The organism is Streptomyces sp. JL2001, assembly GCF_050917515.1.
In the GTDB taxonomy this organism is placed as follows: domain Bacteria; phylum Actinomycetota; class Actinomycetes; order Streptomycetales; family Streptomycetaceae; genus Streptomyces.
Map to the genome: position 1 here is coordinate 3967600 of NZ_CP169421.1, position 112685 is coordinate 4080284.

Annotated in this window: 99 protein-coding genes, 1 tRNA gene, 1 pseudogene and 1 riboswitch (2 of these 102 only partly in view); of the genes and pseudogenes, 46 read left to right on the top strand and 55 right to left on the bottom strand. The window is 73.0% G+C overall.

Features of this window, described 5'->3' with window-relative positions; translation table 11 throughout:
* The 3 genes from ACE1OA_RS17650 to ACE1OA_RS17660 form a co-directional block, all read right to left on the bottom strand.
* A protein-coding gene (locus ACE1OA_RS17650) for a Stp1/IreP family PP2C-type Ser/Thr phosphatase (RefSeq protein ID WP_356601349.1) crosses the window boundary here: on the bottom strand, window positions 1-600 show its 5' portion. It extends 903 nt beyond the left edge of the window; 600 of the gene's 1503 nt are visible here — the first part of the coding sequence; it begins with the start codon at window positions 598-600; the stop codon falls past the left edge of the window.
* A gap of 168 nt (window positions 601-768) precedes the next feature.
* Window positions 769-1293 carry an FHA domain-containing protein FhaB/FipA gene (locus tag ACE1OA_RS17655; protein WP_147978816.1) on the bottom strand — a complete coding sequence of 175 codons (525 nt, stop codon included), beginning with the start codon at window positions 1291-1293 and terminating at the stop codon, window positions 769-771.
* A gap of 10 nt (window positions 1294-1303) precedes the next feature.
* Window positions 1304-2161, bottom strand: a complete 858-nt coding sequence (locus ACE1OA_RS17660; protein WP_432753037.1) for an FhaA domain-containing protein — start codon at window positions 2159-2161, stop codon at window positions 1304-1306.
* A gap of 648 nt (window positions 2162-2809) precedes the next feature.
* Between ACE1OA_RS17660 and ACE1OA_RS17665 the strand changes: the two genes are divergently transcribed.
* The 3 genes from ACE1OA_RS17665 to ACE1OA_RS17675 all read left to right on the top strand — a co-directional run bounded on the left by ACE1OA_RS17665 (window position 2810) and on the right by ACE1OA_RS17675 (window position 5468).
* A tRNA-Leu gene (locus ACE1OA_RS17665) sits at window positions 2810-2896 on the top strand.
* Between the two features lie 194 nt (window positions 2897-3090).
* Window positions 3091-4767, top strand: coding sequence for a sensor histidine kinase (locus ACE1OA_RS17670; RefSeq protein WP_356601418.1), 1677 nt, complete (start codon window positions 3091-3093; stop codon window positions 4765-4767).
* Window positions 4768-4808: 41 nt separating this feature from the next.
* Window positions 4809-5468, top strand: a complete 660-nt coding sequence (locus tag ACE1OA_RS17675; protein WP_356601351.1) for a response regulator transcription factor — start codon at window positions 4809-4811, stop codon at window positions 5466-5468.
* Window positions 5469-5840: 372 nt separating this feature from the next.
* Here the strand turns inward: ACE1OA_RS17675 and ACE1OA_RS17680 are convergent.
* Window positions 5841-6266: pseudogene (locus ACE1OA_RS17680) on the bottom strand (MarR family winged helix-turn-helix transcriptional regulator); the annotation flags it as partial.
* A 128-nt stretch (window positions 6267-6394) separates the two neighbouring features.
* On the opposite strand from ACE1OA_RS17680, the gene ACE1OA_RS17685 reads away from it, so the two are divergent.
* The 4 genes from ACE1OA_RS17685 to ACE1OA_RS17700 all read left to right on the top strand — a co-directional run bounded on the left by ACE1OA_RS17685 (window position 6395) and on the right by ACE1OA_RS17700 (window position 10712).
* The gene (locus ACE1OA_RS17685) at window positions 6395-7492 is read left to right on the top strand and encodes a hypothetical protein (protein WP_432753038.1); all 1098 of its coding nucleotides are present in this window, start codon (window positions 6395-6397) and stop codon (window positions 7490-7492) included.
* A 304-nt stretch (window positions 7493-7796) separates the two neighbouring features.
* A complete protein-coding gene (locus ACE1OA_RS17690; protein ID WP_361310251.1) occupies window positions 7797-9245 on the top strand; it encodes a DUF2252 domain-containing protein in 1449 nt (482 codons plus the stop codon).
* 228 nt (window positions 9246-9473) lie between these two features.
* The gene (locus ACE1OA_RS17695) at window positions 9474-10313 is read left to right on the top strand and encodes a hypothetical protein (protein ID WP_384867824.1); all 840 of its coding nucleotides are present in this window, start codon (window positions 9474-9476) and stop codon (window positions 10311-10313) included.
* A gap of 54 nt (window positions 10314-10367) precedes the next feature.
* Complete coding sequence (locus ACE1OA_RS17700; RefSeq protein ID WP_356601354.1) at window positions 10368-10712, top strand: rhodanese-like domain-containing protein; 345 nt, start codon at window positions 10368-10370, stop codon at window positions 10710-10712.
* Between the two features lie 69 nt (window positions 10713-10781).
* On the opposite strand, the gene ACE1OA_RS17705 is transcribed toward ACE1OA_RS17700, so the two are convergent.
* From ACE1OA_RS17705 to paaA, 6 genes are all read right to left on the bottom strand, one after another.
* Window positions 10782-11915, bottom strand: coding sequence for an acyl-CoA dehydrogenase family protein (locus ACE1OA_RS17705; RefSeq protein ID WP_356601355.1), 1134 nt, complete (start codon window positions 11913-11915; stop codon window positions 10782-10784).
* A 107-nt stretch (window positions 11916-12022) separates the two neighbouring features.
* On the bottom strand, window positions 12023-13084 hold the full coding sequence (locus ACE1OA_RS17710; protein WP_356601356.1) for a 2Fe-2S iron-sulfur cluster-binding protein: 1062 nt from the start codon (window positions 13082-13084) through the stop codon (window positions 12023-12025).
* A complete protein-coding gene (gene paaD, locus ACE1OA_RS17715) occupies window positions 13085-13582 on the bottom strand; it encodes a 1,2-phenylacetyl-CoA epoxidase subunit PaaD (RefSeq protein ID WP_384867819.1) in 498 nt (165 codons plus the stop codon).
* On the bottom strand, window positions 13576-14298 hold the full coding sequence (paaC, locus tag ACE1OA_RS17720; RefSeq protein WP_384867817.1) for a 1,2-phenylacetyl-CoA epoxidase subunit PaaC: 723 nt from the start codon (window positions 14296-14298) through the stop codon (window positions 13576-13578). Before paaC ends, paaD begins: the two co-directional genes overlap by 7 nt.
* Window positions 14295-14582 carry a 1,2-phenylacetyl-CoA epoxidase subunit PaaB gene (paaB, locus tag ACE1OA_RS17725; RefSeq protein WP_356601359.1) on the bottom strand — a complete coding sequence of 96 codons (288 nt, stop codon included), beginning with the start codon at window positions 14580-14582 and terminating at the stop codon, window positions 14295-14297. Before paaB ends, paaC begins: the two co-directional genes overlap by 4 nt.
* On the bottom strand, window positions 14579-15655 hold the full coding sequence (gene paaA, locus ACE1OA_RS17730; protein ID WP_356775070.1) for a 1,2-phenylacetyl-CoA epoxidase subunit PaaA: 1077 nt from the start codon (window positions 15653-15655) through the stop codon (window positions 14579-14581). Before paaA ends, paaB begins: the two co-directional genes overlap by 4 nt.
* A 401-nt stretch (window positions 15656-16056) precedes the next feature.
* Here paaA and ACE1OA_RS17735 point away from each other — a divergent pair, with 401 nt between their 5' ends.
* The 3 genes from ACE1OA_RS17735 to ACE1OA_RS17745 all read left to right on the top strand — a co-directional run bounded on the left by ACE1OA_RS17735 (window position 16057) and on the right by ACE1OA_RS17745 (window position 18805).
* Entirely contained in the window at window positions 16057-16713 is a 657-nt protein-coding gene (locus ACE1OA_RS17735; protein WP_386542525.1) for a DUF5819 family protein, read from the top strand.
* 80 nt (window positions 16714-16793) lie between these two features.
* The gene (locus ACE1OA_RS17740) at window positions 16794-18011 is read left to right on the top strand and encodes an HTTM domain-containing protein (RefSeq protein WP_432754073.1); all 1218 of its coding nucleotides are present in this window, start codon (window positions 16794-16796) and stop codon (window positions 18009-18011) included.
* Window positions 18008-18805 (top strand): TrmH family RNA methyltransferase, encoded by a 798-nt coding sequence (locus ACE1OA_RS17745; protein WP_432753039.1) that lies wholly within the window; start codon window positions 18008-18010, stop codon window positions 18803-18805. Before ACE1OA_RS17740 ends, ACE1OA_RS17745 begins: the two co-directional genes overlap by 4 nt.
* 22 nt (window positions 18806-18827) lie before the next feature.
* Here ACE1OA_RS17745 and paaN read toward each other — a convergent pair whose 3' ends face one another.
* Entirely contained in the window at window positions 18828-20522 is a 1695-nt protein-coding gene (gene paaN / locus ACE1OA_RS17750) for a phenylacetic acid degradation protein PaaN (protein WP_432753040.1), read from the bottom strand.
* A gap of 124 nt (window positions 20523-20646) precedes the next feature.
* On the opposite strand from paaN, the gene ACE1OA_RS17755 reads away from it, so the two are divergent.
* Complete coding sequence (locus ACE1OA_RS17755) at window positions 20647-22245, top strand: 3-hydroxyacyl-CoA dehydrogenase (RefSeq protein ID WP_384867808.1); 1599 nt, start codon at window positions 20647-20649, stop codon at window positions 22243-22245.
* Window positions 22242-22835: a TetR/AcrR family transcriptional regulator gene (locus ACE1OA_RS17760; protein WP_356601364.1), complete on the top strand. Its 594-nt coding sequence runs from the start codon at window positions 22242-22244 to the stop codon at window positions 22833-22835. Before ACE1OA_RS17755 ends, ACE1OA_RS17760 begins: the two co-directional genes overlap by 4 nt.
* 204 nt (window positions 22836-23039) lie before the next feature.
* Here ACE1OA_RS17760 and ACE1OA_RS17765 read toward each other — a convergent pair whose 3' ends face one another.
* Entirely contained in the window at window positions 23040-23579 is a 540-nt protein-coding gene (locus ACE1OA_RS17765; RefSeq protein ID WP_386542537.1) for an Lrp/AsnC family transcriptional regulator, read from the bottom strand.
* A 192-nt stretch (window positions 23580-23771) separates the two neighbouring features.
* Here ACE1OA_RS17765 and pdhA (ACE1OA_RS17770) point away from each other — a divergent pair, with 192 nt between their 5' ends.
* The 7 genes from pdhA (ACE1OA_RS17770) (at window position 23772) to ACE1OA_RS17800 (ending at window position 32123) form a co-directional block, all read left to right on the top strand.
* On the top strand, window positions 23772-24932 hold the full coding sequence (gene pdhA / locus ACE1OA_RS17770; protein WP_356601366.1) for a pyruvate dehydrogenase (acetyl-transferring) E1 component subunit alpha: 1161 nt from the start codon (window positions 23772-23774) through the stop codon (window positions 24930-24932).
* On the top strand, window positions 24932-25948 hold the full coding sequence (locus tag ACE1OA_RS17775; RefSeq protein ID WP_356601367.1) for an alpha-ketoacid dehydrogenase subunit beta: 1017 nt from the start codon (window positions 24932-24934) through the stop codon (window positions 25946-25948). Before pdhA (ACE1OA_RS17770) ends, ACE1OA_RS17775 begins: the two co-directional genes overlap by 1 nt.
* Window positions 25948-27312 (top strand): dihydrolipoamide acetyltransferase family protein, encoded by a 1365-nt coding sequence (locus tag ACE1OA_RS17780; RefSeq protein ID WP_432753041.1) that lies wholly within the window; start codon window positions 25948-25950, stop codon window positions 27310-27312. The genes ACE1OA_RS17775 and ACE1OA_RS17780 overlap by 1 nt, the downstream gene beginning before the upstream one ends.
* Window positions 27313-27589: 277 nt before the next feature.
* Window positions 27590-28519 (top strand): NTP transferase domain-containing protein, encoded by a 930-nt coding sequence (locus ACE1OA_RS17785; protein ID WP_356601369.1) that lies wholly within the window; start codon window positions 27590-27592, stop codon window positions 28517-28519.
* Complete coding sequence (locus ACE1OA_RS17790) at window positions 28516-29901, top strand: molybdopterin molybdotransferase MoeA (protein WP_432753042.1); 1386 nt, start codon at window positions 28516-28518, stop codon at window positions 29899-29901. Before ACE1OA_RS17785 ends, ACE1OA_RS17790 begins: the two co-directional genes overlap by 4 nt.
* Window positions 29889-30983 (top strand): potassium channel family protein, encoded by a 1095-nt coding sequence (locus tag ACE1OA_RS17795; protein ID WP_384867800.1) that lies wholly within the window; start codon window positions 29889-29891, stop codon window positions 30981-30983. Before ACE1OA_RS17790 ends, ACE1OA_RS17795 begins: the two co-directional genes overlap by 13 nt.
* A gap of 153 nt (window positions 30984-31136) precedes the next feature.
* Window positions 31137-32123, top strand: a complete 987-nt coding sequence (locus ACE1OA_RS17800; protein ID WP_356601372.1) for an NAD(P)H-quinone oxidoreductase — start codon at window positions 31137-31139, stop codon at window positions 32121-32123.
* Window positions 32124-32362: 239 nt separating this feature from the next.
* Here the strand turns inward: ACE1OA_RS17800 and ACE1OA_RS17805 are convergent, their stop codons facing one another.
* The 6 genes from ACE1OA_RS17805 to ACE1OA_RS17830 form a co-directional block, all read right to left on the bottom strand.
* Window positions 32363-32908, bottom strand: a complete 546-nt coding sequence (locus ACE1OA_RS17805; RefSeq protein WP_356601373.1) for a bacterial proteasome activator family protein — start codon at window positions 32906-32908, stop codon at window positions 32363-32365.
* A 105-nt stretch (window positions 32909-33013) separates the two neighbouring features.
* Window positions 33014-35872, bottom strand: coding sequence for an FtsX-like permease family protein (locus ACE1OA_RS17810; protein WP_384867796.1), 2859 nt, complete (start codon window positions 35870-35872; stop codon window positions 33014-33016).
* Window positions 35869-36603 carry an ABC transporter ATP-binding protein gene (locus ACE1OA_RS17815; protein ID WP_356601375.1) on the bottom strand — a complete coding sequence of 245 codons (735 nt, stop codon included), beginning with the start codon at window positions 36601-36603 and terminating at the stop codon, window positions 35869-35871. Before ACE1OA_RS17815 ends, ACE1OA_RS17810 begins: the two co-directional genes overlap by 4 nt.
* A 337-nt stretch (window positions 36604-36940) precedes the next feature.
* Window positions 36941-37570, bottom strand: coding sequence for a PadR family transcriptional regulator (locus ACE1OA_RS17820; RefSeq protein WP_432753043.1), 630 nt, complete (start codon window positions 37568-37570; stop codon window positions 36941-36943).
* A gap of 95 nt (window positions 37571-37665) precedes the next feature.
* Window positions 37666-38409 carry a hypothetical protein gene (locus ACE1OA_RS17825; protein WP_356601377.1) on the bottom strand — a complete coding sequence of 248 codons (744 nt, stop codon included), beginning with the start codon at window positions 38407-38409 and terminating at the stop codon, window positions 37666-37668.
* 261 nt (window positions 38410-38670) lie between these two features.
* On the bottom strand, window positions 38671-40299 hold the full coding sequence (locus ACE1OA_RS17830; protein ID WP_432753044.1) for a protein kinase domain-containing protein: 1629 nt from the start codon (window positions 40297-40299) through the stop codon (window positions 38671-38673).
* Between the two features lie 295 nt (window positions 40300-40594).
* Between ACE1OA_RS17830 and ACE1OA_RS17835 the strand changes: the two genes are divergently transcribed.
* Window positions 40595-42259, top strand: coding sequence for a protein kinase domain-containing protein (locus ACE1OA_RS17835; protein ID WP_432753045.1), 1665 nt, complete (start codon window positions 40595-40597; stop codon window positions 42257-42259).
* Window positions 42260-42290: 31 nt separating this feature from the next.
* On the opposite strand, the gene ACE1OA_RS17840 is transcribed toward ACE1OA_RS17835, so the two are convergent.
* The 3 genes from ACE1OA_RS17840 to ACE1OA_RS17850 all read right to left on the bottom strand — a co-directional run bounded on the left by ACE1OA_RS17840 (window position 42291) and on the right by ACE1OA_RS17850 (window position 44613).
* Window positions 42291-43307: a phosphotransferase gene (locus ACE1OA_RS17840; protein ID WP_432753046.1), complete on the bottom strand. Its 1017-nt coding sequence runs from the start codon at window positions 43305-43307 to the stop codon at window positions 42291-42293.
* 15 nt (window positions 43308-43322) lie between these two features.
* The gene (locus ACE1OA_RS17845; RefSeq protein WP_356601381.1) at window positions 43323-43835 is read right to left on the bottom strand and encodes a pyridoxamine 5'-phosphate oxidase family protein; all 513 of its coding nucleotides are present in this window, start codon (window positions 43833-43835) and stop codon (window positions 43323-43325) included.
* A gap of 118 nt (window positions 43836-43953) precedes the next feature.
* Window positions 43954-44613, bottom strand: coding sequence for a response regulator transcription factor (locus tag ACE1OA_RS17850; protein WP_356601382.1), 660 nt, complete (start codon window positions 44611-44613; stop codon window positions 43954-43956).
* A 357-nt stretch (window positions 44614-44970) separates the two neighbouring features.
* On the opposite strand from ACE1OA_RS17850, the gene pdhA (ACE1OA_RS17855) reads away from it, so the two are divergent.
* The 5 genes from pdhA (ACE1OA_RS17855) (at window position 44971) to ACE1OA_RS17875 (ending at window position 50659) form a co-directional block, all read left to right on the top strand.
* Window positions 44971-46152, top strand: coding sequence for a pyruvate dehydrogenase (acetyl-transferring) E1 component subunit alpha (pdhA, locus tag ACE1OA_RS17855; protein WP_356601383.1), 1182 nt, complete (start codon window positions 44971-44973; stop codon window positions 46150-46152).
* Window positions 46153-46154: 2 nt separating this feature from the next.
* Window positions 46155-47135: an alpha-ketoacid dehydrogenase subunit beta gene (locus tag ACE1OA_RS17860; protein WP_432753047.1), complete on the top strand. Its 981-nt coding sequence runs from the start codon at window positions 46155-46157 to the stop codon at window positions 47133-47135.
* Between the two features lie 31 nt (window positions 47136-47166).
* On the top strand, window positions 47167-48558 hold the full coding sequence (locus tag ACE1OA_RS17865; RefSeq protein ID WP_432754074.1) for a dihydrolipoamide acetyltransferase family protein: 1392 nt from the start codon (window positions 47167-47169) through the stop codon (window positions 48556-48558).
* A gap of 149 nt (window positions 48559-48707) precedes the next feature.
* On the top strand, window positions 48708-49349 hold the full coding sequence (locus ACE1OA_RS17870; protein WP_356601385.1) for a GntR family transcriptional regulator: 642 nt from the start codon (window positions 48708-48710) through the stop codon (window positions 49347-49349).
* The gene (locus tag ACE1OA_RS17875) at window positions 49346-50659 is read left to right on the top strand and encodes an MFS transporter (protein ID WP_356601386.1); all 1314 of its coding nucleotides are present in this window, start codon (window positions 49346-49348) and stop codon (window positions 50657-50659) included. Before ACE1OA_RS17870 ends, ACE1OA_RS17875 begins: the two co-directional genes overlap by 4 nt.
* Window positions 50660-50760: 101 nt before the next feature.
* On the opposite strand, the gene ACE1OA_RS17880 is transcribed toward ACE1OA_RS17875, so the two are convergent.
* Window positions 50761-51588 (bottom strand): maleylpyruvate isomerase family mycothiol-dependent enzyme, encoded by an 828-nt coding sequence (locus ACE1OA_RS17880; RefSeq protein WP_384867781.1) that lies wholly within the window; start codon window positions 51586-51588, stop codon window positions 50761-50763.
* Between the two features lie 155 nt (window positions 51589-51743).
* Between ACE1OA_RS17880 and ACE1OA_RS17885 the strand changes: the two genes are divergently transcribed.
* Window positions 51744-52535, top strand: coding sequence for a carbon-nitrogen family hydrolase (locus tag ACE1OA_RS17885; protein ID WP_432753048.1), 792 nt, complete (start codon window positions 51744-51746; stop codon window positions 52533-52535).
* Window positions 52536-52540: 5 nt separating this feature from the next.
* On the opposite strand, the gene ACE1OA_RS17890 is transcribed toward ACE1OA_RS17885, so the two are convergent.
* Window positions 52541-53032 (bottom strand): LURP-one-related/scramblase family protein, encoded by a 492-nt coding sequence (locus ACE1OA_RS17890; protein WP_356601389.1) that lies wholly within the window; start codon window positions 53030-53032, stop codon window positions 52541-52543.
* 178 nt (window positions 53033-53210) lie between these two features.
* Here ACE1OA_RS17890 and ACE1OA_RS17895 point away from each other — a divergent pair, with 178 nt between their 5' ends.
* On the top strand, window positions 53211-55022 hold the full coding sequence (locus ACE1OA_RS17895; protein WP_432753049.1) for an NHL domain-containing thioredoxin family protein: 1812 nt from the start codon (window positions 53211-53213) through the stop codon (window positions 55020-55022).
* 29 nt (window positions 55023-55051) lie between these two features.
* Here the strand turns inward: ACE1OA_RS17895 and ACE1OA_RS17900 are convergent, their stop codons facing one another.
* From ACE1OA_RS17900 to ACE1OA_RS17930, 7 genes are all read right to left on the bottom strand, one after another.
* A complete protein-coding gene (locus ACE1OA_RS17900; RefSeq protein WP_432753050.1) occupies window positions 55052-55396 on the bottom strand; it encodes a hypothetical protein in 345 nt (114 codons plus the stop codon).
* Window positions 55397-55444: 48 nt separating this feature from the next.
* Window positions 55445-55666, bottom strand: a complete 222-nt coding sequence (locus ACE1OA_RS17905; protein WP_356601392.1) for a DUF6458 family protein — start codon at window positions 55664-55666, stop codon at window positions 55445-55447.
* 105 nt (window positions 55667-55771) lie between these two features.
* On the bottom strand, window positions 55772-57064 hold the full coding sequence (locus tag ACE1OA_RS17910) for a M18 family aminopeptidase (RefSeq protein WP_356775034.1): 1293 nt from the start codon (window positions 57062-57064) through the stop codon (window positions 55772-55774).
* Between the two features lie 136 nt (window positions 57065-57200).
* Complete coding sequence (locus ACE1OA_RS17915; RefSeq protein WP_356601394.1) at window positions 57201-59027, bottom strand: acyl-CoA dehydrogenase; 1827 nt, start codon at window positions 59025-59027, stop codon at window positions 57201-57203.
* 166 nt (window positions 59028-59193) lie between these two features.
* On the bottom strand, window positions 59194-59748 hold the full coding sequence (locus tag ACE1OA_RS17920) for a hypothetical protein (RefSeq protein ID WP_356601395.1): 555 nt from the start codon (window positions 59746-59748) through the stop codon (window positions 59194-59196).
* A complete protein-coding gene (locus ACE1OA_RS17925; RefSeq protein ID WP_356601396.1) occupies window positions 59745-61652 on the bottom strand; it encodes an alpha/beta hydrolase in 1908 nt (635 codons plus the stop codon). Before ACE1OA_RS17925 ends, ACE1OA_RS17920 begins: the two co-directional genes overlap by 4 nt.
* Window positions 61653-61657: 5 nt before the next feature.
* Complete coding sequence (locus tag ACE1OA_RS17930) at window positions 61658-62113, bottom strand: hypothetical protein (protein WP_432753051.1); 456 nt, start codon at window positions 62111-62113, stop codon at window positions 61658-61660.
* A gap of 330 nt (window positions 62114-62443) precedes the next feature.
* Here ACE1OA_RS17930 and ACE1OA_RS17935 point away from each other — a divergent pair, with 330 nt between their 5' ends.
* From ACE1OA_RS17935 to ACE1OA_RS17945, 3 genes are all read left to right on the top strand, one after another.
* Entirely contained in the window at window positions 62444-62935 is a 492-nt protein-coding gene (locus ACE1OA_RS17935; RefSeq protein WP_356601398.1) for an SseB family protein, read from the top strand.
* 114 nt (window positions 62936-63049) lie between these two features.
* Window positions 63050-64012 (top strand): pirin family protein, encoded by a 963-nt coding sequence (locus tag ACE1OA_RS17940; RefSeq protein ID WP_356601399.1) that lies wholly within the window; start codon window positions 63050-63052, stop codon window positions 64010-64012.
* 179 nt (window positions 64013-64191) lie between these two features.
* On the top strand, window positions 64192-65274 hold the full coding sequence (locus ACE1OA_RS17945; protein WP_432753052.1) for an AI-2E family transporter: 1083 nt from the start codon (window positions 64192-64194) through the stop codon (window positions 65272-65274).
* Window positions 65275-65353: 79 nt separating this feature from the next.
* Here ACE1OA_RS17945 and ACE1OA_RS17950 read toward each other — a convergent pair whose 3' ends face one another.
* The gene (locus tag ACE1OA_RS17950; RefSeq protein WP_386543187.1) at window positions 65354-66166 is read right to left on the bottom strand and encodes an MBL fold metallo-hydrolase; all 813 of its coding nucleotides are present in this window, start codon (window positions 66164-66166) and stop codon (window positions 65354-65356) included.
* A gap of 189 nt (window positions 66167-66355) precedes the next feature.
* Window positions 66356-68506: an ATP-binding SpoIIE family protein phosphatase gene (locus tag ACE1OA_RS17955; protein WP_386543186.1), complete on the bottom strand. Its 2151-nt coding sequence runs from the start codon at window positions 68504-68506 to the stop codon at window positions 66356-66358.
* A 134-nt stretch (window positions 68507-68640) separates the two neighbouring features.
* Between ACE1OA_RS17955 and aspS the strand changes: the two genes are divergently transcribed.
* Window positions 68641-70461, top strand: a complete 1821-nt coding sequence (aspS, locus tag ACE1OA_RS17960; protein ID WP_356601403.1) for an aspartate--tRNA ligase — start codon at window positions 68641-68643, stop codon at window positions 70459-70461.
* A 678-nt stretch (window positions 70462-71139) separates the two neighbouring features.
* Here aspS and metG read toward each other — a convergent pair.
* On the bottom strand, window positions 71140-72759 hold the full coding sequence (metG, locus tag ACE1OA_RS17965) for a methionine--tRNA ligase (protein ID WP_356609015.1): 1620 nt from the start codon (window positions 72757-72759) through the stop codon (window positions 71140-71142).
* 133 nt (window positions 72760-72892) lie between these two features.
* Here metG and ACE1OA_RS17970 point away from each other — a divergent pair, with 133 nt between their 5' ends.
* Together ACE1OA_RS17970 and ACE1OA_RS17975 are read left to right on the top strand one after the other, a co-directional pair.
* Window positions 72893-73549, top strand: a complete 657-nt coding sequence (locus ACE1OA_RS17970) for a response regulator transcription factor (protein ID WP_432753053.1) — start codon at window positions 72893-72895, stop codon at window positions 73547-73549.
* Window positions 73546-74748 (top strand): sensor histidine kinase, encoded by a 1203-nt coding sequence (locus tag ACE1OA_RS17975; RefSeq protein ID WP_432753054.1) that lies wholly within the window; start codon window positions 73546-73548, stop codon window positions 74746-74748. Before ACE1OA_RS17970 ends, ACE1OA_RS17975 begins: the two co-directional genes overlap by 4 nt.
* Here ACE1OA_RS17975 and ACE1OA_RS17980 read toward each other — a convergent pair.
* Window positions 74745-76220 (bottom strand): VWA domain-containing protein, encoded by a 1476-nt coding sequence (locus tag ACE1OA_RS17980; RefSeq protein ID WP_432753055.1) that lies wholly within the window; start codon window positions 76218-76220, stop codon window positions 74745-74747. The genes ACE1OA_RS17975 and ACE1OA_RS17980 overlap by 4 nt on opposite strands.
* Window positions 76221-76583: 363 nt before the next feature.
* Here ACE1OA_RS17980 and ACE1OA_RS17985 point away from each other — a divergent pair, with 363 nt between their 5' ends.
* Window positions 76584-78623, top strand: coding sequence for a PhoX family protein (locus ACE1OA_RS17985; protein WP_432753056.1), 2040 nt, complete (start codon window positions 76584-76586; stop codon window positions 78621-78623).
* A gap of 40 nt (window positions 78624-78663) precedes the next feature.
* Here the strand turns inward: ACE1OA_RS17985 and ACE1OA_RS17990 are convergent, their stop codons facing one another.
* From ACE1OA_RS17990 to ACE1OA_RS18020, 7 genes are all read right to left on the bottom strand, one after another.
* Window positions 78664-79644, bottom strand: coding sequence for a hypothetical protein (locus tag ACE1OA_RS17990; protein ID WP_356609005.1), 981 nt, complete (start codon window positions 79642-79644; stop codon window positions 78664-78666).
* Window positions 79645-79808: 164 nt separating this feature from the next.
* Window positions 79809-81281 (bottom strand): APC family permease, encoded by a 1473-nt coding sequence (locus ACE1OA_RS17995; RefSeq protein WP_432753057.1) that lies wholly within the window; start codon window positions 81279-81281, stop codon window positions 79809-79811.
* Window positions 81282-81479: 198 nt separating this feature from the next.
* Window positions 81480-83447, bottom strand: coding sequence for an FUSC family protein (locus tag ACE1OA_RS18000; protein ID WP_432753058.1), 1968 nt, complete (start codon window positions 83445-83447; stop codon window positions 81480-81482).
* A 40-nt stretch (window positions 83448-83487) separates the two neighbouring features.
* Window positions 83488-83727, bottom strand: coding sequence for a DUF2630 family protein (locus tag ACE1OA_RS18005; protein WP_147979735.1), 240 nt, complete (start codon window positions 83725-83727; stop codon window positions 83488-83490).
* 266 nt (window positions 83728-83993) lie between these two features.
* Entirely contained in the window at window positions 83994-84428 is a 435-nt protein-coding gene (locus ACE1OA_RS18010; protein WP_356608999.1) for a hypothetical protein, read from the bottom strand.
* 7 nt (window positions 84429-84435) lie between these two features.
* A complete protein-coding gene (locus tag ACE1OA_RS18015) occupies window positions 84436-84861 on the bottom strand; it encodes a DUF7144 family membrane protein (protein ID WP_147979728.1) in 426 nt (141 codons plus the stop codon).
* Window positions 84862-84937: 76 nt separating this feature from the next.
* Complete coding sequence (locus ACE1OA_RS18020) at window positions 84938-85732, bottom strand: alpha/beta fold hydrolase (protein ID WP_356608997.1); 795 nt, start codon at window positions 85730-85732, stop codon at window positions 84938-84940.
* A gap of 82 nt (window positions 85733-85814) precedes the next feature.
* Between ACE1OA_RS18020 and ACE1OA_RS18025 the strand changes: the two genes are divergently transcribed.
* Window positions 85815-87143, top strand: a complete 1329-nt coding sequence (locus ACE1OA_RS18025; RefSeq protein WP_432753059.1) for a PLP-dependent aminotransferase family protein — start codon at window positions 85815-85817, stop codon at window positions 87141-87143.
* A gap of 160 nt (window positions 87144-87303) precedes the next feature.
* Entirely contained in the window at window positions 87304-87714 is a 411-nt protein-coding gene (locus tag ACE1OA_RS18030; RefSeq protein ID WP_386546584.1) for a hypothetical protein, read from the top strand.
* Window positions 87715-87750: 36 nt separating this feature from the next.
* Here the strand turns inward: ACE1OA_RS18030 and ACE1OA_RS18035 are convergent, their stop codons facing one another.
* Both ACE1OA_RS18035 and ACE1OA_RS18040 read right to left on the bottom strand, forming a co-directional pair.
* The gene (locus ACE1OA_RS18035; RefSeq protein WP_432753060.1) at window positions 87751-88299 is read right to left on the bottom strand and encodes a hypothetical protein; all 549 of its coding nucleotides are present in this window, start codon (window positions 88297-88299) and stop codon (window positions 87751-87753) included.
* A gap of 174 nt (window positions 88300-88473) precedes the next feature.
* Window positions 88474-89184, bottom strand: a complete 711-nt coding sequence (locus ACE1OA_RS18040; protein WP_386543865.1) for a DUF4232 domain-containing protein — start codon at window positions 89182-89184, stop codon at window positions 88474-88476.
* Window positions 89185-89561: 377 nt separating this feature from the next.
* Here ACE1OA_RS18040 and ACE1OA_RS18045 point away from each other — a divergent pair, with 377 nt between their 5' ends.
* The 3 genes from ACE1OA_RS18045 to ACE1OA_RS18055 all read left to right on the top strand — a co-directional run bounded on the left by ACE1OA_RS18045 (window position 89562) and on the right by ACE1OA_RS18055 (window position 93319).
* On the top strand, window positions 89562-91274 hold the full coding sequence (locus ACE1OA_RS18045; protein ID WP_432753061.1) for an FAD-dependent monooxygenase: 1713 nt from the start codon (window positions 89562-89564) through the stop codon (window positions 91272-91274).
* 129 nt (window positions 91275-91403) lie between these two features.
* Entirely contained in the window at window positions 91404-92456 is a 1053-nt protein-coding gene (locus ACE1OA_RS18050) for an ATP-binding cassette domain-containing protein (protein ID WP_432753062.1), read from the top strand.
* Complete coding sequence (locus ACE1OA_RS18055; RefSeq protein ID WP_356608983.1) at window positions 92453-93319, top strand: ABC transporter permease; 867 nt, start codon at window positions 92453-92455, stop codon at window positions 93317-93319. The genes ACE1OA_RS18050 and ACE1OA_RS18055 overlap by 4 nt, the downstream gene beginning before the upstream one ends.
* Window positions 93320-93395: 76 nt before the next feature.
* Here ACE1OA_RS18055 and ACE1OA_RS18060 read toward each other — a convergent pair whose 3' ends face one another.
* The 4 genes from ACE1OA_RS18060 to ACE1OA_RS18075 all read right to left on the bottom strand — a co-directional run bounded on the left by ACE1OA_RS18060 (window position 93396) and on the right by ACE1OA_RS18075 (window position 96086).
* Window positions 93396-93767 carry a VOC family protein gene (locus tag ACE1OA_RS18060; RefSeq protein ID WP_356608981.1) on the bottom strand — a complete coding sequence of 124 codons (372 nt, stop codon included), beginning with the start codon at window positions 93765-93767 and terminating at the stop codon, window positions 93396-93398.
* 107 nt (window positions 93768-93874) lie between these two features.
* Window positions 93875-94300: a universal stress protein gene (locus ACE1OA_RS18065; RefSeq protein WP_356608979.1), complete on the bottom strand. Its 426-nt coding sequence runs from the start codon at window positions 94298-94300 to the stop codon at window positions 93875-93877.
* A 67-nt stretch (window positions 94301-94367) separates the two neighbouring features.
* Window positions 94368-94991 (bottom strand): FMN reductase, encoded by a 624-nt coding sequence (locus tag ACE1OA_RS18070; RefSeq protein ID WP_386543859.1) that lies wholly within the window; start codon window positions 94989-94991, stop codon window positions 94368-94370.
* A 3-nt stretch (window positions 94992-94994) separates the two neighbouring features.
* On the bottom strand, window positions 94995-96086 hold the full coding sequence (locus ACE1OA_RS18075) for an LLM class flavin-dependent oxidoreductase (protein ID WP_356609025.1): 1092 nt from the start codon (window positions 96084-96086) through the stop codon (window positions 94995-94997).
* A gap of 227 nt (window positions 96087-96313) precedes the next feature.
* Here ACE1OA_RS18075 and cbiE point away from each other — a divergent pair, with 227 nt between their 5' ends.
* Both cbiE and cobM read left to right on the top strand, forming a co-directional pair.
* Complete coding sequence (gene cbiE / locus ACE1OA_RS18080; RefSeq protein WP_432753063.1) at window positions 96314-97546, top strand: precorrin-6y C5,15-methyltransferase (decarboxylating) subunit CbiE; 1233 nt, start codon at window positions 96314-96316, stop codon at window positions 97544-97546.
* Between the two features lie 19 nt (window positions 97547-97565).
* Window positions 97566-98315 carry a precorrin-4 C(11)-methyltransferase gene (gene cobM / locus ACE1OA_RS18085; protein ID WP_356774998.1) on the top strand — a complete coding sequence of 250 codons (750 nt, stop codon included), beginning with the start codon at window positions 97566-97568 and terminating at the stop codon, window positions 98313-98315.
* 146 nt (window positions 98316-98461) lie between these two features.
* Here the strand turns inward: cobM and ACE1OA_RS18090 are convergent, their stop codons facing one another.
* The gene (locus ACE1OA_RS18090) at window positions 98462-98536 is read right to left on the bottom strand and encodes a 50S ribosomal protein bL37 (protein ID WP_371657075.1); all 75 of its coding nucleotides are present in this window, start codon (window positions 98534-98536) and stop codon (window positions 98462-98464) included.
* 126 nt (window positions 98537-98662) lie between these two features.
* Between ACE1OA_RS18090 and ACE1OA_RS18095 the strand changes: the two genes are divergently transcribed.
* Window positions 98663-99337, top strand: a complete 675-nt coding sequence (locus ACE1OA_RS18095) for a hypothetical protein (protein ID WP_432753064.1) — start codon at window positions 98663-98665, stop codon at window positions 99335-99337.
* Between the two features lie 77 nt (window positions 99338-99414).
* On the opposite strand, the gene ACE1OA_RS18100 is transcribed toward ACE1OA_RS18095, so the two are convergent.
* Window positions 99415-100542, bottom strand: a complete 1128-nt coding sequence (locus ACE1OA_RS18100; RefSeq protein WP_432753065.1) for a cobalt-precorrin-5B (C(1))-methyltransferase — start codon at window positions 100540-100542, stop codon at window positions 99415-99417.
* A gap of 12 nt (window positions 100543-100554) precedes the next feature.
* On the opposite strand from ACE1OA_RS18100, the gene ACE1OA_RS18105 reads away from it, so the two are divergent.
* Complete coding sequence (locus ACE1OA_RS18105) at window positions 100555-101292, top strand: cobalt-precorrin-6A reductase (RefSeq protein ID WP_432753066.1); 738 nt, start codon at window positions 100555-100557, stop codon at window positions 101290-101292.
* Window positions 101293-101353: 61 nt separating this feature from the next.
* Here the strand turns inward: ACE1OA_RS18105 and ACE1OA_RS18110 are convergent, their stop codons facing one another.
* Genes ACE1OA_RS18110 through ACE1OA_RS18120 form a run of 3 tightly spaced genes read right to left on the bottom strand, consistent with a single transcriptional unit; the run spans window position 101354 to window position 104945 of the window.
* Complete coding sequence (locus tag ACE1OA_RS18110) at window positions 101354-102856, bottom strand: precorrin-2 C(20)-methyltransferase (protein ID WP_384874238.1); 1503 nt, start codon at window positions 102854-102856, stop codon at window positions 101354-101356.
* Window positions 102853-103488: a precorrin-8X methylmutase gene (locus ACE1OA_RS18115; RefSeq protein WP_356609023.1), complete on the bottom strand. Its 636-nt coding sequence runs from the start codon at window positions 103486-103488 to the stop codon at window positions 102853-102855. Before ACE1OA_RS18115 ends, ACE1OA_RS18110 begins: the two co-directional genes overlap by 4 nt.
* A 14-nt stretch (window positions 103489-103502) precedes the next feature.
* Complete coding sequence (locus tag ACE1OA_RS18120; protein WP_432754075.1) at window positions 103503-104945, bottom strand: cobalamin biosynthesis protein CobG; 1443 nt, start codon at window positions 104943-104945, stop codon at window positions 103503-103505.
* Between the two features lie 43 nt (window positions 104946-104988).
* A riboswitch (cobalamin riboswitch) is annotated at window positions 104989-105125 on the top strand.
* 37 nt (window positions 105126-105162) lie between these two features.
* On the opposite strand from ACE1OA_RS18120, the gene cobN reads away from it, so the two are divergent.
* A complete protein-coding gene (gene cobN / locus ACE1OA_RS18125; protein ID WP_386543848.1) occupies window positions 105163-108777 on the top strand; it encodes a cobaltochelatase subunit CobN in 3615 nt (1204 codons plus the stop codon).
* Between the two features lie 315 nt (window positions 108778-109092).
* Here cobN and ACE1OA_RS18130 read toward each other — a convergent pair whose 3' ends face one another.
* A complete protein-coding gene (locus tag ACE1OA_RS18130; protein ID WP_432753067.1) occupies window positions 109093-110049 on the bottom strand; it encodes a nucleoside hydrolase in 957 nt (318 codons plus the stop codon).
* Between the two features lie 226 nt (window positions 110050-110275).
* Window positions 110276-110878: a histidine phosphatase family protein gene (locus ACE1OA_RS18135; RefSeq protein WP_386543843.1), complete on the bottom strand. Its 603-nt coding sequence runs from the start codon at window positions 110876-110878 to the stop codon at window positions 110276-110278.
* A 235-nt stretch (window positions 110879-111113) separates the two neighbouring features.
* On the opposite strand from ACE1OA_RS18135, the gene ACE1OA_RS18140 reads away from it, so the two are divergent.
* Window positions 111114-111344, top strand: coding sequence for a CbtB domain-containing protein (locus ACE1OA_RS18140; protein WP_356608955.1), 231 nt, complete (start codon window positions 111114-111116; stop codon window positions 111342-111344).
* 14 nt (window positions 111345-111358) lie between these two features.
* Window positions 111359-112180: a CbtA family protein gene (locus ACE1OA_RS18145; protein WP_384874226.1), complete on the top strand. Its 822-nt coding sequence runs from the start codon at window positions 111359-111361 to the stop codon at window positions 112178-112180.
* A 68-nt stretch (window positions 112181-112248) separates the two neighbouring features.
* Here ACE1OA_RS18145 and ACE1OA_RS18150 read toward each other — a convergent pair whose 3' ends face one another.
* Window positions 112249-112685, bottom strand: partial view of a D-2-hydroxyacid dehydrogenase family protein gene (locus ACE1OA_RS18150; protein WP_386543840.1) — the final stretch only. 523 nt of this gene lie beyond the right edge of the window; the window shows 437 of its 960 coding nt (coding positions 524-960); the start codon falls outside the window, past its right edge; it ends in the stop codon at window positions 112249-112251.

Below are 112685 nucleotides of genomic sequence, written 5' to 3' on the forward strand. Positions count from 1 at the left end.
CATCGTCTGGTGCGAGACGACTCCGGACAGCCCGTCGGAGCAGATCAGGTAGCGGTCTCCGGCCCGGACCTCACGGATCGACAGGTCGGGTTCGACGTGGTCGCCGCTGCCCAGCGCGCGCATCAGCAGCGAGCGCTGGGGGTGCGTGGTGGCCTCTTCCTCGGTGATCCGGCCCTCGTCGACGAGCCGCTGGACCCAGGTGTGGTCCTGGGTGATCTGCGTCAGCACCCCGTCCCGCAGCAGGTACGCGCGGGAGTCGCCGACGTGGACGAGGCCCAGGCGCTGGCCGGTCCACAGCAGGGCGGTGAGCGTGGTGCCCATGCCCTCCAGCTGCGGGTCCTCCTCGACCATCATCCGCAGCTGCTCGTTGGCGCGCTGAACGGCGGCACCGAGCGAGGTGAGGATGTCGGAGCTGGGGACGTCGTCGTCGAGCGTGACGATGGTGGAGATCACCTCGGAGGAGGCGACCTCACCGGCGGCCTGGCCGCCCATGCCGTCGGCGATCGCGAGGAGCCGGGGCCCGGCGTAGCCGGAGTCCTCGTTGCCCTCGCGGATCATGCCCTTGTGCGACCCGGCGGCGAAGCGCAGTGACAGACTCATGCGCACCTGCCCTGTCGACGCTGCGTCGGGGTACAGCCGGTCTCGAGCCACACTGCCCACCCTCCGGTCGGGAGCCCGTGCCGGTCCGCGGTCCGGACCTGCCGGTCCGCCGCGCGGCCCTTCGTGGGGACCACCTCGGCCCGCTCGCTCCGCTCGCTCATTGTCGTACTACTTCCGCAGCTCGATGACGGTCTTGCCGATGCGGATCGGCGCGCCCAGCGGAATCGGCGTCGGGGTGGTGAGACGGGTCCGGTCGAGATACGTGCCGTTGGTGGACCCGAGATCCTCGACGATCCACTGGCCGTCCCGGTCCGGGTAGATCCTGGCATGCCGGCTGGAGGCGTAGTCGTCGTCCAGCACGATCGTCGAATCGTGGGCACGGCCCAGCGTGATGGTCTGCCCCTGCAGGGCGACCGTCGTGCCGGTGAGGGTGCCCTCGGAGACGACCAGCTTGGTCGGGGCGCCTCGGCGCTGCCGTCCTCCGCCGGCGTTCTGCTGGCCACGCTGCTGCGGCGGTGCCGCGGCGGCCTGGCGTGCGTTCTGCTGCGGCCGGGTGTCCTGGCGGCGCGAACCGCGCTGCGTGACACGTGTGCCGAACAGGTCGCTGCGAATGACCTGGACGGCCACGATCACGAACAGCCACAGAACGGCCAGGAAACCCAGCCGCATGACCGTCAGGGTCAGCTCTGACATTGCCCCCGCTTCACCCTTCGGCTTGCCGGTAAACGATGGTGGTGCTGCCCACGACGATCCGCGAGCCGTCGCGGAGCGTAGCGCGGGTGGTGTGCTGCCCGTCCACCACGATGCCGTTGGTGGACCCGAGATCCTGGATCGTCGAGGGCGTTCCGGTCCGGATCTCGCAGTGCCGGCGGGAGACGCCGGGATCGTCGATCCTCACGTCCGCGTCGGTGCTGCGGCCAAGGACCAGAGTCGGGCGGGAGATCTGATGGCGGGTGCCGTTGATCTCGATCCAGCGTCGCACCTGGGCGCCGGATGCGGTCTGGGGGACGGGTCCGCCGGCCGCGGGACGGCCGGAGTGGGGCGCCTGGCCGGGGCGCTGCGCGCCGCCCGGGACACCCGGCGGCGGGGCCGCGGGCATCGGCGGTGCGCCGGCCGGAGGGTAGCCGTAACCACCGGCGGGGCGGCCCTGCGGGGCGCCTCCGGCCGGAGCGTGCGGCTGTGACGTACTCGACGCGAGCGTGCGGCTGCGGACCCGGTACAGACCGGTGTCGAGGTCGTCGGCCTTCTCCAGGTGGACCTTGATCGGGCCCATGAAGGTGTAGCGCTGCTGCTTGGCGTAGTCCCGGACGAGGCCCGAGAGCTCGTCGCCGAGCTGGCCGGAGTACGGGCTGAGACGCTCGAAGTCGGGCGTGCTCAGCTCCACGATGAAGTCGTTGGGGACGACGGTCCGCTCGCGGTTCCAGATCGTCGCGTTGTTGTCGCACTCGCGCTGGAGCGCGCCGGCGATCTCGACGGGCTGGACCTCGGACTTGAAGACCTTGGCGAAGGTGCCGTTGACCAGACCTTCGAGACGCTGCTCGAAACGCTTCAGGACTCCCATGGGGCACCTCCTCCGTCGTTGCCGTCCTGGTACTGCTTACTGATCGTATCCACGCGTCGGGAAATCGGCTGGTTCCCCTTCTCTGCCCTGTGGACGAGTGTCACCTCTCACAGACCTTCCCCATGGATCGTAGGGGCGGCCCCTGGACAGTGTCCCGCACCTGGGGAGCCGACAGGGGGAGCGGGGGGAAGCGGCGGGGGGTCCGTGGGCGGTCCGTCCGCTTCCTCCCGGTACTCGTCCGCTTCTGTCCGTCTCTCTTCTTTCTTGTGGTTTCTGTGGTTCCTGCCGTGCCGTTCCGGCCCGCGGCGGACTCCGGCGGCGCCGTCCGGCCGCCGGGGTCGTGACGGTCGGCCGGTGGCGCGGATGTGACGCGGGACACCCTGGAGAGGGTGCGGCGCAGGCCGCGGTGGCCGCCGCGACGCGGTGGGGATCCGCGCCCCGCCACGGGCGTGCCGCCGCTGTCGCACCGGCGTCCGCCCGCCGTGGTGTTCCGTCCCGTCTCCGTGTGCCGCTTCACGTCTCTCCATCTGTTCGCCGGAAGAGGGCCCGAAACAAACGGATGTGATTCCACGGTCTGCGACGTGCTAATCTTCAGATGTCGCCAGGCGGTCGCACCGAAGAGGTGAGGAGCCGGGAGACACACCCAATGCGCGGGTGGCGGAATAGGCAGACGCGCTGGATTCAGGTTCCAGTGCCCGAAAGGGCGTGGGGGTTCAACTCCCCCCTCGCGCACCAGACGGAAGCCCCGTAGGTCATCGACCTACGGGGCTTTCGCGTTGTCGGCGTCACCTGCGACCTTCGTCGCACCGGGGCGAGACGAAAGAGAGCGGCGTCCTTCGTGGGCGCCTGCCTAGGGTGCGGGCGTGGACGCGTCTTCGAGGATCAGGGCCCAGGTGGCCGCCGGCCGGCGATGGTTCGCGGTGCCCGGGATGTGGTCGCGCCGCAGGACCGCCGGCGAGGTGGTGCTCGCGGTGGTCATGGCGCTGCTGGCGGCCGGCACCGAGGAACTGCTGGGCGGGGAGGGCGGACAGCTCGTCGTGGTCGCCGTGGCCGCCGCCCTGCTGTCGTTGCTGCGGCGCCGGTTTCCGACGACGGTCCTGATCGCGACGGCGGCGCTCGCACCCCTCGTACCGGGCTTCGGCGTGCTGCTGATCCTCGTCGGCTGGTCCGCGGGGCGCTATGTCCCGGGCGCGGGGCGGGTGCTGGCGGTGTTCACGGTCGCCTACGCGGTGAACCTCGGGGCGACCCTGGTCGAGTCCTGGGACCTGCACCGCGTGCTGAGCGTCGCCCTCCTGTCGACGCTGTACTTCCTGGCGACGACGCTGGCGCCCGGACTGGCCAACCGGTATTGGACCCAGCGCCGCACCCTGCTGCACGCCCTGCAGGAGCGCAACGCCCAGCTGATGCGGGAGCGGTTGATGGTGGCGGGTCAGGCTCGGCTGCGGGAGCGTCAGCGGATCGCCCAGGACATGCACGACAGCCTCGGCCACCAGCTGGCGCTGATCTCGGTGCACACCGGGGCCCTGGAGGTGGACCGGGAGCTGACCGACCGGCAGCGGCAGGCGGTCGGCGTGCTGCGGAACGCCTCGGTGACGGCCATGCACGAGCTGCGCGAGGTCGTGGGCATCCTGCGGGACGGCGTCGAGGCGCCCGCCGAGCCGGACCTGGTGCCGGTGCGGGCGGGCGACGAGTCGGGGCGGGCGGCACGGGGGACCGCCGGCATCGAGGGGCTCGTGGAGGCGGCGCGGGCCGCGGGGAACCGGGTGGAGCTGCGGCGCCTCGGCGAGCACCAGCCGCTGCCGCCGGCCGTCGACCACGCCGCGTACCGCGTCGTCCAGGAGTCGCTGACCAACGCCTACAAGCACGCTCCGGGGGCGCTGATCGGCGTCGAACTGCGCTACGAGCCGGACGCCTTCGTCGTCGAGATCGTCAACGAGGCCGCCGCGGAGGCGCCCAGGGACGTCGTGAGCGGCGGTCAGGGGCTCACCGGGCTGCACGAGCGGGCTCGGCTGGTGGGCGGCATCGTCCACGTCGGCCCTGTGGACGGCGGCGGCTTCCGGGTCGCCGGGGTGCTGCCGTACGGGGTGGTGGAAGCCGCGCCTTTGGTCGACGTGGCCGACGACTTCCGGCAGCAGTCGACGGCCCCCCTGGCACGCGACGGTGGACGGGTTCCGGTCGGACCGACCGACTGGACCCTGACGGAGCGGGAGTTGGCCATGGCGATGCGCGGGGGCAGGAGCAGGAGCGGCGGGGTCGCGCTGGGGTGCGGGATCGCGTTCGCGGGGGTGGTGCTGCTGCTGATCGCGGCCGGGTTCGGCCTCTACTTCATGGTCGGCTCGATGAAGGAGGGCATGATCGAGCCCGCCCAGTACGAGGCGGTGCGGGTGGGCACGGCCGAGCAGGAGGTCCGAGACCGGCTTCCCTCCGGGGACACGATCGTCACGACGGGTCTGCACGGCAAGGGGCCGCAGGAGCCGGCCGGGTCCTCGTGCCTGGTGCTGATGTCCTCCGAGATGGGCGAGGACCTCGACACGGAGCCGGTTTTCCGGTTCTGCTTCAAGGACGGCAAGCTGATCGAGAAGAAGTCGTACGACGTCAAGCGCTAGCGCCTGCCGCACCCGTGGTCGGCAGCCGGTGGGGAGTAGCTGTGGCAGGGCAGCGCATCAGGGTCGTGATCGCCGATGACGAACCGCTGATCAGGGCCGGGATCCGGATGATCCTCACCTCGGACCCGGAGATCGAGGTGGTCGCGGAGGCCGCGAACGGCCGCGAGGCGATCGAGCGGGTGAGGGCGCACGCCGCCGAGGTGGTCCTGCTCGACATCCAGATGCCGGTCCTCGACGGGCTCTCGGCGCTGCCGGAACTGCGCAGGGCGGCGCCCTCGACCCGGGTGATCGTGCTGACCACGTTCGGGGAACGGGAGAACGTCCTGCGGGCGCTGGAGCACGGCGGTGCCGGGTTCCTGCTGAAGGACACGGCGCCGGCTGAACTGATCCGGGCGGTGCGGGCCGCGGCGGCGGGGGACGCCTACCTCTCGCCGGCGGCCACCCGGCACGTGGTCGATCAGCTGGCCTCGGGGCGGGAGGGGGCGAGGGCGGAGCGGGCGCGGGCCCGGGTCGCGGCGCTGAGCGAGCGGGAGCGCGAGGTGCTGGCGCTGCTCGGGGAGGGCCTGTCCAACGCGGACGCGGGGCGCCGCCTGCACATGAGCGAGGCCACCGTGAAGACGTACGTGAGCCGGATCCTGGCGAAGCTCGGCTGCGAGAACCGGGTGCAGGCGGCGCTGCTGGCCCGGGACGCCGGCCTGTAGGCGGGGCGGGAACGGGGTCGGGGGCTGGGGGGAACGGGGCGAGGAACGCGGTCCGGGGGCCGGACCGGGGGGGCGGGGCCTCGGGCGGCCGCGCGGGATTTGTGGGTGGGGGTGGTGGGGGATCCGCGGTCGTCGCGCGGGGGACGGTCAGCGGGGGGTCCCGGGGCCGCTCGGCGTCTCGGTGGAGGAGCGCGGGGCCTGGGGGAGGCCCGAGGTGCCCGTGGAGGTGCGCGGGGCCTGGGGGAGGCCCGAGGTGCCCGTGGAGGTGCGCGGTGCCTGGGGGAGGCCCGAGGTGCCCGTGGAGGTGCGCGGGGCCTGGGGGAGGCCCGAGGTGCCCGTGGAGGTGCGCGGTGCCTGGGGGAGGCCCGAGGTGCCGGCTGAGTTGTAGCGCAGCAGGTAGGCGGCGAATTGGGCGAGGTCGTCGGCCGACCAGTCCCTGAGGCGTGCCTCGTAGGCGGCGAGACGGCTGGCCTGGGTGGAGGCCAGGACGTCGGCGCCCGCCGCGGTCGGGTGCAGGACCTGGACGCGGTGGTCGTCCGGGTCCGGCCGGCGTTCCACCAGGCCGAGCTTCTCCAGACCGGCCACCTGCCGGCTGACCGTCGACTTGTCGAGCAGGTAGTGGGTGGCGAGATCGGTCGCCCGGCAGCCCTGCTGGTCGACGATGTGCGCGAGCAGCGTGTACGAGACCAGGGGCAGCTCGGGGTGGAGCCGGGCCGCCGCGGCGCGTGCCCGGCGGGCGAAGGCCGTCAGCTCCCGCTGGATGGTGTCGATGGAGGCCTCGCGGGCGCCGCCGGTCATGGTGCGCTCCTCGTCGTCGGTGGCGGGGGTCCGCACGGTGGGGGTGCGGGGGTTCGTGGAGCGTCCCGCCTCAGTTGTATAGTACAACGGTCGTTTAGTTGTAAAAGCCAACCATGGAGGTTCGCCCGATGTCCGCAGGACCCCACCCGGCAGGACCGAGCACCACGGGCGCGGTGCGGCACGTGCTCGGGCACCTGCTCACCCCCTTGCTCATGTGCATCGGCATGGGACTCGCCTACCTCGGCGCCTTCCACGCCCCCGAACCCCACGACCTGCGCGTCGACGTCGTCGGCTCCGGCCCCAGCGCCCAGGTCCTCGCCCAGACCCTCCACGACAAGGGCGCCGGCGCCCTCGACGTCCGCACCGTCGCCGACCGCGACACCGCCGTCGCCGCCCTGCGCGGGCTGTCCTCCTCCGGCGCCTACGTCCCCGGCGCCCGCCCCGAGCTCCTGATCGCCTCCGCCGCCTCCGACACCAGCGCCCTCGCCGTCGAGAAGGTCTTCACCAAGGTCGCGGCCGCACAGGACGCACCCCTGAAGGTGACCGACGTCGCCCCCGTGTCGGACGGCGACCCCACCGGCCAGGGCGTCTTCTTCCTGCTCGTCGCCCTCAGCATCGGCTCGTACGCCTCCGTCGCCGTCATCGGCGGCGCCGGGGCCGTCCTGCCCCTGCGGATCCGCGCGCTGCTCGCCGCCGGGACGTCCCTCGCCGTCAGCCTGATCGGCACCGTCTTCGCGGGACCGCTGTTCCACCTCGTCGACCACGGACTCGGCGGCGTCTGGGCCCTGTCCTGGCTCTACACCGCCGGCATCCTGCTGATCGGCGTCGGACTCCACACCTTCCTGCGCCGCTGGACCACCCTCGGCGTGATGGTGCTGTTCGTGATGCTCAACTTCACCAGCTCCGGCGGCATCTACCGCCCCGAACTCCAGCCCGGCTTCTTCGCCGCCCTCCACGCCTTCTGGAACGGCGCCGGCTTCGTCGAGGGCGTCCGCGCCCACGTGTACTTCGACGGCCGGGCTCTCGGCGGACACGTCCTGGTCCTGGCCCTGTGGTTCCTCGCCGGCGTCGCCCTGACCGCCCTGGCCGGGTTCACCGAGGCGCGCCGCCGTCCCGCGCCGACGCCTTCTCACGGCGCTCGGACCGTGAACGGGGCCGCCACCGGGGACCGGACGGAGAAGGACGCGGAGGTCGAGGAGGAGCTGCAGGAGGCGGTCGGCGTCTGACGGGCGTCCTGCCGATCCTGCTGATCCTGGCGGTCTTGCCGGTCTTGCCGTGCTCTCTGGCCCTCTCTGGCCCTCTCCGGCCCTCTCCGGCCCTCTCCGACTCGGCCCCGGGCGGGCAGCGCCTCCTGCCGCTCCCGACCCAGCTGAAACGCCTCCCCCCCCCGGCGCGTCCGGGTGGCCCGGTTCTCCCCAAGTCGTCGCTCGTCCACAGGGGGAGACGGCCCCCGCACCCCGGCTGTACCTTCATGGCCAGTTGATGTTGGACAGAACGCGCGAGTCGTTCGAGGTCGGGGGAGGGCGTCCCATGGGCGACTACCAAGCAGCGGTGCCGGGACAGCGGGGTACGGAAAGCGCGCGGGTGCCGCACGTACCCGGGTTCGCGCCGCGGGCCGCCACGGGGACGACCGACTCCCCCAAGGAACACGGCAAGGCCCTCCGCGCGCGGCTGCCGCGCTCCGCGCACAGCGCGCTGACCCTCTCCCCCGACCGCCCGGACGCCGTGCGCGCCGTGGAGGAGTCCAGCCGCGACCGCGTCCCGGAACTGACACCGATACGCGTCGGCCGCATGGCCGCCAGCCCCTTCGCGTTCCTCCGGGGCTCCGCCGGCCTGATGGCCCACGACCTCGCCGGCTCGCCCGTCACCGGCGTCGCCGCCCAGATATGCGGCGACGCCCACGCGGCGAACTTCGGCCTCTACGGCGACGCCCGCGGCCGCCTCGTCATCGACCTCAACGACTTCGACGAGACCGTCGTCGGCCCCTGGGAATGGGACCTCAAGCGGCTCGCCACCTCGCTGGTCCTCGCCGGACGCGAGGTCGGTGCGGACGAGGACACCTGCCGGGCCGCCGCCTTCGACACCGTCGGCGCCTACCGGCGCACCATGCGGCTGCTCGCCAAGCTTCCCGTCCTCGACTCCTGGAACGCCATCGCGGACGAGGAGCTCGTCTCCCACACCGACGCCCGCGACCTGCTCGGCACCCTCGAACGGGTCTCCGAGAAGGCCCGCAACAACACCAGTGCCCGCTTCGCCGCCAAGTCGACCGAGGCCGTCGCCGACGCGGACGGCGGAGGCCGCCGGTTCGTCGACGCGCCGCCGGTGCTGCGCCGGGTCCCGGACGCGGAGGCCGCCGCGGTCACCGCCTCCCTCGGCGCCTACCTGCGGACCGTGTCCGAGGACCGGCTGCCGCTGCTGGCCCGGTACGCGGTGCACGACGTCGCGTTCCGGGTGGTCGGCACCGGCAGCGTCGGCACCCGCTCGTACGTGGTGCTGCTGCTCGACCACCGGGGGGAGCCGCTGGTGCTCCAGGTCAAGGAGGCACGGCCGTCCGCGCTGCTGCCGCACCTCGCGTCCGCCGGGTTCGCCGCACCGGAACCGGGCCACGAGGGACAGCGCGTCGTCCTCGGACAGAAGCGCATGCAGGTCGTCAGCGACATCCTGCTCGGCTGGACAACGGTGGAGGGGCGGCCGTTCCAGGTGCGGCAGTTCCGCAACCGGAAGGGCAGCGTCGACCCCGCGGCACTCACCCCGGACGAGGTCGACGACTACGGACGGATGACCGGCGCGCTGCTGGCGCGGGCCCACGCGCACAGCGCCGACCCGCGCCTCATAGCCGGCTACTGCGGAAAGAACGAGGAACTGGACGAGGCGATCGCCGGCTTCGCCGTGGCCTACGCGGACCGCACCACAGCGGACCACGCGGACCTGGTGACCGCCGTGAACAACGGCCGGATGGCGGCCGAGCTCGGCGTCTGACGACCGGGCATCCGAGAATCGGCGGCCGGCGACCGCGGGGCCCTGTCGCGAGCTGACCGTGAGGCGGCGGCTGCGACGCCGTGGCGGGGGTGGCCGTGAGGCGACGGACGGGGCGGGGCGGCCGTGAGGCCGACGGGCGACGCCGTCGTCCGGAAAGACAGGGGGCAGGGGTGGGGAGGGAGGGGGAGGGAGGGGGGAGGCCCCCCGGAGTGACCGTAGGCTGGAGGCGTGACCGACCGGAGCGAGGACGTGGACGTGGAGCAGGGCGCGGGCGCGGGTGGTGAGCCCGGTACGGAGCGGCCCGAGGCGCGGCTGGAGAAGGCCGTGGGCGTGGCGGAGCAGGCGCTGATCGAGTTCGAGATCGCGGTCGAGACGTTCCGGGTCGAGGTGGAGAACTTCTCCCGGCTGCATCACCAGAAACTCGGGCCGATGTACACGCGGCTCGACGAGCTGGACGCGCAGATCGCCGAGGCCAGGGCGGCCAGGACCGGGGATCCGGAGGATCTGCGGCGGGCGCAGGAAGCGCGCGCCAACGTCATGCCGATGCCCGGGGTCGAGGAGCTCTTCCACGACTGGATCGACTCCGACGGGCTGTCCCCCGAAGCCGCCGCGATGCTGACCGAGCAGTCGGTGCAGCCGCCGAAGCGGGTCCGGCCGAGCGAGGAGGCACGCAAGCTGTACCGCGAGCTGGCCCGCCGAGCCCACCCCGACCTGGCGCGCGACGAGGACGAGCGCAAGCGTCGCGACGAGTTCATCACCCGGGTGAACGCCGCGTACGCGCGCGGTGACGTCGCCCTTCTCGGCGAGCTGTCCGCCGAGTGGGCGGCCGGACCGGCTCCGGAGCCGGAGCGGCTGAGCGAGAGCGAGGAGCTGTACGCGCGGCTGGAGTGGCTGTCGCAGCGCAAGGAGCTGCTGACGGTCGTCGCGCGGGAGCTGGAGGAGAGCGCCATCGGCGCGATGCTGCGGATGGCGCCGGACGACCCGGACCGGCTGTTGGAGGAGATCGCCGAGCAGCTGCTCGCGCAGGTCTCCGAGCGGGAGGCGGAGCTCGCCTCCCTGGTGCAGTAGTTTCGAAGGAGCTCGCGTTCGGTCGGGCGGTACAGACGAGAGAAGGCCAGTCCCATGAATTTCGCCCCGCTGCCCTCGGTGGACGTGGCCTCCGTGCCCGCAGACGCCCTGGTGCTGGACGTCCGGGAGGACGACGAGTGGGCGGCCGGTCATGTCGAGGACGCGCTGCACGTGCCGATGAGTGACTTCGTGGCGCGTTTCGGTGAGGTGACCGAGGCGGTCGCCGACGGTCGGCGTGCCTATGTGATGTGCCGCGTCGGCGGTCGGTCGGCGCAGGTCACCCAGTACCTGGTGCAGCAGGGGATCGACGCCGTGAACGTCGACGGCGGCATGCTGGCCTGGGACGGCGCGGGGCGTCCGATGGTGACGGACGGCGGCAGTCAGGCCTTCGTGCTCTGATCGTGGTGGCGGCGCCCGGCGGTCCGGTACTCGCGGAGCGCCGGGGGCGCGGTCCGAGCGGGCGTCGCGTCAGCCGAGGGGGTGGGCGGCCAGGAGGTCGCCCAGGGCCTCTTCGTGGGCGGCGGCCGGGCCGAGGGCGAGTTCGAGCTGTTTGGCCCAGGCGTGGTAGCGGTGCAGCGGGTAGTCGGTGTCGGCGCCGAAGCCGCCGTGCAGGTGCTGTGCGGTCTGCACCACGCGGCGTACGCCCTCGGAGGCCCAGATCTTGGCGACGGCGATGTCCGCGGCGGGCGGCAGTGGGCCGCCGGCGCCGGTGCTGATGCGCCAGGCGGCCTGCCAGAGGGTGACCTCCATGGCGCGCAGGTCGATGTAGCGGTCGGCGGTCTGGACCGCGACGGCCTGGAAGGTGGCCACGGGGTGGCCGAACTGCTCGCGTTTCCCGGTGTACTGGCTCGTCATGGCGAGGACGCTTTCGCCGAGCCCGAGGGCGAGGGCGCAGGTTCCGGTGGCGAGGACGCCGCGCAGCCAGTCCCAGGCGCCGTCGGTGTCGATGACGTCGGTGCCGGTGAGGCGCACGGCGTCGAGGGTGAGTTCGGCGAGGAGTTCGCCGCTGGTGGAGTACTGCTCGGCCAGGGTGAGGCCGGGGTGGGTGCGGGGGATCAGGGCGAGGACGGTCCGGCCGTCGGTGGTGTGGGCGGGGACGGCGATGCGGTCGGCGGCGTGGGCCCAGGGGACGGCGCTCTGCGTGCCGTCGAGGATCCAGTCGGTGTCGTCGAGGCGGGCGGTGACGGCCAGTTCGGCGGGGTCGTGGCCGCTGCGGCCGTTGGGGGCGGCGGTGAGGACGAGTTCGCCGCGGGCGACGCGGGGCAGGAGGTCCGCCGTTGTGGCGTCAGGGGCGTAGCGCTCGACGGTCATCGCGACGGCGCAGGTCTCCAGCAGGGGGACGCGGGCGAGGACACGGGCCGATTCGCGTAGGACGAGGCAGAGGGCGGTGGTGTCGAGGCCGGCGCCGTCGTGTTCGGGGGTGAGGACGAGGCCGAGGAGTCCGGCGTCGGCGAGGCGCTTCCAGAGGGGCCGGTCGAGGTCGTCGGCGACCGCGCCGGGGGTGAGGGCGGGGCTGGGTACGGCGTCGGGTGCGGTGCCCGAGAAGACGGCCTTGGCCGCTTCGACAGCTGCCTGCTGTTCCTCGGTGAAGGTGAAGTCCACGGCCTTGCCCTCCCGTTCCTGCCCTGACGGTCCGTCTTCTGACGGACCGTCAAGATAGAACAGGTTCTACCGGAAGGGAATGGGCCGGGTACGACGGCCGGTGGACGTCAGCGGTCGAAGTCCAGCTCCACGTCCGCCGTGGCCGGGTGGGACTGGCACGCCAGCACGTAACCCGCTTCGGTCTCCTCCGGTTCGAGGGCGAAGTTGCGGTCCATCCGCACCTCTCCGCCGACGAGGAAGGCGCGGCAGGTGCCGCAGACGCCGCCCTTGCAGGCGTACGGGGCGTCCGCGCGGGCCCGCAGCACGGTGTCGAGGAGCGTCTCGCCCTCCTGGACCGGCCAGTTGCCGGAGCGGCCGTGCAGGGTGGCGGTCAGTGTGGCGTGGACCGGCGCGCCGGTGGTGGCCGCCGGGGCGGGCGCGGAGCCGTCGTCGACGTGGAAGATCTCCTGGTGGATCCGGCCGCGGGCGACTCCGAGTCCGCGCAGGGCCTGCTCGGCGCCCTGGACGAGGCCGAAGGGGCCGCACAGGAACCAGCCGTCGATGTCCTCGACCGGCAGCAGCGCGGGCAGGAGTGCGGTGAGCCGGTCCTGGTCGAGGCGCCCGGACGGCAGCCCGGACTGCTGCTCCTCGCGGGAGAGGACGGTGACGAGCTGGAAGCGGTCGGGGTAGCGGTCCTTGAGGTCGGCGACATCGTCGAGGAACATCGTCGAGGACGCGGTGCGGTCGCTGCGGACCAGGCAGAACCGGGCCTCGGGCTCGCGGGCGAGCAGGGTGGCCGCCATCGACAGGACCGGGGTGATGCCGCTGCCGCCGACGACGGCCGCGAAGTGCCCGGGCCTAGGGTCGAGGACGAAGCGGCCCATCGGCTCCATGACCTCGACGACGTCGCCGACGGTCAGCTCCTTGAGGGCGTACGTGGAGAACTCGCCGCCGTCGACCAGCCGGATGCCCACCCGCAGGACGGGGTCCTCGCCGGCCGGGGTGGCCGGGGCGCAGATGGAGTAGGTGCGGCGGATCTCCTCGCCGTCCCGCGTGGTGCGGCGCAGGGCGAGGTGCTGGCCGGGGGTGTGGCGGTAGGTCTCGCGCAGCTCGGGCGGGACCGTGAAGGTGACGGCCACCGAGTCGTCCGTGAGCTGCTCGACCTCGCTCACCCGGAGCGGATGGAACATCTACAACTCCTTGAAGTGGTCGAACGGTTCGCGGCAGGCCGTGCAGCGGCGCAATGCCTTGCACGCGGTGGAGGAGAACCGGCTGAGCAGTTCGGTGTCGGTGGACCCGCAGTGGGGGCAGCGGATCGCGAGGGTCAGCGGTATCGGTCCGCCTGCCGGGCCCTGCGGGCGCGGCGGGGCGATGCCGAACTCGGCGAGCTTACGCCGGCCTTCCTCGGTGATGTCGTCCGTCGACCAGGCGGGGGAGAGGACCGTCACGACGGAGACCTCGGGCACGCCGTGTGCGTGGAGGGCCTGCTCGATGTCGGCCGACATGGCCTCGATCGCCGGGCAGCCGGTGTAGGTCGGGGTCAGTTCGACCTCGACCCGGCCGGGGCCGAGGACCTTGGCGCCGCGCAGGACGCCGAGGTCCTCCAGGGTGAGGACGGGCAGCTCGGGGTCGGGGACGGCGCCGGCGACCCGGCTCAGTTCCTGTTCCAGGGCCGTCATGGTCACCATGTCGCCCCCGGGTGGCTTCGGTGCAGGTGCTGCATCTCGGCGATCATCCGGCCGAAGGACTCGGTGTGCAGGCCCTGGCGTCCGGCGCCGGCGGCCCAGGCGCCGGTGCGCGGGCCGTCCGGCACGGTGAGCGTGGCCCGGGTGAGGACGTCCGTGACGGAGGCCAGCCAGGCGCTCTCCATGGCGGTCCGGTCGACGTCGAGGCCCTCGACGGGCTGGAACAGTTCGCCGGTGAAGCGCCACAGGGCGTCGCAGGCCCGCTGCATGCGGTCGTGGCTCTCGTCCGTGCCGTCGCCGAGGCGCAGGGTCCAGTGCTCGGCGTGGTCCTGGTGGTAGGCGACTTCCTTGACGGCCTTGGCGGCGAGTCCGGCGAGCGGTCCGTCGCCGGTGGCCAGCTGCCCGTACAGCAGCCGCTGGTAGGTGGAGAAGTAGAGCTGGCGGGCGATGGTGTGGGCGAAGTCGCCGTTCGGCTGTTCGACGAGCTGGCAGTTGCGGAAGGCCCGCTCCTCGCGGAGGTAGGCCAGCTCGTCCTCGTCGCCGACGAGGGAGAGCAGGATGCGTGCCTGGCCGAGCAGGTCGAGCGCGATGTTGGCGAGGGCGACCTCCTCCTCCAGGACGGGGGCGCTGCCGGCCCACTCCCCCAGCCGGTGGGAGAGCACGAGGGCGTCGTCGCCGAGGGCGAGGGCGGCTGTGGTGATCACGGCGGTGTCGCTCACAGGTGCTTCACCCCGTCCGGGATCTCGTAGAAGGTCGGGTGGCGGTAGGGCTTGTCGGCCGACGGCTCGAAGAAGGGGTCCTTCTCGTCGGGCGAGGAGGCGGTGATCTCGGCGGAGGGGACCACCCAGATCGAGATGCCTTCGTTGCGGCGGGTGTAGAGGTCGCGGGCGTTGCGCAGGGCCATCTCGGCGTCCGGCGCGTGCAGGCTGCCGGCGTGGGTGTGGGACAGTCCGCGGCGCGAGCGCACGAACACCTCCCACAGCGGCCATCCGTTGGTGGTCATGCCCGTGCCTCCCCGTGGTGCTGGTCCGCGTGCTGGTCGTCCTGTCGGCCGGCCGCGGGCCGGTCGGTGTGCTTGGTGGCGTACGCCGCGGCGGCGTCCCGGACCCAGGCGCCGTCCTCGTGCGCCTTGCGGCGCTTGTCGAGTCGCTGTTCGTTGCAGGGGCCGTTGCCCTTGAGGACGTCCCAGAACTCGGTCCAGTCGATGGCGCCGAAGTCGTGGTGTCCGCGCTCCTCGTTCCACCGGAGGTCGGGGTCGGGGAGGGTGAGGCCGAGGGCCTCGGCCTGCGGGACGGCGATGTCGACGAAGCGCTGGCGCAGCTCGTCGTTGGAGTGGCGCTTGATCTTCCAGGCCATCGACTGCGCGGAGTGCGCCGACTCGTCGTCGGGCGGGCCGAACATCATCAGTGAGGGCCACCACCAGCGGTCGACCGCGTCCTGGGCCATGGCGTGCTGGGCCTCGGTGCCGTTCGACAGGGCGAGCAGGGCTTCGTATCCCTGGCGCTGGTGGAACGACTCCTCCTTGCAGACCCGGACCATCGCGCGGGCGTACGGGCCGTAGGAGCAGCGGCAGAGCGGGACCTGGTTCGTGATGGCGGCGCCGTCCACGAGCCAGCCGATGGCACCGACGTCGGCCCAGGTCAGCGTGGGGTAGTTGAAGATCGAGGAGTACTTCTGGCGGCCGGAGTGGAGCTTGTCGAGCAGCTCGTCGCGGCTGGTGCCGAGCGTCTCGGCGGCGCTGTAGAGGTAGAGCCCGTGGCCGGCCTCGTCCTGGACCTTGGCCATGAGGATCGCCTTGCGGCGCAGCGAGGGCGCGCGGGTGATCCAGTTGGCCTCCGGCTGCATGCCGATGATCTCGGAGTGGGCGTGCTGTGCGATCTGGCGCACGAGGGAGGCCCGGTAGGCGTCGGGCATCCAGTCGCGCGGCTCGATGCGCTCGTCGGCCGCGACGGCGGCGTCGAACACGGCCTCGTAGGCCGCGTGGGTCGCCGCGGTGGCCGCGTCGTCACCGGCCTGTGCGCCCTGCCCGGCCTGCGCGCCCGCGGTCACTGCTGTCGCTGCTGTCCCTGCGGTCATCGGACTCCCTACCGACCGATCGTTCGGTTGAATGACTTCAATGGTGGGACGGGGGCCCGTATGGTGTCAACCCTGTGGATAACCGGGGTGGACCGATCGGGATCGGGGCGGGGATGAACTCGTACGGCGACGAGAGCGCGCCTGGGGGCCGGGCTGCCCCCGGCACGGCGGCTCCGGACACGGCGGCGGGCGCCTCCGCCCCGGCCGCCGGCCCGCCGCCCGACCGCCCCTCGATACCCGGTGCCGGCCCGATATCCGGCGCGATATCCGGGTCCGGACCGGTCGGGGAACAGGACGCCGGCTCGGCGCCGGGACGCGACTCGGGACCCGCCGGCCGGGAACTCTCCCAGGACCCCGCGCAGGCCTCCGGCCCTGGGGCCGCCGGGCGGCCCGGCGCGGGAATGGCCGCGCTGTCCCTCCCCTACCAGGTCGTCGCGGCCGTCGCGCTGGCCGTCATCGGGGTCCTGGCCTGCGTCCACCTCTCGATGGTGTTCCTGCACGTCGCGCCCTCGAACACGCTGACCAAACAGCACGGTGAGGCCGTCGACGGCTGGGTCTATCCCGAGTTCGAGCAGAACTGGAAGCTCTTCGCTCCCAACCCGCTCCAGCAGAACATCGCCGTCCAGGTCCGTGCCGAGATCGCGGCCGACGACGGCACGCGGCGCACCACCGGATGGATCGACCTGTCGGCCCAGGACGCCGAGGCGATCCGCGGCAGCCTGCTGCCCAGCCACACCGACCAGAACGAGCTGCGCCGGGCCTTCGACTTCTACCTCAACTCCCACACCGACGACTTCCGCCCCAACGGCCTGCGCGGCAGGCTCTCGGAGAACTACCTGCGCCGGATCGTCATGCTCCGCCTCGACCGGGAGCCCCTCGGCGGTGAGGTCGAGAAGATCCAGCTCCGCTCGGAGACCCGCGCCGTGCAGTCCCCGTCCTGGAGCGGGGAGAGGACCAGCACCGACCCCCGCCACCGGGACCTGCCCTGGTGGTCGGTGACCGCCGCCGATCTGCCGGCCGGTGCGAAGAACGACGACCGTACGGAGGCCGGCCGGTGAACCGATCCACGCCCGACGCGGTCGCACCCGACCCGTCCACCCCGCGACCCGCACCGTCCTCGCCGCCCCCGGGGCGGACGGTGTCGGCCCCCGAACCCCTCGACCGCCGACTCGCCCGCGCCGTCCAGCGCGTCACGGGCTCGGCGCTCGGCCCGTACCAGACCGCGATCGTCCGGATCGGCTTCTCCCTCACCTGGCTGCTCTTCCTGCTGCGCGAGCTGCCGCACCGCCACGAGTTGTACGGCCCCGACGGGCCGTGGTCCTGGGAGATGGGCCGGCAGCTGATCGGCGACAACCACTCGTTCACGGCGCTGATGTGGTCGGACAGCGGCCTGTGGTTCGAGATCGTCTACGGACTCGCCGTCCTCTCCGCCGTCCTGCTGCTCCTGGGCTGGCGCACCCGCGCCGTGTCCGTGGTCTTCATGGCCGGGGTGCTGTCGCTGCAGAATCGCTCCATCTTCATGGGCGACGGCGGCGACAACGTCGTGCACCTCGCCGCGCTCTACCTCGTCCTGACCCGCTGCTCCCAGGTCTGGTCGCTCGACGCCCGCCGTCTCGCCCGCCAGGAGCGTGAGGCCGGTCTCGGTACGGCGCCCCGCCGGGACGTCGTCGGCCCCGTGCTGTGGACCGTGCTCGGCGTCCTGTTGCTCGTCGCCACGTACCAATCCGGAGTGACCGGCGAGTGGTGGCTCATCGTGCTGCTCTGGGCGCTCTGGGCGGGTCAGGCGCTGTGGTGGCTGGCCTGCCGTCACGCACCGGGCGAGCCGCGCACCCTGCTCGACGTGCTCGCCAACCTCACCCACAACGCGGCCCTGCTCGTGATCATGGCCGAGGTCTGCCTGATCTACGCGACGGCCGGCTGGTACAAGATCCAGGGATCGCGGTGGCAGGACGGCACGGCCCTGTACTACCCGCTGAAGCTGGACTACTTCTCCCCTTGGCCCGCCCTGTCGGACGTGCTCGGCTCCAGCGCGCTGGTCGTGCTGCTGCTGACCTACGGGACCGTGGCCGTGCAGGTCGCCTTCCCGTTCACCCTGTTCAACCGCAGGGTCAAGAACGTCCTGCTGGTCGCGATGATGCTGGAGCACGCGGGGATCGCGCTGCTCCTCGGGCTGCCCTTCTTCTCGCTCGCGATGATCTCCGCCGACGCGGTGTTCCTGCCGACGGCGTTCCTGGTCTGGCTGGGCACGCGGGTCGGGCGCGGCAGGGACCGGCTGTTCTCGCGTCGGCGGGAGGAGGCGGTCCCCGAGCAGCGCCGCGCGGACGAGGAGCCGTCCCCCCGTACCCTCGTCGGGTGAGCACCACCGAACAGCCGAGCGTGTCGTACGAGCCGTCGGGCCCGACCCGGACCACCCCGCACGAGCCGGTCCGCCCCAGGACGGCCGGACCGGAGGCGGCGGGGCAGGAGCCGGCCGGGCATAAGACGGCCGGGCAGGAGACGGCCGGGGACGAGCCGGCCCAGTACGACGAGGGGTTCGCCCCCGAGGTCGGCGTCGGACCGCATCCGCTGCCCTGGCCGCAGGGCGAGCGGTACGACCCCGAGCTGCTGGCCGCCGGAGACCGGCGGAACGTCGTCGATCCCTACCGGTACTGGACGCGGGAGGCGATCGTCGCCGACCTGGACACCCGGCGCCACGACTTCCACGTGGCGGTGGAGAACTGGGGCCACGACTTCAACATCGGGTCGGTGGTGCGGACCGCGAACGCCTTCCTGGCGAAGGAGATCCACATCGTCGGCCGCCGGCGGTGGAACCGGCGCGGGGCGATGGTCACCGACCGCTACCAGCACGTGCGGCATCACCCCGACACGGAGTCGCTGACCGCGTGGGCGGCGGCCGAGGACCTGCCGATCATCGGGATCGACAACCTGCCGGGCGCCGTGCCCCTGGAGCGGACCGTGCTGCCGCGGCGCTGTGTGCTGCTGTTCGGGCAGGAGGGGCCGGGCCTCACCGAGGAGGCCCGCCGGCACGCGGCCATGGTCTGCTCGATCGCCCAGTTCGGTTCGACCCGCTCCATCAACGCCGGCGCCGCGGCGGCGATCGCCATGCACGCCTGGGTCCAGCGCTACGCGGAGATCGCGGAGACCCCCTGAGGGGCCCCCGCGTCCGCGTGGGTCAGGCCTGGCGGCGGACCTCCACCACCCGGAACCGGTTGGAGACGAAAGCGCCGTCACACAGCGCCGCGTTGGCCGCCGGGTTCCCGCCGGAGCCGTGGAAGTCGGAGAACGCGGCGGTCTGGTTGACGTAGACCCCGCCGGTCAGGTTCAGCGAGAGCTGCGCCGACTCCTCCAGGCAGACCTCCTCGATCGCGCGCTCGGTGTCGGCCGAGGTCGTGTAGGCGCCGACCGTCATCGCGCCCTTCTCGCGCACCGTACGGCGCAGCAGCTCCAGGGCGTCGGCGGTCGAGTCGACCGAGACGGCGAAGGAGACGGGGCCGAAGCACTCGGAGAAGTACGCGGCCTCCGCGTCCGGCTTGGAGCCGTCCAGCTTCACGATGACGGGCGTCCGCACGACGGCGTCCGGGAAGTCCGGGTTCGCCACCTCGCGGGAGGCCAGCGCCACCTCGCCCAGGCCGGCGGCGGCCTCCAGGCGCGCCTTCACGTCGGGGTTCACCAGCGCGCCGAGCAGGGCGTTGGCCCGGGCGTCGTCGCCCAGCAGACCACCGACCGCCGCGGCGAGATCGGCGACGACCTCGTCGTAGGACCTGGGGCCCGCGTCCGTGGTGATGCCCTCGCGGGGGATCAGCAGGTTCTGCGGGGTGGTGCACATCTGGCCGCTGTACAGCGAGAGGGAGAAGGCCAGGTTGGAGAGCATGCCCTTGTAGTCGTCGGTGGAGTCGACGACGACCGTGTTGACGCCCGCCTTCTCGGTGTAGACCTGCGCCTGGCGCGCGTTCGACTCCAGCCAGTCGCCGAAGGCGGTGGAGCCGGTGTAGTCGATGATCCGGATCTCGGGGCGCACGGCGAGGGTCTTGGCGATGCCCTCACCGGGCCGCTCGACCGCCAGGGCGACGAGGTTCGGGTCGAAGCCGGCCTCGGCGAGGACCTCGCGGGCCACGCGGACCGTGAGCGCCAGCGGCAGCACGGCGCGCGGGTGCGGCTTGACGAGGACCGGGTTGCCGGTGGCGAGCGACGCGAACAGGCCCGGGTAGCCGTTCCACGTGGGGAAGGTGTTGCAGCCGATCATCAGCGCGATGCCGCGGGCGACCGGGGTGAAACGCTTGGACAGCTGCAGCGGGTCGCGCTTGCCCTGCGGCTTGGACCAGTCGGCGCTGCCCGGGGTGCGGGTCTGCTCCGCGTAGGCGTAGGCCACGGCCTCCAGGCCGCGGTCCTGGGCGTGCGGGCCGCCGGCCTGGAGCGCCATCATGAACGCCTGGCCGCTGGTGTGCATGACCGCGTGCGCGAACTCGTGGGTGCGGGCCGAGATCCGGGCGAGGATCTCCAGGCAGACGAGGGCGCGGGTCTCCGCCCCTGCGTCGCGCCAGGCGCCCATGCCGGCGCGCATCGCGGGCAGCAGGACGTCGATGTCGGCGTGCGGGTACTCCACGCCCAGCGCGGGGCCGTACGGCGAGACCTCGCCGCCGGTCCAGCCGTCGGTGCCGGGCTGGTCGAGCTCGAACCGGCCGTTCAGCAGCGCTTCGTACGCGGCGAGTCCGGCGGCGGCGTCCAGCGAGCCGTTCTCGCCGTAGGCCTTGGGGTGCTCCGGATGCGGCGACCAGTAGGCACGGGTGCGGATGGTGTCGAGAGCCTGGTCGAGTGTGGACCGGTGCTTCTCGGCCAGGGCGTCGGTGGTCAGCTGAGCGGCGGCCATTGCGGGACCAACTCCTCGTCGAGCTGGGCAGGGACAGGCGGACAGAGTTAGAGTAACCGAACGATCGGTCGGGACAAGGGGGTCTGTCGAAGCTGTGGACAACCCATCGGGGAGGATCAGTCGTATGACCGCCAATGTGAGCGACGCCGCGCCGGACGCAGGGGCCGACGCCATCGACCGGAGCCGCACCGTCGCCGTCGTGGGCACCGGCACCATGGGCCAGGGAATCGCCCAGGTGGCCCTCGTCGCCGGCCACCCCGTCCGCCTCTACGACAGCGTCCCGGGCCGTGCCGAAGAGGCCGTGACCGCCCTCGCCGCCCGCCTGGACCGGCTGGTCGAGAAGGGCCGGATGGACCGCCCGGCGCGCGAGGACGCCGTGGCGCGGCTGCACGCCGCCGCCGACCTCACGGAGCTCGCGGACGCGGCCCTCGTCGTCGAGGCGATCGTCGAGCGGCTCGACGTCAAGCGGCAGCTGTTCGCCGAACTGGAGAAGATCGTCGGCGACGACACCGTCCTCGCCACCAACACCTCCTCGCTGTCCGTCACCGCCATCGCCGGCGGGCTGCGCCTGCCCGGCCGGTTCGTCGGACTGCACTTCTTCAACCCGGCCCCGCTGCTGCCGCTCGTGGAGGTGGTCAGCGGCTTCGCGACCGACGCCTCCGCCGCCACGCGCGCGTACGAGACGGCGAAGGGCTGGGGGAAGACTCCGGTGCGCTGCGCCGACACCCCCGGCTTCATCGTCAACCGGATCGCGCGCCCCTTCTACGCCGAGGCGCTGCGGGTGTACGAGGAGGGCGTCGCCGACCCCGCGACCATCGACGCGGCCCTGCGCGAGTGCGGCGGCTTCCGGATGGGCCCGTTCGAGCTGACCGACCTGATCGGCCAGGACGTGAACGAGGCCGTCACCCGCTCCGTCTGGGACTCCTTCCACCAGGACCCCAGGTTCACGCCGTCCCTCGCCCAGCGCCGGCTGGTGGAGTCGGCGCGGCTGGGCCGCAAGTCGGGCCACGGGTGGTTCCCGTACGGGCAGGACGCGGCGGCCCCCGCGCCGCACACCGCGCCGCCCGCGGCCCCGCCGGCCTCCGTGGTCGTCCAGGGCGAGCTGTACCAGGCCGCGCCCCTGGCCGGGCTGTTCCAGGAGGCGGGCGTCGTCGTCGACTTCGAGGAGGACGCCGTCCCGGGGTACCCGGGCTGGATCGAGCTGCCGAGCGGGACCCGGCTCTTCCTGGCCGACGGCACCGCCGCGGACGACGCCGAGATGCCCGTCGTCCACTTCGACCTCGCACTGGACTACCGCACCTGCGAGCGGATCGTGCTCGCGCCCGCCGTGACCGTGGACGACCGGTCGCTGCAGGAGGCGATCGGCCTCTTCCAGGCGGCCGGCAAGGAGGTCAGCGTGATCCGGGACGTGCCCGGCATGATCGTCGCGCGGACCGTCGCCATGCTCGCCGACTTCGCCTTCGACGCCGCCGCGCGCGGCGTGGCGGACGCCGACGACATCGACACCGCGATGCGGCTCGGCGTCAACTACCCGCTCGGGCCGCTGGCCTGGGCCGGGGAACTGGGCGTCGACTGGGTCCTGGAGACCCTGTCCAACCTCCACGAGGAGTACCCGACGGGCCGCTACGCGCCCTCCCAGGCGCTGCGGCGCCGGGTCGCCGCCGAGCAGGCGGCGCGGGACGGGGCCGAGCGGCAGGCGGCCGGCGAGGGGGTCGCGTCATGACGACGGCGAAGCGCGACACCTACACCCCCGAGACGCTGCTCTCGGTCGCCGTGCGGGTCTTCAACGAACGCGGCTACGACGGAACCTCCATGGAGCACCTGTCCAAGGCGGCGGGAATCTCCAAGTCCTCGATCTACCACCACGTCGCGGGCAAGGAGGAGCTGCTGCGGCGGGCCGTCAGCCGGGCGCTGGACGGTCTCTTCGCGATCCTGGACGAGCCGGGCGCCGGGCGTGGCCGGGCCATCGACCAGGTCGAGTACGTCACCCGCCGCACCGTCGAGGTGCTGACGGCGGAGCTGCCGTACGTCACGCTGCTGCTGCGGGTCCGGGGCAACACGTCGACCGAGCGGTGGGCGCTGGAGCGCCGGCGGGAGTTCGACCAGAAGGTGGCCGATCTGCTCAAGGCGGCCGCCGCCGACGGCGACCTGCGCGCGGACGTGGACATACGCCTCGCCACCCGGCTCCTGTTCGGCATGATCAACTCGCTGGTGGAGTGGTACCGGCCGCACCCGGGTGCCGAGACGGAACGCGAGCAGCTCGCCGACACCGTCGTGCACCTGGCCTTCGACGGGCTGCGCACCGCCCGCTAGGGAGCACCGCCCGGCAGCCGGGCGGGTGCATGCAGTGTCCGGGGCCCCGCCGTAGAACACCGCCCGTCCGCGGGACGGACCGGTGGAAGGCCTCCGGGCTCGGTGTCCGGGCTCCGGGCGGGTCCGCCGGTCGCGGCCCGGGGCCCTCGCACGAGCCCGTGCCGGCGGAGGGGCCCCGAGGAGCCCGTACGACGGCGGGCGGGATCAGCCCAGGTGGTCGGGGTCCAGGTCGGTCTCCTCGAAGACCAGCAGGGTGCGGGTCGACAGCACCTCGGGGATCGACTGGAGCTTGGTGAGCACCAGCTCCCGCAACGTGCGATTGTCGGGTGTGTGTACCAGCAGCAGGACGTCGAAGTCCCCGCTGACCAGAGCGATGTGCGCGGCTCCGGGCAGGGCCTGGAGCTGCTCGCGCACGGTCCGCCAGGAGTTCTGGACGATCTTGAGCGTGATGTAGGCCGACGCCCCCTGGCCCGCGCGCTCGTGGTTCACCCGGGCGCTGAAGCCGCGGATCACGCCGTCGTCGATGAGCCGGTTGATCCGCGCGTAGGCGTTGGCCCGGGACACGTGCACCCGTTCGGCGACGGAGCGTATCGACGCGCGGCCGTCCGTCTGCAGGATCCGCAGGATGTCGCGGTCCACGGCGTCGAGCGGACGCGCGGCAGGGCCCTGGGGCGGTCCGCCCCCGGCCGGGGCCTGTGCCGGGGCCGGGCTCTGGTGCAGGGCTCGCTCCCAGCCGTCGGCCATTTGTTCATCCGCCATGTCCCCCCGCCTCTCTCCCATGGACGACATGTCTCTATCCCAGGCTGTGGAGAACCGTTTGTCCACAGGCTGAGGGTGCCTGTAGCCAAAATGCCTCCACGACCGAACAATCGGTAGGTGAGGCGCGCCACACCCGCGCCACCCGCCTTCGGGTCTTATGCCCGCTCCCACGAGGAGGTGGACTCGTTGCAACAGCGCAGTTCGACAGTCCAAGAGCCGCCCGCCGCCGCCGCTGCCTACCGGCCCACCCCGCCCCCGGCGTGGAAGCCGCGCACCGACCCCGGCCCGCTCCTGCCCGATGCCGAGCCGTTCCGCGTCCTCGGCACCGACGCGGTGGCCTCGGCCGACCCCGAGCTGCTGCGACGTCTCTACGCCGAGCTGGTGCGGGGCCGCCGGTACAACACGCAGGCCACCGCCCTCACCAAGCAGGGCCGCCTCGCCGTGTACCCGTCGACCACCGGCCAGGAGGCCTGCGAGGTCGCCGCCGCGATGGCCCTGGAGGAGCGCGACTGGCTCTTCCCCTCGTACCGCGACACCCTCGCCGCCGTGGCCCGCGGCCTCGACCCGGTCCAGGCGCTGACGCTCCTGCGCGGCGACTGGCACACCGGCTACGACCCGCGCGAGTACCGGATCGCCCCGCTGTCCACGCCGCTCGCCACCCAGCTCCCGCACGCGGTCGGGCTGGCCCACGCCGCCCGGCTCAAGGGCGACGACGTGGTCGCGCTCGCCATGGTCGGCGACGGCGGCACGAGCGAGGGCGACTTCCACGAGGCGCTGAACTTCGCGGCCGTCTGGCAGGCCCCCGTGGTCTTCCTCGTGCAGAACAACGGCTTCGCCATCTCCGTGCCGCTCGCCAAGCAGACGGCGGCCCCGTCGCTGGCGCACAAGGCCGTCGGCTACGGCATGCCGGGCCGGCTGGTCGACGGCAACGACGCGGTCGCCGTCCACCAGGTGCTCACCGAGGCCGTCGCCCGCGCTCGGCGCGGCGGCGGACCGACGCTGGTCGAGGCCGTGACGTACCGCATCGACGCCCACACCAACGCCGACGACGCCACCCGCTACCGCGGCGACAGCGAGGTCGAGACCTGGCGGGCGCACGACCCGATCCTGATCCTGGAGCGGGAGCTGACGGAGCGCGGCATGCTCGACGACGACGGCAAGCGGCAGGCGGCCGAGGCCGCCGAGACGATGGCGGCGACGCTGCGCGAGCGGATGAACGCCGACCCCGTGCTCGACCCGATGGACCTGTTCGCGCACGTGTACGCCGAGCAGACGGCACAGCTGCGCGAGCAGGCGGCGCAGTTGCGTGCCGAGCTCGACGCCGAGAGCGAGGCGTGATGACGACCAGGACGGCGGCCAAGCCGGCCAAGCCGGCGACGATGGCGCAGGCCCTGCAGCGGGCCATGCGCGACGCGATGGCCGAGGACCCGACCGTCCACGTGATGGGAGAGGACGTCGGCACGCTCGGCGGCGTCTTCCGGGTCACGGACGGCCTGGCCAAGGAGTTCGGCGAGGACCGCTGTACGGACACGCCGCTGGCCGAGGCGGGCATCCTCGGCACGGCCGTCGGCATGGCGATGTACGGGCTGCGGCCGGTCGTCGAGATGCAGTTCGACGCCTTCGCCTACCCCGCGTTCGAGCAGCTGATCAGCCACGTCTCGCGGATGCGGAACCGCACGCGCGGCGCGCTGCCGATGCCGCTGGTGGTCCGGGTGCCCTACGGCGGCGGGATCGGCGGTGTCGAGCACCACAGCGACTCCTCCGAGGCGTACTACATGGCGACGCCGGGACTCCACGTCGTCACCCCGGCCACCGTCGAGGACGCCTACGGGCTCCTGCGGGCGGCGATCGCCTCCGACGACCCGGTCGTCTTCCTGGAGCCGAAGCGGCTGTACTGGTCGAAGTCCGACTGGTCGCCCGAGGCGCCGACGGCCGTGGAGCCGATCGGCAAGGCCGTGGTGCGCCGCAGCGGCCGCAGCGCCACGCTGATCACGTACGGGCCCTCCGTGCCGGTCTGCCTGGAGGCGGCCGAGGCCGCTCAGGCGGAGGGCTGGGACCTGGAGGTCGTCGACCTGCGCTCGCTCGTGCCGTTCGACGACGAGACGGTCTGCGCCTCCGTGCGGAGGACCGGGCGGGCGGTCGTCGTGCACGAGTCGACCGGGTTCGGCGGACCGGGCGGCGAGATCGCCGCACGGGTCACCGAGCGCTGCTTCCACCACCTGGAGGCACCGGTGCTCCGGGTCGCCGGCTTCGACATCCCCTACCCGCCGCCGATGCTGGAGCGGCACCACCTGCCCGGCGTGGACCGGGTGCTCGACGCGGTCGCGCGTCTGCAGTGGGAGGCGCAGAGCTGATGGCCCAGGTGCTCGAATTCAAGCTGCCGGACCTCGGCGAAGGGCTGACCGAGGCCGAGATCGTGCGCTGGCTGGTGAACGTCGGCGACGTCGTCGCCATCGACCAGCCGGTCGTCGAGGTCGAGACGGCCAAGGCGATGGTCGAGGTCCCCTGCCCCTACGGGGGCGTGGTGACGGCCCGCTTCGGCGAGGAGGGGACCGAGCTGCCCGTCGGGGCGCCGCTGCTGACCGTCGCGGTGGGCGCACCTGCTCCCGGCGCGGCGGACGCGACCGCGCCCGCGACGCAGGGCGCCGCCCCGGCGGAGTCCGCCGTCTCCTCGGAGTACTCCGGCAACGTGCTGGTGGGCTACGGGACGGCCGGCCCGGCGGCGCGCCGCCGCCGGGTACGCAGGGACGGCGTTCCCGCGGCCTCCCCCGCGCCGGTGGCCCCGGCCGCCCCGGTGGCCGCCGCCCCCGCGACCCGCGAGCCGGTCGTCGACGGTCCGGTGCCGGTGATCTCCCCGCTGGTGCGGAAGCTGGCGCGGGAGAAGGGGCTGGACCTGCGCGAGGTCCGCGGGTCGGGTCCGGACGGGCTGATCCTGCGGGCGGACGTCGAACGGGCCGCCGTCGCCGCGACCGAGGCCGTGCGCCCCGCTCCGGCCGCCGCACCCGCACCCGCGCCTTCGTCCGCTGCCGTCGGTGAGCGGATTCCGCTGCGCGGCGTGCGCGGCGCGGTCGCCGACAAGCTCTCGCGCAGCCGTACGGAGATCCCGGACGCGACCTGCTGGGTCGACGCCGACGCGACGGAGCTCATGGCGGCGCGCACGGCGATGAACGCCGCCGGTGGGCCGAAGATCTCGCTCCTCGCCCTGCTGGCCCGGATCTGCACCCACGCGCTCGCCCGCTTCCCGGAGCTCAACTCCACCGTGGACATGGCGGCCCGGGAGATCGTCCGGCTGCCGTCCGTGCACCTCGGGTTCGCGGCCCAGACGGAGCGCGGCCTGGTGGTGCCCGTGGTCCGTGACGCGGGAACGCGTACCGCGGAGTCGCTGACGGCGGAGTTCGCGCGGCTGACTGAGTCCGCCCGGCAGGGGACGCTGACGCCGGCGGACCTGACCGGTGGGACGTTCACCCTGAACAACTACGGGGTGTTCGGGGTCGACGGGTCCACGCCGATCGTCAACCACCCGGAGGCGGCGATGCTCGGGGTCGGCCGGATCATCCCGAAGCCGTGGGTGCACCAGGGCGAGCTGGCCGTCCGCCAGGTCGTCCAGCTGTCGCTCACGTTCGACCACCGGGTCTGCGACGGCGGCACGGCGGGCGGGTTCCTCCGCTACGTCGCGGACTGCGTCGAGCATCCCTCGGTCCTGCTGCGCACGCTCTGACGGGAGCGGGTCCGGCCGGCTCCGGGCAGGACGGGGCCGGACCGGCTCCCGCCCCGGCCCGCTCCTGGCCGGGCCGTGCCCCCCCCCGCACCGTCGGTCGTACGGTGCGGGGGCGTCGGGCGCTCCGCACGGTCCGGGCGCCCGGGCGTCCCGCGGTGCGCTTCCCGTACGGCCACGGCCTCCCCGACCGCCGGGTGCGGACGACGGCCGTCTCCGTGGGTGAGACGGTCGCCGATCTTGGGGGCCATCGCGGCGGGGCGCGGACCATACTGCTGGGATGACGACCGAGTACGACGCCGTCGTCCTGGCGGGAGGAGCCGCCAGGCGGCTCGGCGGTGTGGACAAGCCCGGCGTACGGGTCGGCGGCCGGGCGCTGCTCGACCGGGTCCTGACCGCGTGCCGGGGCGCCGCCTCGACCGTGGTCGTCGGCGGGCCGCGGGCGACCGTCCGCCCCGTGGAGTGGGCCAGGGAGGATCCGCCCGGCGGGGGACCGCTGGCCGCGCTCGACGCCGGTGTCCGCCGGACCGCGGCCGCCACCGTGCTCGTCCTCTCCGCCGACCTGCCGTTCCTCGACGAAGGGACCGGCCGTCGCCTGCTCGACGCCCTCGACGGGGCCCCCACGGCCGACAGCGCGCTCCTGGTCGACTCCGACGGCCGCGACCAGCCACTCGTCGCGGCCTACCGCTCCGAGCCGCTCCGCCGGGCGCTGGACCGCCTCGCCACCGCGCGCGGCACCCTCGCCGGTCTCCCGCTGCGCCTGCTCCTCGGTGAACTGCGTCCGATCCGGGTCGACGGCGGCCCCCTCGCCTCCTTCGACTGCGACACCTGGGAGGACATTGCCGCAGCCCGGGCCCGCATCAGGGAGCATGGGAGCGTGCTGGACGAATGGATCACCGCAGTCAAGGACGAACTGGGCATCGAGTTGGACGTCGACACCGGCGTGCTGCTCGATCTGGCCCGTGACGCCGCCCACGGAGTCGCCCGCCCCGCGGCGCCGCTGACCACCTTCCTGGTCGGCTACGCGGCGGCGAAGGCGGGTGCCGGCGGCCCCGAGGCCGTGGCCGAGGCGGCCCGCAAGGCCGCAGCCCTCGCCGTCCGCTGGGCCGACGAGGCCGACCAGGGCGCCGCCCCGGCCGGAGCCGGCCACGAGCAGGCACCATCCGACGCCGCCGGCCCCGACACGACGGGCCGGGCCGAGGCCGGATGATGACCCCGCAGGAGCGCACGGCGGCCGAACCCGAGAGGGCCGAACCCGAGAGCGACGGAGTGGACGAGGCGCTGGCCCTCGTCGCCCCGCCCCGCCCGGCGGAGCCGCACCGCGCCACCCCCTGGCCGGACGCCCGGAAGATCGCCGCACAGGCCGGGGCCGCGGCGCGCTCCGCCGGCGCGACCGCGGGAGGGCTCCGCCGCGTCCCGCTCGAGCAGGCGCTCGGCCGCGTGCTCGCCGAGCCGCTGCGCGCACTCACCGATCTGCCCTCGTTCGACACCTCCGCCATGGACGGCTGGGCGGTCGCCGGCCCCGGCCCCTGGAAGATCCATGAGGAGGGTGCCGTCCTCGCCGGGCACACCCCCGCCGCCGTGCTCGACGACGGCACGGCGGTGCGGATCGCCACCGGCGCCCGGATCCCACCCGAGACCACGGCGGTCATCCGCAGCGAGCACTCCCGTGCCGACTCCGCCGGCCGGCTGCACGCCCTGCGCGAGGTCCAGCACGGCCAGGACATCCGGCCGCGCGGGCAGGAGTGCCGGTCCGGTGACCTCCTACTGTCCGCCGGGACGCCCGTCACCCCGGCGGTCCTCGGCCTCGCTGCCGCGGCCGGGTACGACGAACTTCCCGTGCTCTCCCGCCCCCGCGTGGAGATCCTGGTCCTCGGCGACGAACTGCTCGCCAGCGGACTCCCCCACGAGGGCCTGATCCGCGACGCCCTCGGCCCGATGCTCGGCCCCTGGCTGAACGCGCTCGGCGCCGAGGTCCTCGCCACCCAGCGGGTCCGCGACGACGCCGACGCCCTGCGCGCGGCCGTCACCGGCTCCGAGGCGGACCTGGTCGTCACGACCGGCGGGACCGCCGCCGGTCCCCTGGACCACGTGCACCCCGTCCTCGCCGCGACGGGCGCCACCCTCCTCGTGGACGGCGTACGGGTCCGCCCCGGCCACCCGATGCTGCTCGCCCGCCTCGAAGGCGGCCGGCCCGGCCGCCACCTCGTCGGGCTGCCCGGAAACCCGTTGGCCGCCGTGTCCGCACTCCTCACCCTGGCCGAGCCGCTGCTCCGGGCTCTCGCCGGCGCCCCGGTTCCGCCGCCGTACCGCGCGCCGGTCCGCGACGAGGTTCACGGTCACCCGCACGACACCCGGCTCGTCCCGGTCGTCCACCACGACGACCGGGTCGTCCCCCTGCACTACAACGGACCGGCGATGCTGCGAGGGATCGCGGTGGCGGACGGGATGGCCGTCGTACCGTCCGGCGGCGCGCGACCCGGCGACGCCCTGGAAATCCTCGACCTCCCCTGGCCGATGGCCCCGCTTCAAGGCCCGGCCTCGGCCCGGCCCCAGGCTCACGGCGCGCCCGAAGGAGCATGTTTCACGTGAAACTTCCCAGCCGCGACGTCATGGCCCGCCAAGCCGACGAGAAGATGGCGCCCTCCCGGGTCAGGATGCCCCGGAGGGTGGTCGAGCGCCCCCTCCGGCAGGTGGGCAAAAGGCTGTTGATGGCCTTGGGCGTCCTCGTCCTCACCACGCTCATCGTCTACGCGGACCGCTCCGGCTATCACGACAACTCCGACGAGACGCTCGACTTCCTCGACTGCGCCTACTACGCGACCGTGACCCTCTCCACCACGGGATACGGCGACATCGTCCCGTACAGCGACTCGGCGAGGCTCGTCAACATCCTGCTGGTCACGCCGTTGCGCGTGCTGTTCCTGATCATCCTGGTCGGCACCACTCTCGAGGTCCTCACCGAACGGACCCGGGAGGAGTGGCGACTGAACCGCTGGAGGTCCACCTTGCGCGACCACACCGTCATCGTCGGATTCGGCACCAAGGGCCGGTCCGCGATCCAGACGCTCTGCGCGACGGGACTGCGCAAAGAACAGATCGTCATCGTGGACCCGTCCAACAAGGTCATCGAGACGGCGAACGCCGACGGCTTCGTGGGCGTGATCGGTGACGCGACCCGCAGCGACGTGCTGATCCGGGCCGAGGTGCAGAAGGCCCGTCAGATCGTCATCGCCACCCAGCGCGACGACACCGCCGTGCTGGTCACCCTGACGGCGCGCCAGCTCAACCGGGGCGCGAAGATCGTCGCCGCCGTCCGCGAGGAGGAGAACGCGCCGCTCCTGCGACAGTCGGGAGCGGACGCCGTGATCACCAGCGCCAGTGCGGCCGGCCGACTTCTGGGCCTGTCGGTGCTCAGCCCCAGTGCGGGCACCGTGATGGAGGACCTGATCCAGCAGGGTTCGGGCCTCGATCTGGTCGAGCGGCCGGTCATAAAGTCCGAGGTCGGCAAGAACGTACGGGAGACCGAGGACCTGGTGGTGAGCGTGCTGCGCGGGCACCGGCTGCTCGGCTACGACGATCCCGCCGCCAGCCCGCTGCAGTTGACGGATCGTGTGATCACGATCGTGCGGGCCGCGCCCGTCACTCCCTTGAGCACCCCGCGCGAGGACTGACGGCCCGACGCGCCGGGCGGAACGGCCACGCCCCACGGTGGGCCGCGAGCGCCCCCGTGGACCAGGTCGCCCCCGTGGACCAGGCAGTCCGCCGTGGCCCGGTCGGTCCTGGCGGATCCCGGTCGGTCACGGCGCCGGAGTAGCCTCGCCGCCATGCATGCGATCACGATTCCGGAACCCGGCGGCCCCGAGGCCCTCGTCTGGGCCGAGGTGCCCGATCCCGTGCCCGGCGAGGGCGAGGTCCTCGTCGAGGTGGTGGCGAGCGCGGTCAACCGCGCCGATCTGCTCCAGCGGCAGGGCTTCTACGACCCGCCGCCGGGCACCTCGCCGTACCCCGGCCTCGAATGCTCGGGCCGGATCGCCGCACTCGGCCCCGGAGTGTCCGGCTGGTCGGTCGGCGACGAGGTGTGCGCGCTGCTGGTCGGCGGCGGGTACGCGCAGAAGGTCCTCGTCCCCGTCGGCCAGCTGCTTCCGGTTCCGGACGGGGTGGATCTCGTCACGGCGGCGGCACTGCCCGAGGTGACCAGCACGGTCTGGTCGAACGTCTTCATGATCGCCCACCTGCGGCCCGGCGAGACGCTGCTGGTCCACGGCGGCGCGAGCGGCATCGGCACGATGGCGATCCAACTGGCCAAGGCGGTCGGCGCGCGGGTCGCCGTCACCGCAGGCGGACCGGAGAAGCTGGCGCGCTGCGCCGAACTGGGCGCCGACATCCTGATCGACTACCGCGAGCAGGACTTCGTCGAGGAGCTGCTGAAGGCGACGGACGGGAACGGCGCGGACGTCATCCTCGACATCGTCGGCGCGAAGTACCTGGACCGCAACGTGAAGGCCCTCGCGGTCAACGGGCGGCTCGCCGTCATCGGCCTCCAGGGCGGTGTGAAGGGCGAGTTGAACCTGGGGGCGCTGCTCCGCAAGCGGGCCGCGATCACGGCGACGACGCTGCGGGCCCGGCCGCTGCACGAGAAGACGGCCATCGTCGCCGCCGTCCGTGAGCACGTCTGGCCGCTGATCGAGGCCGGGACGGTCCGTCCGGTCATCGACCGCACGGTGCCGATGACGGAGGCCGCGGAGGCCCACCGCGCCCTGGATTCCGGGAGCCACGTCGGCAAGGTCCTGCTGCTGGCCCCGCAGGACTGAGCACGGCCGGGTCCGGGGCACGGCGCGGACCGGGCACGGCGCGGACCGCAGTTCGGGCCCGGGGTCCCAGGGGCGCCCGGCCCCCGGCACCCGGCCCCGGAGACCGCAGCAGCACAAGCACGAGGGCCCGGCACACCAGGTGTGCCGGGCCCTCGCCCGTTCGACGGCCGCTCGGCCCGGTCCCTCCGGACGGGCGGTCGAGCCCGGTCCGATCACGCCCTGCCTGATCGAGCCCGGTCCTACAGGTACGGACCCGAGCGGATCGCGTGACCGTGGCCCTGGTCGTCGTCATCGTCGTGGGGTCCACCCGGAGGCAGCGCCCTGCGCATCTGCTCCAGTTGGGCGCGGGCCGCCATCTGCTGGGCGAACAGGGCCGTCTGGATGCCGTGGAAGAGTCCTTCGAGCCAGCCCACCAACTGGGCCTGTGCGATCCGCAGTTCCGCTTCGGAGGGGATCGCCTCGTCGGTGAACGGCAGGGAGAGCCGCTCCAGTTCCTCCACCAGCTCGGGCGCGAGCCCGTCCTCCAGCTCCTTCACGGAACTGGCATGGATATCCTTCAGCCGGACCCGGCTCGCCTCGTCGAGAGGTGCCGCCCTGACTTCTTCCAGAAGCTGCTTGATCATGCTGCCGATGCGCATGACCTTCGCAGGCTGCTCGACCATTTCTGTCACCGGGACCTCGCGGGACTCGTCGTCGCCATGACTGCCGCCGAGCGCCGTCCCATCCTGTCCCACGATGAGGACCTGGGGGCTCTCCTGCGACCGTTCATTCCTCGGCATATCCATGCCGCCATTCTCTCGCACACGTGCCTCACCACACGGTGTGCCCCTGTACGAGGGTGATCCACCCTCGTACAGGGGCACAGGAACGCAACGAAGCGGAAGAACCGGTCAGGTCGCGGCGCGGCGGGCCAGGGCGCCCCGGGACCGCGTCACCAGTGCGGCCAGCAGCGCGGCTCCCAGCGGGACGGCCACCAGCAGGGCCGCCAGCGTCTCCCACGGGACGACGATCGGCACGTGGGGCGGTTGCGACATGACTCCCCAGCCCTGGTCGAGCGCCTCCTGGTAGTAGCGCAGCTGCTCCCGCTCCTCGGTGAGCCGCAGCCCCACGGCCGGCAGCACACCGGCCGCCGATCCGAGGATCACGCCCATCGCGGCGACCACCCCGCACTGGAAGCCGCTGAGTGTCCGGCGGACCCGCGGCGGAGCGCCGACCGCGGCGAGCGTCTTGAGGTCGGCCTCGGCGTCGGCCTGGGCGAGACCGGTGGCGATACCGGCCGCACCGATGGTGACGAGGCCCGCGAAGACGGTCAGGGAGAGGAGCACGATGCTGCCCTTGCTGACGAAGCCCTCCTCCAGGTGGAGATCGACGTCGCTGCCGAGCTTGGCGATCTCGGCGTCGAGCTTCTGCCGCTGCTCGGAGCTCGGCATGCGGTCGGTGGTGAAGTACGAACCGACGGGCACCGTGGTCAGTCCGGCGGCCTTGGCGGTGGCCGGGGTGATCATGCCCTGCATGCCGTACGACTGCCCGCTCTCGGGCATCAGGTACGCGGGGAGCGACTTGATCTCGCCCGGAGCCGGCTTGCCCTCGCGGTCGGCCGCGTCGGCCTTCTCGAGGTCGGTGATCAGCTTGACGTCGACCTGGCCGGCCTTGTTGACCTGCTGCTTGGCGAAGGTGACCACCTTGCCCTCGGCGAGGGCCCGCTCGGCGCCGGCGTCCTTGATGCCGAGGATCGTCAGCAGCCGGGCGTCGCCGACCAGCAGGCCGCCCTCGACGTAGACGCTGCCGCTGTCGCCCTCCTTGCAGCGCCAGTCCTCGGCCAGCTTGCGCCGCTGCTCCTTGGTGAACCGCTCCGAGGGGTCGCTGCCGTCGGTGGTGGCCGCCCACAGCGGGCACTCGTTGGCCGCGGGGATGACGACCTCGTACCGGCCGCAGCCGGTTCCCTGGCCATAGGGCGAGCAACCCGGCTTGCCGACCACGATGCGGTCGACGTCGGCGCGGGCGTCGATCGGCAGCAGGCGCTGCACGGCCTCCCGGACCGCCGGGACGTCCCGGCCGCCGTCCTCGACGACCAGCGCGGAGACCGCCCCGTAGGGCAGGCGCGCCTGGTATTCGGCGCGTTCCTGGGCCTCGCTGCTCGCGGTGTACGTGGCGACGGCGACGGTTCCGGCGACCGCGGCGAGCACGGCGGCGACGGCCGGCGCCGTACGGCCGCGGTTGCGCACGGCGTCGCGGAGCGCGAGACGCGGCGACAGGGGCATCCAGCGTCCGGTCCGGCCGAAGAGGCCGACCAGGGCGGGGGTCATGGCGACGACGCCGAGCTCGGCGATGGCGCTGCCGCCCGCGACGATCACGACCTGGTCGGAGACGACCGAGCCGTACAGCGCGATCGCGGCGCCGAGCAGCAGGGCGCCCAGGCCGACCAGCGGGAGCACGCGGCTGCTGCGGCGGACGCCGCGCCGGCCGGTGAGCGAGGCCAGGACGGTCTGCCGGGAGGAGGTGATCGCCGGGACGATCGCCGCCAGCAGGCCGGTCAGCACGGCGAGGAGCGCGATGCCGAGCAGTTCCAGCGGGCGGACGTCGAAGGAGCCGAACCGCTGGCCCAGGTAGTCCTCGAGCAGGGGCTGCAGGGCGAAGGTGAGGATCAGCGCGAGGACCGTGCCGGTCACCGCCGCGGCGATGCCGATGACGAGGCCGCCGCTGAGCACGATGGCCCGGATGTGGCTGCGGTCGCCGCCGTTGGCTCCGACGAGGCCGAGCTGGCGGCGCGAGCGGCGGGCGCCGACGGCGAACGCGGGACCGGCGAGGAGGCAGATCTCCAGCATCGCGAGGCCGACGACGGTGCCGAGTGCGGCGAGCTCCGCCGCCTGGGCGGCGGTGCTGGTCTGGTAGTTGCCCCAGCCGTCCTTCTGGTAGAGCGGGACCTCGGAGTCGGCGGGCGGGTCCAGGAGCACGGCGCGCGAGACGACGGCGACACCCTTGGTGTTGATCTGCTGGACCATGTTCCACGTGAAACCGCCGGACAGCTTCACCAGGTGGGTGGTGGAGGTGTCGGGCTTCATCAGGCCGGCCTTCTCGGCGGCCTTTCCGTACGGGGCCAGGAAGGCGCCGGGCAGGGCGTTGACCTGGTCGGCCTTGAGGTCGTTCGGCAGCTCGTAGGCGCCCACGATCCGGTAGGTGCGGTCGAAGCCGCGCGCGGTCAGGGTGGAGCCGACCGTGAGACCGCTGGTCTCCAGGAAGTGCGTGGTCGCGGCGAGCTCGTCCGCCCTCTGCGGGAAGCGGCCCTCCTGGAGGGGCATGATGCCCGTCGCGATGGGGTCGGCCGCCTTGAGCTCGCGGACCTCGGTCTGGAGCAGTCCGTGCACGGTCGTGAGCTTGGCGCTGCCGGCGGTGTCCGTCAGGGTCTTGGCACCGGCCGGGAAGGCCGCGGTGACATCGGTCGAGCCGCTCGGCCAGCCGCGGTCTCCGTACTCCTTGGCCGGTGCGTTCATCTCACCGTCCGGCGACTGCAGGATGGGGACGCCGCCGACCTGCGCGTCGGAGAAGCGCGCGTCGGCCGCGCCGATGGTGCGGTCCAGTTTCTCCTCTGCGGAGAGTTCGGAGCTGCGCAGGGTGAGGTCGGCTGCGCTGACCCCGAGGATGGGCAGGGCGATCATGGCGAGGACCAGGAAGCTGCGGCCCTTGAAGCGCCAGGCGTCGCGGCGGGCTATGCGGATCGCGGCACGCCAGGAATGGAGCCACTTGTTCACCGTTCGGCCGCCTGACCGGACAGGAGCGAGTCGGCGTCGGTGCGCACGGTCTGGTCGACGACGGCGCCGTCCCTGAGGAAGACGACGCGGTCGGCCCAGGCGGCGAACCGCGGCTCGTGGGTGACCAGGACCCCGGCGGCACCGGCGTCGCAGCGGGTGCGCAGCAGGGCGAGGACGGACTCGCCGGTCTCGGAGTCGAGGGCGCCGGTGGGCTCGTCGGCGAGCACGAGGCGGCGGTCTCCGACGAGGGCGCGGGCGATGGCGACGCGCTGCTGCTGGCCGCCGGACATCTCGTCGGGGAAGCGGTCGGCGAGGTGGCCGAGCTCCATCTCCTGGAGTGCGGCGAGGGCCTCGACACGGGCCTTGCGCGCGGAGACACCGTCCAGTTCACGGGGCAGGGCGACGTTCTCGGCGGCCGTGAGGGCCGGGATGAGGTTGTAGTCCTGGAAGACGTAGCCGATGCTGCGGCGGCGCAGTGCGGCGAGCGCCTTGCGGTCGGCGGTGGTGATGTCGGTGCCCTCGACGACCACCCGGCCGGAGGTCGGGAAGTCCAGGCCGCCGGCGATGGTCAGCAGGGTGGACTTGCCGGAGCCCGAGGGGCCCATGACGGCGACGAGTTCGCCGGCGTGGACGTCGAGGTCGATGCCGCGGAGGGCGTGCACCTCGGTGGCGCCCGAGCCGTGGACACGGGTCAGGTTCTGGAGCTGCAGCACGGGCTGCTGTGCGGACATGGAGGGGTCCCCCTTGGTCGTACGCCGCGGGACGGACGCGCCGGCCGGATCGGGCGGCGGCCGCTCGGGTACGGAGCGGATGGAGAGGTGGAACGGAACGGGCGCGCACGGGGAGCCGTGAACGCGGATGCGCAGGTGCGGGCCTGCGTCGACGTGGTGCGATGCGTGGGGTCGGGATGCCGCGGTACGGCTGCCTCGGCACGGGAGGTGCGGGGCGGCGGTACGGGCGTGGCGGTGGCCCGACGTGCTGTGCGGGTACGTGGGTGTCGCCGTGCGGTGGTGCGGGCCCGGGTGCGGTGTGCGGGGCCCGGTGGTGCGGGTCCTCGGTGCCGCGGTGTCAGAGCCGTGGTGAGGGGCGGATCGTGGGGGAGGCCGGGGCGGTGGCGGGCCCCGGATGCTGGGACCCGGCCGGGGTGCCGGCGGCGGCCGAGAGTCGGATGAGCCGGGCCTCGCAGTGGTCCAGCCAGCGGGCCTCGGCCTCGGTCTGGAAGATGAGCTGTTCCAGTACGAGCAGCCAGGCCACGTCGTCCCGCTCCTGGGATCCGCCGCTCTCGAGTGCGGTGATCGCCTGTGCCTTGAGGCGGGTGTAGTCCTGCATCGCCTTCACGGTGTGGTGGCGCTGGGCCTGGATGACGGCGCGGATGTCGACCCCCGGAGCGCCGACGGCCATGGCGAGTTTGATGGCCAGCTCGTCCCGGGCGGGGCTGGTGCGGTCGACGGGCTTCTCGAACCAGGTCCTGAGCTCGGTGCGGCCGTGGTCGGTGATGGCGTAGAGCGCGTGCCCGGCCTCGTCCTCACCGCTCTGCGAGACGAGCCCGTCGCGTTCGAGACGGTTGAGGGTCGTGTAGACCTGGCCGACGTTGAGGGGCCAGGTGGACCCCGTGCGGGACTCGAACTCCGTGCGGAGCTGCGAACCGTAGCGAGGGCCGCGTTCGAGGAGGGCGAGAAGCCCGTGGCGGATCGACATACTCAGTATGTATACCGAGTATGTCGGCGCGGACAAGCGACCTCAGACGGACCCGCGGCGTCCGTCTCAAGGGGGACACGCGGCGGGAGCGGGGCTCAGCGGCGGCGCATCCGGAGGCCGAGGAAACCGATCCCGAGCCCCATCAGTGCCAACCCGGCGCCCAGCGTCAGCACGGGAATCTGCCGGTCAGCGACGGTGGTGCCGGTCCCGGTGGTGATCCGGCGGGCGGCGTCGGGCACGGACGCCGGGGCGTCGTCCGCGCGCGGCGGGTCCGCCTGGGGTACCGCTTCGAGGTCCTCGTCCGTGCCGTCCGCGTCGGCGGAGGGTGCGTCGGCTGTTGCCGTTTTGGTACGTGGGGGGTCGGCCGGCGGGGTCGACGGTCGCGTCGCCGGCACCCGCGCGGGCGCCGTGGCGGGCCGCCCGGGCCGGTCCCGGCCCTCACCGGCGGGACGTCCGGCGAGGGAGGGGGCGGGCTGCCGCGGCGGGCCGGACTCCCTCGGCTTGTCGGCGTCCTCGGATCCGCTCGGCCTGTCCGGCTCTTCGGGCTCCTCCGCGTCGACCGGACCCGGTGCCCCCGGCCCGGTGGACGCCGAGGCGGAGGGGGATCCCGAGGCCGTACCGCTCGGCGAGGGCGTCGCGGAGGGGGAGGTGTCCGTCGTGGCGGGGGGTGCGGTGGGGGCGGGCCGGGTCTCGGGCACCGGTCCGCGCCAGGGGGTCGTCGCGGTGGGCGAGGGATCCGCCGCGACCGCGCCGTGCGCGACCGGGGTGCCCACCACGAGCCAGCACACGAGCACCGGACCGAGGGCCCTCGTCCGCGCCCTGTGGAGTCCTGGAGTCACGGCGTGACCCCCTCCCGTCCGAGCAGCCGAGCTGGTCAACCGAGCCAGTCGACTCAGCGTCACATGTCGGGACGCTTCCGGCATCCGGGCGGGTGCGCACGGAGGACCGGGCCCGCTCACGTCGGTGCCGGCCGAGGAGGGAGCGCGCCGCGCAGGGGGTGGAAGCCGAGGCGGTGACGCCGGGAACGGGGGGAAGACGACGGGCTCCCGACCGCACTGCGGCCGGGAGCCCGTCGGAGGAGGCGGTGCCCGCCGGGCGGGCTACTGCGGCGGGTTGCCCGTCGAGATCTCCAGGGTGAACTCAGCGTCCTCGTTCGACGCGTCCGCGTCCTTCGGCGGGTACTGGCTGAGGACGGTGCCCTCGCCGTAGGTGTTCTCGTCGACCGGGGTCTGCTTGGTGATCTTCCAGCCCGCGGCCTGGATGCAGGCCTTCACCGACTGGATGTTCTTGTAGGTGAAGTCCGGGATCTGGAACTTCGCCGGGTCCTCGGAGGACTCCCGCGGCTCCGTGCACTTCTTCGGGTCGATGGTCCTGCTGAGGTCGGGTCCCTTGTGGTCCGCGTGGGCCGACTGCGACTGGCTGGGCTCGCCGCCCGCGGTCGTGTTCGGGTCCTCGTCCTTGTTCAGCGACAGCGCCGTGACGACACCGCCGATGACGAGCAGGGCCACCGCGATCGCGCCGACCAGGACCGGCGTGTTCCGCTTGGAGCCGGCCGCGGCGGCCGGAGCCGGCGCCGCGTGCGGGTTCATCGTGTACGGCCCGGGCGTGGGCGTCTGGTACATCGGCGCGGGCGGCGGTGTCTGCGCCTGCTGCGGGTAGCCGTAGGCCGGCCCGGGGGCGGGCGTCGGCACGCCGTACGGGCCCGGCTGCGCGGTCGGCGGCTGGTAGTGCTGCTGGACGCCGTGCGTCGACGGCGGCGGCGTCTGGCCGACCGGCGGGAAGACCGCCGAACCCACTCCCGCACCGCTGCTGACGGGACCGCCGGCGACGATCACCGGTGCGCTCGTCTGACCCGCCGACAGCACGCGCAGGCACTCGTCCTGCATCGCCGCGGCGCTCGGGAACCGCTCGTTCGGGTTCTTCTTCAGCGCGCGGGCGACGAGCGCGTCCATCGCCGGCGTCACGGACCGGTTCACCGAGGACGGGGCGACCGGCTCCTCCTGTACGTGCGCGTACGCGATGGCCAGCGGCGAGTCCGCGTCGAAGGGGAGCCGTCCCGTCAGCAGCTGGAAGAGCATGATGCCGACCGAATAGAGATCGGAACGGGCGTCCACCGCGCGGCCGAGGGCCTGCTCCGGGGAGAGGTACTGGGGCGTGCCGACGACCATGCCGGTCTGCGTCATCGAGGTCACACCGGACTGCATGGCGCGCGCGATGCCGAAGTCCATGACCTTGACCACGCCGCGCTTGGTCACCATGACGTTGCCCGGCTTGATGTCGCGGTGGACCAGGCCCATCTCGTGGCTGGTCTCCAGCGCGGCGAGCACGTCCGCCGTCACCTTCAGCGCCTTGTCGGCGGGCATGGCGCCGTACTGCTGCACGTCGGTGGCCAGGACCGACCCGAGCGGGTTGCCCTCGACGTACTCCATGACGATGTACGGCATGACGGCGCCGTCGAGGGTGTCCTCGCCGGTGTCGAAGACGGAGACGATGTTGGTGTGGGACAGCTTCGCCACGGCTTGCGCCTCGCGGCGGAAGCGTTCGCGGAACGACTGTTCCCGGCCCAGCTCGGTGTGCAGCGTCTTGATGGCCACCTGGCGGTCGAGGGCGCTGTCGTACGCGAGGTACACGGACGCCATGCCACCTTCGCCGAGCAGGTCGCGAAGCTGGTACCGGCCGTTCGCGACCGAACCGCCCGCATAGCGGCCCTGTGCGCCGTCCTGGCTCATTCGTGCTTCCCCCATACGCGCGCGAGGCGGCGCTGATCCGGATTTTCTCGGCCAAGTCTGCCCGAGGGCAGTGACACGTCAAGCCGGGTGCCCGTTCCGTGACCCTCCGCACAACAAGCGTCTCGGAAGCGTTACACGAACTGCGCTCAATTTGCACAGGCGTATACGGAAGGGAGGGGGTGGCCGGTTCATCCCGGACCGTGATGTCGGGCGGAGCCTGTAGCGTGACCGCAAGGAAAGACGTATCGGTGTGCCGGTACGGCGAGACACCGAAGACAGATGACGGCGAGGACTGATGGCACCCGAATCCGAAGCAGGCGGCGGTATGTCGGACGCTGCTGCGGAGTCCTGGGGCATCGGCGGAGTGGTCGGTGACGGACGCTACCGGCTGACCCACCGTCTGGGACGTGGCGGCATGGCCGAGGTGTTCGCCGCCGAGGACGTCCGGCTGGGCCGCACGGTCGCGGTCAAGCTGCTGCGCTCCGACCTCGCCGAGGACCCCGTCTCCAAGGCGCGCTTCACGCGCGAGGCGCAGTCGGTCGCCGGGCTCAACCACCATGCCATCGTGGCGGTGTACGACTCCGGCGAGGACGTCGTGGCCGGCCAGTCGGTGCCGTACATCGTGATGGAGCTGGTCGAGGGCCGCACCATCCGCGATCTGCTGATCAGCGCCGAGGCGCCGGGTCCGGAGCAGGCCCTGATCATCGTGTCGGGCGTGCTCGAGGCGCTCGCCTACTCGCACCAGCACGGCATCGTGCACCGGGACATCAAGCCGGCCAACGTCATCATCACGCACACCGGCGCCGTCAAGGTCATGGACTTCGGCATCGCGCGCGCCCTGCACGGCGCGCAGTCGACGATGACTCAGACCGGCATGGTCATGGGCACGCCGCAGTACCTCTCGCCCGAGCAGGCGCTCGGCAAGGCCGTCGACCACCGTTCCGACCTGTACGCCACGGGCTGCCTGCTCTACGAACTGCTCGCGCTGCGGCCCCCGTTCACCGGCGAGACGCCGCTGTCGGTGGTCTACCAGCACGTCCAGGACGCTCCCGTCCCGCCGTCGGACGTCGCCCAGGCCGCGCCGCCGGAGCTGGACGGGCTGGTCATGCGCTCGCTCGCCAAGGAGCCGGACGACCGGTTCCAGAGCGCCGAGGAGATGCGCGGCCTGATCCAGTACGGCCTGCAGATGCTGCAGCAGCAGGGCGGTCACACCGGCACGTGGAACACGGGCCCGGTGGAGATGCACGAGGGCGGGCACACGCCGCCCGGCGGGCTTGCCGCGACGGCCGCGCTCGGCCACCCGATGCACCACGAGACGGCGCAGCGTCCCCTCCTTCCGCCGAGGAACCCGGAGGACGGCGGGGTCGGCGGGTACGACGGCGGCTACGGGCAGGACGGCGGCTACGGCTCGCAGGGGGGCCGTGGCGGCGGACGCGGCAAGGTACTGCTCTTCCTGGCGCTCGCGATGGTCGCGATCGTGGCCGGTGTCGTCTACGCCTGGGACAAGGCGGCGGACCGGAGCGGCGGCACGACGGACAAGCCGACCGTGACCAACCAGCCGTCCAGCCCGACGGATTCGCCGACGCCGTCGGAGGAGCCGTCGGAGGAGTCGCAGGAACCGGACACCTCCACCGGCGGCAACGACTACCCCTGGACGCCCACGAACAGGCCCACGAACCGCCCGACGACCCCGAGCACGCCGACGGGCGAGCCCTCGACCGACCCGGCGGACGGCGGCACCACCGACGGCGGCACCACCGACGGCGGCACCGACACGGGCACGTCGACCGGGACCTCGACCGGCACGTCCACCGGTACCAGCACGGGCACGTCGACCGGGACGTCGAGCGGTACGTCCACCGGTACCAGCACGGGCACGTCGAGCGGTACGTCCACCGGCACCACCACCGGTACGACGACGGGCGCCAACGGCGAGCCCACGGGGGGCACCACCCCCTGACGGGCCGTCCCCACCGACCGGGCCGGCCGCGTCAGCCCGTGAACGCGTCGCGCACCGCCTCGTATTCGCGGGTCCACCACACCACCAGGGCCGACGCCGCAGGGAACTGCGGGTCGGCCCTTCGGTCGTCGAGCTGGTAGCGCCAGCGCAGTATCCAGAAGTCGTTGAGCCGCTCCCACCACACCCGGTGCACCGCGGCCGCCAGTTCGTCCGCGTCCACGCCCGCGGCGCGCCGGTAGTCCCGCGCGTACGCCCGCACCTTCGTCAACGCCAGTTCGCCCGCGGGCCGTACGAAGAAGATGGCGGCGGCCCGCACCGCCTCCTCGGCCCGCGGCTGGACGCCGAGCCGGTCCCAGTCGACGATCGCGGCCGGCTCCGCGCCCCGGTAGAGCAGGTTCAGCGGGTGGAAGTCGCCGTGCACCCAGCCGGCGGCCGAGGCCGGCGGCGGGCGCCGGTGGACGTGCTCGGCCAGCAGCCGGCGGCGCTGGAGCAGCCGGTGCACGGCCAGTTCGTCGAAGCCGTCCCGGGGGCGGCGGGCGCGGGCGAGGCGCAGCAGTTCGCCGATGACCCGGAACGTCTCCTCGGGGCGGGCGCTCTCGTGTTCCTCGCCCGGCGGCGGCGCTTCCATCACCTGGTCGAGGCAGGTGTGGACCCGGCCGAGGAGCAGGCCGAGCCGCCGTGAGCCGCCCGCGGACAGCTGGGCGCCGTCGCGGTGGCGGCCGTCGACCCAGGGGTGCAGGGCGTAGCACCGGCCGCCGATCACCGCGACGGTCCGGCCGGCGGAATCGGCGAGCGGTGGGGCGACGGGCAGGCCCAGGGCGTGCAGGCGCTGGGTGGCGCGGTGCTGGCGGCTGATGGTGTCCCGGTCCGCGGTCGGGGCGTCGAGGTGCTGCTTGAGGAAGTAGGCGCCGCGGGTGGTGGCGAGGCGGTAGCCCCGGTTGAGCAGGCCCTGGGTGACGGGTTCGCAGGACAGGGGCTCGCCGGCCTCGCGGTAGCGGCGCAGGAGGGCACCGAGCGGCGGGACGAGCGTTTCAGATGAGCGCGGCACTCGCCAGATGTTAGATCACGCTACGTGGTGGAGGTGTCGCTCAGCGGCGCGAGCGTCCGCGCGTGCGCCGGCGCTCCCGGTGACCCGTGCGCCGTCGGGTGCGTCGATGCGCGTGCCCGCGTGCTCCCCGAGGCTCCCGGCGGCGTAGGCGAGCGCGTGGACGGTCACGAACCGGGGCTCGATGCGCATGTAGACCGGGTCGAAGGGCTCGCCGTCCACCGTCCGGGGGGTGGGCCCGAAAGCGGCCAGCTGCTCCTCGGTCGGCTCGACGAGCTCGGCGGTGCCCGTGAACTGCACGGACCACAGGTTCTCGGAGCCGGAGTGGAGGTTGTCGGCGCCATAGGCGACGACGCAGCCGGCGCACGCCCGGTGGTAGCCGAGTCCCCGGTGCAGCCGCAGCAGCACGCGGCCCTCGTCCACGATGTGCCGGGCCGGTGCGACGAACGGCATCGCCCGCATGCTCGTCGCCACCCGGCCGTACGGCACCCCGGTCAGCAGCTCGATGGCTCGGATCTCCTCGGTGGACATGTTCTCCACTCTCCGTCACGGCCACGCCGCCCGACAGGGGCGCCTGCCCCGGCCGGAGGGGACGTAAGTCCCGAATCCGGGCCGTCCGAACCCGTTCCGCCCGGCGGTCCGCCGGTCCTCAGCGCCGCTCGGCCTGGAGGCGCGCCACGTAGGCCGCGGCCTGCGAGCGCCGTTCCATGCCCAGCTTCGACAGCAGGCTGGAGACGTAGTTCTTGATGGTCTTCTCCGCGAGGTGGAGCCGCTCGCCGATGACCCGGTTGGTCAGGCCCTCGCCGATCAGGTCGAGGATCCTGCGCTCCTGATCCGTCAGGCTCGCGAGCTTGTCGTCCCCCTTCGGGTTGTTGCCGTCGCGCAGCCGCTCCAGGACCCGGGCGGTCGCCACGGGGTCGAGCAGCGACTTGCCGGAGGCGACGTCCCGAACCGCCGACAGGAGCTCGTTCCCCCGAATGGCCTTGAGGACGTAACCCGAGGCCCCGGCCATGATCGCGTCGAAGAGCGCCTCGTCGTCGGCGTACGAGGTGAGCATCAGGCACTTGATGTCCTCGTTCTGCGAACGCACCTCGCGACAGACCTCGACACCGCTTCCGTCGGGCAGCCGGACGTCGAGCACGGCGACGTCGGGACGCGTCGCAGGGATCCTGACCAGCGCGTCTGCCGCTGTTCCGGCCTCTCCGACCACTTCGATGTCGTCCTCGACGGTGAGCAGCTCATGGACGCCGCGCCGGACGACTTCGTGGTCGTCGAGCAGAAATACCCGGATTTTTCCATCTTCGCGCACGGGGCCAGTCTCACATATTGGCTCTTCCCGTGCCCGGGGGTGCCGGGATACCGTGCCCGTGTTCCGGCGGCCTCCTGGCCGTTGCACTGCGCTGACCAGCTACGTTTCCCGTTTTCTCGATTTACTTGGAAATCCAAGCAAAATCGCAGGTCAAATGGGGTTTCGCAGGAATGCGGCGCACTGGGTAACGTGCCTATGACAGGGCGCTCGCCGGGGCACCTGTCACGCCCGACCCCGGCCGAGCCGCACCCACCCCGTGCGCGGGCCGGAAGGGCGAGCCTCCCCTTACCTGCGGTAGGGGGAACCCCAGGCCTTGCCCGGCGAACCCGGGGGCCGGACCGACGGAGGAGCACGCACGTGACCGTGGAGAGCACTGCCGCGCGCAAGACGACGCGACGCAGCAGCGGCACCAAGCGCACCGCCAGCGCGAGCGCGACCGCGAAGAAGGCACAGGGTCCCGATAACCCGGAGCCCGAGCTCGTTCAGCTGCTGACGCCCGAAGGGGAGCGCGTCCAGCACCCCGAGTACGACATCGACCTGAGCGCCGACGAGCTGCGCGGTCTCTACCGCGACATGGTCCTGACCCGTCGCTTCGACTCCGAGGCGACCTCCCTGCAGCGCCAGGGCGAGCTGGGCCTGTGGGCCTCGCTGCTCGGCCAGGAGGCCGCCCAGATCGGCTCGGGCCGTGCCCTGCGGGACGACGACTACGTCTTCCCGACCTACCGGGAGCACGGCGTCGCCTGGTGCCGCGGGGTGGACCCGACCAACCTGCTCGGCATGTTCCGGGGTGTGAACCACGGCGGCTGGGACCCCAGCAGCAACAACTTCCACCTGTACACGATCGTCCTCGGCTCGCAGACCCTGCACGCCACCGGCTACGCCATGGGTGTCGCCAAGGACGGTGCGGACTCCGCCGTGCTCGCCTACTTCGGCGACGGTGCCTCCAGCCAGGGCGACGTCAACGAGTCGTTCGTGTTCTCCGCGGTCTACAACGCCCCGGTCGTGTTCTTCTGCCAGAACAACCAGTGGGCCATCTCCGAGCCCATCGAGAAGCAGACCCGCGTCCCGCTCTACCAGCGCGCCCGCGGCTTCGGCTTCCCCGGCGTCCGTGTCGACGGCAACGACGTCCTCGCGTGCCTGGCCGTGACCCGGTCGGCACTCGAGCGCGCCCGCCGCGGCGAGGGCCCGACGCTCATCGAGGCGTTCACCTACCGCATGGCCGCCCACACCACCTCCGACGACCCGACCCGCTACCGCCGCGACGCGGAGCGCGAGGCGTGGGAGGCGAAGGACCCGATCATGCGCCTCAAGGCGTACATGGAGAACGAGGGCCACGCCGACGCGGCCTTCTTCGAGGAGCTCGAGGCGGAGAGCGAGGCTCTCGGCAAGCACGTCCGCGAGGTCGTCCGCGCCATGCCCGTGCCGGAGCACATGGCGATCTTCGACAACGTGTACGCGGACGGGCACGCGCTCGTCGACGAGGAGCGCGCGCAGTTCGCCGCCTACCAGGCGTCCTTCGCGGGCGGAGAGGCCGAGTAATCATGGCTGTTCAGAAGCTTCCCCTCGCCAAGGCGCTCAACGAGTCGCTGCGCAAGGCCCTGGAGACCGACCCCAAGGTCGTCATCATGGGCCTCGACGTCGGCAAGCTCGGCGGTGTCTTCCGGATCACCGACGGTCTGCAGAAGGACTTCGGCGAGGACCGGGTCATCGACACCCCGCTCGCCGAGTCCGGCATCGTCGGCACCGCGATCGGCCTCGCTCTGCGCGGTTACCGGCCGGTCGTGGAGATCCAGTTCGACGGTTTCGTCTTCCCGGCCTACGACCAGATCGTCACCCAGCTGGCGAAGATGCGGGCCCGTTCGCTCGGCACGGTGAAGATGCCGGTCGTCATCCGCATCCCGTACGGCGGCGGCATCGGCGCCGTCGAGCACCACTCCGAGTCCCCCGAGTCGCTCTTCGCGCACGTCGCGGGCCTCAAGGTCGTCACCCCGGCGAACTCCTCCGACGCCTACTGGATGCTCCAGCAGGCGATCCAGAGCGACGACCCGGTCATCTTCTTCGAGCCCAAGCGCCGCTACTGGGACAAGGGCGAGGTCGACACCGAGGCCATCCCCGGTGAGCTGCACAAGGCCCGCGTCGCCCGTGAGGGCACGGACCTCACCATCGCCGCCTACGGCCCGATGGTGAAGACCTGTCTGGAGGCCGCCGCGGCGGCCGCCGAGGAGGGCAAGTCCGTCGAGGTCGTCGACCTGCGGTCGGTCTCCCCGCTGGACTTCGACACCATCCAGGCCTCGGTCGAGAAGACCCGCCGTCTGGTCGTGGTCCACGAGGCCCCGGTCTTCTTCGGCTCCGGCGCCGAGATCGCCGCTCGCATCACCGAGCGCTGCTTCTACCACCTGGAAGCCCCCGTCCTGCGGGTCGGCGGCTACCACGCGCCGTATCCGCCGGCGCGCCTGGAGGAGGAGTACCTGCCGGGCCTGGACCGCGTGCTCGACGCCGTCGACCGCTCGCTGGCGTACTGAGGAGAACCACGTGACCATCCGCGAATTCAAGATGCCCGACGTGGGCGAGGGCCTCACCGAGGCCGAGATCCTCAAGTGGTACGTCCAGCCCGGTGACACGGTCACCGACGGGCAGGTCGTCTGCGAGGTCGAGACGGCCAAGGCCGCCGTCGAACTTCCCAGCCCCTTCGACGGCGTGGTGCACGAGCTGCGCTTCCCCGAGGGCGCGACGGTGGACGTCGGCGAAGTGATCATCTCGGTCAACGTCGGCGGGGACGCGCCCGCGGAGGTCCCGGCCGCCCCGGTCGCCGAAGCCCCGGAGCCCGTCGTGGCGCCCGTGGCGCCCGCGGCCGAGGAAGCCGAGCCGCAGGGCCGCCAGCCGGTCCTGGTGGGCTACGGCGTCGCCGCGACCTCGACCAAGCGCCGGCCGCGCAAGGGCGCCACGGTGCCCGGGCAGGCCGCCGCCGCGATCCAGGGCGAGCTCAACGGGCACGGCGCGGCCGCGACCGCCGCCCGCCCGCTGGCCAAGCCGCCGGTGCGCAAGCTCGCCAAGGACCTCGGGGTCGACCTGGCGACGGTCGTCCCGACCGGCCCGGACGGGATCATCACCCGCGAGGACGTCCACGCGGCCGCCACCCCGGAGCCGTCCGCCGTGACCGAGGCCCCGGCGCCCGTCGCGGCTCCGGCCCCCGCGGCCGTCCCCGCACCCGCGGCCGCTCCGGCCGCCGTGGTCTCGACGGACGCGCGGGAGACCCGCGTCCCGATCAAGGGTGTGCGCAAGGCGACCGCGGCGGCGATGGTCGGCTCGGCCTTCACCGCCCCGCACGTCACCGAGTTCGTGACCTTCGACATCACGCGCACGATGAAGCTGGTCGAGGAGCTCAAGTCCGACAAGGACATGGCGGGCCTGCGGGTCAACCCGCTCCTCCTCATCGCCAAGGCCGTCCTGGTCGCCGCCAAGCGCAACCCGGACATCAACGCGTCCTGGGACGAGGCGAACCAGGAGATCGTGCTCAAGCACTACGTCAACCTGGGCATCGCCGCGGCCACCCCGCGGGGCCTGATCGTGCCGAACATCAAGGACGCGCACGCCCAGACCCTGCCGGAGCTGTCGCGGTCCCTGAGCGAGCTGGTCTCGACCGCCCGTGAGGGCAAGACGACTCCGGCGGCGATGCAGGGCGGCACCTTCACCATCACCAACGTCGGTGTGTTCGGCGTCGACACCGGTACGCCCATCCTGAACCCGGGCGAGTCCGCGATCCTCGCGGTCGGGGCCATCAAGCTCCAGCCGTGGGTCCACAAGGGCAAGGTGAAGCCGCGCCAGGTCACGACGCTGGCCCTGTCGTTCGACCACCGCCTGGTGGACGGCGAGCTCGGCTCCAAGTTCCTGGCGGACATCGCCGCGATCCTGGAGCAGCCGAAGCGCCTCATCACCTGGGCCTGACAAGCCCTTCGGGCGGAACGCCCGACTTCGCGTGTTTCACGTGAAACGCCCGGCCGGGGCCTCCCCGGCCGGGCGTCGTCACCATTCAGGCGCGTCCGTATCGCGGACGCGCCTGTTTGATGCACCCCTCTTGTATCTATGCTGTGTTCATGGCATCCGCACCCCCCGCCGCCGACCGCGTCTACATGCACGTCAAGCAGGCCGTGCTCGACCGCCGTTACGAGGGCGGCACCCTCCTCACGGAGGGGGAGCTCGCCGATGCCGTCGGGGTGTCCCGCACGCCGGTCCGCGAGGCCCTGCTCAAGCTGGAGATGGAAGGGCTGCTCAAGCTCTACCCGAAGAAGGGCGCCCTGGTGCTCGCCGTCTCCGCCCAGGAGATCGCCGACGTCGTCGAGACCCGGCTGCTGGTCGAGGAGTTCGCCGTACGCCGGGCCGTGCCCGCCTCCCCCGCGCTGATCGCGCGGCTCGAGGAACTCCTGGAGGAGCAGAAGCGCCGGGCCGAGGCCGGCGACCTCGCCGAGGTCGCCGTCACCGACCGCTGCTTCCACGCCGAGATCGTCCAGCACGCCGGCAACCAGATCCTCGCCAGGCTCTACGACCAACTGCGCGACCGGCAGCTGCGAATGGGCGTCGCGGTGATGCAGTCGCAGCCCGACCGGATCGCCAAGAACATCACCGAGCACGCCGAGATCCTGGAGCGGATCAAGGAGGGCGACGTCGAGGGCGCCGCCGCCTGCGTCCGGCAGCACCTCAGCTGGGTCAAGGTCCTGGTGCGGGGTGAGGCACGGTGAGCGGACGCGGATTCGGGTCCGCCGTCACCCTGCCCGGCGACCCGCCCGGCGGCCGCCGCGCCGCCCTGGTCTGGGGCGTCGGCGTCGCCGTCTACTTCGTCGCCGTCATCTTCCGCACCTCGCTGGGCGTCGCCGGCCTCGACGCCGCCGACCGCTTCGACGTCAACGCCTCCGCCCTCTCCACCTTCTCCATCCTGCAACTGCTGGTCTACGCGGGCATGCAGATACCTGTCGGCCTGATGGTCGACCGGCTCGGCACGAAGAAGGTGCTGACCCTCGGCGTCGTGCTCTTCACCGTCGGCCAGCTCGGCTTCGCCCTCTCCCCCTCGTATGGCATGGCCCTCGCCTCCCGGGCCCTCCTCGGCTGCGGCGACGCGATGACCTTCATCAGCGTGCTGCGCCTGGGCGCCCGCTGGTTCCCGGCCCGCCGCGGCCCCCTCATCGGCCAGGTCGCCGCCCTCTTCGGCATGGCCGGCAACCTCGTCTCGACCCTCTTCATCGCCCGGGCGCTCAACGGCTGGGGCTGGACCGCCACCTTCGTCGGCAGCTCCGTCGCCGGCATCGCCGTCCTCGTGCTGCTGCTCCTCTTCCTCAAGGACCACCCCGAGGGATACGAACCGGCACCCGTCACGCACGCCGGCGCCGCCTTCGTCCGGCGCCAGATCGCCCAGTCCTGGCGCGAACCCGGCACCAGGCTCGGCATGTGGGTGCACTTCACCACCCAGTTCCCGGCGATGGTCTTCCTGCTGCTGTGGGGCATGCCGTTCCTGGTCGAGGACCAGGGCCTGACCCGGGGCGTCGCCGGCGAACTGCTGACGCTCGTGGTCCTGTCCAACATGGCCGTGGGGCTCGCGTACGGCCAGATCATCGCCCGGCACCACGCGGCGAGGGCCCCGCTCGCCATCGGCACCGTCGCGGGAACCGCCCTGCTGTGGGCCGCCACCCTGCTGCACCCGGGGGACCGGGCCCCGATGTGGCTCCTGGTCACCCTCTGCGTCGTTCTCGGCGCCTGCGGCCCCGCCTCGATGATCGGCTTCGACTTCGCCCGCCCGGCCAACCCGCCGGAGCGTCAGGGCACCGCCTCGGGAATCGTCAACATGGGCGGTTTCGTCGCCTCGATGACGACGCTGCTCGCGGTCGGCGTCCTCCTCGACGCGACCGGCGACAACTACCGGATCGCCTTCTCCTCCGTCTTCGTCCTGGAGGCCCTGGGCATCGTGCAGATCCTGCGCCTCAAGGCCCGCACCGCGCGGCGCGAGCGGGAACGGCTCGTGGCGAGCCGGGTGGAGGCCGTGCACGTACCGGTGTGAGAACCCCGGCCCGGGGCGGCACCGGGAGAGCGGCCCTCGCCCGGTGCCGCCCCGGGCCGGCAGCGGCCCCCGAGCGACGAGCCAGGCGGGACTTCGAGGACCTAGCGGGGCGTCACCGTGAAGTTGTCCAGGATCGCCTGCGCCAGGTCCAGGTCGCCCTCCGCCTTGACCCGGTCGGCGGCCTCGGCCGCCCGCACCCGCCCGCACGCCAGCCGGACGTACGTCTCCCAGTCCGTGGCCAGCGTCACCACCGGACCCAGCGACGGCGAGCCGTCGACCGAACCGCGGCCCTCCGCGTCCACCCGCACCGTCCGCAGGAACTCGACCGGGCCGTGCACGTCGAGCACGATCGCCGAATTGACCGGCGCGCCCGCGTCCTTGGCCACCACCTTCGGCAGCGCCTCCAGCAGCACGTCCCGCGTGATCAGAGCGGCGGGGGAGTCGAGGTTGCCCGGCCGGCCCAGCGTCGTCCGCAGGTCCTGCTCGTGGACCCACACGTCGAAGGCGCGCATCCGGTAGGCGACCTCGAGGGTCTGCTCGGCGCCGAGCGGCGCCCGGATCAGATGCTCCGGACCGCGGTTCTCGTTGCGCAGCTGACGCGCCCTGCGGATCAGGATGTACTCCAGCTCCGCGGTCATCTCCGGACCGGTGTGGTGCCGGCGCACATCGACCTGCATCTCCATGTAGCGGGCGAACTCGCTGCGCACGTGGTAGAGATCGCGGGGCAGGGAGTGGATGGGGCGGGGGTCGCCGAGCATCTCGCACTCCATGCCGATCACATGGGAGACGATGTCCCGGACCGACCATCCCGGGCACGGCGTCGGACGGTTCCACTCCCCCTCCACGAGCGGCTGAACCAGTTCGGATATCGCTTCGATGGAGTGGGTCCAGGCGTCGGCATAGGTCTGGAGGCTGGGATGGACGGTCACGGGACCCCTCGGCGGTTCTGCGGTGCGCGGGCTGAAAACAAGACTGCTTGGGAGGCTCGGACGCTAAGTTACGCTGCCCGAAGGCACCCCGGCAGTGCTTTCGTGTGACGATCGTAGGCCCGTGTTGACGGCTCGAATGCCAGGACGGTGGTAGTGTGCGCGCCTCGCTGATCCAGATTGCAGTAGACCCGGACGAATCGATCGAATCCCGCCGGGCGCGGGTGGCCGGTCTCGTACGGGCGGAGCGCGGCGGCGCCGACCTCGTCGTGCTCCCCGAGTTGTGGCCCATGGGGGCGTTCGCCTACGAGGACTTCGCCGCCGAGTCCGAACCGCTGCACGGCCCCACCCACGACGGCATGGCGGCGGCGGCCCGTGACGCGGAGGTCTGGCTGCACGCCGGCTCGTTCGTGGAGGCGGCCGGGGGAGCGCTGTACAACACCTCGCTCGTCTTCTCCCCCGCCGGCGAACTCGTGGCGAGCTACCGGAAGATCCACCGCTTCGGCTTCGACAAGGGCGAGGCGGTGATGATGGCGGCCGGCGAGGACCTGGTGACCGCTGCGCTGCCGGGGCTGACGCTTGGCCTCGCCACCTGCTACGACCTGCGCTTCCCCGAACTCTTCCGGGGCCTGGTGGACGCCGGCGCGCAGGCGTTCGTCGTCCCCGCGGGATGGCCGGCCCGGCGCCGCGCGCACTGGACGCTGCTCGCGCAGGCGCGGGCCGTCGAGAACCAGGCGTACGTGCTGGCCTGCGACACGGCCGGGACGCACGCGGGCGTGGAACAGGCGGGGCACTCGATCGTGGTGGACCCCTGGGGCGAGGTCCTCGCCGAGGCGGGCCCGGACGAGGAGATTCTGCGGGTGGTCCTCGACCCGGCGAAGGTCGAGACGACGCGGGAGCAGTTCCCGGCCCTGAAGGACCGGGTCCTGGGCGTCGCCCCGCCGGCCTAGGGGGATCAGTCCTCCCGTTCCCGCTCGGACATCCGGATCACGCACACCGCCACGGCGATCAGCAGCGCCGCGTCGGCGTCCTCGCGGACGACGTCGACGGCGTACGTGTCCCGGAGGCGGAACCACCGCCGGGAGATGTGCGCGAGCAGTTCGCCGTCGTACTCGACGGTGAACTCCCGGTCCAGGATCCGCCCGCTCACGTCCAGCTCGGTGCCGTCCACGAGGGCGACGCGGTAGTGGTTGCGCAGCAGCGACAGCCGCTTGCGGCGGATCGTGGCGAGCGGCCGCTCGTCGCGCTCGATCGTCATGGCGTCGCGGAGGCTGAACAGCTTCTGGCGCAACGTGACGAGGACCTGCCCGAGCGGGTCCTTCAGCTCCAGGGTGTCCCGCAGGCGCAGGGCCTTGCCGTCGACGAGGAAGGCGTGGCGGCCGTCCTCGTCCTCGATCCAGTAGTCGTCGCCGAGGGCGAGGATCTTGTCCCGTACGAGGTATTTCATACGGCGACAGCTTCCCCGGCGGCCCCGGCGCCACGCGGGTGCGAAGGGGTGGCCACGGGCGGGGTCCGGCGTGTCGGAGCGGCTCCGGCACGGTCCGCCCGGACGTCCTGCCCCGGATTCCCGGGCTCTGCCGTACGCGCGTGATCCGGTGTTCATCCTCGGATGGCAAGCTTGAACCATGAACGATGCCGCCCCGGCGCCCACCCCCGCGCCCGCGCCCCGCCGTGCCCGTGTCCGTGCCCCCGAGCTGATCGGCAAGGGCGGCTGGCTGAACACCGGAGGCAAAGAGCTCACTCTCGCCGATCTGCGAGGTAAGTGCGTTGTCGTCGATTTCTGGACGTTCTGCTGCATCAACTGCCTCCACGTCCTCGACGAGCTCCGTGAGCTGGAGGAGAAGCACCGCGACACCCTGGTGATCGTCGGGGTCCACTCGCCGAAGTTCGTCCACGAGGCCGAGCACCAGGCCGTCGTCGACGCCGTGGAGCGCTACGAGGTGCACCACCCCGTGCTCGACGACCCGGAGCTCGCGACCTGGAAGCAGTACGCCGTGCGGGCCTGGCCGACGCTCGTCGTCATCGACCCCGAGGGGTACATCGTCGCCCAGCACGCCGGTGAGGGGCACGCGAACGCCCTCGCGACCCTCGTCGAGGAGCTGGAGGCCGAGCACGAGGCGAAGGGCACCCTGCGCCGCGGGGACGGGCCGTACGTGCCGCCGGAGCCCGTGGCGACCGACCTGCGCTTCCCCGGGAAGGCCGTCCTGCTGCCCTCCGGGAACCACCTGGTCTCCGACACCACCCGTCACCAGCTCGTCGAGCTGGCGCCGGACGGCGAGAGCGTGGTGCGGCGGATCGGCGACGGCGAGTTCCGCGAGCCGCAGGGCCTCGCGCTGCTTCCCGACGGGAAGGTCGTCGTGGCCGACACCGTGAACCACGCGCTGCGCACCTTCGACCCGGAGACCGGCGCGATCGAGCGGATCGCGGGCACCGGCAAGCAGTGGTGGCAGGGCTCCCCCACGTCGGGCCCGGCGCTCGACGTCGCGCTCTCGTCGCCGTGGGACGTCGCCTGGTGGCAGGGCAAGGTGTGGATCGCGATGGCCGGCGTCCACCAGCTGTGGACGTACGACCCCGAGGCGGGGACGGTGCAGGTCGCCGCCGGCACCACGAACGAGGGCCTGGTCGACGGGCCGGCGGCCGAGGCGTGGTTCGCCCAGCCGTCGGGGCTCGCCGCCGCCGGGGACCGGCTGTGGATCGCCGACTCCGAGACCAGTGCTGTGCGCTGGATCGACACCGACGGTGTCGTCCACACCGCTGTCGGCACCGGTCTCTTCGACTTCGGTCACCGTGACGGCGAGGCCGGCCAGGCGCTGCTCCAGCACCCGCTGGGCGTGACCGCGCTGCCCGACGGCTCGGTGGCGATCGCGGACACGTACAACCACGCGCTGCGCCGCTTCGACCCCGCCACCGGCGAGGTGACCACGCTCGCCACGGACCTGCGCGAGCCGAGCGACGCGGTGCTGGTCGGGGACGACATCGTCGTGGTCGAGTCCGCCCGGCACCGGCTGACCCGGCTGCGGCTGCCCGAGGAGGCCGTCCAGGTCGAGTCGGTGGCCCACCGGACGCAGCGCGAGGCGACCGAGGTGGCGCCCGGCTGGCTGCGGCTCGACGTCGTCTTCCAGGCGCCGACGGGGCAGAAGCTGGACGAGCGCTACGGTCCCTCGACCCGGCTGCTGGTCTCCTCGACGCCGCCCGAGCTGCTGCTGGGCGGCGAGGGCACGGGCACGGACCTGTTCCGGGAGCTCGACCTGAACCCGGAGCTCGCCGAGGGGGTGCTGCACGTCTCGGCGATGGCGGCGTCCTGCGACGACGATCCGGCCAACGAGTACCCGGCCTGCCACGTCCACCAGCAGGACTGGGGCGTGCCGGTGCGGCTGGCGGAGGGCGGCGTGGCGCGCCTCCCGCTGATCCTCGCGGGGATGGACGCCCAGGTGTAGGGCTGTCGGGTCCGGTCGGGGCGGCGGTCCTAGCGGACGGTTCCCTGGTTCCTGGACGGGCGGCCCGCCGCTCCGTCCAGGCAGCCGGCCACCCAGGCCGCCGGGTCGTGGGCGGCGCGGTCGCCGCCCATGCCCAGGCGTTGCATCTCGGCGCACTCGCCGGTCAGCAGGGACCGGGTGCGCTCGCCGGTCACGTCGTAGCCCCGGATGCGGGCCGCCAGGACGTAGCCGCCCTCGTAGGCGATGTCCGTGGCCCAGGGCGGCCGTCCGTCGTAGCGGGCGATGCCGTACCAGGCCACCGCCGTCCCGATCAGGGCGGCGGTGGCCAGGCAGGCGATGAACTTCCCTCGGGGCGGGCCCTCGTGACGCTGCATGGGTTCACGGTGCCGTCGGGGGCCTTTCGCCGATGTTTCGCCGGTCGCTCAGTAGTCGCGGCGTCCCTCGTCCACCACGGTGGGGGCGGACGGCGGGACGACGACCCGCCGGCGCCGGGCGATGCTCGCGAACGTCGCCGTGCCGATGAGACCGACCGCCATCATGATCAGTCCCACCAGGTCGAGGTTGACGCCGTCGAGCTCCCAGTCCGTCGCGAACGTGAGGATCGCGCCGACGGCGATGAGGATGATGCAGCCTCCCAGGCCCATGGATCCCGCCTCCTAGTGGGGTAGTCGGGATCGGGTACCCGGGTCCGGGCGGGCTATCCCTCCGCTCGCGCGTTCGCTCCGCCCGGATCGTCGCTCCGGGGTGCCTCATCCCTCCAGGAAGGCGACGAGCGCGTTGGCCAGGAGGTACGGGTCGTCCGCGCCGCAGAGTTCGCGGGCGCTGTGCATCGAGAGGCAGGCGACGCCGATGTCGACGGTGCTGATGCCGTGGCGGGCGGCCGTGATCGGGCCGATCGTCGTGCCGCAGGGCATGTCGTTGTTGGACACGAAGGACTGCCACGGCACGCCGGCCTTCTCGCAGGCCGCGGCGAAGACGGCCCGGCCGCTGCCGTCGGTGGCGTAGCGCTGGTTGACGTTGACCTTGAGGATCGGGCCGCCGTTGGGACGCGGGTGGTGCGTCGGGTCGTGGCGCTCGGCGTAGTTGGGGTGGACGGCGTGGCCGACGTCGGAGGAGAGGCAGACCGAGCCGGCGAAGGCGCGGGCGCGGTCCTCGTAGGCTCCGCCGCGGGCGTAGACCGAGCGTTCCAGGACGTTGCCGAGGAGCGGGCCCTGGGCGCCGGTGTCGGCCTCGGAGCCGTTCTCCTCGTGGTCGAAGGCGGCGAGGACCGGGATGTACGGGAGGTCGGGCCGCGCGGCGACGGCGGCGAGCGCGGCGACGCCCGCGTGCACGGAGATGAGGTTGTCCATCCGGGGGCCGGCGAGGAGTTCGAGGTCGCGGCCGAGGTAGGCGGGTGCCTCGACGGCGTGCACCATCAGGTCCCAGCCGGTGACGTCCTCGGCGTCGACGCCGGCCTCGGCGGCGACGAAGGAGATGAGGTCGCCCTCGTGGACCTCGCCGAGGCCCCAGATCGGCTGCATGTGCCGCTGGCGTTCGAGCTTGAGGCCTTCGTTGGCCTGGCGGTCGAGGTGGATGGCGAGCTGCGGGACGCGCAGGACGGGCCGGTCGACGTTGACGAGGACGTGGCTGCCGTCGCGCAGGGTGAGCCGGCCGGCGAGGCCGAGGTCGCGGTCGAGCCAGGTGTTGAGCAGGGTGCCGCCGTAGATCTCGACGGCGACCTGGCGCCAGCCCTGGTTGCCCAGGTCGGGCTGGGGCTTGACGCGCAGGTTGGGGGAGTCGGTGTGGGCGCCGACGACGCGGTACGGGGTGTGGGGGTCGGCGCCCTCCGGCACGTACCAGGCGATGATCGCGCCGCCGCGGATCACGTACTTCCCGCCGCTCGTCCCGTCCCAGGCGTCGGTCTCCTCGACCTTGCGGAAGCCGGCCTTCTCCAGGCGGTCGGCCGCGTTCGCCACGGCGTGGTACGGCGACGGGGAGGCCGCGAGGAAGGTCATGAGGTCATCGGTGTGGCCGCGGTCGAAGCGGGAGGGTGCGCTACTCATGCGTTCACCATACGCAGCACGCCGGAGGCGGTGCCGGGGCCCTGGAGAACGGTTCCTTCCCGGGCCCGGCGGGGAAGACGAAACGGCCCGCTCCCCTCCCCGGGAGCGAGCCGTTCGCGGTGGACGGAGGCGCGTACTAGAACGCGGCCTCGTCCAGGTCCATGAGCGAGCCGTCGACGGCCTCGGCGAGCGCGCGCTCGGCGCCGACGCCCGGCAGGACGTTGGCGGCGAAGAACTTCGCGGCGGCGATCTTGCCGGTGTAGAAGACCTTGTCCTTGGCGGAGGCGCTCTCCAGCTTCTCCGCGGCGACGGCCGCGCCCTTCAGCAGCAGGTAGCCGACGACGACGTCACCGGAGGCCATGAGCAGGCGGGTGGTGTTGAGGCCGACCTTGTAGATGTTCTTGACGTCCTCGCCGGTGGCGGTGAGGTCGGTGAGCATCTTGCCGACGATGCCCTCCAGGTCCACGGCGGCCTTGGCGAGCGCGTCGCGGGCGCCGGCCAGCTCCTCGCCGCCGGTGCCGACCGCGAGGAACTTCTTGATCTCCTCGGCCAGCGTGTTCAGGGACGCGCCCTGGTCGCGGACGATCTTGCGGAAGAAGAAGTCCTGGCCCTGGATGGCCGTGGTGCCCTCGTAGAGGGTGTCGATCTTGGCGTCCCGGATGTACTGCTCGATCGGGTACTCCTGCAGGAAGCCGGAGCCGCCGAAGGTCTGGAGCGACTGCGCGAGCTGCTCGTAGCCCTTCTCGGAGCCGTAGCCCTTGACGATCGGGAGCAGCAGGTCGTTCAGGCCGTGCAGGGCCTTCGCGTCCTCGCCGTTCGCCTCCTTGAGCTGGATCTCGTCCTGCACGGTGGCCGTGTAGAGGACGAGGGAGCGCATGCCCTCGGCGTACGCCTTCTGGGTCATCAGCGAGCGGCGGACGTCGGGGTGGTGCGTGATGGTGACCTTGGGGGCGGCCTTGTCCATGAAGTTCGCCAGGTCGGTGCCCTGGACGCGCTCCTTGGCGTACTCGAGGGCGTTGAGGTAGCCCGTCGAGAGGGTGGAGATCGCCTTCGTGCCGACCATCATGCGGGCGAACTCGATGATGAGGAACATCTGGCGGATGCCGTCGTGCTTGTCGCCGATCAGCCAGCCCTTGGCGGGGTGCTGGTCGCCGAAGGTCATCTCGCAGGTGTTGGAGGCCTTGAGGCCCATCTTGTGCTCGACGTTGGTGGCGTAGACGCCGTTGCGCTCGCCCAGCTCGCCGGTCTCCCAGTCGAAGTGGTACTTCGGCACGAGGAAGAGGGACAGGCCCTTGGTGCCGGGGCCGGCGCCCTCGGGGCGGGCGAGGACGTAGTGGAGGATGTTCTCCTCCATGTCGTGCTCACCGGAGGTGATGAAGCGCTTCACGCCCTCGATGTGCCAGGAGCCGTCCTCCTGCTGGACGGCCTTGGTGCGGCCGGCGCCGACGTCCGAGCCGGCGTCCGGCTCGGTGAGGACCATGGTGGAGCCCCACTGGCGGTCGACGGCGATCTGCGCGACCTTCTTCTGCGCCTCGTTGCCCTCGTTGAAGAGGATGCCGGCGAAGGCGGGGCCGGAGGAGTACATCCAGACGGCCGGGTTCGCGCCGAGGATCAGCTCCGCGTACGCCCAGATGAGGGAGCGCGGGGAGGTCGTGCCGCCGATCTCCTCGGGGAGGCCGAGGCGCCAGTACTCGGAGTCCATGAAGGCCTTGTAGGACTTCTTGAAGCTGGCCGGGACCGGGGCGGTGTTGGTCTCGGGGTCGAAGACCGGCGGGTTGCGGTCGGCGTCGGCGAAGGACTCGGCCAGCTCGTTCTCCGAGAGGCGGGTGAGCTCTTCGAGCACGCTCTTGGCGGTCTCGACGTCCATCTCCTCGAACGGACCGGTGCCGTAGACCTTGTCGCGTCCGAGGACCTCGAAGAGGTTGAACTCGATGTCGCGGAGATTCGACTTGTAGTGCCCCATGGCGACGGCTCCGTAAGGATCGGGGAGGGAGATGTCCTCGTACGCGTACTCGTACTACCGGTGAGTAGCCCACGCTCTCTACGATGATGCTACCCGCCGGTAATAAGAGCAACCCCTATCGCGCCATCTGTGACGCGGGACGCACGTCCCGGGTCTTGCGTGACGCTCAGTCGCCGACCGTGTACTCGGGGTCGGTGTAGCAGGGCGACGTCAGGGAGACCGAGAGGCTGTCGCGGGTCGCCTTCTCCCACTTCGACGCGTCCTTGTACGTCGAGGGGAGCAGCAGCTCGATCGTGGCCGTGTGGTGGTCCTTCTCGTGCTCCACGTCGAGCTGGAGCTGCTTGGCCTGCGACTTCGCGGGCTCGAAGCGGAGCACCTTCCATCCCTTGGCCGGCAGCTCCTGGTGGAGCCGGTCCATCGCCTGCTTCAGGGCGTCGGCGTCGGGGGCGTACATCGACCAGAAGTGGCGGACCCGGAAGCCGTCGTCCACCCCGTCGCAGGGCGACGCGTCGGGGGCGCCGTTGTTCGCCTCGCGCAGGCCGGACGTGTCGAAGATCGTGCTGGACCGCGAGCGGACCAGGTCCTTGGCCGCGGCGACCTTCATCGGCTGCGGCTCGTAGGGCAGGCCGGCGTCGTTGCTCATGGTGGTGCATCCCGTCGCGAGGAGAAGGGCGGCAGTGGTCAGGGCCCCGCCGGTGCGTGCGGTGGTGCGGCGGCTCATTGCGAGGTCACTTCCTGGTACCGGCCCGTGACGACGCGGGCCTGGTTGTTGAGGCTCTCGGTGCCGTTGTCCCAGTAGCCGCTGTGGCCGCGGGACCCGTCCGTGGCCACGATGTGCGCGCCGAAGTCGGGGTTGGTCGGTGTCAGCGGCTTCACGACGCTGGCGCCGTCGCCGTCGATGAACGACGGCAGGATGTCGATGTCCAGCTTCTTCGGCGCGTGGCCCCAGCCGCCGAGGTCCGGCACCGGGTCGCTGGTGACGAAGGGGATGTTGAAACCGCCGTACTTGCCGTCGGTGACCCCGCCGGGCAGGTGCAGGCCCTTCAGGTAGGGGTCGCTGTCGGCCTCGGCGGCGTAGACGTGGCCCTTGGGCACGTCCAGGTCGGTGGCGCTGCCCACCTGCATGCCCGGGCTGCCGGCCACGAAGATGTCGTCGGCCGCCAGGTGGCCCTGGCGGGCGGCGGAGCCGATGACCGTGCTGCCGTAGCTGTGGCCGGTCACGGTCATGTGGGTCGGGTCGCCCTGGTGGGTGGCGCGCAACCCGTCGACGAAGCCGTTCAGCTTGGGGGCTCCGTCGTCGGCGTAGTGGCTGAAGGGCGCGTCCTTGACGATGCTCTGCGGGGCGTCGTAGCCGAGCCAGGTGATCGTGGACACGCTCTGACCGTTGGCCAGGTTGTCGCTGGCGCGCCAGAGGGTCTCCATGCGCTTGATGTCACCGCCGATGCCCTCCAGGTTCGAGGTGGTGCCGGGCACGTACATCGCGGTGTGCGTCGCGGTGTCCGGATTGCCGTTGGCGACGATGGCGTGGCCGTTGCCCTGGGTGTCGAAACCCAGGAGGTACGCCTCGGGCAGCGGGCGCTCGCCGGGACGCTCGGACTGGCCCGTGCGGTCGAAGCGGGCCTGGATCGCGTCCATGCCCTTCTTCTGGGCGGTGAGCTCCTCGAACCGGTCCCCGTACTTCTTGTCCCACTGGAGGTACTCGGGGTTCTTGATGACCGCCGGGTACTGGCCGCTGGGGTTCTGGATGTACTCCTGGGGCTGCTTCGGTATGGCGTTCAGGTCGAGCTGGGTCTGGGCGCGGGTCTCGGCGAGGACCATGCGGTTGGCGTCGTCGCGGACCGTGGAGGGGATGCCGTCGAGCGCGCCGATGGACGCCGGGTAGAGCGTGGCGTACTCGTCACGCTGCTCCTGGGTCAGCCCGTTCCACCACTCGGCGTTCTCCTTCGGCGACTTGCCGTGCGGGATCTTGCCGTCGTCGGCGTACTTGCCGGCGGCGTCCTGGAGGGCCTTGGTGTCCTTGGCGGCGTCGGCGAGGGTCTCGTCGCTGACGGTGAGGCCGGGCTCGGCCCTCAGCTTGCGCAGGACGCCCGCGTACCGGCCGTCGATCTCGGCGGCCTCGCGCACCGCGTCGCCGATGCGCTGGGCGATGTCCTCGGCCTTGCCCTTGTTGGGGTCGGTGCTGCCGATGCCCTCGGCCTTGCCGGGCAGGTAGGGGATGGGCGCGCCGTCCTGGGCGGTGGTGGAGCCCGGCTTGAGGACGTAGGACTGGGAGGGGTACTCGACGGACCCGTCGGGCTTTACCGTGAACTTGAGGTTCTCGGCGTCCTCCAGCGCCTGCTTCAGCTTCCGCTGCGGGGCGGCGAGCTCGGAGGCCAGCCCGTTGAGCGCGGTGCGGATCAGCCCGCACTCGGCGTGCAGGTACTGGAAGTTGCGGCTCAGCTGCTGGACGTCGCCGGTGGCGGTCTTGGCGGCCTCGCCCTTCTGGGTGTCGTTGATCCGCGCGAACATGCCGTTGTCGACGCGGTCCTTGTCGGCGTTGGCGCGGGAGCTGATCTTGCCCCAGCCGTCCGCCGCGTCCGTGTACTCGCTCAGCTTCACGTCGCGCAGCTGCTGCCAGGTGGGCATCCGGATCAGCCCTCCTTCTTCTGGGAGGGGGTGGGCGCCTCGGCGGCGATCTTGCGCTGGGTGTCGAGCTCGCGTTCGCCGAAGTCGCGGCCGGCGCTCTTGAGGGCGCTCTCCAGCCGTCCGCACTCGTCGCGGACGGCGGTGAGGCGGGTCTTCCAGGTGCCGAGGATCTCGGTCAGGGCGGCGGAGGAGTCGAAGCCGGCGGTCCCGCCGGTGACGCCCTCGTTCGCGGTGCCGAGGTCGGTGAGCGAGGTGGTGGTCGAGGTGCGCAGCTCGCCGGAGGTCTTGCCGGCGCCGTGCCAGGGACCCTCTTCGGCCTTCAGGTTCGCGTCGCCGCCTCCGCCTCCGCCTCCACCGCCTCCGCGGTCCTCGGCGGGCAGACCCGCGAGGGTCATCGACGCGGGCTGTCCGGACGGCGCGGCGCCCCCGAACAGCTCGTCCCATTTGGCGTTCAGTGCCATGTTCCACCCCCGTGGCGACCGGAAATTGCTCACGCGAACCTAGCAAGAGAAGGCGAACGGTGCGAAGACATGTGCGAAGGGCAGGTTCTTCGTCCGTGGCGAGGACCTGCCGGGCGCGGTCGCCGGGGGCGGGCCGGGTCGGCAGGGGCGCGGTCGCCGGGGGTCGGGCCGGGTCGGCAGGGGCGCGGTGACCGGGCGTCGGCGCGTGGGCTCCGTCCCGTGCCGCCGGGGGTGGAGGCGGTGCTCCGGCGCCGTTCCGCCGGGGTGTGCGCTCCGTCTCGGCCGACCCGAACCGCTCTGGGCGCGGCGCCCGCTCGATAGGCTGGGGGCATGTACGGATACGGCCAGCACGGCGACGGCAGCGCCGCCCAGCAGCAGTACGCCCAGCCCCCGCAGCAGCCGATGCAGGGAGGCATGCAGGGCGGCGGGTACGGGCAGCAGCCTCCCCTCTACCCGGAGCCGTCGCCGCCGTCCCTGGCCGACGCCGTACGCGCCTTCACGACGGGCTCGCTGGCCGCCGAGGACTTCCAGCAGGTCTTCGCGACCTCCAAGGTCTACTGCCCCCGTGGGGACAACCCCGGCTTCCTGGCGCTGCACAACACCCAGCAGCCGGTGATCCCGATGTTCACCTCGCTCAAGGAGTTGCGGCGGTACGCGGGCAAGGAGTCGAAGTACTTCGTGATCACCGGCGCCGAGGTGATCGACCTGCTGCCGACCGGCTACGGCTTCGTCCTCGACATGGAGGGCGACCACCGCATGGTCTTCGACGCGAAGGCCGTGGAGCAGATGGTGGACTTCGCGATGCGCCGGATGTACGGCTGACGCTTGCGGGGAACGTGTGGGAGCGCCCGGGAGGAATTCCTCCCGGGCGTTCCGCGTTTCGGGTGGCAGGAAGTTCATTGTTCAACTAAAGTGGTCGCACAAGGAGGTCCCGCCATGCCCGCTGTGACTGTCGAGAACCCGCTCACCCTGCCGCGCGTCGCCGCCCCGGCCGACGCCGTCCCCCGCCCCGTGCTCGCCGTGACCACGGCACCTTCCGGATTCGAGGGCGAGGGATTCCCGGTGCGCCGCGCGTTCGCCGGGATCAACTACCGCTACCTCGACCCGTTCATCATGATGGACCAGATGGGAGAGGTGGAGTACGCCCCCGGCGAGCCCAAGGGCACGCCCTGGCACCCCCACCGGGGCTTCGAGACCGTCACGTACATCATCGACGGCGTCTTCGACCACCAGGACTCCAACGGCGGTGGCGGCACCATCACCAACGGCGACACCCAGTGGATGACCGCCGGATCCGGACTGCTGCACATCGAGGCTCCGCCGGAGTCGCTCGTCGTGAGCGGCGGGCTCTTCCATGGGCTCCAGCTGTGGGTGAACCTGCCGGCCGAGGACAAGATGATGGCCCCGCGCTACCAGGACATCCGCGGCGGCCAGGTGCAGCTGCTGACCTCGCCGGACGGCGGCGCGCTCTACCGCGTCATCGCGGGCGACCTCGACGGCCACGCCGGCCCGGGCATCACGCACACCCCGATCACGATGATCCACGCGACCGTCCGGCCGGGCGCCGAGGTGACCCTGCCGTGGCGCGAGGACTTCAACGGCCTCGCCTACGTGCTGGCCGGCCGCGGCTCGGTCGGCGCCGACCGGCGTCCGGTCCACATGGGCCAGACCGCGGTCTTCGGCCAGGGCGGCTCGCTGACGGTCCGCGCGGACGAGAAGCAGGACGCGCACACCCCGGACCTGGAGGTCGTCCTGCTGGGCGGCCGGCCGATCCGCGAACCGATGGCGCACTACGGCCCGTTCGTCATGAACAGCCAGGCGGAGCTGCGGCAGGCCTTCGAGGACTTCCAGGCCGGCCGGCTCGGCACCATCCCGGCGGTGCACGGGATGGGCGAGTAGGAGACCCCGCGCCGCGCACCGGACCCGTCCGGCGCGCGGCGCGCGGCTCTGCCGGGACGACTCCGGAGGGACGCGGCCACCAGGCTCCGAAGGGACGTGGCCGCGCGATCCTGACGGGCCGTCACCCGTCCGGCCCGTAGCGCAGGACGACACGCCGCGGGGCGTGGTCCGGTGAACGGGTGCAGACGCAGCCGGAGCCGCAGAGATCCCTCCTTCCCGCGCCCGCGCGCCGTGCCGCCGCCTGGTGCGTCGTCGCGCTGCTGTTCATCGCGGTCGCCGCCGTCGGCATCTGGCTCTGCGTCGAGCTCCAGACGGCCGTCACCCCCGTGCTGCTCGCCCTGCTCGGCACCGCCCTGCTCGGGCCCCTCTACCGGCGCCTGCTGCGCATGAAGGTGCAGAAGTCGCTCGCCGCCGCGCTCACGGTCCTCGCCGTCCTCGCCGTCGTCGGCGGCGCCGGTTACATCGTCGTCATCGCCCTCATCGAGACCGGCGACCAGATCCTCGACTCGCTGCGGCAGGCCGCGACCGACATCGCCCAGCACCTCGGCGCGGCCGGCACCTCCCTCGACGACATCGCGCGGAACGCGCAGTCGCTGCTCCAGAGATTCGGCGGGACCGCCGCCTCCGGGGTGATCTCCGGCCTCAGCGTCGTCGCCGAGCTGATCGCCACCGGAGTGCTCGCGCTGCTGCTGATCTTCTTCTTCCTCCGTGACTCCGACAAGGCCGTGGGCGCCCTGCGCTCCCTGGCCCCCTCCTCCACCGGCGACGCGGTCGAGGCGATGGCCCGCCGCGCCTTCGAGGCCGTGGAGGGCTTCATGCGCGGCACCACCTTCGTCGCGCTCGTCGACGCCGTCCTGATCGGCGTCGGCCTGCTGCTCCTGCGGGTGCCCGGCGCCGTCGGGCTCGCCGCGCTGGTCTTCGTCACGGCCTACATCCCGTACCTCGGCGCCTTCCTCTCCGGCGCGGTCGCCGTCCTCGTCGCCCTCGCCGACCGCGGCGTCGTCATCGCCCTGTGGGTCCTCGGCGTCGTCCTCGGCGTCCAGGTCCTGGAGGGGTACGTGCTCCAGCCCATGGTCCAGAGCCGGACCGTCCAGATGCACCCCGCCGTGGTCATGCTGGCGATCACCGCCGGCGCGTCCGTGGCCGGGATCCTGGGGATGCTGCTCGCCGTGCCGCTGACGGCGGCGGCGTTCGGGGTGATCGGCGAGCTGCGCGGACGGTACGCCGCGGCGGAGGAGCGGGCGCCTGAGCGACCCGGCTGACGGGACCACCCGGCCTCCGCCGTCCGGGACGTAAGGGCGCGGCGCGTACGCCGCCGCCGCCCGCAGCCCGAGCCGGGCGTCAGGCGGGCAGGCCGCCCGGCTCGAAGGACGCCAGGAGCTGTTCGAGGGCCGCCTGGTCGGGCCCGACGAACGGGTCCTGGTCCGGCGCCATCGTGATCGTGTCGAGCATCGCGCCGGTCATGCGCACGGCCGGCGGCAGATGCGTGCTGAGCACGATCTCCGGGTTCATGTCCCGCAGCGGGGCGAGCGTCGCCCGGTACTTCCCGGGGTCCACAATGTGCACCCACGGGCTGTCCACCGTGGCCCACAGCAGCTGTGCGGCACGCAGCTCCTCCGGCTTGAGGTCGCTCGCGTGCCCGCTCTCCGCGAGCTCGGCGGACGGCATCGGCCCGCCGAAGCAGTCGGAGCTGAAGCAGATCCGCGTCTTCTCGTCGTAGAAGCCGACGGTCGCCGGGTTGTCGAAGAGCGGCGGCCGGAAGCCCGTCAGGCTGCGGTCGCCGACGTCCAGGGACTGGCCCGGGTTGAGGAAGTACACCCGGTCCATCGGGAGCGGGCGCTCGGTGGACATGATCCCCGCGCCGATGAAGGTGGTCACCACCCGGGCCTTCGGGGCCGCCTCCAGCAGGTCGAAGAGGCCCCCGGTGTGGTCGCGGTCGGGGTGGGTGAGCCAGATCCAGCGCACGTCGGCGGGGTCCATGACCGAGCCGAGCGCGGCGACGAAGTCGCGGTCGGCGACGGAGAGCCCGGTGTCGACGACGACCGGCTCCCGGGCGGTGAGGACGAAGGCGTTGGCCGGGATGTGGCCGATCCCCGGTACGTCGAGACTGTCGGCCAGGACGGTGGTGTCGCTTCCGACCCTGTGGATATCCATGGCGGGCTCCGTGGTCCCCCCGGCGGCCGTACCAGACCCCAGTCTCCTCCGGTCCGCAGGTCGCCGCGCGGCGGCGAGCCGACGCGACCGGCCGCGCGGTCCACGCCGCACGTGCCCGGCACCGCGCCCCGCCGGACCGGCCCGGCCCGCGCCGGCCGCGGGCACCGGCCGCGGGGCACCCGGACCGTCCTACGCGGCGCCGTTCCCGTTCGGCGACTCCGGGGGCTCGTTCAGCTCGAACCAGATCGACTTGCCCTGGCCCCGCGGATCCACGCCCCAGGCGTGCGCCAGCATCTCCATCAGCATCAGGCCGCGGCCCGACGAGGCCATTTCCCCCGGGTGCCGCTTGTGGGGCAGCTCGTCGCTGGCGTCGGAGACCTCGACGCGCAGCCGGCGGGCCTCGCCGGAGCAGGTCACCTCGGCGACCACCAGCGCGTCCCCGTCCGTGTGGATGAGGACGTTGGTGACCATCTCGGACACCATCAGGACCGCCGAGTCGACCTGCTCCTCGTCGTTCCAGTCGTGCAGCAGCTGCCGCAGGTGCTGGCGGGCGGCGGCGATGCGCTGCTGCTCCGCCTGCGCGACGGTCATCATGGTGCGGCGCGGGGCCTGCGGGGCGGCCGGGCCCTGCCGCGACAGGAGCAGGACCGCGATGTCGTCCTCGCGACGGTCCGCGAGCGGTCCGGTGGTGTGGTGCGAGCCCGGACCGTGGACGGCCTCCACGAGCCGGTCGGCCAGTTCCTCCAGGGACTTCCCGTCGTGCTCCTCGAGCAGCGCGCGGAGACGCTCCCAGCCGGAGTCGAGGTCGTGCCCGCCGGTCTCCAGGAGTCCGTCGGTGCACATCATGAGGGTCTCGCCGGGCTCCAGCGTGAGCCGGGTCGTCGGGTAGTCGGTGTCCGGGTCGATGCCCAACGGCAGGCCGCCGGCCGTCGGGCGCAGCAGAACCGTTCCGTCGGTCATCCGGACCGCCGGGTCGGGATGACCCGCCCGGGCGATGTCCAGCGTGCCGGTGACCGGGTCGATCTCCATGTAGAGACAGGTCGCGAAGCGCGGGCCACCGTCCTCGGCGCCCCTGCCCGCCGGTCCGTCCCCGTCCGGGCCGTATCCGGGGCCGTACCCCGGACCGTCCGCCTCGCCGTCGGTGATCCCGTACAGGAAGCGCGAGGCGCGGGAGAGCACGGCGTCCGGGCGGTGGCCCTCGGAGGCGTAGGCGCGCAGGGCGATCCGGAGCTGGCCCATCAGGCCGGCGGCGCGCACGTCGTGCCCCTGGACGTCGCCGATGACCAGGGCCATGCGCCCGCCGGGCAACTGGATCATGTCGTACCAGTCACCGCCGACCTGCAGCCCGCCGCCGGTGGGGACGTACCGGGCGGCCACCTGCAGGCCCGGGAGGCCGGGACCGAGGACCGGCATCATCGTGCGCTGCAGGCCGAGCGACAGCTCCCGCTCGGACTCGGCGACACCGGCCCGGGCCAGCGCCTGGGCGAGCATCCGGGCGACGGTGGTGAGGACCGAGCGCTCGTCGGGGGTGAAGGCCACCGGGTGCTTGAAGGCGGCCATCCAGGCGCCCATGGTGCGCCCGGCGACGATCAGCGGGAGGTAGGCCCAGGACTGGCGGCCGAAGCGCCGGGCGAGCGGCCAGGTGACCGGGAAGCGCCGCAGGTACTCCTGCGGCGACGGCAGGTAGATGGCCCGGCCGGTCCGGGTGACCTCGGCGGCCGGATAGTCGGTGTCCAGCGACATCGAGCTGAAGGGGCCCTCGTCGCCGGTGCTGTGCCCGTGGTGGCCGATGATCGTCAGCCGGTCGCCCGCCACCCCGAAGACGGCGAGCCCGTCGGGCGAGAACCCCGGCATCGACAGCGAGGCGGCGACCCGCAGCACCTCGGCGGTCGACCGGGCCTCGGCCAGCGCGCGGCCCGCGTCCAGCAGGAACGCCTCGCGCGAACGGCGCCAGTCGCCGGTGACGGGGGTGCGGGCGGCGGTGCCGGGCTGCGCCTCGGCGACCTCCTGGAGAGTGCCGACGAGCTGGTAGTCGCCGCCCTGCAGGAGCGGCTTGGACCGGCTCCGTACGGTACGGATCACCCGCCCCCGGTCGTCCATGATCCGTAGCCGGGCCTCGGCGAGCGTGCCCTCCACGATGGCCAGATGGACGACTCCGTCGACCTCGTTCCAGTCGACCGGGTGAAAACGGGAGCGTACGGCCGCCTCGGTGAGCCGGGCGGGCTCGGCGGGCAGCCCGAGCAGCCGGGCCGCCTCGGCGTCGAGCGTGACGATCCCGGACGCGTTGTCCCAGCGCCACAGGCCGGTCGCGATCGCGGCCAGGACGTCCTCGGTGCGCATTGCCCCACTTTATGGAGAGCGGCCCGCCGGTCGCCACTGAGAGTATTCGGAGGTCGATCCCGAGTGGCCCGGTACCCTTGACGGGCCTGGATCCTTCCGGGCTCCCACAGATTCCGAAGACTGGATGAACGACGATGCATCGGTACAGGTCCCACACCTGCGGCGAGCTCCGCGCCTCTGACGTCGGCACCGACGTCCGGCTGAGCGGCTGGCTGCACAATCGGCGCGACCTGGGCGGCATCCTCTTCATCGATCTGCGCGACCACTACGGCATCACGCAGCTCGTCGCCCGGCCGGGCACCGCGGCCGCCGAGGCCCTGGACAAGCTGACGAAGGAGACCGTCGTCCGCGTCGACGGCAAGGTCGTCTCGCGCGGCGCCGACAACGTCAACCCGGAGCTGGCGACCGGCGAGATCGAGATCGAGGCCGCCGAGATCGAGGTCCTCGGCGCGTCCAAGCAGATCCCCTTCACCATCAACGCCGACGACGGCGTCAACGAGGAGCGGCGCCTGGAGTACCGCTTCCTCGACCTGCGCCGCGAGCGCATGCACCGCAACATCATGCTGCGCTCCGCCGTCATCGCCTCCATCCGCTCCAAGATGGTGGCCCTCGGCTTCAACGAGATGGCGACCCCGATCCTGGCCGCGACCTCCCCCGAGGGCGCGCGCGACTTCGTGGTCCCGTCCCGTCTGAACCCGGGCAAGTTCTACGCGCTGCCGCAGGCGCCGCAGCAGTTCAAGCAGCTGCTGATGATCTCCGGCTTCGACCGCTACTTCCAGATCGCGCCCTGCTTCCGCGACGAGGACGCCCGCGCCGACCGCTCGCCGGGCGAGTTCTACCAGCTCGACGTCGAGATGAGCTTCGTCGAGCAGGAGGACGTCTTCCAGCCGATCGAGAAGCTCATGACCGAGATCTTCGAGGAGTTCGGCGGCGGGCGTCACGTCACCTCGCCGTTCCCGCGGATCCCGTTCCGCGAGTCGATGCTGAAGTACGGCAACGACAAGCCGGACCTGCGCACCGACCTGGAGCTCGTCGACATCTCGGACGTCTTCGAGAACTCCGAGTTCAAGGCGTTCGCGGGCAAGCACGTCCGTGCCCTGGCCGTGCCGGACACCGGCGACCAGCCGCGCAAGTTCTTCGACTCCCTGGGCGACTTCGCCGTCTCCCTCGGCGCCAAGGGCCTGGCCTGGGTCCGCGTCGGCGAGGGCAACGCCCTGACCGGCCCGATCGCCAAGTTCCTCACCGAGGAGAACGTCAAGGTCCTCACCGAGCGTCTCGGCCTGGAGCCGGGCCACGCGATCTTCTTCGGCGCGGGCGAGTTCGACGAGGTCTCCAAGATCATGGGCCCGGTCCGGGTCGAGGCCGCCAAGCGCGCCGGCCGGTTCGAGGAGAACGTCTTCCGCTTCGCCTGGATCGTCGACTTCCCGATGTACGAGCGGGACGAGGAGACCGGCAAGATCGACTTCTCGCACAACCCGTTCTCGATGCCGCAGGGCGGTCTGCAGGCCCTGGAGACCCAGGACCCGCTGGACGTCCTCGGCTGGCAGTACGACATCGTCTGCAACGGCATCGAGCTGTCCTCGGGCGCGATCCGGAACCACGAGCCCGAGATCATGTTCAAGGCGTTCGAGATCGCGGGCTACTCCCGCGAGACGGTCGAGCAGGAGTTCGCGGGCATGCTCCGCGCCTTCGAGTACGGCGCCCCGCCGCACGGCGGCATCGCCCCGGGCGTCGACCGCATCGTGATGCTGCTGGCCGACGAGCCCAACATCCGCGAGACCATCGCCTTCCCGCTCAACGGCAACGCCCAGGACCTCCTGATGGGCGCCCCGACGGAGCTGGACGAGGCGCGCCTGCGCGAGCTGAACATCCAGCTGCGCAAGCCGGTCGCGAAGGAGAAGCCGGCCGACGACCGCCCGGTCACGGACGCGGTCCACCCGGACGCGGCGCGGTAGCAACTCGCCCTGAGCACCGGAAGGGCCCGGACCGCGCACGCGGTCCGGGCCCTTCCGTGCTTTTCGGGGGTGGGGGTGGGGGGTGCGGGTGCGGGTGGGGGGTGCGGGTGCGGGTGCGGGTGCGGGTCTGGGGCTGGGGGTCTTGGGGGCCGGGCGCCTCGGTGGCTTCTGGTGGTTGGCCGCCCTCTCTCCGAGTGTGGCGGGTTGCGGCGCCGCTTCAAGGGCGCTCCTTCGTCGCGTCGCTGCGCGATGGGCTGCGCCCACCCTTGACCCGTCGCCTCCACCCGCCTTTTCACACTCGGAGGGCGGCCCGGGGGAGGGGCATCCGCTCCGGGGCCCGGTCCCTCTCGGGCGCCGTCGGCGGCCATCGGCTTTCGGGGTGGTCCAGCGCAGCCGTTGAAGGGGGCAGCTGGGCTTGGCTGAGCGGGTGCCGCTCGGCTCCCGGCCGGGATTCATGCCCCGCTGGTCGATGTCCGGCGGGTGAGGTCGAATCCACCCGCCCATGGCCGGGGGCAGGCGCAGCGGCGTTGGTGCTGGGATGACGCTAGGGCGTACCTACTCGCGGTAACGCGTAGCGGGAACCGGATATCTGGTGCATATCGGGCTTCGGGAGGGCTCGATGTACGCGAAAACGCGGAAGGAGGGGGTCCCGGGTGGGGCCCCCTCCTTCCGCGTGGCTCACTGGTCCTTCTTCGGCTCCTCCAGGCGCGGGAAGAGCACCGCGCCCTTCGTGACCGTCGCGCCCGCGGGGAGCGTGCCCCACGTGCCGGCGTCCTGGACCCGCTGGGCGGCCAGGGTGCCCAGGGCGGGCTCGGCGCCGAGGGACTCCCAGAGCTTCTGGGAGGTCTCCGGCATGATCGGGTTGAGCAGGACCGCGACCGCGCGGAGCGACTCGGCGGCCGTGTACAGGATCGTCGCCAGGCGGGCGCGGCCCGCCTCGCTGTCGTCCTTCGCGACCTTCCAGGGCTCCTGCTCCGTGATGTAGCCGTTGACCTGCTTCACGAAGTCGAAGATCGCCAGGATGCCGCTCTGGAAGTCCAGCTCCTCGCCGATCTTCCGGTCGGCCGTGGCGACGGCCGCGGCCAGACCCTCGTGGATCGCCTTCTCCGCGTCGCCGTCGGCCGTCGCGGCCGGCAGGGCGCCCTCGAAGTACTTGCCGACCATGGCCGCCACGCGCGAGGCGAGGTTGCCGTAGTCGTTGGCGAGCTCGGAGGTGTAGCGGGCGGCGAAGTCCTCCCAGGAGAACGAGCCGTCCTGGCCGAACGCGATCGCGCGCAGGAAGTACCAGCGGTACGCGTCCACGCCGAAGTGCGAGGTCAGGTCCTGCGGCTTGATGCCGGTCAGGTTCGACTTCGACATCTTCTCGCCGCCGACCATCAGCCAGCCGTTCGCCGCGATCCTGCCCGGGACGGGCAGGCCCTGCGCCATCAGCATCGCCGGCCAGATCACCGCGTGGAAGCGCAGGATGTCCTTGCCGATGAGGTGGACGTTCGCCGGGAAGGTCTCGTCGAACTTCTGCTGGTTCGTGCCGTAGCCCACGGCCGTCGCGTAGTTCAGCAGCGCGTCGATCCACACGTAGATCACGTGCTTCTCGTCCCACGGCACGGGGACGCCCCAGTCGAAGGTGGAGCGCGAGATCGAGAGGTCCTGCAGGCCCTGCTTCACGAAGTTCAGGACCTCGTTGCGGGCCGACTCCGGCTGGATGAAGTCCGGGTTCGCCTCGTAGAACTCGACGAGGCGCGGGCCGTACTCGCTCAGCTTGAAGAAGTAGTTCTCCTCCTTGAGGATCTCCACCGGCTTCTTGTGGACCGGACACAGCTTCGTGCCGTCCTCGGCCTCGATGAGATCACCGGGGAGCTTGTACTCCTCGCAGCCCACGCAGTACGGGCCCTCGTACCCGCCCTTGTAGATCTCGCCCTTGTCGTACAGGTCCTGCACGAACTCCTGCACGCGGTCGGTGTGACGCTTCTCCGTCGTACGGATGAAGTCGTCGTTCGCGATGTTCAGGTGCTCCCAGAGAGGCTTCCACGCCTCCTGGACGAGCTTGTCGCACCACTCCTGCGGGGTGACCCCGTTCGCCTCCGCGGTGCGCATGATCTTCTGACCGTGCTCGTCCGTGCCGGTGAGGTACCACACCTTCTCGCCGCGCTGACGGTGCCAGCGCGTGAGCACGTCGCCTGCGACGGTCGTGTAGGCGTGGCCCAGGTGAGGAGCGTCGTTGACGTAGTAGATGGGGGTCGACACGTAGTACGACTTCACGTCGTTCGCCCCCTGCTTCTCGGATCCAGTGGCCGCCATGGTCGAAATCCTAACGGCCTGGCGAAGATCCACTCACATCGTTAAGCGGCCGCGGGAGCGCGGAGACGTCCGCGAAACGTTCCCCGGCGTAGAAAGCCCCATGCGGAGCATCGAGGAAACGGACACGCGAGACATGCGAGTACTGGTCGCCGAGGACGAGGTGGTCCTCGCGGAGCTGGTCGCCACCGGACTGCGGCGGGCCGGGTTCGCCGTCGACACCGTCTACAGCGGCGACGTCGCCCTCGCCTACCTGGGGCTGCACGACTACGACGTGGTCGTCCTCGACCGCGACCTGCCGCGCGTCCACGGCGACGACGTGGCCCGCCGGCTGGTCGCCGGGGCGTCCCGGACCAGGATCCTGATGCTGACGGCGGCCGCCGGCCTGGAGGACCGGGTCGAGGGCCTCGACCTGGGCGCCGACGACTACCTGGGCAAGCCCTTCGAGTTCCCGGAGCTGGTGTCCCGGGTACGGGCCCTGCGGCGCCGGGCCGCCCGGCCACCGGTCCCGCCGCTCCTGGAGAAGGGCGGGCTGCGGATGGACACCGTCCGCCGGACGGCCGCGCGGGACGGGCGGGACCTCGACCTGTCGCCCAAGGAGTTCTCGGTGCTCCAGATCCTGCTGGAGGCGGACGGCGCCCCCGTGTCGGCCGAGGAGCTGCTCGAACGGGCCTGGGACCTGCACGCCGACCCCTTCACGGCCGCGGTGCGGGTCTGCATGAGCAAGCTGCGCGCCAAGCTGGGCGAGCCGGGCCTGATCCGCACGGTGCAGGGTGTGGGGTACGTGCTGTGAGCGGCGGACCGATCGGTTCGGGGTCGACGATCCGCACCCGGATCGCGCTCGTCTACGGCGCCGTCTTCGTGGTCCTCGGCGGCTGCCTGCTCGGCGTGGTCAACCTGCTCTCCCGGGCCGGTACGGAGGGGGAGGCGGAAGCCATCGCGGCGCGCGTCCGGGTGGTGCGGGCGGTGCCGCTCTCCGAGGCGCCCGTGCAGAGCGTGTCCGCGTACCAGCTCAGCGATGACGTCAGCCGGGCCGCCGGCGAGCAGATGCTGATGTGGTCGTGCCTGGCCCTCGTCGTCATGGCGATGTGCGCGGTCGCCGTCGGGTGGTGGACGGCCGGGCGGGTGCTGCGTCCGGTGCACGAGATGACCGCGCGGGCGCGGCGGCTGGCCGAGCGGGACCTGCGGGTGGGGGTCGCGGCCCCGGACGGTGCCGGGGGCAGGATCGCGGCGAGCGGGCCCGACGACGAGCTGAAGGAGCTCGGCGACACGATCGACGCGCTCCTCGCCCGGCTGGAGGGCGCCCTCGACAGTCAGCGGCGGTTCATCGCGAACGCCTCGCACGAGCTGCGCACCCCGCTGGCCACCCAGCGCACCGCGATCCAGGTGGGGATCGACGACTCGTCCGAGGTCAAGCAGGTGCTGCTCGACAGCAACCGGCGCAGCGAGCGGCTCATCGACGGGCTGCTGGTGCTCGCGCGGAGCGAGCGCGGTCTGGAGGAGCGCGAGGACGTACGGCTGGCGGAGGTCGTCGCGGAGGAGTGCGAGGCGTACGGGGTGACCGTGGACGGCGACGGCGACGGCGACGGCGACGGCGACGGCGGGGCCGCGGGTCCGGGCGGGGGCGTCGTGCGGGGCAGCCGGGTGCTGATCGGGCAGCTCGTACGCAATCTCGTCGCGAACGCGGTCGTGCACAACGTGCCCGGCGGCTCGGTCGCGGTGCGGGTCGCCGACGGCAGGGTCCGGGTCACCAACACGGGGCCGGTGGTCGCCCAGGACGACGTGGCGGGGCTGTTCGAGCCGTTCCGGAGAGGGGAGGGGCGCGACCGGATGGGGCCGGGTGCGGGCCTCGGCCTGTCGATCGTCCGGTCGATCGCCGCCGCGCACGGCGGGACGGTGGCGGCGGTGGCCCGTACGGCGGAGGAAGGGGGCGGCCTGGCGGTGACGGTGACCTTGCCGGTCACCGCCACCGTCGGGGTGTCGGCGTCCTAGCCGGCGTTCTCGGCCTGCCAGCCGGCGAGCAGACCGCGGTAGAAGGCGGGGTGCGCCGTCTCGACCGGGGCCGGGCCGGCCAGGAAGTGGCCGGTGTGCGGGGCGTCGAGCTTCCGGAGGAAGTCGAAGGCCTTGCCGTCCTCCTCGCCCCAGGCCACGAACTGCCAGTGGATCGGGCGCTCGGCGGCGGCGGCCAGCGCCTGGGCGGCGGCGGTCTTCGACTCCGGGGCCCCGTCGGTCTGGAAGACGACGAACGCGGGCCGCGTCGGGTCGCCCTTCTCGTGGTGGGCGAGGACCTCCTCGACCGCGCGGTGGTAGTTGGTGCGGCCCAGCCGGCCGAGACCCGCGTTGATCGTGTCGATGCGGTTCTCGTCGAGGGTCGCCGGGGTGAGCTCCGCCGTGCCGTCGATGTCGGTGGAGAAGAACACCGTGGTGACGGCCGCGTTCGCGTCGAGGTGCGCCGCGAGGGCGACGGTCTGCTCGGCGAGGCGCTGGACGGAGCCGTCCTTGAAGTACCCGCGCATCGAACCGGACCGGTCGACGACGAGGTACACGGCGGCCCGCGCTCCGGTGAGCCCCTGCTTCTTGAGCGCGGCCCCGGCGGCCTTGTAGGCGTCGACGAGATGGGGCGCCGCGGCCTTGACCTTGGCGAGCGAGAGCGCGGGGGTACCGGTGGCGACGACCACGGCCTCTTCGGTCGCGGCTTCCTCGACGGCGGGCTGCGCCTCGGCGGCGACGGGCTCGGCGGCGACGGGCTCGGCGGCCTCCGGCTCGGGATCGGCCGCGACGGCTTCCGCCTCGGCGACGACCTCGGGCTTCGCTTCGACGGCCTCCGCCTCGGCCACGACGACCTCGGGCTCGGGCTCGACGACAGCCTCCGGCTCGGGCTGGGTGGCCTCTGCCTCTGCCTCGACGACCTCGGGCTCGGCCTCGACGACAGCTTCCGGCGTCGCCTCGACGGCCTCCGGCTTCTCGGCCTTGGGCTCGGCGATCACCTCGGCCTCGGCAGCCTCCGCCTTCGTCTCGGCGACCTCGGGCTCGACGACGACCTCGGCCTTCGTCTCGGCGACCTCGGGCTCGACGACGACCTCGGCCTTCGTCTCGGCGACCTCGGCCTCGGCAGCCTCGGCCTTCGTCTCGGCGACCTCGGGCTCGACGACGACCTCGGCCTCCGCCTCGGCGACCTCGGGCTCGACGACGACCTCCGCCTCGACGACCGCCTCCGGCGTCGCCTCGACGGCCTCCGCCTCGGCCTCCGCCGAACGTGCCTGCGGGATCTGCGGGTTGTCGAAGGCCGCCGCCACCAGGTCCGCGGCGGCGCGCTCGGACGCGCTCTCCCGGCCGGCCGGGGACGGGAGCGTGACCTCCGGGTCCTGCGTGGCCGCCGGCTCCGGCGCCTCGTTCTTCGTCTCCCCGGCCGCCTCGACGTCCGCCTCGGCGGTCTCCGCAACCTCCGCCGCAGGCGGTGTCACACGTTCCGTCTGGGGCGGGACGGAGGTTGCCGGGGTTTCGTTCTGTTCGGCACTGTCGCGTCCGAACACCTTGCGCAGCAAGCTCCGAATGCCCATGGGCGAACCCTTTCGCATGAATTGGGTGCGGTGTATGTCCGTACTGGGTGCTTCGGGACGTTCATCCCTGGCCAGGGCGGATACGTAAGGTTAGCGGTCTGCCTGGCGCCGCCCACGGCACCCCGCCCCTCGCCGTCGCCCACGGTCGCTCCGGATTCATCCGCCGTTCATTCCCGCGCCGCCGCAGTGCAGATGTGCGCACATAACGTCACCGCCGAACGGATTCCCGACACCATGTCGGCGCGGTGTGCGCCGGAGGAGGACGAAGTGCGCAAACTGCTGCCGCTGATCGGTACCAACCCGCACGGAGGCGGTCGTTCCGCCCTCACGTGCCGGTTCCGTTGTGGCGACGCCTGCTTCCACGAGGTGCCCAACACCAGCGACAACGAGTACGTCGGTGACGTCATAGCCGGTGTCCTCTCCCGCCGTTCGATGATGCGCGCCGCCGCCGTCGTCACCGTGGCCACCGCGGCCGGGACCGGTCTCGCGGTCGGCAACGCGCCGGTGGCCGAGGCCCACCCGCACCGGCCCGACAGCCCCGACGGTGCCCGCGGCCTGCGGTTCGAGGCCGTCGCGCCCAACAAGGCCGACCAGGTCACGGTCCCCGCCGGCTACGTGCAGAACGTCGTCATCCGCTGGGGTGAGCCGATCCTCCGCGGTGCTCCGGCCTTCGACGCCGACAAGCAGACGGCCAAGGCGCAGGCGGGCCAGTTCGGCTACAACAACGACTTCCTCTCGCTGCTCCCCCTCCGGGGCGAGCACGGCCGCCAGGTGCTCGTCGCCAACCACGAGTACACCGACGAGATCCTGATGTTCCGCGGCTACGACGCCGAGAACCCGACCCGCGAGCAGGTCGAGATCGCCTGGGCCGCCCACGGTCTGTCCGTCGTCGTGGTCCAGGAGGAGCACCGCTCCGGCCGGCTCACCCCGGTCACCCGCCACCCGCTCAACCGCCGCCTCACGGCCACCAGCGAGTTCCGGCTCACCGGTCCCGCCGCCGGTTCGCCGCTGCTGCGGACCTCCGCCGACCCCGCCGGGCGCAAGGTTCTCGGCACGCTCAACAACTGCGCGGGCGGCACCACCCCGTGGGGCACCACCCTCCACGGCGAGGAGAACTTCAACCAGTACTTCGCCAACGGGTCGAGCGCCACCGACAAGCGGTACGGCGTCGGCACCGGCGCCACCGAGCGCAAGTGGGAGCGGTTCGACAAGCGGTTCGACCTCAAGCAGGAGCCGAACGAGGTCCACCGCTTCGGCTGGGTCGTCGAGCTCGACCCGTACGACCCCGACGCCACCCCGCGCAAGCGCACCGCGCTCGGCCGTTTCAAGCACGAGGCCGCACAGCCGCGTCTGACCGAGGACGGCCGTCCGGTCGTCTACATGGGCGACGACGAGCGCTTCGACTACTTCTACAAGTTCGTCTCCTCGAAGCGGATGAAGAAGGGCGGCTCGCGGGCGGCCCGCGAGCACAACCTCACCCTGCTCGACGAGGGCACCCTGTACGTCGCGAAGCTCACCGGCGATTCGCCCGGCGAGGTCGACGGCACCGGCCGGCTGCCGAACGACGGCGAGTTCGACGGCTCCGGTGTGTGGATCCCGCTGGCCACCGGCGACGTCTCGCACGTGCCGGGCATGACCGCCGAGGAGGTGTACGTCTTCACCCGCCTCGCCGGTGACAAGGTCGGCGCCACCAAGATGGACCGGCCCGAGGACGTCGAGCCGTCCCCGCGCACCGGCCGCGTCTACGTCGCGCTCACCAACAACAGCGACCGCGGCAAGGCGGGCAAGGCCGCCGCCGACGAGGCCAACCCGCGCAACCTGAACAAGCACGGGCAGATCCTCGAACTGGCCGAGCACTGGGACGACCCCGCCGGCGACGGCTTCGCCTGGCGTCTCTTCCTCGTCGCCGGCGACCCGAACGACCCGGCCACCTACTTCGCCGGCTTCCCCAAGGAGAAGGTCTCCCCCATCTCCTGCCCGGACAACGTCGCGTTCGACCCGCACGGCAACCTGTGGATCTCGACCGACGGCAACCAGCTCGGCTCGCACGACGGCCTGTTCGGGGTCGCCACGCAGGGCGAGCGGCGCGGTGAGCTCAAGCAGTTCCTGACCGTCCCGTCCGGTGCCGAGACCTGCGGTCCCATCATCCAGGACCGCCGGGTCCTGGTCGCGGTCCAGCACCCGGGCGAGATCGACGGGGCGTCCGTCGAGAAGCCGGCGTCCGTCTGGCCCGACGGGCCGGGCCGGATCGTCCGCCCGGCCGTCGTCGCGGTCTGGCGCGAGGACGGCGGGGACATCGGCGTCTGATCCGGTGCGGGGGTGGTGGGAGAGGTGCGGGGGGCGCCGCTCACACCACCCCCAGGCCCTCCCGGAACCGGACGAACTGCTCCTCGGGCTCGCCGGTGTACGCCCAGGGCACCCAGGAGGCCCGGGCGCCGAGCATGCCCAGGAGCTCTCGCGCCACCTCGATCTGGCCCGCGTAGCAGGCGGCGTGCGCGAGACAGTTGAGGTCCGCGATCTCCTCGGGGGAGACCGGGCGGCCCGGTTCCCGGCCGCCGATCCAGCGTTCGTGGGTCCGGCGCAGTTCGGTGACCGCGAGTTCGTGCTTCCAGTGCTGGTCGAAGCCGCGCACCGGGCCCCGGCCGAGCGCTCCGTCGGCGATGTAGCGGTACTCCTCCACCCGGGCGACCTGCACCAGGATCGGCAGGGGCGAGCCGGGCGGGGCCACGCCCGCGGCGTCGCGCGCGAAGTCGTACATCGCGCCGTGCGTGCCGTGCCAGCGGGCGGACCAGTAGCGCAGGAGCTGGGTGTGGCCTTCGGTGTTGTACGGGTCCCGGCGGCGCAGTTCGTCGAACCAGCCGCGCAGTTCACGGCGCGGTACCCCGCCCTCGTAGAGCCGGGCCACGGAGAGCAGCGACACCCAGGGCATCGGGTCGGCGGGGGCGGCGTCCGCCGCGACGAGGCAGGCCTCGACGGTCGCGTCGAGCTGGGCGCGGTTCACCGGGGAGCCGCGGCCCGCGGCGATGGCCGTGTCGAAGACCCGGACGACCTCGGTCGCCGCCCGGAGCACGGCCGCGTCCGGGTTGTGCGGCTCGGCGGCCCACCAGGCCTCGGCCGTGGAGCTGCCGGCGGCGGCGTGCGAGAGCAGCCGCAGCCGGTGGGTGCGCCGTACCCAGTCGTCGCCGGTGGCCCGCAGCAGGTCCCGTACCCCCTGCCAGCGGCCGATGACGATGTCGTGCCGGGCGTCGGTGAGGGCGCGGTCACCGAAGTCGGGGTCGAAGTCGGGTGTGAAGCGGGACGGGCGGGACGGTCGGCGGCGTACGGCCATCGGTCTTCCTCCCTCGGGAGCTTCGGACGGGCGGGCGAGGTTCGGGGTGCGGCGGCGGTGTGCGGCTCGGGGCGGGACGTTCCTGCGGTGACGGTCGTGGTGCTGAGTACGTCGCCGGCGGGCCGGCGGTTCGGCGAAGTGGGCGGTCGGCGGCGGGGCGGTGGTCAGAAGTCGGTGGCGAGGGTCTCGTCCGGACGGCGGGCGCGCGGGCTGCTCGGCGCGAACGGCTCCGCCGCGGCGAGCGCCCGGGCGGCGTCCAGCCGGGCGGGGCGGTAGTACGAACTGCCCTTGCGCCAGTACACGATCATCGGGACCACGCCGACGAGGAGTCCGCCGAGACCGATGACCAGGGAGGGCGTGGACAGTTCGCCGAGCGACTCGGCGAACGCCCAGAACATGAAGGCGGACCCGAGCAGCGGCCAGACGCCGCCGAGGAGGAGGTTGCGCACCGAGCCGAGGAGCATCCCGCGGTAGGCGACGACGGCGGCGATCCCCGCAAGCCCGTAGTAGAAGGCGATCTGGAGGCCGATCGCGGCGACGGCGTGTTCCAGGATCTGTCCCATCGAGCCGGCTGCGGCCGCCGCGCCGAACATCAGGAGAGCCGCCCCGCCGACCGCGACGATCGCCACCCACGGCGTGTTCCAGCGGCGGTGGACCGTGCCGAGCGCGGCCGGCAACGTCCGGTCCCGGCCCATCGCGAACAGGGAGCGGGTGACCTGGATCAGGGTGGTCTCCAGGGTGGCGATCGTGGACAGCAGCACGGCCACGATCAGCAGTTTGCCGCCGACACCCGGCCAGATCTCCTGGCCGAGCACGGCCAGGACGCCCGCGCCGCCGGCCTCGATCTGCTCCGCGGTCAGCAGGATGTTGACGGCGATGGTGAACGCCTCGAAGAGCAGGAAGACCACGCCGACGCCGACGAGCGCGGCCAGCCCGGCGGTGCGCCTGCTGTCGCGGGTCTCCTCGCTGAGGTTGCTGGTGACGTCCCAGCCCCAGTAGTAGTACGCGGCGATCAGCGCGCCGGAGGCGAAACCGGCGGGGCCGTCGAAGTGGCCGAGGCCCAGCCAGGACCAGTCGAAGGCGACGGCGTGCCCGCGGTGCAGCAACGCGGCCAGGACGAAGCCGACGAGGATGAGCATCTCGACGCCCGACATGAGCAGTTGGGCGCGGACGGTCAGCCGGGCGCCGCCGAGGACGACCAGCAGCATGAGCAGGAACCAGCCGAAGCCGACGGCGGCCGACAGCGGTGTGTTCTCGGCGAGGCCGGCGTCGAAGAGGGAGAGGGTGAGTGCTCCGGCGGGCAGCGATCCGGCGACCATGAAGACGGTCGCGGCGACCACCAGGGCCCAGCCGGAGAGGAAGCCGAGGAAGGGGTGCAGCGTGCGGCCCACCCAGGAGTAGCCGGCGCCCGCGTTGACGTCGATCCGGCCCAGGCGGGCGTAGGCGAGGACGATGCCGAGCATCGGTATCGCGCAGTAGAGCAGCGCCGCGGGTCCGGCCAGGCCGACTGCCCCGAACAGGACGGCGGTGGTGGCGGCCAGCGAGTAGGCGGGTGCGCTGCCCGCGACCGCCATGACGGTGGTGTCGAACGTCCCGAGGACATTGGGCTGGAGCCCTCTGCCGGTGGTGGTGCGCATGGCAATGTCCTTGGGTGGCACGGGAGGTGGTGCAGGACGAGATGACCGTGTCATCGGGTCGGTTGACCGCTCCGGTGAGCGCGGATCAAGGTGAATCGAGCGCATCGTAGTCGCCCCGGTGGAATCCGGTAACGGCGGCGGGGAGGGTTCTCGTGGGTGACCGCCGGTAAGGGCATCCGTGCGCCCCAGGCGGCGGGTTTAGGTTCCGTCCGGGTCGTTCTCGCCGCGGGGAGTGGCGATCGCGCGGGCCGCCCGGACCTCCTGGCGCAGGGGTGCGAGCACCCCTTCCTCGTCGCCCAGCAGCTCGGCCCGCACCTCCACCAGGACGCTGCTGCTGCGCAGTCCGTCCGCGAGTTCGCGCAACTGCCGTTCGACGGCGGTGACCTCGGAGGGATCCGGTGGCGCGGCGCCGTGCTCGACGCGGACCCGGGCGGCGGTCGTCGCGTCGACGATCCGCTCCACGGCGACGACCAGGGGCCACCAGGCGGTGGCGAGGGTGCCGGTCGGCGGCGGCTCGGTCAGGGCCCGCTGGAACTCCGAGCGGACGGCCGACAGGTCCCGGTACAGGGCGCGCCGGGCCCGGACGCGGACCGCCTGGCTCTGTTGCACCGGATCGAAGGCGCAGGTCACGTATGTGGCCGTGTCCGCGACCGCGTCGGCGAGCCGGTCGCCGATCCGGGTGTGCCAGGACTCCGGCCACAGCAGGTAGCCGGCGATCAGGGCGATGGCGCAGCCGATGAGGGAGTCGTACAGCCGGGGCAGGACCAGGTCGACGCCCTGTTCGTTGAGCAGGTCGGAGAGCAGCAGGATGACCGGGGTGATCGCCGCGGTCTGGAAGGCGTAGCCCTTCGCGGAGAAGGCCGGGATCAGTCCCCCGAGCACCAGCATCACCGGCACGTCCCACCAGCCGCGTTCCAGCTCGGCCAGCAGCAGCGCGGCGACGGCGAGCCCGGCCGCGGTGCCGAGAGCGCGGAGCACGGCGCGGGAGAACACGGAGCCGAAGTCGGGCTTCATCACGAACGTGACGGTGAGGGCGACCCAGTACGAGCGGGGCACGGGCACCAGGGAGACCAGCGACTGGGCGAGGCCGATGCAGAGCGCGAGCCGCAGGCCGTAGCGCCAGGAGGATTCGGACAGCAGGACGGCGCGGGTCGTGCGGCGGAACCGGATGCGCAGGGCGGCGGGGCGGCCGAGCCGGTCGTCGACGTCGTACGGGTCGGGCTCAGCCTCGTGGACGACGGTCGCCGCGTGGCGCAGGGCCTGGTCGACGGCCTTCTCGGAGGGGCGCGCGGCGTCGGGCAGGTCCAGGACGGGGGTGCCGGTGCGGCCCTCCTCGACGGCGTCGGCCAGGTCGCGGACCGCGGCCGGGATCTCCGGGGGCACCGGCCGGTGGAAGCGGCGTGCCGCCAGGTGCGCGGCCGGCGCGGCCTCCACCAGCGGGATCACCACGTTCAGCTGCGCGAGCAGGCGCACCAGGACGGGGGTGCGGCCGTGCTGGCGGGCGCGGCGGGCCAGGACGAGGTCGTAGGACTGGTCGAGCGAGGTGGTGACGGCCCGGCGTTTCTCGTCGTACGTGTCCGAGCCCGCGGCCTCGAACAGCACGGCGACGGCGCGGTAGGTGCCGGCGACCGCCGTGCGTTCGGGGACCCCGCCGCGCAGCGGCCAGCCGAGCAGGGTCAGCGCGAGGACGACGACGCCGCCGAGGGTGAGCAGGAAGGGGGCCTTCCACCAGGGGTCGGGCAGGGGCAGGCCGGCGCCGACGACGGCGTTCAGGAGGAGCAGCAGACCCGAGACGGAGGCCACCGCGCCGATCGAGGAGATCATCCCGGAGACCAGCGCGATCACGGTGAGGACGGCGACGGCGAGCCAGCCCTGGCCGTGGACCAGGGATCCGAGGGTGACGCCGAGGGCGCCGAAGAGCTGGGGGACGGCGATGTTGTAGAAGCGCATCCGGTACGCGTCGGCGGTGTCGCCGATGACCCCGGACAGGGCGCCCATCGAGACCAGGGCCCCGGACACGGGCTGGTCCAGGGCGAAGCCGACGGCGAGCGGTGCGGCGAGCGCGACCGAGGCGCGGGCGACGGCGGCCCAGGGGACGGGTGCGGGTTGCGGGCGCAGGCCCGCGGTGAGCCAGGGTGGCGGGCTGAGTCCCGCAGGTCGTGCCATTCCTCCCCTTACGGGTCCCGGTCCCTGCCGGTCCTCCACGTCAGTTGCGGTATCCCTCCACCTCCGCCGCCGGGCGGACGGCCGCCGTGTCCGGGTCCTCGCCGAACTCCGCCTTCGCGCGACGCTGGCGCAACAGGTCCCAGCACTGGTCCAGTTGCACTTCCAGCTCGGCGAGCCGGGACCGCTCCTCCGCGAGCAGGCCGCCCACCCGCTCGCGCAGGGCGCGCTCCTCCTCGACGAGGGAGCCGATGTTCCCGAGGATCTGCGCGTCGTCGTACATGGGGTCCATGTACTCAAGCGTGGCCGATCGGCGCCCGGCGTGCAGGTCGAGCACGCCCGCCTCCGTACGGCCGGGCCCGGACAGGACCTGGGGGCGGCTCGTGCCGTGCCGGCGGGACCGGCTCCGACCAGCGGGTCCCCCCCGCACGGTGGCGCCCCGGCAGCCGCCTCCTCCCGTACGGCCGGCGGGCGGCACGGAGCGGGAGGCGGTCTCCGGGGCGCGCGGGACGGCGGGCGGCCGGGGCCGCCCGCCGTCCCGTCGCGGCGTCAGTGCCGCAGGGCCTGGCCGATCTCGGCCTTCGTGGTGCCGGAGAGCGTCCGGTTGCTGCGCGCGGTGCCGTTCTTCGACGCGCCCGGTGCGACGCCGCCGATGTTCAGGACGACCGCGTCGAGCAGGTTCCCTTGGTCGTCGCGGAAGTTGACCCAGACCGTGTAGTCGGCCTGCTTGTCCGTGGGGTTGGTCGCGGTGATCTCGGAGACGGTCCGGTCGCCGTCGGGCTTCGTGGCCCCGGCCTTGACGTCGCCGGTGGCGTTCACCCCGTCCTTGACCTCGTTCATCTTCTCCTGGGCTGCCGAGGCCGCCGCGGCCGTCGCGGTGGCCACGATGTCCCCGGCTGTCTCCTTGACCTCGTCGCATCCGGTGAGGGGGACGACGAGGAGCGCGGACGCGGCGGCGAGGGCCCCGGCTCGGGTGCGGTTCACCTGGGGCTCAGCCCTTCGTCCGTCCGAAGGACTGGGTGTCCGTGGCCAGCGCCCAGATCACGAAGATCGAGATGGCCATGGTGAACAGCGACCACCAGGGCTGGTAGGGCAGGGAGAGGAAGTGGGCGATCGTGTTCAGGGCGGCGAGCGTGATGCCCGCGGCCCGTCCCCATTCCGTGCCCTTGAGGATTCCGTAGGCGGAGAGGACCACGATGATCCCGAGGATCAGGTGGATCCAGCCCCAGGACGTCAGGTCGAATTTGAAGGTGTAGTCGCCGACACGCGTGTAGACGTCGTCCTCGGCGATCCCGGCGATGCCCCAGATGATGTCCATGATGCCGATGACCAGCATGAGGACACCCGCGAACAGCGTGCCGCCGGAGGCCCACGCGCTCTTGGTGCTCGGCTCGGGGGATGCGGTGTTCTGGCTCATGAGCCTCATGCTCCGGCCGTCGGCCCGGGATCACCTGTCAACTGAGCCGAACGGGTGAACGGATCCCGTGCGGGCGTCACCGCCCCGAGGGGCTGAGGGTGGCCAGGAACGCCGCCAGGGCCGCGTCGAACTCCTCCGGCCGCTCCAGATTCGGCAGGTGCGCCGCCCGCTCGACGACCACGAGCGTGGAGTCCGGCAGCGCCGCGTGCATGGCCTCGGCGTCCGCGACCGGGGTGTACGCGTCGTCGCGGCCGACGACCACCAGGGCCGGTACGGAGACGGTGGCGAGCAGGGCGCGGTAGTCGGGGCGTTCGGCCCGGCCGCGCAGGGCGGCCGCCGCGCCTTCCGGGTCGGTCGCGCACATCATCCGGTGGACGTGCGGCGCCGCGTGGGTGTTGTACGGGGCGACCATCCTGTCCAGGACCTCGTCGGCGTATCCGCGCATGCCCTCGGCGAGCAGCCGGTCGGCCAGGGCGTTGCGGGCGGCCTTGCCCTCCGGGGTCTCGGCGCCCGGGAAGGTGTCGGCGAGGACGAGCCCACGGATGCGTTCGGGGAAGAGGCGGTAGCACTCCATGACGATCTGGCCTCCCATGGAGAGCCCGCCGAGCACGAACCGGTCGATCCCGAGGTGGTCGAGGAGGGCGGCGAGGTCCTCGGCGAAGGCGGTCAGCGGGGTGGTGCCGGGGACGACCGTGGTCGTCCCGTAGCCGCGCAGGTCGGGCACGACGACCCGGTGCGAGGCGGCGAAGCGCTCGGTCTGCGGGCGCCACATGGTGCGGTCGAAGGGATGGCCGTGGACGAGGACGAGCGCGGGGCCCGTGCCCTTGTCCTCGTAGCCGATCGTGAGTCCGTCGATCTCTGCGGAAGGCATGGTCAGAGGCTAGGCAGAGCGCTGAGGTCGGTGCAATAGAATCTTTGCTCTCGGTGCAATGTGCTCGGGAGAGGGGGTCGTGATGGACGACTACCGCCGGATCGCCGACCGGGTGGCGGAGCGGATCGCGGACGGCCGGCTGCGGCCCGGCGACCGGCTCCCGCCGCAACGGGTGTTCGCCAGGCGCCACGGCATCGCCGGCTCGACCGCGATCCGCGTGTACGGAGAGCTGGCCCGTCGGGGCCTGGTCGTCGGCGAGGTGGGACGCGGCACCTTCGTCCGGGCGGCTCCGCCGCTGCCGGGCCCCGCGCTCGCCGAGGCCACCGGCGCCGCGCCCGTCGACCTCCAGCTCAACTACCCCGTGGTGCCGGGGCAGTCGGAGCTGATGGGTCCGGCGCTCGCGTCGCTCGCGCGGGCCGACGTGCTGGGGGAGGCGACGGGGCGCCCCGCGGCCGCCGCCGGTACGGCTCCGGCCCGGGAGGCCGCGGCGGGGGTTCTCGCCCGCGCGGGCTGGGCGCCCGGACCCGACGGGGTGCTCTTCGCCGGGAACGGCCGCCAGGCCATCGCGGCGGCGGTCTCCTGCCTCGTGCCGCCCGGCGGCCGCCTGGGCGTCGAGGAACTGACGTATCCGCTGGTCAAGGCGGTGGCCGAGCGGCTCGGTGTCCGGCTGGTGCCGATCGCCACCGATACCGAGGGGATGTGCCCGGACGCGCTGGCCGCGGCGCACCGGGCGACCCCGCTCGCCGCCGTGTACGTCCAGCCGACCCTGCACAACCCGACGGCGACGACGATGAGTTCGCGTCGCCGGTCCGAACTCGCCGACGTACTGCGAGAGTCGGGCCTCACGGCGGTCGAGGACACCACCTGGGCGTTCCTGGAGCCGGACGCCCCGGCGCCGTTGGCCGCGCACGCGCCGGATCGGGTGATCCTCGTCGACAGCCTCTCGAAGCGGCTCGCCCCCGGGCTCACGGTCGGCTATCTGGTGGCGCCCGCCCCTCGGCGGGAGGCGCTGGCCGCGGTGTTGCGCTCCGGGGCGTGGACGGCCGGCGGCCTCGCGCTGGCGGCGGCCACGCGCTGGGCCGGGGACGGGACGGTCGCGCGGGTCGCGGCGGCCAAGCGGGCCGACGCGGCGGCCCGCGGGGAATCGGTCCGGCGCCACCTGGGCGCGTACGCGATCCGCACCGCCCCGCACGCCTACTTCTGCTGGTGGGACCTTCCCCGCCCCTGGCGGGCGGAGACCTTCGTCGCGGCCGCCGCCCGTGCGGGCGTGGCGGTGACGCCCGGCAGTGCCTTCGCGGTGGGTGCGGGCACGGCACCCGACGCGGTCCGGGTCGGCCTCGCCTCTCCGCCGCCGGAGATCCTGGACCGGGCGCTGGCCCGCTTGGCGTCGCTGGCCGCCGCAGGACCCTGAGCGAGACCGGCGGCGGTCCGGGCACGCTCTTCGAGATCGGCGCGGTCACGGTGCGGGCGGCCTCCCGAGGCGGTCCGCGGGGCCCGCGGGCCGGGTTGCGCGGGAGGTGGCCCGGGTGTGCCCTTGAGGGTGGAGGGGGCGAGAGGGAAGGAGCCCTGCCATGGCCGCACACGCAGCGGTGCCCGCACGACGGCACCTGAGCACACACGGTTTCGGTCTGCCGGTCACCCTGGGCCTCGCCTACGGCATCTACGCGGCGGCCATCCCGCGCGAAGGCGGCGTCCTCACCTGGGGACTGGTCCTGCTCGGAGTGGTTTCCGGACTCGTGCTGGCCGGCAGTGTGTACGCGCTGCGGAGGTGGGGCCACGTGATCCCGCGCGAACCGCACGCGGCGGCGTGGGGAGCGCTCGCGGGCATCGCGATCGGCTTCCTCTACAGCCTCTCCGACGCGAGCATCTGGTCCGCGACCGTCCTCGGCCTGGTCGTGGGGGCGTGCGTCACGCTCGCCGCGTTCTACCTCCTCTACACGCACGAGGACGTGCCCCGGCGGCCCGTGCGGCGCACACCGTAGCCGCGGCGGCCCTCGTCGTGGGCGCGCACCGCTGGTTCAGCGGTGCGCGCCCACGCCGGTGCGTGCAGCGGTACGGGCTCCGGTCCGGCGGCGGTGGTAGGCGACCGCCACGGCGGCCAGCAGCGGGGCCCAGGCGACGAGCGGCAGGTAGCAGACCAGGAACAGGGCCTCCTGGACCGGGCCTTCCGTGTGTGTGCCGGTCGCGCCCTGCCCGAGCCCCGCGCACGCCACGTAGGTGAACCAGCCCGTCAGCGCGAGGAGTCCGAGCGCCCCGGCCAGGGCAGCCGCGGTCGCCCCGGTCGCGCCGACCGGGCGACCGCCGAGGAACGGCAGCCGCTTCGGGAACACCTCGCCCCAGGGCCGGACCAGACCGAGGGTGAGGAAGGCAAGCAGCTCGCCGACGACCGTGAGCCCGATCTGGAAGGTGGCCTGCCCCAGCCCCGTCGGGTCGGTGTGCGCGACGGGCAGGCCGAGCGTGAGGGCGATCGGCCACAGCCCGGAGGGCAGCACGATCAGCGGCACGGAGTGGGCGGCGAGCACGGCCCAACGGGGTACGTCCGGAAGGGCTTTCATCATCATCGGCATGGCTCCAGACTCGCGCCGGGGGCGGGGTCCGGACGTCGTCCTGCCGTGCGGACCGTCTCCGCCGCGCGGCGGACACGGCCTCGTCCGGCAGCGGCGACCGGGGCCGTCCGGCCACACCCGTGAGGTGCGGCCGGACGGCCCCGGTCCTGTCCCGGAACGCCGTTCCGGCGCTGCTCAGAACTCGTCGGCGCCGTTGCGCAGCTCGTAGGTCCAGTAGCCGGTCTTCCACTGCGCCGGGTCGACGGCGATGCCGCCGTCGCCCGGGGCGCGGACCGCGATCACGTCGTCGCTGCCCCGGAGCGTGACGGAGAAGTCCGACACCGGCTCGTTGTCCTCGTGGACGCCGCCGTCCGAGAGCCGTACCAGCGCGTAGGCCGGGTCGCCCGCGGCGAGGACGACCGGGGTCGGGGGCTTGCTCTTGGCGACGGCGGGCACGTCCTCGCGGTGGCTCTCCAGGAACTGGATCTCCGGGAAGCCGTCCAGCCGGCAGGTGCGGCCCGAGGTGTTCTTCGCCGTGAGCACGATGTGGGTGTAGGGAGGCCCGTCCTGACGGTCGGCGCGCAGGGTGACGTCCTTCGGGGTGCAGGCCGGTGTGGTCGCGACCTTCGGCCTGGCGGCGGCCTTCGAGGCGCCCGTGCCGCCGGACGTGCCGGAGCCGCCGGACGTGCTCGTGCCCGGCGTGCCGGAGCCGCCGGTACCGGACGTTCCCGAGGCGGCGGCCCCGGTGCCCGGCGTGGCGGAGGCGGCGGGTGCGCCGCCGTCCTGCGTGCCGGCGGACTTGGCGGCGCCGGATCCGTCCTCTCCGCCGCAGGCGGTCAGCGTGAGGGCGAGAGCGGCGGTGGCCGCGGCGGCGAGGACGGTGGTGCGGTGACGGAACGTACGCATGGGAACTCCCCCGTGACGTGGTGCGATCGGTGTGGAGGGCGGTGCGCCGGTCGGCCCGGGCTGCCCTGGGCCACACACTGGCCCGGCCGCCGACCCCACCGCCAGAGCAGCCCGCCGATCTGGGACGCGGGAACGTTCCAGGGCACGTGACCTGCGAGAACGGTCGACCCTGGAACGGTGGAACGGGACGGCCGGACGGCTTCCCCGTCGCCCCGCGCGCCCATCCGCGGGGCTCGGCGCCGGCGTTCTCCGTCATGCGCCGCCGCCTCCCCCGCGGTCTCCCGCCCGCTCGCTGGGCGCGCCCAGCGGGGTGACCATGGGTTACGGGACCGGCCCGGGGCCGGCCACCGCCAGGGGGAGAGCACTGGGAGGCACCCGTGGCGCACACCCGAGGAACGGACATACTCGACGTGCTGGTCGTGGGCGCCGGCCCCGTCGGACTGAGCGCGGCCGCCGAGCTCCGCCGCCGCGGGGTGGGCTGCCGGCTCGTCGACCGGCTGCCGGCCCGCCTCCCGTACGCCAAGGCCGTCGGCATCCAGCCGCGCACCCTGGAGATCTGGGACCGGATGGGACTGGTCCGGGCGGTGCTGGAGGCCGCCGTGCCGATGCGCGGCCAGCTGATGTACCTCAACGGGCAGGAGGCGGGCCGGATCGACCTCGTGCTGCCGCCCGAGGTGCCCTACACCTTCGCCGCGCTGCCGCAGTACGAGACCGAACGCCTCCTGGAGGAGTACGTCGCGGGCCTGGGGACGGTCATCGAGCGCGGCACCGAGCTGCTCTCGTTCGCCCAGGACGAGGACGGCGTGACGGCGCGGCTGCGCACCGCGGCGGGTGTCGAGGAGGAGGTCCGGGCCCGCTACCTGGTGGGCTGCGACGGCGCCCACAGCAGCGTCCGGAAGGGGCTGGGGCTGTCCTTCGAGGGCGGGGCGTTCCCGGAGGAGTACATGCTCGCCGACGTCGAGACGGACTGGGACCTGCCGGCCGGATACGGCGTGCGCTCGCTGCACCGGAGCGACGACGGCGCCACGGACGACCTGCTGGTCTGCATCCCGCTGCCGGGCGTCCGCCGCTACCGCATGTCGATGCTGGTCCCGCCCGAGCTCGCCGCCGGAGCCGCGGACGGGGCGCCCGCCCGGGGCGACGGCGTGGCCCACGGCCTGGAGGGCGCCCGGCGCCCGGAACTGGGCCACATCCAGGCCGTCGTCGACCGGCTGGCCCCCCGCCCCGCCGTCGTGTCCCGCATGCGGTGGTCGTCCGTCTTCCGCATCAGCCACCGGATCGTCGACCGCTACGGGGACGGCCGGGTCTTCGTCGCGGGCGACGCCGCGCACATCCATCCGCCCACCGGCGCCCAGGGCATGAACACCGGCATCCAGGACGCCTGCAACCTGGCGTGGAAGCTCGCCCTCGTCCTGCGCGGGGAGGCCGGGCCCGCCCTGCTCGCCGGCTACGACGCCGAACGCCGCCCGATCGGCGAGGAGGTCGTCGGCCGGACCGTCCGGCACGCCCACCAGGGCGTCCAGGCCGACCCCGACGACCCGCGGACGGTGATGCTGCGCGAGGCCCAGCTGCTCGTGAACTATCGAGGCGGGCCGCTCGCCGGACCGCCGTACGGACCGCCCGACGCCCCCCAGCCCGGCGACCGGGCCCCCGACTGCGGCGGTCTGACCACGGCTCTCGCCACCTTTCCGCTGCGCCTGCTGGACGTCCTGCGCGGCCGCACGGGCCACGTGCTGATCCTGTACGGACCCGACACGACCGGACCGGCCGAGGCATCGGCCGCCGCGGCGGGCGGGGCCGCCGGAACGGCCCCGGTGACCGTCACGCTCCTCCCCCGCGAGGCCCCGCGGTCCGACGCCGACGCGGCACCGGCCACCGCACCGCCGGTCACCGCCCCGGCCGCCTCGTCCGTCGCCGCGTACCGCGACGCCGCGGGGGAGTTCGCCCGCCTCTACCGCCCCGACGGGCCGACCGGGTTCCTCGTCCGCCCGGACGGTCATCTCGCCGCCCGCTTCCCCCTCGGCGACACCGCCCAGGCCGTCGCCGCCTACCACGCGGCCCTGTGGGGCGTCGCCGTGGCGCGTCCGTGAGCGCGGGGGGTGACGGCCCGCGCGCCGCCGGGTGCGCCCCGGTGACCCGGCCCCGTCCGCCGTCTGGCGCCGGACGCGAGGGCGGCGGAGACTGGTCGGAGCGGCCCCGCCCCCCTCCGGAGGAGACGCATGACCGACCTCGCCATCGAGACCGAGGGCCTGGTCAAGGTCTTCGGTACGAACCGTGCCGTCGACGGCATCGATCTGCGCGTCCCGGCCGGCACCGTCTACGGCGTACTCGGCCCCAACGGCGCGGGCAAGACGACCACCGTGCGGATGCTCGCCACCCTCCTGCGCCCGGACGGCGGCCGCGCCCGGGTCTTCGGCAAGGACGTGGTGCGCGACGCCGACACCGTACGGAGCCGGGTGAGCCTCACCGGCCAGTACGCCTCCGTCGACGAGGACCTGACCGGCACCGAGAACCTGGTGCTGCTCGGCCGGCTCCTCGGCCGTTCCCGCGCCGCCGCCCGGGAGTCCTCGGAGCGGCTGCTCGCCGCGTTCGGGCTCGCCGAGGCCGCCGGCCGGCAGGTCAAGAACTACTCGGGCGGCATGCGCCGGCGCATCGACATCGCCGCGTCCCTCCTCAACATCCCCGACCTGCTCTTCCTCGACGAGCCGACCACCGGCCTCGACCCGCGCAGCCGCAACCAGGTGTGGGACATCGTCCGCACGGTCGTCGCGCAGGGCACCACCGTGCTGCTCACCACGCAGTACCTCGACGAGGCGGACCAGCTGGCCTCCCGCATCGCCGTGATCGACCACGGGAAGGTGATCGCGGAGGGTACGAAGGGGGAGCTGAAGGCATCGGTGGGCTCCGGATCGGTGCACGTGCGGCTGCGGGACCCCGAGCAGCGCCCGGCCGCCGAGCGGATCCTCGCGAGCGCCCTGCGGGCCTCGGTCCAGCTCGACCCGGACCCGGTCGCCCTCACCGCCACCGTCGACGGCCACGGCACGGACCTGGGTGCCGCGGAACAGGCCGCCCGTGCCCTGTCCGAGCTGGCGAGGGCCGGGATCACGGTCGACAACTTCGGCCTCGGCCAGCCCAGCCTGGACGAGGTGTTCCTCGCGCTCACCGAGTCCGGCCCGACGGGTACGGCGCCCGCCGGCGCCGCTGCCGACACCACCACCACCGACGACACGGATCCCGCCGACCCGACCGGCACGAAGGGAACGCCGGCATGAGCACCGTCACCACCGCCAAGGACACCCGGCAGACCGACGCCCTCGCCTTCGAGGCCCCGCGCGCCGACGAACTCGCCGCGCTCCTCGTCGGCCACGAGCGCCCGCCACGGCCCGGGGCGCTGTCCGCGTCCCTGACCTTCGGCTGGCGCGCCCTGCTGAAGATCAAGCACGTGCCGGAGCAGCTCTTCGACGTGACGGCGTTCCCGATCATGCTGGTGCTGATGTACGCGTACCTCTTCGGGGGCGCGCTGGCCGGGTCGGTTTCGGAGTACGTCCAGTTCCTGCTGCCCGGCATCCTGGTGATGAGCGTCGTGATGATCACGATGTACACCGGGGTCTCCGTCAACACCGACATCCAGAAGGGCGTCTTCGACCGTTTCCGGTCGCTGCCGATCTGGCGGCCGGCGCCGATGGTCGGCTATCTCCTGGGTGACGTGGTCCGGTATCTGATCGCCTCGGTCGTGATGCTCACGGTCGGCGTGATCATCGGCTACCGGCCGGACGGCGGGGTGCTCGGCGTCCTGCTGGGAGTGGCCCTGCTGCTGGTGTTCGCCTTCGCGTTCTCGTGGATCTGGACCATGTGCGGACTGCTGCTGCGCAGCGAGAAGTCGGTCATGGGCGTCTCGATGATGGTGATCTTCCCCGTGACGTTCCTGTCCAACGTCTTCGTGGACCCGGCGACCATGCCCGGCTGGCTCCAGGCCTTCGTGAACAACAACCCGGTGACGCATCTGGCGACGGCGGTGCGGGAGTTGATGGCGGGCGAGTGGCCGGCGTCGGCGATCGCCTGGTCGCTGGGCTGGTCGGCCCTGCTCGTGCTGGTTTTCGGACCGCTGACGATGCGGCTCTACAACCGCAGGTGACACCCGTCGGTGACACCCGTCCGGGGTCCGGTCCGGTCCACCGGCAGCCGGGTGGACCGGTCGTCCCGACGGCCGGTCAGGTCTGGCGGGGCGTGGTCTGCTGGACCGACCAGCGGTTGCCGTCGGGGTCGGCGAAGTAGACGAAGGAGCCCCAGGGCTGGTCGTCGATGTCGCTGACCTCGATGCCCCGGGCGCTGAGGTCGCGATGGGCCTCCTCGATGTCGGCGACGACGACCTGCATGTTGTCGAGCGAGCCCGGCGCCATGTCGGTGATGCCCTTGCCGAGGGCGATCGAGCAGGCCGATCCGGGCGGGGTGAGCTGGACGAAGCGGATCTCGTCGCTCACCGGGATGTCGTGGTCGGCGTGGAAACCGACCTTCTCGTAGAAGGCCTTGGCCCGGTCGATGTCGGTGACCGGGACGCCGATCAGTTCCAGCTTGATGTCCATGGGGGCTCCTGGGTGCGCGCGGACTCCCCGCCATCATGCGCCCGAGGGGCGCCCCGCGTCCCACGGACGCGCGGCGCCCCTCGGGCGTGTCCTGCGATCCCGCCGGATCACCCGCCCCGGACGACCACCACGGGGCAGGGCGCGTGCTGGGCGACGTTCGTGGAGACCGAGCCGAGCACCGCGGCCTTGAAGCCGCTGTGTCCCCGGTCGCCGACGACCAGCAGCGAGGCGCCCGCGGCCTGGTCGACGAGGGCCTGGGCCGCGTTGCCGCCCACGACCGTCCGGGTGACCGTGGCGGCGACCTCCGGAGCGAGGGCCTGCTCCAGGGACTCGTCCAGGATCTGCTTCGCGAGCTGCTCGGGGTCGAACTCCGGTGGCACCCCCGGCATCAGCGTGGCCCAGGACGCCGGGTACTCCCAGCCGATGACCGCCTGCAGCGAGTCACCGGTGAGGGCCGCCTGCGCGGCCGCCCATGCGAGTGCCTTCAGGGACTGCTCCGAGCCGTCCACGCCCACCACGATCCTGCCGGCCATCGTCGGCCTCCGTTCCGTTCGTCGTCCGGTACGCCTGCCCCCGATGTCCCCAACGTAACAAAGGGCGCTAATCCAGGCGCAGGTCGGCGAGCTGCCGCTCGAAGGGGACGACCTCGTCGTCCTCCGCCGCGGCGGCAGGGCGGGCCGCCACGGCGTCCGCCAGTTCCTGGCCCGCCCGGAGGATGCGGGACGGCAGGCCGTCCGTGTACTCGTCGCCGCCCGCGCCCCAGTCCTCCGAGGCCGCGTAGACCGCGGTCGGCAGGACGAGGGCCCGCAGGTAGGCGAAGAGCGGCCGCAGGGCGTGGTCGAGCACCAGCGAGTGGCGGGCGGTGCCGCCGGTGGCCCCGATCAGGACCGGCTTCCCGGTGAGCGCAGCCGGGTCGATCAGGTCGAAGAAGGACTTGAAGAGCCCGCTGTAGGAGGCGGTGAAGACCGGGGTCACCGCGATGACCCCGTCCGCGCCGGTCACCGCGTCGATCGCCGCCTGGAGCCCGCCCGAGGGGAAGCCGCTGACGAAGTTCTTCGCGATGTCCAGGGCGAGGTCGCGCAGTTCGACCACCTGGACCTCGACGATGTACTCCTGCTCGGTGAGGCGCCGTTCGGCGGCGGTGGCGAGCCGGTCGGCGAGCAGGCGGGTGGACGACGGGCTGCTGAGCCCGGCGGACACGGCGACCAGCTTCAGGGTCTGCATGGTTCACGCCTCCCGGGCGTCGGTGCGGGTGCGGGTGACCGCGGGGTGGAGCGGGGCGGTCTCCGGGACGCCGGCCGGCCGCAGGTTCGCGAACTCCTTGCGCAGCACCGGGACGACCTCCTCGCCGAGCAGGTCGAGCTGCTCCAGGACGGTCTTCAACGGCAGACCGGCGTGGTCGACCAGGAAGAGCTGGCGCTGGTAGTCGCCCACGTACTCACGGAAGGACAGCGTCCGTTCGATGACCTCCTGGGGGGACCCGACGGTCAGCGGGGTCTCGCGGGTGAACTCCTCCAGCGACGGGCCGTGGCCGTAGACGGGCGCGTTGTCGAAGTACGGGCGGAACTCCCGTACCGCGTCCTGGGAGTTCTTCCGCAGGAACACCTGGCCGCCGAGGCCGACGATCGCCTGCTCGGCGGTGCCGTGGCCGTAGTGCGCGTACCGCTGGCGGTAGAGGCGGACCATCTTCTCGGTGTGCTGCTTGGGCCAGAAGATGTGGTTGGCGAAGAAGCCGTCACCGTAGTACGCGGCCTGCTCGGCGATCTCGGGGGAGCGGATCGAGCCGTGCCAGACGAACGGCGGGACGTCCTCCAGCGGGCGCGGGGTCGAGGTGAAGCCCTGGAGGGCGCTGCGGAACTTGCCCTCCCAGTCGACCACGTCCTCCCTCCACAGCCTGTGGAGGAGCGCGTAGTTCTCGATGGCGAGCGGGATGCCCTGGCGGATGTCCTGGCCGAACCACGGGTAGACCGGGCCGGTGTTGCCGCGGCCCATCATCAGGTCCACGCGGCCGTCCGCGAGGTGCTGGAGGGTGGCGTAGTCCTCGGCGATCTTCACCGGGTCGTTGGTGGTGATCAGCGTCGTGGAGGTGGACAGGATCAGGTTCTCGGTCCGCGCCGCGATGTGCCCGAGGAGGGTGGTGGGCGACGAGGGGACGAACGGCGGGTTGTGGTGCTCGCCCGTGGCGAAGACGTCGAGCCCGACCTCCTCCGCCTTGAGCGCGATGGCGACGGTGTTCTTGATCCGCTCGTGCTCGGTCTGGGTGCGGCCGGTGGTGGGGTCGGTGGTGACGTCCCCGACGGTGAAGATCCCGAACTGCATCGTGCTCACCTCTCGCGTTCCTGCTTCTGCGTTGTGGTTGAATCTTAAACCATCCGGTCCAACCGCGCACCCCCACGTCGTATTCCGGGGACCGCCGGACCGCTTCCGGACCTGGTGCCGGACCCCATGCCGCCTCCGGACCCGGTGCCGCTCCCGGACCCGGGCGGGAACGGGCGGGCCACGCCCAGCAGGGGGTGCCCGGAAGGGCTCCCGTAGAGTTCGGCGACGTGAGCACCGTTCCCCCACCTGCGATATCGGTCGTCGGAATCGGCGCGGACGGCTGGGACGGACTCCCCGAGAACTCCCGCCGCACCCTGCGCACCGCCGAGGTCCTGATCGGCGGCCCCCGCCAGCTCGACCTGCTGCCCAGGGCCGAGTGCCCCGGCGAGCGCGTCGCCTGGCCCTCCCCGCTGCGGCCCGCCGTGCCCGGGCTGCTCGCGGCCCACGAAGGGCGGCGGGTGGCGGTCCTCGCCAGCGGTGACCCGATGTTCCACGGGATCGGCCGCACCCTCACCGAGACCGTGGGCGCCGACCGGCTGCACGTCCTGCCCCACCCGTCCTCGGTCTCCCACGCCTGCGCCCGCCTCGGCTGGCCCCTGGAGGCCGTGGAGACGGTCTCCCTGGTGACCGGGCCGCTCGACACCCTGTCCGCCGCGCTGCACGACGGCCGCAGGCTGCTCGTCCTCAGCGCCGGCGCCCGGACCCCGGCACAGGTCGCGGACCTCCTGCGGCGCAAGGGCTACGGCGCCAGCCGGCTGCGGGTCCTGGAACGGCTCGGCTCCCCGCACGAACGGATCGTGGAGACCACCGCGGACGGCTGGTCCCCGGACGAGGCCGCCGACCCGCTCAACATCGTCGCGCTCGACTGCGTCCGGTCCGCCGACGCGCCGCGGCTCGGGCTGACGCCCGGCCTCCCCGACGAGGTCTTCGAGCACGACGGCCAGCTCACCAAGCGGCACGTCCGGGCGGCGACGCTGGCCGCGCTGGCCCCCGCACCCGGCGAGCTGCTCTGGGACGTCGGCGGCGGCTCCGGCTCGATCGGCATCGAATGGCTGCGGGCACACCGCTCGTGCCGGGCGGTCGCGGTGGAGAGGTCCGCCGAGCGGGCCGCCCGCATCACCCGCAACGCGGCGTCCCTCGGCGTACCGGCCCTGCGCGTGGTCACCGGCCCGGCGCCCGCCGCGCTGGCCGGGCTGCCCACCCCCGACGCGGTGTTCATCGGCGGCGGTCTGACCGCGCCCGGCCTGCTCGAAGCCTGCTGGGAGGCATTGCCGCCCGGCGGCCGGCTCGTCGCCAACACGGTGACGCTGGAGTCCGAGGCGCTGCTGGCGGACCACTACCGCCGGCACGGCGGCGAGCTGGTCCGGCTCGCGGTCGCCCAGGCCGTGCCGGTGGGCGGCTTCACGGGCTGGCGCCAGGCCATGCCGGTCACGCAGTGGTCCGTCACCAAGGGTCCGTAACCAAGGGAGAAGCAGCACCATGACCGTCTACTTCATCGGCGCCGGACCCGGGGCCGCCGACCTGATCACCGTGCGCGGTGCGCGGACGCTCGCGTCCTGCGGGGTCTGCCTCTACGCCGGGTCCCTGGTCCCCCGCGAGCTGCTCGCCGAGTGCCCGCCGGACGCGCGTCTCGTCGACACCGCCGACCTGGACCTGGACCGGATCATCGCCGAGATCGTCGCCGCCCACGAGGCCGGCCAGGACGTGGCCCGGCTGCACTCGGGCGACCCGTCCGTCTTCTCCGCGGTCGCCGAGCAGATGCGCCGGCTCGACGCGGTCGGCATCCCCTACGAGGTCGTCCCCGGCGTCCCGGCCTTCGCCGCCGCGGCGGCCGCGCTCAAGCGGGAGCTCACGGTCCCGACCGTCGGCCAGACCGTCGTCCTCACCCGCATCGCCCAGCAGGCCACCCCCATGCCGGAGGGCGAGGACCTGGCGACGCTGGGCCGCAGCGGAGCCCTCCTCGTGCTGCACCTGGCCGCGCGCTACGTCGACCGCGTGGTCGACGAGCTGCTGCCGCACTACGGCGCGGACTGCCCGGCGGCGGTCGTGGCCATGGCCAGCCGCCCGGACGAGATCGTGCTGCGCGGCACCCTGGAGGACATCGCCGCCCAGACGAAGGAGGCCGGCATCACGAAGACGGCGGTCATCCTGGTCGGGCGCACGCTCGCGGCCTCCCAGTTCCGCGACAGCCACCTCTACGACCCGGCGCGGGAGCGGCACGTCTGCTGAGCCGGCCGTCCCGGGAGCCCGGACGTCCGGGGCTCCCGTGCCGTCCCCGGTGGTGCCGGCGGCCCGTGACGGCGCTCCGGCACGCGCCGGGGCCGGCACGTCGGCGTACGACGTGCCGGCCCCGTGCGGACACCGGCTCGGGCCTCTCAGGTGTTGGGCCGCTTGCCGTGGTTCGCGCTCTTCTTCTTGCGGGCCCGGCGCTTGTTGCCTCGCTTCGACATGGGAGTACCTCTCCGTCGGGGGCATTGCCCTGGCAAGCCTAGGTTCGACGGGTGCGGGCCGCATCCGGTGCCCGCGTCCGCACCGGCGGCCCGGTGACTGTCAGTGCCGTGGGCTTGAATCGGCGCGTGACCGTACACGACGTGGCCCGGCGGCTTCCGGGCATCGGGGTCCTGCGCGACCACTGCCGGGGGTTGGCCATGCTGGAGGCCGTCCTGAGCCCCGAGTGGGCCGACCGGTACTACTCCTTCGACTGCGGCTGGTCGGACGACGGGGAGATGGCGTCGATGCGGGACGGGCAGGGGGACGACTGGTTCCTCGTCTTCTCCGCCGACGGCGCCTACCTGCGCGGCTTCGCCCACGAGTCCCCGATGAGCCCCTACGCCCGGCACACCGAGCCGCGGCCCTGGCCGGGTGTGCTCGACGAGGTGCCCGAGGTCTTCCGGCGGCACCTGGAGGAGCCGGCGTTCGCAGACGAGGACGGGCTGCCGCTCGCCACCGCCTGCCTGTGGCGGGAGACCGGTGACACGGCCTGGCGGGCGGGCGAGGTCGACTTCCCCACCGAGGCGGACGACCCGGCCGACGGCGCGGACGATCTGTTCGAGCTGCTGGTGGACCGGTCGGCGGAGGCGTACCGCGACTGGGCGGAGGAGTACTACGAGGTCCGGGTCGACCTGGAGGCGGTCCGCCACGTCCTGGCCCTGCGCCCGCTGACGGACGAGGTGGTCGCGGCGCTCAACGCGGACGTGACGCTGCCCGGCCTGGCCGGTGAGATCGCGGAGATCGGCTACCCGGTCGGCTGAGCGCCCCGCCCGGGCACGCCTCCCCTGGGCCGGTCCCGCCCGTGCGCCGGTCGTCCGTGCGCCGGTCCGCCGGTGGGTCAGTCCCGGCCGGGCCCTCTGGTGCCGGACCGGCCCACCACCGTGCCCGCGCGGTCGATGCAGACGACGTCCACCGCGACCGGGGCGCCGCGCAGCACCGCGAGGGCCTCGTCGCGGGCCGTCGTGGCCACCAGGTCGCCGAGCGGGACCCCGGCCGCCTCGCACAGGCGCAGCGCCGCGAGGCCCGTGTTCGCCGTGGAGATCTCCGCGGCCAGGGCTTCGGACGCGCCGCCCGAACGGGCCAGCTCCGCGAGGAACGGCTTGTCGACCTGCGAGCGGGCCGAGTGCAGGTCCAGATGGCCCGCCGCCAGCTTGGAGAGCTTGGCGAAGCCGCCGCAGATCGTGAGGCGGTCGACCGGGTGGCGGCGGATGTACTTGAGCACGGCGCCCGCGAAGTCGCCCATGTCGAGCAGGGCGATCTCCGGCAGTTCGTGGAGCGTGGCGACGGTCTTCTCCGAGGTGGAGCCGGTGCAGCCGGCCACGTGGCGCAGCCCGGCCGCGCGGGCCACGTCCACACCGCGGCGGATGGAGTCGATCCACGCCGAGCAGGAGTACGGGACGACGATGCCGGTCGTGCCGAGGATGGACAGGCCGCCGAGGATGCCGATCCGCGGGTTCCAGGTCGAGCGGGCGATCTCCTCGCCGTGGTCGACGGAGACCGTGATCTCGACGTCGCCCGGGGCGCCGTGCAGGGCGGCGACCTCGGCGACATGCTCGGTCATCATGCGGCGCGGCACGGGGTTGATCGCCGGCTCGCCGACCTCCAGGGGCAGGCCGGGCAGGGTCACCGTCCCGACGCCCGGGCCGGCCCGGAAGACGACGCCGGAGCCGGGCGGCAGGAGCCGTACCGTCGAGCGGACCAGCGCGCCGTGCGTCACGTCCGGGTCGTCGCCCGCGTCCTTGACGACCGCCGCCATGGCCCGTCCCGCCGTGCGCTCCTCCGCCGCCAGGGCGAAGGCCGGGCGCCCGCCGCGCGGCAGCGTGATGGTGACCGGGTCCGGGAATTCGCCGGTCAGCAGCGCCGTGTACGCGGCCGTGGTCGCCGCCGTCGCGCAGGCGCCGGTCGTCCAGCCCGGGCGCAGACCCGTGTGCTTGAGTTGGGCGTCGCGCCCGCCGCCTGAGCTCATGGATGGACTCCCATGCACATACTGATACTCGGAGGGACCACCGAGGGGCGGGTCCTGGCCGAGGCGCTCCACCCGGGCGTCCGCGTCACCAGCTCCCTGGCCGGCCGGGTCGCCCGTCCCCGGATGCCGGTGGGCGAGGTTCGGGTCGGCGGGTTCGGCGGCACGGAGGGGCTGGCGACGTGGCTGGCCGAGCACCGTGTGGACGCGGTCATCGACGCCACCCATCCCTTCGCGGAGCACATCAGCTTCAACGCGGCCGGTGCGGCCGCCTCCGCCCATGTTCCCCTGCTGGCGCTCCGCCGGCCCGGCTGGGTCCCGGTGGCGGGCGACGACTGGTACGAGGCCGCGTCGCTCGACGACGCGGCCTCCCGGCTGGCCGGTCTCGGCGAGCGGGTGTTCCTGACGACGGGACGCCTGGGCCTGGCGGCCTTCGCCGCCTGCCCCCAGTGGTTCCTGGTCCGCTCGGTGGACGCCCCCGACGCCCCGATGCCGGCCCGCGCGGAGCTGCTGCTGGACCGGGGCCCGTTCACCCTCGACGGGGAACGGGAGCTGCTGCGCCGCCACCACGTCGACGTCCTGGTGACGAAGGACAGCGGCGGCGCCGCGACGGCGCCGAAGCTGACCGCGGCCCGCGAGGCGGGGATCCCCGTCGTGATCGTCCGCCGCCCCCCGGTCCCGCACGGCGTCCCGACGGCGGCGACCCCCGAGGAGGCCGCCGCCTGGGTGCTCGGCCGGACCGGGCCGGCGTAGGCCCGGGAGCCCCGGGAGGCGGGCCGGCCGCCGCGCCTCGGCCGTCCGGCGCGCGGGCGCCTCAGCCCTGCGCCGGCTCCGGGTAGCGGCGCGGGGTCCAGGCGATCGTCCGGCCGTCACCGCGGTCCACCGCGCGCGTCTGCGACGAGCCGATCAGCAGCAGCGTGCGCATGTCGACCTCCGACGGCTCCAGCGTCTTCAGCGTGACCACCCGGACCGACTGCTCCGGGCCGCCCACGTCACGCGCCACGACCACCGGCGTCTCGGGGGAGCGCAGGTCGAGCAGCAGCTCGCGGGCCGCCGCCACCTGGTGCGTGCGGGAACGGGAGCCCGGGTTGTACAGCGCCAGCACCAGGTCGGCGGAGGCCGCCGCGCGCAGCCGCTCCGCGATCACGTCCCAGGGCTTGAGGCGGTCGGAGAGCGAGATCGTCGCGTAGTCGTGGCCGAGCGGGGCGCCCGCCGCCGCTGCCGCCGCGTTCGCCGCGGTCACCCCGGGCAGGACCCGCACGGGCACGTCCGCGTACCGGGGCTCCGAGGCGACCTCCAGGACGGCTGTCGCCATGGCGAAGACACCCGGGTCGCCGCCCGAGACGACCGCGACGCGCCGGCCGCGCCGGGCCAGGTCGAGGGCGAACTCGGCGCGCTCGGACTCGACCTTGTTGTCGGAGCCGTGGCGCCGCTGGTCGGCCCGCAGGACCGGGACCCGGTCCAGGTAGGTCGTGTAGCCGACGAGGTCGTCGGCGTTGACCAGCGCGCCGCGCGACTCCGGCGTCAGCCACGGCGCGCCCGCCGGGCCGGTGCCGACCACGACGACCTCGCCCCGCTCCCGGGACTCGGGTGCCACCGCGTCGATCCGCGAGGGCAGCACGGCCACCGAGAAGTACGGGACGGAGTCCGGGTCGATGTCCGCCAGGGCGCCCGTCCGCTCGCCCGCCATCGTCGCGCGCTCCACGTACCGCGCGTCGTCGATGCGGCCGGCCCGCTCCAGGGCCCGGCGTACGGTCGGGAAGGTCCGGCCCAGCTTCATCACGACCGCCGAGTCCGTGGCCGCGAGGCGGGCCGTCAGCTCGTCCTCCGGCAGCGTGCCGGGGATGATCGTCAGGACCTCCTCGGCCTCGCACAGCGGCTCGCCGAGCCGCGCCGCCGCCGCGCTGACCGAGGTCACGCCGGGGATCACCTCGGTCTCGTAGCGGTGCGCGAGGCGCTTGTGCATGTGCTGGTACGAGCCGTAGAAGAGGGGGTCGCCCTCGGCGAGGACGGCGACCGTGCGGCCCGCGTCGAGGTGCGCGGCGAGCAGCGCCGACGCCTCCTCGTAGAAGTCGTCCAGCGCGCCCCGGTAGCCGCCGGGATGGTCCGTGGTCTCCACCGTGAGCGGGTACATCAGCCGCTCCTCGATGTGGTCCTCGCGGATGTGCTCCGCCGCGATCGACCGGGCGATGGAGCGGCCGTGGCGGGCCGAGTGGTACGCGACCACGTCCGCCTCGGCGATGGCCTGCGCGGCGCGCAGCGTCATCAGGTTCGGGTCGCCGGGGCCGAGGCCCACGCCGTACAGCTTGCCGCTCATGCCTGGATCTCCTCCTCGGTCGCGATCGCGTTGACGGCGGCCGCGGTCATCGCGCTGCCGCCGCGCCGGCCCCGTACGACGAGGTAGTCGAGGCCGAGGTCCTGGGCGGCCAGCGCGTCCTTCGACTCGGCGGCGCCGATGAAGCCGACGGGTATGCCGAGCACCGCCGCGGGCCGGCCCGCGCCCTTCTCCACCATCTCCAGGAGCCGGAAGAGGGCGGTGGGCGCGTTGCCGATGGCGACGACCGAGCCTTCGAGGCGGTCGCGCCACAGCTCCATGGCCGCCGCGCTGCGGGTCGTGCCCAGTTCGGCCGCGAGTGCGGGCACCGAGGGGTCGGAGAGGGTGCAGACCACGTCGTTGCCGGCGGGCAGGCGCTTGCGGGTGACCCCGCTCGCGACCATCTGCGCGTCGCAGAGGATCGGCGCGCCGGCGCGCAGGGCGGCGCGGGCACGCGAGACGACCTGCGGCGAGTACGCGAGGTCCCGGACGAGGTCGACCATGCCGCAGGCGTGGATCATCCGCACCGCGACCTGGCTGACGTCGGCGGGCAGACCCGCGAGATCCGCCTCGGCACGGATCGTGGCAAAGGACTGGCGGTAGATCTCCGCCCCGTCCTTCTCGTAGTCGAACATCCTGTTGCTCTCGCTCATCTCGTGGGTGTGGACGGGCCGCGTGCCGCAGCGACGGCGTCGGGGAGGTCTGTACGAGGGGTGGGGCGCCCGTCCACCAGGTAGTGGCCGTCGGCGGTGGCGACGACGTCCACCCAGGTGCGCGGGAGGGCGCCGCCGGTCGTGCCGTGCGGGTGCCCGCAGCGCCGCTCGCACCCGGAGAACTGGACGGGGAGTCCGCCGCCGCCCCGGCCCGGGGTCGCGTCCGCGCGGACGTCGGCGAGGGACTTCGCGCACCCGGGACGGCCGGTGCACGCGCCGACGCCGAGCCAGGGCGAGTCCGCCCGCGTGAGCAGACCGGCCTCGGCGAGCGAGGCGAGTCGGGCCTCGGCGGCGGCCCGGTCGGCGAACCCGGTCACCACGGCTCCGCGCCAGGGAGTGAGCCGCAACTCGCCGACGGCGCCTCCGGCGGGGGCCGGTTCGGGAGCGAGTGCCCTCAACTGCGCGGCGGTCAGACGTCCCAGGTGCAGGGCGACGGAGACGGCGTGGTCGCCGGAGACCGGATGCCCGAAGACTCCGGGCAGCGGGCCGGCGAAGGCGGGGCGGCCGGTGCCGACGGGTCCGGTCTGCGTGGCCAGAGGTCCGGTGGGGGTGTGCGGAGGTGCGGCGGCGGCCCGTCCCGGTGTCCGGACGGCGTCCGCGGGCCGCGCCGGGACGCCCGCGCGGCGCAGGGCGTCCGCGAGGTCGGGCTCGACCCCCTCGGGGAGTTCCTTCACGCGCCAGGCACCCGTGCCCGCCGCCCGCGCGGCGACGAGGAAGGCGTCCGCCGCGGCGAGCGCCGCACGGGCCGCGTCGGCCCGCGCGATGCGGAAGGTCCGGCGTCCCACCCGCACGAGGACGTCGTCCGCCGGGGGAGCCGTCCCGTCGTCCGCCGGGGATCCCGTGGCGGGCCCCGCTGAGAACAAGGTCACATCCGCGCCCAGGCCGGCCACGTCTCCGCGGCCGTCGTCGAGAGCGAAGAGGAATCGGCCGGAAAGCGCCGTCGTCCACGTCTCCCCGCACAGCAGCCCGTCGAGCTCGCGCGCCCACAACTGCACGTCTCCGCAGCCGATTCCGTCCGCTCCGGCCAGGGGCGAGGCGACGATGTTCCGGATGCGTTCGTGCGCCGCGGAGGGCAGCAGGCCGGCGTCCGAAAGCAGCTCCGCCAGCTCCGTCCCGCAGCCTTCGCCGAGGCCCCGCAGCTCGACGTTCCCGCGCGACGTGACACTGATCCGCCCGTCGCCCAGCGTCCGGGCCGCTTCGGCCAGGACTTGCGCCTGATATGCCGTCAGAATGCCTGCGGGCAGGCGGAGTCGGGCCAGGCGGCCGTCATCGGCGGGGTGCAGGCGCAGGGCCCCCGGGCAGGCGTCGCCACGGTCCCGTATGAACGGTTCGCCCCGGTTGGGCGTTGTGGGTGGGGTGGGCGGCATGGCGGCGAGCATACCCACGTCGTTCCGGGCGCCATCCCTGCGCGGGGCGGCCAGGATCTACTATGCAGACGGCATGGGGTCCCAGGACCCCGGGGAGGAAGCCCGGTGAGAATCCGGCGCGGTCCCGCCACTGTGAGCCGGCCCCCGAGACGGGGCCGGTGAGTCAGGAACTCCCGCCGTCCACACGACCACCCGGGGCGCGGAAACCCCGAGGAAGGCCTGCGCTCGCATGCGAATTCTGTTGCTGTCGCACTCCGACACCGACCTGCTCAGCGCCCGCGCGGCCGGGGGACCGGTCGAGTACCGCTTCGCCAACCCCGCCCGGCTTCCCGCTGCCGACCTGCCCGGTCTCCTGGACGGCGCCGACCTCGTCCTGGTCCGCCTCCTCGGCGGCCTGCGGGCCTGGGAGGAGGGCCTCGACGCGCTGCTCGCCGACGACCAGCCGCGGCCGGTGGTCGTGCTCTCCGGCGAACAGGCCCCCGACGCCCAGCTCATGGAGGCCTCCACGGTCCCCATCGGCGTCGCCACCGAGGCGCACGCCTACCTCGCGCACGGCGGTCCGGACAACCTGGAGCAGCTGGCCCGCTTCCTCTCCGACACCGTGCTGCTCACCGGGCACGGCTTCGAGGCCCCGGCCGCCGCGCCGACCTGGGGCCCGCTGGAGCGCACCCCCCGCACCACCGACGGCCCGACCGTCGCCGTGCTCTACTACCGCGCCCACCACATGAGCGGCAACACCGGCTTCGTCGCCGCGTTGTGCGAGGCGCTGGAGGACGCCGGCGCCCAGGCCCGCCCGTTGTTCGTGGCCTCCCTGCGCGCCCCCGAGCCCGAGCTGCTCGACCGTCTCCGTGACGCCGACGCGATCGTCACCACCGTCCTCGCGGCCGGCGGCACCAGGCCCGCCGAGGCCCAGGCCGGCGGCGACGAGGAGGCCTGGGACGCGGGCGCGCTCGCCGCTCTCGACGTGCCGATCCTCCAGGCGCTGTGCCTCACCGGCTCGCGCGCCGCGTGGGAGGAGAACGACGAGGGCCTGTCGCCGCTCGACGCGGCGAGCCAGGTCGCCGTCCCCGAGTTCGACGGCCGGCTCATCACCGTCCCCTTCTCCTTCAAGGAGATCGACGAGGACGGGCTGCCGTCCTACGTCGCCGACGCCGAGCGCGCCGCCCGCGTCGCCGGGATCGCCGTCCGCCACGCCCGCCTGCGGCACATCCCGAACGCCGAGAAGAAGCTGGCGCTCGTCCTCTCCGCCTACCCGACCAAGCACTCCCGCATCGGCAACGCGGTCGGTCTGGACACCCCCGCCTCCGCCGTGGCGCTGCTGCGCCGGCTCCGTGCGGAGGGCTACGACTTCGGCCCCGTCGAGGACGTCCCCGGCCTGGTCTCCGGCGACGGCGACGAGCTGATCTACGCCCTGATCGAGGCCGGCGGCCACGACCAGGACTGGCTCACCGAGGAGCAGCTCGCCCGCAACCCCGTCCGCATCCCGGCCGCCGACTACAAGCGCTGGTACGCGACGCTGCCCGCCGAACTCCGCGCCTCCGTCGAGGAGCACTGGGGCCCGGCGCCCGGCGAGATGTTCCTCGACCGCTCCCGCAACCCCGACGGCGACATCGTGCTCGCCGCGCTGCGCCGCGGGAACCTGCTGGTCGTCATCCAGCCGCCGCGCGGCTTCGGCGAGAACCCGATCGCGATCTACCACGACCCCGATCTGCCCCCCTCACACCACTACCTGGCCGCCTACCGCTGGATCGCGGCCCGCGCCGAGGACGGCGGTTTCGGGGCCGACGCCATGGTCCACCTGGGCAAGCACGGCAACCTGGAATGGCTGCCGGGCAAGAACGCGGGCCTGTCCGCGGCCTGCGGCCCGGACGCGGCCCTCGGCGACCTGCCGCTCGTCTACCCCTTCCTGGTCAACGACCCGGGCGAGGGCACGCAGGCCAAGCGGCGCGTGCACGCCACCCTCGTCGACCACCTCGTGCCGCCGATGGCGCGCGCCGACTCGTACGGCGACATCGCGCGCCTGGAGCAGCTGCTCGACGAGTACGCGCAGATCTCCTCGATGGACCCGGCCAAGCTCCCCGCGATCCGCGCCCAGATCTGGACGCTCATCCAGGCCGCCAAGCTCGACCACGACCTGGGGATGGCGGACCGGCCCGACGACGACGGCTTCGACGACTTCCTGCTGCACGTCGACGGCTGGCTCTGCGAGGTCAAGGACGCCCAGATCAGGGACGGTCTGCACGTCCTCGGCGGGGCGCCGGAGGGCGAGGCGCGGGTCAACCTGGTCCTGTCGATCCTGCGGGCCCGGCAGATCTGGGGCGGTACGCAGGCGCTGCCGGGCCTGCGCGAGGCGCTGGGTCTGGACGAGTCGGCCGCGACCCGTACCACCGCCGACGACGCGGAGGCGAAGGCCCGCGAGCTGGTCGAGGCGATGGAGGCCGCGGACTGGTCCGTGGACGCGGTCCCGGCGGTCGCCGGGGCGTACGGGCCCGAGGTCGCCGACGTGCTGCGGTTCGCCTGCGAGCAGGTGGTTCCGCGACTGGCCGCGACGACCGACGAACTCGCGCACGCCGTCCACGCGTTGAACGGCGGCTTCGTGCCGGCCGGCCCCTCGGGCTCGCCGCTGCGCGGCCTGGTCAACGTGCTCCCGACCGGACGCAACTTCTACTCCGTCGACCCCAAGGCCGTCCCCTCCCGCCTGGCGTGGGAGACCGGCCAGGCGCTCGCCGACTCGCTCCTGGAGCGCTACCGCGCCGACAACGGCGAGTGGCCGACCTCGGTCGGGCTCTCGCTGTGGGGCACGAGCGCGATGCGCACCGCCGGCGACGACGTCGCGGAGGCACTCGCCCTGCTCGGCGTCCGCCCGACGTGGGACGACGCCTCCCGCCGGGTGAACGGCCTGGAGCCGATCCCCGCGGCGGAGCTCGGCCGTCCGCGCATCGACGTGACGCTGCGCATCTCCGGCTTCTTCCGTGACGCGTTCCCGCACGTCATCGGGCTGCTCGACGACGCGGTGCGGCTCGCCGCCTCGCTGGACGAGCCGGCCGAGTCGAACTTCGTACGGGCGCACACGCAGGCGGACCTGGCCGCGCACGGGGACGAGCGGCGCGCCACCACCCGGATCTTCGGCTCGCGGCCGGGCACCTACGGCGCGGGCATCCTGCAGCTGATCGACTCGCGCGACTGGCGCACGGACGCGGACCTCGCCGAGGTCTACACGGTGTGGGGCGGGTACGCGTACGGCCGGGGCCTCGAAGGCCGCCCGGCCCGGGCGGAGATGGAGACCGCGTACAAGCGGATCGCCGTGGCCGCGAAGAACACGGACACGCGCGAGCACGACATCGCGGACTCCGACGACTACTTCCAGTACCACGGCGGCATGGTGGCGACCGTCCGCGCGCTCAAGGGCACGGCCCCCGAGGCGTACATCGGCGACTCCACCCGGCCGGAGACGGTCCGCACCCGCACGCTGGTGGAGGAGACCTCCCGCGTCTTCCGCGCCCGGGTGGTCAACCCGAAGTGGATCGAGGCGATGCGCCGCCACGGCTACAAGGGCGCCTTCGAGCTCGCGGCGACGGTGGACTACCTGTTCGGCTACGACGCGACGACGGGCGTGGTCGCCGACTGGATGTACGACAAGCTCACGGAGACGTACGTCCTGGACCCGGAGAACCAGGCCTTCCTGAAGGAGGCCAACCCCTGGGCCCTGCACGGCATCGCGGAACGCCTGCTGGAAGCCGAGTCCCGCGGCATGTGGGAGAAGCCGGACCCGGAGGTCCTGGACCGCCTGCGCCAGGTGTTCCTCCAGACGGAGGGCGACCTGGAGGGCGGCGACGAGGACTGACGCCCACGACCGGGCGCGACGGGGGCGAGCCCGCCCCGGGTTACGATCCCGGCCGCACACATGTGCGGTCGGGACGTTCCAGGGGTGGGGTCCGTACACGCCCGGCGACGATGTCGTCGTCATCCCCGTGCCCACCTCGGGCTGAGGGCGGTCCCGTCACCGCCCGCCGGGGATCGGCGGGACCGCGCTCAGGCCCGCTCCCGGTCCGTTCGGCGAGGGGGCTCGCGGCCGGATCGAGGGTCAGGCGGGGCACTGAGCGAGACGAGTCGTCTCGTGGTGACGGCCGTGCGGCTCTCCTCCGTGGAACGCAGGACGCTACGTCTCGTCCGTCCGGGTGCCGAGCACCCGGACCGCCTCGACGATCAGATCCCAGAACCCGGGCACGTCGACCTCCATGCCCACGTCGACGTGCGGCGCGACACCCGTCACCCCGTCCAGGTCCACCACCGTCGCCCCTCGCGTGTACGTCCCCGTCAGCTCCACGGACACCGCGGCCCGCACCAGGCTGATCAGCGACGGGTCGATCAGGTGGGCCACGGTCAGCGGATCGTGCAGCGGCGGCGCGTCGAAGCCGTAGACCTCGCGGTAGGTGGCGGCGAAGAAGGTCAGCAGCTCGACGCAGAGCCGGCTGAGCGGCGTGTCCAGGGCCGCGATACGGGCGACGACGTCGGGGGTCGCGCGGACCTGGTGGGTGGCGTTGAGGCCGAACATCGTCACCGGGAGCCCGCTGGTGAGGACGATGTCCGCCGCCTCCGGGTCGCACAGGATGTTGAACTCCGCGGCCGGTGTGGTGTTCCCGCGGTCGGTCGAGCCGCCCATCAGCACGATCCGCTCGATCCGGGGGGTCAGTTCCGGATGGGCGAGCAGCAGCGTCGCGATGTTCGTCAGCGGCCCGGTCGGCACCAGGGTCACGGGCACCGGGTGCGCGAGCAGGGTGTCCCGGATCAGCGTGAGCGCGTCGCGCGGGTCCAGCGGGACGCGAGGCTCGCCCGCACCCCAGCCGGGGCCGTCGAGTCCGGTGCGCCCGTGGATGTCCTCGGCGAGCCGCGGCCTGCCGTGCAGCGGACTGTCCCGGCCCGCCGCGACCGGCACGTCGTCGAGGCCGGCGGCGTCGCACACCCGGCGGGCGTTGAGGGTCGTCTTCTCCAGGGACTGGTTGCCGGCCACGGTGGTGATGGCCAGCAGCTCGACGGCCGGGTGCGCGGCGGCCAGCAGGATGTTGAACGCGTCGTCGTGGCCGGGATCGCAGTCGAGGATCACGGGGACGGCCATACCGCCACCGCCCCACAGGTGTGCCCCGCCGTCACGGGCCCTCGCTCGCCCGTCGCCCGTCGCAGGCGCATGGGTCCTCCGCTCGGAACGTCCGCAGACCGCCCTGCGGCTCCGCGCACCAGTCAACAGCCCGAAGACGGGTGGCGCATGTCGAACCGCGGAGTGCCCGCCCGCCCGGACAGGACCAAGACGCCCCCTAGACCCCGCAGCGCCCCGGTCGACCCGCTCAGTCGGTGTCGCCGGCCGCCCCGGTGGACGGCCCGTCGAGGCGCAGGTTCCAGCGGCCGGCGCGGCCGCTGAGGTGCACGCCGGCCAGCGGCCGCACGTCCAGCCGCCAGAAGATGCGGTCGTCCGCGCCGAGGGCGTGGACCACCGCCGCCCGGACGACGTCGGGCTCGGCCACGACGAGCACCCGGCCCGCCGGGTGCGGGGCGTCCAGCCAGCCGCCGACCCGCTCGCGCAGCGCCCGCAGGGACTCGCCGCCGTGCGGGGCGGCGTCCGGGTCGGAGAGCCAGGCGGCGACCGACTCCTCCTCCTCGCCCACGAGCCCGTCCAGGGTCCGGCCCCGCCAGCGGCCCATCGCGCAGCCGGCGAGGGCGTCCACGGGAGCGGCCGCGGGGAACCCGAGCGCCTCCGCCGTCTCGCGGCACCGGACCGAGGGCGAGACGAGGACCGCGGCGGCACCCGCCCTCCGGTCCGGCGCCAGTGCCCGGCCCAGCGCCTCCGCCCGGGTCCGGCCGGCCGCCTCCAGCGGTCCGCCGTCGTCGAAACGGGCCTCGCGCAGCGCCGCGTTCACGGCGGGAGCGATCAGCGTGACGCGTACGGTCATGGGTGACACATCCCTCAGGCTTCCGTGCGCTCTTGGCCGCGAGGGCCGCGCGCGGTACGTTCTCCGCGACATTTCCATATCGACGACAGCACGACGGAAGCCGGTGCAACTCCGGCACGGTCGCGCCACTGTGAGCCGTGTCCGCCCGAACCAGGGGCGGAACGCGGTGAGTCAGACCCGAACGCTGTCGTCGCGCACCACCGTATGGGACGCGAGTTCCCGAGGAGGTACCACCATGGCCGAGGCCGTCGCCTCATCCGCCGTCTCTTCCACCCCCACCGTCGCCCTTCCGGCATCCCTGCCGGTCCGCGCCGTGCTGCCCTGGGCCGCGTTCGCCGGAATCCTGATGCTGGTCGCGCTCTACTTCGTCGGCGCCGAGCAGGGCGCCCTGTCCGTGTTCGCGGGCAGCGACGTGCACGAGTGGGTGCACGACGGTCGTCATCTGCTCGGCTTCCCCTGCCACTGAGGGGCGCCCCGCACATGAACACCGCAACCGGTTCCACCGTGGGAAGACTGCTGCTCCGCGGCATGCTCGCGGGTCTGCTCGCCGGACTGTTCGCCTTCGCTGTCGCGTACGTCGCCGGTGAGCCGTCCGTCGACGCCTCGATCGCCGTCGAGGAGGCCGCGGCCGCCAAGGAGGCCCACGCCGACCACGGCGCGACGACCGGGCACGCCGCCGAGCACGCCGCCGAAGAGGAGGAGGAGATCGTCAGCCGGGACGTCCAGTCCACGGCCGGCCTCGCCACCGGCGTCCTCGTCTACGGGGTCGCGCTCGGCGGCATCGCCTCCCTCGCGTTCTGCTTCGTCCTCGGACGGGTGGGCCGCTTCACCCCGAAGGCGACCGCGGCGCTCGTCGCCGCCGCCGCCTTCACGACCGTCTACCTGGTGCCGTTCCTCAAGTACCCGGCCACCCCACCGGCGGTGGGCAACCCGGACACCATCGGGAAGCGCACCACGCTCTTCTTCCTGATGATCGCGTTGAGCGTGCTGCTCGGCATCGCCGCGGTCGTGGCGGGCCGCCGTCTCGCGCCGCGCCTCGGCAACTGGAACGCGACCCTGGTCGCGGGCGCCGGCTTCGTCGCCGCCGTCGTGATCGCCTGCGCGGTCCTGCCGGGCAACGAGGACGCGGTGCAGGAGGGCTTCCCGGCCGCCGTGCTCTGGGACTTCAGGCTGGCGACCCTGGGGATCCAGCTGGCGTTGTGGGCGGCCTTCGCGGTCGTCTTCGGCCTGTTCGCGCAACGACTGCTCACACCACGCGAGGAGGCGCCCGCCCCGGCGGCCCGGACGGCTTCGGCCGTCTGAGCCCCGACCACCGGCGCCGGTGACGGCCCCCCTCCCCGTCCGCGGGGGAGCGGGGCCGTTCCCGTCCCTCAGCCCAGTTCGCGGATCGGCGCCCCGGCCAGCCATGCCTCGATGTCCTCGACCGCCCCGCCGTGGAACCGGGCGTAGTTGGCCTCCGTGACGTAGCCCAGGTGCGGCAGCGCGAGGACGTTCGGCAGCGTGCGCAACGGGTCGTCGGCCGGGAGGGGTTCGGTCGCGAAGACGTCGAGGCCCGCGCCCGCGATCCACCCCTCGCGCAGTGCCCGCAGCAGTGCGTCGCCGTCGACGAGGCCCGCGCGGGAGGTGTTGACCAGACGGGCCGTGGGGAGCATGGCGCGCAGCTCGTCCTCGCCGACGATGCCGCGGGTGCGGTCCGAGAGCACCAGATGGAGCGAGACGACGTCACTGCGGGCCATCAACTCCCTTTTGTCGGCGGCGCGTCGGACACCGTGCTCGGCGGCACGCTCGTCGGTCAGGTGCGGGCTCC

Coding starts and splice junctions, on each gene's coding strand:
- ACE1OA_RS17655 (WP_147978816.1), bottom strand. CDS start 1,293: ATGTCAGAGCTGACCCTGACGGTCATGCGGCTGGGTTTCCTGGCCGTT.
- ACE1OA_RS17660 (WP_432753037.1), bottom strand. CDS start 2,161: ATGGGAGTCCTGAAGCGTTTCGAGCAGCGTCTCGAAGGTCTGGTCAAC.
- ACE1OA_RS17670 (WP_356601418.1), top strand. CDS start 3,091: ATGTGGTCGCGCCGCAGGACCGCCGGCGAGGTGGTGCTCGCGGTGGTC.
- ACE1OA_RS17685 (WP_432753038.1), top strand. CDS start 6,395: ATGTCCGCAGGACCCCACCCGGCAGGACCGAGCACCACGGGCGCGGTG.
- ACE1OA_RS17690 (WP_361310251.1), top strand. CDS start 7,797: ATGGGCGACTACCAAGCAGCGGTGCCGGGACAGCGGGGTACGGAAAGC.
- ACE1OA_RS17700 (WP_356601354.1), top strand. CDS start 10,368: ATGAATTTCGCCCCGCTGCCCTCGGTGGACGTGGCCTCCGTGCCCGCA.
- ACE1OA_RS17710 (WP_356601356.1), bottom strand. CDS start 13,084: ATGTTCCATCCGCTCCGGGTGAGCGAGGTCGAGCAGCTCACGGACGAC.
- paaD (WP_384867819.1), bottom strand. CDS start 13,582: ATGGTGACCATGACGGCCCTGGAACAGGAACTGAGCCGGGTCGCCGGC.
- paaB (WP_356601359.1), bottom strand. CDS start 14,582: ATGACCACCAACGGATGGCCGCTGTGGGAGGTGTTCGTGCGCTCGCGC.
- paaA (WP_356775070.1), bottom strand. CDS start 15,655: ATGACCGCAGGGACAGCAGCGACAGCAGTGACCGCGGGCGCGCAGGCC.
- ACE1OA_RS17735 (WP_386542525.1), top strand. CDS start 16,057: ATGGCCGCGCTGTCCCTCCCCTACCAGGTCGTCGCGGCCGTCGCGCTG.
- paaN (WP_432753040.1), bottom strand. CDS start 20,522: ATGGCCGCCGCTCAGCTGACCACCGACGCCCTGGCCGAGAAGCACCGG.
- ACE1OA_RS17755 (WP_384867808.1), top strand. CDS start 20,647: ATGACCGCCAATGTGAGCGACGCCGCGCCGGACGCAGGGGCCGACGCC.
- ACE1OA_RS17760 (WP_356601364.1), top strand. CDS start 22,242: ATGACGACGGCGAAGCGCGACACCTACACCCCCGAGACGCTGCTCTCG.
- ACE1OA_RS17765 (WP_386542537.1), bottom strand. CDS start 23,579: ATGGCCGACGGCTGGGAGCGAGCCCTGCACCAGAGCCCGGCCCCGGCA.
- ACE1OA_RS17775 (WP_356601367.1), top strand. CDS start 24,932: ATGACGACCAGGACGGCGGCCAAGCCGGCCAAGCCGGCGACGATGGCG.
- ACE1OA_RS17780 (WP_432753041.1), top strand. CDS start 25,948: ATGGCCCAGGTGCTCGAATTCAAGCTGCCGGACCTCGGCGAAGGGCTG.
- ACE1OA_RS17785 (WP_356601369.1), top strand. CDS start 27,590: ATGACGACCGAGTACGACGCCGTCGTCCTGGCGGGAGGAGCCGCCAGG.
- ACE1OA_RS17790 (WP_432753042.1), top strand. CDS start 28,516: ATGATGACCCCGCAGGAGCGCACGGCGGCCGAACCCGAGAGGGCCGAA.
- ACE1OA_RS17795 (WP_384867800.1), top strand. CDS start 29,889: ATGTTTCACGTGAAACTTCCCAGCCGCGACGTCATGGCCCGCCAAGCC.
- ACE1OA_RS17800 (WP_356601372.1), top strand. CDS start 31,137: ATGCATGCGATCACGATTCCGGAACCCGGCGGCCCCGAGGCCCTCGTC.
- ACE1OA_RS17805 (WP_356601373.1), bottom strand. CDS start 32,908: ATGGATATGCCGAGGAATGAACGGTCGCAGGAGAGCCCCCAGGTCCTC.
- ACE1OA_RS17815 (WP_356601375.1), bottom strand. CDS start 36,603: ATGTCCGCACAGCAGCCCGTGCTGCAGCTCCAGAACCTGACCCGTGTC.
- ACE1OA_RS17820 (WP_432753043.1), bottom strand. CDS start 37,570: ATGTCGATCCGCCACGGGCTTCTCGCCCTCCTCGAACGCGGCCCTCGC.
- ACE1OA_RS17830 (WP_432753044.1), bottom strand. CDS start 40,299: ATGAGCCAGGACGGCGCACAGGGCCGCTATGCGGGCGGTTCGGTCGCG.
- ACE1OA_RS17835 (WP_432753045.1), top strand. CDS start 40,595: ATGGCACCCGAATCCGAAGCAGGCGGCGGTATGTCGGACGCTGCTGCG.
- ACE1OA_RS17845 (WP_356601381.1), bottom strand. CDS start 43,835: ATGTCCACCGAGGAGATCCGAGCCATCGAGCTGCTGACCGGGGTGCCG.
- ACE1OA_RS17860 (WP_432753047.1), top strand. CDS start 46,155: ATGGCTGTTCAGAAGCTTCCCCTCGCCAAGGCGCTCAACGAGTCGCTG.
- ACE1OA_RS17865 (WP_432754074.1), top strand. CDS start 47,167: ATGCCCGACGTGGGCGAGGGCCTCACCGAGGCCGAGATCCTCAAGTGG.
- ACE1OA_RS17870 (WP_356601385.1), top strand. CDS start 48,708: ATGGCATCCGCACCCCCCGCCGCCGACCGCGTCTACATGCACGTCAAG.
- ACE1OA_RS17890 (WP_356601389.1), bottom strand. CDS start 53,032: ATGAAATACCTCGTACGGGACAAGATCCTCGCCCTCGGCGACGACTAC.
- ACE1OA_RS17895 (WP_432753049.1), top strand. CDS start 53,211: ATGAACGATGCCGCCCCGGCGCCCACCCCCGCGCCCGCGCCCCGCCGT.
- ACE1OA_RS17900 (WP_432753050.1), bottom strand. CDS start 55,396: ATGCAGCGTCACGAGGGCCCGCCCCGAGGGAAGTTCATCGCCTGCCTG.
- ACE1OA_RS17905 (WP_356601392.1), bottom strand. CDS start 55,666: ATGGGCCTGGGAGGCTGCATCATCCTCATCGCCGTCGGCGCGATCCTC.
- ACE1OA_RS17910 (WP_356775034.1), bottom strand. CDS start 57,064: ATGAGTAGCGCACCCTCCCGCTTCGACCGCGGCCACACCGATGACCTC.
- ACE1OA_RS17915 (WP_356601394.1), bottom strand. CDS start 59,027: ATGGGGCACTACAAGTCGAATCTCCGCGACATCGAGTTCAACCTCTTC.
- ACE1OA_RS17920 (WP_356601395.1), bottom strand. CDS start 59,748: ATGAGCCGCCGCACCACCGCACGCACCGGCGGGGCCCTGACCACTGCC.
- ACE1OA_RS17925 (WP_356601396.1), bottom strand. CDS start 61,652: ATGCCCACCTGGCAGCAGCTGCGCGACGTGAAGCTGAGCGAGTACACG.
- ACE1OA_RS17930 (WP_432753051.1), bottom strand. CDS start 62,113: ATGGCACTGAACGCCAAATGGGACGAGCTGTTCGGGGGCGCCGCGCCG.
- ACE1OA_RS17935 (WP_356601398.1), top strand. CDS start 62,444: ATGTACGGATACGGCCAGCACGGCGACGGCAGCGCCGCCCAGCAGCAG.
- ACE1OA_RS17940 (WP_356601399.1), top strand. CDS start 63,050: ATGCCCGCTGTGACTGTCGAGAACCCGCTCACCCTGCCGCGCGTCGCC.
- ACE1OA_RS17950 (WP_386543187.1), bottom strand. CDS start 66,166: ATGGATATCCACAGGGTCGGAAGCGACACCACCGTCCTGGCCGACAGT.
- ACE1OA_RS17955 (WP_386543186.1), bottom strand. CDS start 68,506: ATGCGCACCGAGGACGTCCTGGCCGCGATCGCGACCGGCCTGTGGCGC.
- aspS (WP_356601403.1), top strand. CDS start 68,641: ATGCATCGGTACAGGTCCCACACCTGCGGCGAGCTCCGCGCCTCTGAC.
- metG (WP_356609015.1), bottom strand. CDS start 72,759: ATGGCGGCCACTGGATCCGAGAAGCAGGGGGCGAACGACGTGAAGTCG.
- ACE1OA_RS17970 (WP_432753053.1), top strand. CDS start 72,893: ATGCGAGTACTGGTCGCCGAGGACGAGGTGGTCCTCGCGGAGCTGGTC.
- ACE1OA_RS17990 (WP_356609005.1), bottom strand. CDS start 79,644: ATGGCCGTACGCCGCCGACCGTCCCGCCCGTCCCGCTTCACACCCGAC.
- ACE1OA_RS17995 (WP_432753057.1), bottom strand. CDS start 81,281: ATGCGCACCACCACCGGCAGAGGGCTCCAGCCCAATGTCCTCGGGACG.
- ACE1OA_RS18000 (WP_432753058.1), bottom strand. CDS start 83,447: ATGGCACGACCTGCGGGACTCAGCCCGCCACCCTGGCTCACCGCGGGC.
- ACE1OA_RS18005 (WP_147979735.1), bottom strand. CDS start 83,727: ATGTACGACGACGCGCAGATCCTCGGGAACATCGGCTCCCTCGTCGAG.
- ACE1OA_RS18015 (WP_147979728.1), bottom strand. CDS start 84,861: ATGAGCCAGAACACCGCATCCCCCGAGCCGAGCACCAAGAGCGCGTGG.
- ACE1OA_RS18020 (WP_356608997.1), bottom strand. CDS start 85,732: ATGCCTTCCGCAGAGATCGACGGACTCACGATCGGCTACGAGGACAAG.
- ACE1OA_RS18025 (WP_432753059.1), top strand. CDS start 85,815: ATGGACGACTACCGCCGGATCGCCGACCGGGTGGCGGAGCGGATCGCG.
- ACE1OA_RS18030 (WP_386546584.1), top strand. CDS start 87,304: ATGGCCGCACACGCAGCGGTGCCCGCACGACGGCACCTGAGCACACAC.
- ACE1OA_RS18035 (WP_432753060.1), bottom strand. CDS start 88,299: ATGCCGATGATGATGAAAGCCCTTCCGGACGTACCCCGTTGGGCCGTG.
- ACE1OA_RS18040 (WP_386543865.1), bottom strand. CDS start 89,184: ATGCGTACGTTCCGTCACCGCACCACCGTCCTCGCCGCCGCGGCCACC.
- ACE1OA_RS18050 (WP_432753062.1), top strand. CDS start 91,404: ATGACCGACCTCGCCATCGAGACCGAGGGCCTGGTCAAGGTCTTCGGT.
- ACE1OA_RS18055 (WP_356608983.1), top strand. CDS start 92,453: ATGAGCACCGTCACCACCGCCAAGGACACCCGGCAGACCGACGCCCTC.
- ACE1OA_RS18060 (WP_356608981.1), bottom strand. CDS start 93,767: ATGGACATCAAGCTGGAACTGATCGGCGTCCCGGTCACCGACATCGAC.
- ACE1OA_RS18065 (WP_356608979.1), bottom strand. CDS start 94,300: ATGGCCGGCAGGATCGTGGTGGGCGTGGACGGCTCGGAGCAGTCCCTG.
- ACE1OA_RS18070 (WP_386543859.1), bottom strand. CDS start 94,991: ATGCAGACCCTGAAGCTGGTCGCCGTGTCCGCCGGGCTCAGCAGCCCG.
- ACE1OA_RS18075 (WP_356609025.1), bottom strand. CDS start 96,086: ATGCAGTTCGGGATCTTCACCGTCGGGGACGTCACCACCGACCCCACC.
- cobM (WP_356774998.1), top strand. CDS start 97,566: ATGACCGTCTACTTCATCGGCGCCGGACCCGGGGCCGCCGACCTGATC.
- ACE1OA_RS18100 (WP_432753065.1), bottom strand. CDS start 100,542: ATGAGCTCAGGCGGCGGGCGCGACGCCCAACTCAAGCACACGGGTCTG.
- ACE1OA_RS18105 (WP_432753066.1), top strand. CDS start 100,555: ATGCACATACTGATACTCGGAGGGACCACCGAGGGGCGGGTCCTGGCC.
- ACE1OA_RS18110 (WP_384874238.1), bottom strand. CDS start 102,856: ATGAGCGGCAAGCTGTACGGCGTGGGCCTCGGCCCCGGCGACCCGAAC.
- ACE1OA_RS18115 (WP_356609023.1), bottom strand. CDS start 103,488: ATGTTCGACTACGAGAAGGACGGGGCGGAGATCTACCGCCAGTCCTTT.
- ACE1OA_RS18120 (WP_432754075.1), bottom strand. CDS start 104,945: ATGCTCGCCGCCATGCCGCCCACCCCACCCACAACGCCCAACCGGGGC.
- cobN (WP_386543848.1), top strand. CDS start 105,163: ATGCGAATTCTGTTGCTGTCGCACTCCGACACCGACCTGCTCAGCGCC.
- ACE1OA_RS18130 (WP_432753067.1), bottom strand. CDS start 110,049: ATGGCCGTCCCCGTGATCCTCGACTGCGATCCCGGCCACGACGACGCG.
- ACE1OA_RS18135 (WP_386543843.1), bottom strand. CDS start 110,878: ATGACCGTACGCGTCACGCTGATCGCTCCCGCCGTGAACGCGGCGCTG.
- ACE1OA_RS18140 (WP_356608955.1), top strand. CDS start 111,114: ATGGCCGAGGCCGTCGCCTCATCCGCCGTCTCTTCCACCCCCACCGTC.
- ACE1OA_RS18145 (WP_384874226.1), top strand. CDS start 111,359: ATGAACACCGCAACCGGTTCCACCGTGGGAAGACTGCTGCTCCGCGGC.